The organism is Rugamonas violacea, from assembly GCF_016461825.1.
GTDB lineage: Bacteria > Pseudomonadota > Gammaproteobacteria > Burkholderiales > Burkholderiaceae_D > Rugamonas.
In genome coordinates, this window is record NZ_JAEMNU010000037.1 from 114034 (window position 1) to 226306 (window position 112273).

Annotated in this window: 112 protein-coding genes and 1 riboswitch (1 of these 113 cut by a window edge); of the genes, 88 read left to right on the forward strand and 24 right to left on the reverse strand. The window is 66.8% G+C overall.

Features of this window, described 5'->3' with window-relative positions; translation table 11 throughout:
* Positions 1–739: rhodanese-like domain-containing protein (locus tag H7U20_RS08125; RefSeq protein WP_199519084.1), on the forward strand; the 739-nt coding region annotated here is incomplete at its 5' end.
* Positions 740–993: 254 nt separating this feature from the next.
* On the forward strand, positions 994–9741 hold the full coding sequence (locus H7U20_RS08130) for a GH36-type glycosyl hydrolase domain-containing protein (RefSeq protein ID WP_370593107.1): 8748 nt from the start codon (positions 994–996) through the stop codon (positions 9739–9741).
* 178 nt (positions 9742–9919) lie between these two features.
* Here H7U20_RS08130 and H7U20_RS08135 read toward each other — a convergent pair whose 3' ends face one another.
* Positions 9920–10354 (reverse strand): PEP-CTERM sorting domain-containing protein, encoded by a 435-nt coding sequence (locus tag H7U20_RS08135; protein WP_199519085.1) that lies wholly within the window; start codon positions 10352–10354, stop codon positions 9920–9922.
* Between the two features lie 131 nt (positions 10355–10485).
* On the reverse strand, positions 10486–11061 hold the full coding sequence (locus H7U20_RS08140) for a TMEM165/GDT1 family protein (RefSeq protein ID WP_199519086.1): 576 nt from the start codon (positions 11059–11061) through the stop codon (positions 10486–10488).
* A gap of 35 nt (positions 11062–11096) precedes the next feature.
* A riboswitch (yybP-ykoY riboswitch) is annotated at positions 11097–11250 on the reverse strand.
* A gap of 114 nt (positions 11251–11364) precedes the next feature.
* Between H7U20_RS08140 and H7U20_RS08145 the strand changes: the two genes are divergently transcribed.
* The 3 genes from H7U20_RS08145 to H7U20_RS08155 all read left to right on the forward strand — a co-directional run bounded on the left by H7U20_RS08145 (position 11365) and on the right by H7U20_RS08155 (position 14710).
* Positions 11365–13215 carry a M1 family metallopeptidase gene (locus H7U20_RS08145; RefSeq protein WP_199519087.1) on the forward strand — a complete coding sequence of 617 codons (1851 nt, stop codon included), beginning with the start codon at positions 11365–11367 and terminating at the stop codon, positions 13213–13215.
* A gap of 220 nt (positions 13216–13435) precedes the next feature.
* Positions 13436–14335 (forward strand): hypothetical protein, encoded by a 900-nt coding sequence (locus H7U20_RS08150; RefSeq protein WP_199519088.1) that lies wholly within the window; start codon positions 13436–13438, stop codon positions 14333–14335.
* Positions 14336–14347: 12 nt separating this feature from the next.
* Complete coding sequence (locus tag H7U20_RS08155; protein ID WP_199519089.1) at positions 14348–14710, forward strand: hypothetical protein; 363 nt, start codon at positions 14348–14350, stop codon at positions 14708–14710.
* Between the two features lie 17 nt (positions 14711–14727).
* Here the strand turns inward: H7U20_RS08155 and H7U20_RS08160 are convergent, their stop codons facing one another.
* The 3 genes from H7U20_RS08160 to aqpZ all read right to left on the reverse strand — a co-directional run bounded on the left by H7U20_RS08160 (position 14728) and on the right by aqpZ (position 17635).
* A complete protein-coding gene (locus H7U20_RS08160; RefSeq protein WP_199519090.1) occupies positions 14728–16449 on the reverse strand; it encodes a GGDEF domain-containing protein in 1722 nt (573 codons plus the stop codon).
* Between the two features lie 214 nt (positions 16450–16663).
* A complete protein-coding gene (locus H7U20_RS08165) occupies positions 16664–16882 on the reverse strand; it encodes a hypothetical protein (RefSeq protein WP_199519091.1) in 219 nt (72 codons plus the stop codon).
* 66 nt (positions 16883–16948) lie between these two features.
* On the reverse strand, positions 16949–17635 hold the full coding sequence (gene aqpZ / locus H7U20_RS08170) for an aquaporin Z (RefSeq protein WP_199519092.1): 687 nt from the start codon (positions 17633–17635) through the stop codon (positions 16949–16951).
* Positions 17636–18025: 390 nt separating this feature from the next.
* On the opposite strand from aqpZ, the gene H7U20_RS08175 reads away from it, so the two are divergent.
* From H7U20_RS08175 to H7U20_RS08230, 12 genes are all read left to right on the forward strand, one after another.
* A complete protein-coding gene (locus H7U20_RS08175) occupies positions 18026–19186 on the forward strand; it encodes a methyl-accepting chemotaxis protein (RefSeq protein ID WP_199519093.1) in 1161 nt (386 codons plus the stop codon).
* Positions 19187–19198: 12 nt separating this feature from the next.
* Positions 19199–19567, forward strand: a complete 369-nt coding sequence (locus tag H7U20_RS08180) for a response regulator (protein ID WP_199519094.1) — start codon at positions 19199–19201, stop codon at positions 19565–19567.
* 76 nt (positions 19568–19643) lie between these two features.
* Entirely contained in the window at positions 19644–19961 is a 318-nt protein-coding gene (locus H7U20_RS08185; protein ID WP_199519095.1) for an STAS domain-containing protein, read from the forward strand.
* Positions 19962–20002: 41 nt separating this feature from the next.
* The gene (locus H7U20_RS08190) at positions 20003–22162 is read left to right on the forward strand and encodes a chemotaxis protein CheA (protein ID WP_199519096.1); all 2160 of its coding nucleotides are present in this window, start codon (positions 20003–20005) and stop codon (positions 22160–22162) included.
* Between the two features lie 34 nt (positions 22163–22196).
* Entirely contained in the window at positions 22197–22739 is a 543-nt protein-coding gene (locus tag H7U20_RS08195; protein ID WP_199519097.1) for a chemotaxis protein CheW, read from the forward strand.
* Between the two features lie 8 nt (positions 22740–22747).
* Entirely contained in the window at positions 22748–23560 is an 813-nt protein-coding gene (locus H7U20_RS08200; RefSeq protein WP_199519098.1) for a CheR family methyltransferase, read from the forward strand.
* On the forward strand, positions 23557–24069 hold the full coding sequence (locus H7U20_RS08205) for a chemotaxis protein CheD (protein ID WP_199519099.1): 513 nt from the start codon (positions 23557–23559) through the stop codon (positions 24067–24069). Before H7U20_RS08200 ends, H7U20_RS08205 begins: the two co-directional genes overlap by 4 nt.
* A complete protein-coding gene (locus tag H7U20_RS08210; protein WP_199519100.1) occupies positions 24066–25151 on the forward strand; it encodes a protein-glutamate methylesterase/protein-glutamine glutaminase in 1086 nt (361 codons plus the stop codon). Before H7U20_RS08205 ends, H7U20_RS08210 begins: the two co-directional genes overlap by 4 nt.
* A gap of 12 nt (positions 25152–25163) precedes the next feature.
* Positions 25164–26438: an EAL domain-containing response regulator gene (locus tag H7U20_RS08215; protein ID WP_199519101.1), complete on the forward strand. Its 1275-nt coding sequence runs from the start codon at positions 25164–25166 to the stop codon at positions 26436–26438.
* A gap of 67 nt (positions 26439–26505) precedes the next feature.
* Positions 26506–28182, forward strand: a complete 1677-nt coding sequence (locus H7U20_RS08220) for a methyl-accepting chemotaxis protein (protein ID WP_199519102.1) — start codon at positions 26506–26508, stop codon at positions 28180–28182.
* Positions 28183–28194: 12 nt separating this feature from the next.
* On the forward strand, positions 28195–28758 hold the full coding sequence (locus H7U20_RS08225; protein ID WP_199519103.1) for a chemotaxis protein CheW: 564 nt from the start codon (positions 28195–28197) through the stop codon (positions 28756–28758).
* A gap of 304 nt (positions 28759–29062) precedes the next feature.
* Positions 29063–30547 carry a methyl-accepting chemotaxis protein gene (locus H7U20_RS08230; RefSeq protein WP_199519104.1) on the forward strand — a complete coding sequence of 495 codons (1485 nt, stop codon included), beginning with the start codon at positions 29063–29065 and terminating at the stop codon, positions 30545–30547.
* 68 nt (positions 30548–30615) lie between these two features.
* On the opposite strand, the gene H7U20_RS08235 is transcribed toward H7U20_RS08230, so the two are convergent.
* The gene (locus H7U20_RS08235) at positions 30616–31419 is read right to left on the reverse strand and encodes a class I SAM-dependent methyltransferase (protein WP_199519105.1); all 804 of its coding nucleotides are present in this window, start codon (positions 31417–31419) and stop codon (positions 30616–30618) included.
* 580 nt (positions 31420–31999) lie between these two features.
* Between H7U20_RS08235 and H7U20_RS08240 the strand changes: the two genes are divergently transcribed.
* The 10 genes from H7U20_RS08240 to H7U20_RS08285 all read left to right on the forward strand — a co-directional run bounded on the left by H7U20_RS08240 (position 32000) and on the right by H7U20_RS08285 (position 45470).
* Complete coding sequence (locus H7U20_RS08240) at positions 32000–33637, forward strand: TldD/PmbA family protein (RefSeq protein ID WP_199519106.1); 1638 nt, start codon at positions 32000–32002, stop codon at positions 33635–33637.
* 18 nt (positions 33638–33655) lie between these two features.
* The gene (locus tag H7U20_RS08245; RefSeq protein ID WP_199519107.1) at positions 33656–34993 is read left to right on the forward strand and encodes a TldD/PmbA family protein; all 1338 of its coding nucleotides are present in this window, start codon (positions 33656–33658) and stop codon (positions 34991–34993) included.
* A 155-nt stretch (positions 34994–35148) separates the two neighbouring features.
* Positions 35149–36786 carry a TldD/PmbA family protein gene (locus H7U20_RS08250; protein ID WP_199519108.1) on the forward strand — a complete coding sequence of 546 codons (1638 nt, stop codon included), beginning with the start codon at positions 35149–35151 and terminating at the stop codon, positions 36784–36786.
* 8 nt (positions 36787–36794) lie between these two features.
* The gene (locus tag H7U20_RS08255; protein ID WP_199519109.1) at positions 36795–38132 is read left to right on the forward strand and encodes a TldD/PmbA family protein; all 1338 of its coding nucleotides are present in this window, start codon (positions 36795–36797) and stop codon (positions 38130–38132) included.
* Between the two features lie 7 nt (positions 38133–38139).
* Complete coding sequence (locus H7U20_RS08260; RefSeq protein ID WP_199519110.1) at positions 38140–38760, forward strand: DUF4159 domain-containing protein; 621 nt, start codon at positions 38140–38142, stop codon at positions 38758–38760.
* Between the two features lie 20 nt (positions 38761–38780).
* Entirely contained in the window at positions 38781–39785 is a 1005-nt protein-coding gene (locus H7U20_RS08265) for an AAA family ATPase (protein ID WP_199519111.1), read from the forward strand.
* 7 nt (positions 39786–39792) lie between these two features.
* Entirely contained in the window at positions 39793–40686 is an 894-nt protein-coding gene (locus H7U20_RS08270; RefSeq protein ID WP_233410581.1) for a DUF58 domain-containing protein, read from the forward strand.
* Positions 40680–41789: a hypothetical protein gene (locus H7U20_RS08275; protein ID WP_199519112.1), complete on the forward strand. Its 1110-nt coding sequence runs from the start codon at positions 40680–40682 to the stop codon at positions 41787–41789. Before H7U20_RS08270 ends, H7U20_RS08275 begins: the two co-directional genes overlap by 7 nt.
* Entirely contained in the window at positions 41773–43848 is a 2076-nt protein-coding gene (locus tag H7U20_RS08280; RefSeq protein ID WP_199519113.1) for a hypothetical protein, read from the forward strand. Before H7U20_RS08275 ends, H7U20_RS08280 begins: the two co-directional genes overlap by 17 nt.
* Entirely contained in the window at positions 43845–45470 is a 1626-nt protein-coding gene (locus H7U20_RS08285) for a hypothetical protein (protein ID WP_199519114.1), read from the forward strand. The genes H7U20_RS08280 and H7U20_RS08285 overlap by 4 nt, the downstream gene beginning before the upstream one ends.
* 142 nt (positions 45471–45612) lie before the next feature.
* Here the strand turns inward: H7U20_RS08285 and H7U20_RS08290 are convergent, their stop codons facing one another.
* Positions 45613–46305, reverse strand: a complete 693-nt coding sequence (locus H7U20_RS08290; protein WP_199519115.1) for a pyridoxamine 5'-phosphate oxidase family protein — start codon at positions 46303–46305, stop codon at positions 45613–45615.
* 116 nt (positions 46306–46421) lie between these two features.
* Here H7U20_RS08290 and pdxR point away from each other — a divergent pair, with 116 nt between their 5' ends.
* On the forward strand, positions 46422–47912 hold the full coding sequence (pdxR, locus tag H7U20_RS08295) for a MocR-like pyridoxine biosynthesis transcription factor PdxR (RefSeq protein ID WP_199519116.1): 1491 nt from the start codon (positions 46422–46424) through the stop codon (positions 47910–47912).
* Between the two features lie 47 nt (positions 47913–47959).
* Here the strand turns inward: pdxR and H7U20_RS08300 are convergent, their stop codons facing one another.
* From H7U20_RS08300 to H7U20_RS08350, 11 genes are all read right to left on the reverse strand, one after another.
* Positions 47960–50425 carry a TonB-dependent receptor plug domain-containing protein gene (locus tag H7U20_RS08300; RefSeq protein WP_233410582.1) on the reverse strand — a complete coding sequence of 822 codons (2466 nt, stop codon included), beginning with the start codon at positions 50423–50425 and terminating at the stop codon, positions 47960–47962.
* Positions 50426–50856: 431 nt separating this feature from the next.
* Positions 50857–51651 carry a spermine/spermidine synthase domain-containing protein gene (locus tag H7U20_RS08305; RefSeq protein WP_199519117.1) on the reverse strand — a complete coding sequence of 265 codons (795 nt, stop codon included), beginning with the start codon at positions 51649–51651 and terminating at the stop codon, positions 50857–50859.
* 81 nt (positions 51652–51732) lie between these two features.
* Entirely contained in the window at positions 51733–52257 is a 525-nt protein-coding gene (locus tag H7U20_RS08310) for an FxDxF family PEP-CTERM protein (protein WP_199519118.1), read from the reverse strand.
* Between the two features lie 217 nt (positions 52258–52474).
* Positions 52475–53839: a sensor histidine kinase gene (locus H7U20_RS08315; protein WP_199519119.1), complete on the reverse strand. Its 1365-nt coding sequence runs from the start codon at positions 53837–53839 to the stop codon at positions 52475–52477.
* Complete coding sequence (locus H7U20_RS08320; RefSeq protein WP_199519120.1) at positions 53839–55182, reverse strand: sigma-54-dependent transcriptional regulator; 1344 nt, start codon at positions 55180–55182, stop codon at positions 53839–53841. Before H7U20_RS08320 ends, H7U20_RS08315 begins: the two co-directional genes overlap by 1 nt.
* 71 nt (positions 55183–55253) lie before the next feature.
* Positions 55254–56492, reverse strand: a complete 1239-nt coding sequence (locus H7U20_RS08325; RefSeq protein WP_199519121.1) for an ABC transporter permease — start codon at positions 56490–56492, stop codon at positions 55254–55256.
* 38 nt (positions 56493–56530) lie between these two features.
* Entirely contained in the window at positions 56531–57847 is a 1317-nt protein-coding gene (locus H7U20_RS08330; RefSeq protein ID WP_199519122.1) for an ABC transporter permease, read from the reverse strand.
* Positions 57848–57856: 9 nt separating this feature from the next.
* Positions 57857–58573 (reverse strand): ABC transporter ATP-binding protein, encoded by a 717-nt coding sequence (locus H7U20_RS08335; protein ID WP_199519123.1) that lies wholly within the window; start codon positions 58571–58573, stop codon positions 57857–57859.
* Between the two features lie 58 nt (positions 58574–58631).
* Positions 58632–59900, reverse strand: coding sequence for an efflux RND transporter periplasmic adaptor subunit (locus tag H7U20_RS08340; protein WP_199519124.1), 1269 nt, complete (start codon positions 59898–59900; stop codon positions 58632–58634).
* Positions 59901–59977: 77 nt separating this feature from the next.
* Positions 59978–61333: an MFS transporter gene (locus H7U20_RS08345; protein WP_199519125.1), complete on the reverse strand. Its 1356-nt coding sequence runs from the start codon at positions 61331–61333 to the stop codon at positions 59978–59980.
* A gap of 27 nt (positions 61334–61360) precedes the next feature.
* Positions 61361–62158 (reverse strand): DeoR/GlpR family DNA-binding transcription regulator, encoded by a 798-nt coding sequence (locus tag H7U20_RS08350; protein ID WP_199519126.1) that lies wholly within the window; start codon positions 62156–62158, stop codon positions 61361–61363.
* A gap of 347 nt (positions 62159–62505) precedes the next feature.
* Here H7U20_RS08350 and H7U20_RS08355 point away from each other — a divergent pair, with 347 nt between their 5' ends.
* Positions 62506–64281 (forward strand): MutS-related protein, encoded by a 1776-nt coding sequence (locus tag H7U20_RS08355; protein ID WP_199519127.1) that lies wholly within the window; start codon positions 62506–62508, stop codon positions 64279–64281.
* A gap of 188 nt (positions 64282–64469) precedes the next feature.
* Here the strand turns inward: H7U20_RS08355 and H7U20_RS08360 are convergent, their stop codons facing one another.
* Positions 64470–66560: a phosphoethanolamine transferase gene (locus H7U20_RS08360; RefSeq protein ID WP_233410583.1), complete on the reverse strand. Its 2091-nt coding sequence runs from the start codon at positions 66558–66560 to the stop codon at positions 64470–64472.
* 315 nt (positions 66561–66875) lie between these two features.
* Between H7U20_RS08360 and rpsL the strand changes: the two genes are divergently transcribed.
* The 22 genes from rpsL (at position 66876) to H7U20_RS08470 (ending at position 80857) form a co-directional block, all read left to right on the forward strand.
* Positions 66876–67259 (forward strand): 30S ribosomal protein S12, encoded by a 384-nt coding sequence (rpsL, locus tag H7U20_RS08365; RefSeq protein WP_025603541.1) that lies wholly within the window; start codon positions 66876–66878, stop codon positions 67257–67259.
* 147 nt (positions 67260–67406) lie between these two features.
* Positions 67407–67877 carry a 30S ribosomal protein S7 gene (gene rpsG / locus H7U20_RS08370; RefSeq protein WP_093390887.1) on the forward strand — a complete coding sequence of 157 codons (471 nt, stop codon included), beginning with the start codon at positions 67407–67409 and terminating at the stop codon, positions 67875–67877.
* Between the two features lie 111 nt (positions 67878–67988).
* Positions 67989–70094: an elongation factor G gene (gene fusA / locus H7U20_RS08375; RefSeq protein WP_199519128.1), complete on the forward strand. Its 2106-nt coding sequence runs from the start codon at positions 67989–67991 to the stop codon at positions 70092–70094.
* A 72-nt stretch (positions 70095–70166) separates the two neighbouring features.
* Positions 70167–71357, forward strand: a complete 1191-nt coding sequence (gene tuf / locus H7U20_RS08380) for an elongation factor Tu (protein WP_199519072.1) — start codon at positions 70167–70169, stop codon at positions 71355–71357.
* A gap of 188 nt (positions 71358–71545) precedes the next feature.
* On the forward strand, positions 71546–71863 hold the full coding sequence (rpsJ, locus tag H7U20_RS08385; protein ID WP_038497056.1) for a 30S ribosomal protein S10: 318 nt from the start codon (positions 71546–71548) through the stop codon (positions 71861–71863).
* Positions 71864–72205: 342 nt separating this feature from the next.
* Positions 72206–74959 carry a TonB-dependent receptor plug domain-containing protein gene (locus tag H7U20_RS08390; RefSeq protein ID WP_233410584.1) on the forward strand — a complete coding sequence of 918 codons (2754 nt, stop codon included), beginning with the start codon at positions 72206–72208 and terminating at the stop codon, positions 74957–74959.
* 413 nt (positions 74960–75372) lie between these two features.
* Entirely contained in the window at positions 75373–75768 is a 396-nt protein-coding gene (locus H7U20_RS08395) for a glutaredoxin family protein (protein WP_199519130.1), read from the forward strand.
* A gap of 104 nt (positions 75769–75872) precedes the next feature.
* Positions 75873–76070: a hypothetical protein gene (locus H7U20_RS08400; RefSeq protein ID WP_199519131.1), complete on the forward strand. Its 198-nt coding sequence runs from the start codon at positions 75873–75875 to the stop codon at positions 76068–76070.
* Positions 76071–76128: 58 nt separating this feature from the next.
* On the forward strand, positions 76129–76329 hold the full coding sequence (locus H7U20_RS08405; protein WP_199519132.1) for a hypothetical protein: 201 nt from the start codon (positions 76129–76131) through the stop codon (positions 76327–76329).
* A gap of 253 nt (positions 76330–76582) precedes the next feature.
* The gene (locus H7U20_RS08410; RefSeq protein WP_199519133.1) at positions 76583–76978 is read left to right on the forward strand and encodes a glutaredoxin family protein; all 396 of its coding nucleotides are present in this window, start codon (positions 76583–76585) and stop codon (positions 76976–76978) included.
* 100 nt (positions 76979–77078) lie between these two features.
* On the forward strand, positions 77079–77270 hold the full coding sequence (locus tag H7U20_RS08415) for a hypothetical protein (RefSeq protein ID WP_199519134.1): 192 nt from the start codon (positions 77079–77081) through the stop codon (positions 77268–77270).
* A gap of 318 nt (positions 77271–77588) precedes the next feature.
* Positions 77589–77984: a glutaredoxin family protein gene (locus H7U20_RS08420; protein WP_199519135.1), complete on the forward strand. Its 396-nt coding sequence runs from the start codon at positions 77589–77591 to the stop codon at positions 77982–77984.
* Positions 77985–78084: 100 nt separating this feature from the next.
* Positions 78085–78276 (forward strand): hypothetical protein, encoded by a 192-nt coding sequence (locus H7U20_RS08425; protein WP_199519136.1) that lies wholly within the window; start codon positions 78085–78087, stop codon positions 78274–78276.
* Between the two features lie 76 nt (positions 78277–78352).
* Entirely contained in the window at positions 78353–78538 is a 186-nt protein-coding gene (locus tag H7U20_RS08430; RefSeq protein WP_199519137.1) for a hypothetical protein, read from the forward strand.
* A gap of 36 nt (positions 78539–78574) precedes the next feature.
* Positions 78575–78778, forward strand: a complete 204-nt coding sequence (locus H7U20_RS08435; protein WP_199519138.1) for a hypothetical protein — start codon at positions 78575–78577, stop codon at positions 78776–78778.
* Positions 78779–78838: 60 nt separating this feature from the next.
* Entirely contained in the window at positions 78839–79024 is a 186-nt protein-coding gene (locus tag H7U20_RS08440; RefSeq protein ID WP_199519139.1) for a hypothetical protein, read from the forward strand.
* Positions 79025–79078: 54 nt separating this feature from the next.
* A complete protein-coding gene (locus H7U20_RS08445; RefSeq protein WP_199519140.1) occupies positions 79079–79282 on the forward strand; it encodes a hypothetical protein in 204 nt (67 codons plus the stop codon).
* Positions 79283–79348: 66 nt separating this feature from the next.
* Entirely contained in the window at positions 79349–79549 is a 201-nt protein-coding gene (locus tag H7U20_RS08450) for a hypothetical protein (protein WP_199519141.1), read from the forward strand.
* A 47-nt stretch (positions 79550–79596) separates the two neighbouring features.
* A complete protein-coding gene (locus H7U20_RS08455) occupies positions 79597–79791 on the forward strand; it encodes a hypothetical protein (protein WP_199519142.1) in 195 nt (64 codons plus the stop codon).
* A gap of 204 nt (positions 79792–79995) precedes the next feature.
* Positions 79996–80208, forward strand: a complete 213-nt coding sequence (locus tag H7U20_RS08460; protein ID WP_199519143.1) for a hypothetical protein — start codon at positions 79996–79998, stop codon at positions 80206–80208.
* 169 nt (positions 80209–80377) lie between these two features.
* Positions 80378–80551, forward strand: a complete 174-nt coding sequence (locus tag H7U20_RS08465) for a hypothetical protein (RefSeq protein WP_199519144.1) — start codon at positions 80378–80380, stop codon at positions 80549–80551.
* Positions 80552–80659: 108 nt separating this feature from the next.
* Positions 80660–80857: a hypothetical protein gene (locus tag H7U20_RS08470; RefSeq protein ID WP_199519145.1), complete on the forward strand. Its 198-nt coding sequence runs from the start codon at positions 80660–80662 to the stop codon at positions 80855–80857.
* A 40-nt stretch (positions 80858–80897) separates the two neighbouring features.
* Here H7U20_RS08470 and H7U20_RS08475 read toward each other — a convergent pair whose 3' ends face one another.
* A complete protein-coding gene (locus H7U20_RS08475) occupies positions 80898–81038 on the reverse strand; it encodes a hypothetical protein (RefSeq protein WP_199519146.1) in 141 nt (46 codons plus the stop codon).
* Positions 81039–81116: 78 nt separating this feature from the next.
* Positions 81117–81269, reverse strand: coding sequence for a hypothetical protein (locus H7U20_RS08480; protein ID WP_199519147.1), 153 nt, complete (start codon positions 81267–81269; stop codon positions 81117–81119).
* 262 nt (positions 81270–81531) lie between these two features.
* Here H7U20_RS08480 and rplC point away from each other — a divergent pair, with 262 nt between their 5' ends.
* The 29 genes from rplC to dsbD all read left to right on the forward strand — a co-directional run bounded on the left by rplC (position 81532) and on the right by dsbD (position 98044).
* The gene (rplC, locus tag H7U20_RS08485) at positions 81532–82188 is read left to right on the forward strand and encodes a 50S ribosomal protein L3 (RefSeq protein ID WP_199519148.1); all 657 of its coding nucleotides are present in this window, start codon (positions 81532–81534) and stop codon (positions 82186–82188) included.
* Between the two features lie 3 nt (positions 82189–82191).
* Positions 82192–82812: a 50S ribosomal protein L4 gene (gene rplD, locus H7U20_RS08490; RefSeq protein WP_093390445.1), complete on the forward strand. Its 621-nt coding sequence runs from the start codon at positions 82192–82194 to the stop codon at positions 82810–82812.
* Entirely contained in the window at positions 82809–83126 is a 318-nt protein-coding gene (gene rplW, locus H7U20_RS08495) for a 50S ribosomal protein L23 (RefSeq protein WP_093390446.1), read from the forward strand. Before rplD ends, rplW begins: the two co-directional genes overlap by 4 nt.
* Positions 83126–83953 (forward strand): 50S ribosomal protein L2, encoded by an 828-nt coding sequence (gene rplB / locus H7U20_RS08500; protein ID WP_093390447.1) that lies wholly within the window; start codon positions 83126–83128, stop codon positions 83951–83953. The genes rplW and rplB overlap by 1 nt, the downstream gene beginning before the upstream one ends.
* Before the next feature lie 10 nt (positions 83954–83963).
* Positions 83964–84239 (forward strand): 30S ribosomal protein S19, encoded by a 276-nt coding sequence (gene rpsS, locus H7U20_RS08505; protein WP_026133139.1) that lies wholly within the window; start codon positions 83964–83966, stop codon positions 84237–84239.
* Positions 84236–84568, forward strand: a complete 333-nt coding sequence (gene rplV, locus H7U20_RS08510; protein WP_174900687.1) for a 50S ribosomal protein L22 — start codon at positions 84236–84238, stop codon at positions 84566–84568. Before rpsS ends, rplV begins: the two co-directional genes overlap by 4 nt.
* Before the next feature lie 9 nt (positions 84569–84577).
* Positions 84578–85402, forward strand: coding sequence for a 30S ribosomal protein S3 (rpsC, locus tag H7U20_RS08515; protein ID WP_199519149.1), 825 nt, complete (start codon positions 84578–84580; stop codon positions 85400–85402).
* A 2-nt stretch (positions 85403–85404) separates the two neighbouring features.
* Complete coding sequence (gene rplP, locus H7U20_RS08520; protein WP_093390450.1) at positions 85405–85824, forward strand: 50S ribosomal protein L16; 420 nt, start codon at positions 85405–85407, stop codon at positions 85822–85824.
* Positions 85825–85837: 13 nt separating this feature from the next.
* Positions 85838–86029 carry a 50S ribosomal protein L29 gene (gene rpmC, locus H7U20_RS08525; protein WP_199519150.1) on the forward strand — a complete coding sequence of 64 codons (192 nt, stop codon included), beginning with the start codon at positions 85838–85840 and terminating at the stop codon, positions 86027–86029.
* Positions 86026–86298, forward strand: coding sequence for a 30S ribosomal protein S17 (gene rpsQ, locus H7U20_RS08530; protein ID WP_093390452.1), 273 nt, complete (start codon positions 86026–86028; stop codon positions 86296–86298). Before rpmC ends, rpsQ begins: the two co-directional genes overlap by 4 nt.
* A 261-nt stretch (positions 86299–86559) precedes the next feature.
* Positions 86560–86928 carry a 50S ribosomal protein L14 gene (rplN, locus tag H7U20_RS08535; protein WP_099916730.1) on the forward strand — a complete coding sequence of 123 codons (369 nt, stop codon included), beginning with the start codon at positions 86560–86562 and terminating at the stop codon, positions 86926–86928.
* Positions 86929–86937: 9 nt separating this feature from the next.
* Positions 86938–87252 (forward strand): 50S ribosomal protein L24, encoded by a 315-nt coding sequence (gene rplX, locus H7U20_RS08540; protein WP_093390454.1) that lies wholly within the window; start codon positions 86938–86940, stop codon positions 87250–87252.
* Between the two features lie 6 nt (positions 87253–87258).
* The gene (gene rplE, locus H7U20_RS08545; RefSeq protein ID WP_199519151.1) at positions 87259–87798 is read left to right on the forward strand and encodes a 50S ribosomal protein L5; all 540 of its coding nucleotides are present in this window, start codon (positions 87259–87261) and stop codon (positions 87796–87798) included.
* A gap of 4 nt (positions 87799–87802) precedes the next feature.
* Positions 87803–88108 (forward strand): 30S ribosomal protein S14, encoded by a 306-nt coding sequence (rpsN, locus tag H7U20_RS08550; RefSeq protein WP_093390456.1) that lies wholly within the window; start codon positions 87803–87805, stop codon positions 88106–88108.
* Between the two features lie 14 nt (positions 88109–88122).
* On the forward strand, positions 88123–88518 hold the full coding sequence (gene rpsH / locus H7U20_RS08555; protein WP_154364084.1) for a 30S ribosomal protein S8: 396 nt from the start codon (positions 88123–88125) through the stop codon (positions 88516–88518).
* 10 nt (positions 88519–88528) lie between these two features.
* Positions 88529–89062, forward strand: a complete 534-nt coding sequence (rplF, locus tag H7U20_RS08560) for a 50S ribosomal protein L6 (RefSeq protein WP_199519152.1) — start codon at positions 88529–88531, stop codon at positions 89060–89062.
* Positions 89063–89075: 13 nt separating this feature from the next.
* Positions 89076–89438, forward strand: a complete 363-nt coding sequence (rplR, locus tag H7U20_RS08565; RefSeq protein WP_093390458.1) for a 50S ribosomal protein L18 — start codon at positions 89076–89078, stop codon at positions 89436–89438.
* A gap of 9 nt (positions 89439–89447) precedes the next feature.
* A complete protein-coding gene (rpsE, locus tag H7U20_RS08570) occupies positions 89448–89966 on the forward strand; it encodes a 30S ribosomal protein S5 (protein ID WP_093390459.1) in 519 nt (172 codons plus the stop codon).
* 10 nt (positions 89967–89976) lie between these two features.
* A complete protein-coding gene (gene rpmD, locus H7U20_RS08575) occupies positions 89977–90156 on the forward strand; it encodes a 50S ribosomal protein L30 (RefSeq protein WP_217429967.1) in 180 nt (59 codons plus the stop codon).
* Between the two features lie 27 nt (positions 90157–90183).
* The gene (gene rplO / locus H7U20_RS08580) at positions 90184–90615 is read left to right on the forward strand and encodes a 50S ribosomal protein L15 (RefSeq protein WP_199519153.1); all 432 of its coding nucleotides are present in this window, start codon (positions 90184–90186) and stop codon (positions 90613–90615) included.
* 32 nt (positions 90616–90647) lie between these two features.
* On the forward strand, positions 90648–91982 hold the full coding sequence (secY, locus tag H7U20_RS08585) for a preprotein translocase subunit SecY (RefSeq protein ID WP_099416588.1): 1335 nt from the start codon (positions 90648–90650) through the stop codon (positions 91980–91982).
* Positions 91983–92001: 19 nt separating this feature from the next.
* On the forward strand, positions 92002–92220 hold the full coding sequence (gene infA / locus H7U20_RS08590) for a translation initiation factor IF-1 (protein ID WP_005663428.1): 219 nt from the start codon (positions 92002–92004) through the stop codon (positions 92218–92220).
* Between the two features lie 29 nt (positions 92221–92249).
* A complete protein-coding gene (rpmJ, locus tag H7U20_RS08595) occupies positions 92250–92363 on the forward strand; it encodes a 50S ribosomal protein L36 (protein WP_005663407.1) in 114 nt (37 codons plus the stop codon).
* A 27-nt stretch (positions 92364–92390) separates the two neighbouring features.
* Positions 92391–92756 (forward strand): 30S ribosomal protein S13, encoded by a 366-nt coding sequence (rpsM, locus tag H7U20_RS08600; protein ID WP_093390461.1) that lies wholly within the window; start codon positions 92391–92393, stop codon positions 92754–92756.
* Positions 92757–92770: 14 nt separating this feature from the next.
* Positions 92771–93175, forward strand: a complete 405-nt coding sequence (rpsK, locus tag H7U20_RS08605; RefSeq protein ID WP_008444339.1) for a 30S ribosomal protein S11 — start codon at positions 92771–92773, stop codon at positions 93173–93175.
* 283 nt (positions 93176–93458) lie between these two features.
* Positions 93459–94082 carry a 30S ribosomal protein S4 gene (gene rpsD, locus H7U20_RS08610; RefSeq protein WP_199519154.1) on the forward strand — a complete coding sequence of 208 codons (624 nt, stop codon included), beginning with the start codon at positions 93459–93461 and terminating at the stop codon, positions 94080–94082.
* Between the two features lie 103 nt (positions 94083–94185).
* Positions 94186–95163, forward strand: a complete 978-nt coding sequence (locus H7U20_RS08615; RefSeq protein ID WP_008444343.1) for a DNA-directed RNA polymerase subunit alpha — start codon at positions 94186–94188, stop codon at positions 95161–95163.
* A 224-nt stretch (positions 95164–95387) separates the two neighbouring features.
* Complete coding sequence (gene rplQ, locus H7U20_RS08620; protein WP_093390463.1) at positions 95388–95783, forward strand: 50S ribosomal protein L17; 396 nt, start codon at positions 95388–95390, stop codon at positions 95781–95783.
* A gap of 278 nt (positions 95784–96061) precedes the next feature.
* A complete protein-coding gene (dsbD, locus tag H7U20_RS08625) occupies positions 96062–98044 on the forward strand; it encodes a protein-disulfide reductase DsbD (protein ID WP_199519155.1) in 1983 nt (660 codons plus the stop codon).
* A gap of 240 nt (positions 98045–98284) precedes the next feature.
* Here the strand turns inward: dsbD and H7U20_RS08630 are convergent, their stop codons facing one another.
* Positions 98285–98776, reverse strand: coding sequence for a Spy/CpxP family protein refolding chaperone (locus H7U20_RS08630; RefSeq protein WP_199519156.1), 492 nt, complete (start codon positions 98774–98776; stop codon positions 98285–98287).
* Positions 98777–98988: 212 nt separating this feature from the next.
* Between H7U20_RS08630 and H7U20_RS08635 the strand changes: the two genes are divergently transcribed.
* The 6 genes from H7U20_RS08635 to H7U20_RS08660 all read left to right on the forward strand — a co-directional run bounded on the left by H7U20_RS08635 (position 98989) and on the right by H7U20_RS08660 (position 108668).
* Positions 98989–99717 carry a response regulator gene (locus H7U20_RS08635; RefSeq protein WP_199519157.1) on the forward strand — a complete coding sequence of 243 codons (729 nt, stop codon included), beginning with the start codon at positions 98989–98991 and terminating at the stop codon, positions 99715–99717.
* Entirely contained in the window at positions 99714–101069 is a 1356-nt protein-coding gene (locus H7U20_RS08640; RefSeq protein WP_199519158.1) for an ATP-binding protein, read from the forward strand. Before H7U20_RS08635 ends, H7U20_RS08640 begins: the two co-directional genes overlap by 4 nt.
* 108 nt (positions 101070–101177) lie before the next feature.
* Positions 101178–102338, forward strand: coding sequence for an efflux RND transporter periplasmic adaptor subunit (locus H7U20_RS08645; protein ID WP_199519159.1), 1161 nt, complete (start codon positions 101178–101180; stop codon positions 102336–102338).
* Positions 102335–105484 carry an efflux RND transporter permease subunit gene (locus tag H7U20_RS08650; protein WP_199519160.1) on the forward strand — a complete coding sequence of 1050 codons (3150 nt, stop codon included), beginning with the start codon at positions 102335–102337 and terminating at the stop codon, positions 105482–105484. Before H7U20_RS08645 ends, H7U20_RS08650 begins: the two co-directional genes overlap by 4 nt.
* Positions 105485–105561: 77 nt before the next feature.
* Positions 105562–107592 (forward strand): FAD/NAD(P)-binding protein, encoded by a 2031-nt coding sequence (locus H7U20_RS08655; RefSeq protein WP_199519161.1) that lies wholly within the window; start codon positions 105562–105564, stop codon positions 107590–107592.
* A gap of 221 nt (positions 107593–107813) precedes the next feature.
* Complete coding sequence (locus H7U20_RS08660) at positions 107814–108668, forward strand: hypothetical protein (RefSeq protein WP_233410585.1); 855 nt, start codon at positions 107814–107816, stop codon at positions 108666–108668.
* Between the two features lie 165 nt (positions 108669–108833).
* Here H7U20_RS08660 and hemB read toward each other — a convergent pair whose 3' ends face one another.
* Together hemB and yihA are read right to left on the reverse strand one after the other, a co-directional pair.
* Entirely contained in the window at positions 108834–109850 is a 1017-nt protein-coding gene (gene hemB / locus H7U20_RS08665; RefSeq protein WP_199519163.1) for a porphobilinogen synthase, read from the reverse strand.
* Positions 109851–109877: 27 nt separating this feature from the next.
* Complete coding sequence (yihA, locus tag H7U20_RS08670; protein ID WP_199519164.1) at positions 109878–110657, reverse strand: ribosome biogenesis GTP-binding protein YihA/YsxC; 780 nt, start codon at positions 110655–110657, stop codon at positions 109878–109880.
* Positions 110658–110838: 181 nt separating this feature from the next.
* Between yihA and H7U20_RS08675 the strand changes: the two genes are divergently transcribed.
* Together H7U20_RS08675 and H7U20_RS08680 are read left to right on the forward strand one after the other, a co-directional pair.
* Complete coding sequence (locus H7U20_RS08675) at positions 110839–111510, forward strand: c-type cytochrome (RefSeq protein ID WP_199519165.1); 672 nt, start codon at positions 110839–110841, stop codon at positions 111508–111510.
* A gap of 152 nt (positions 111511–111662) precedes the next feature.
* A protein-coding gene (locus tag H7U20_RS08680) for a cytochrome c biogenesis protein ResB (protein WP_199519166.1) crosses the window boundary here: on the forward strand, positions 111663–112273 show its 5' end (the start). 1480 nt of this gene lie beyond the right edge of the window; the window shows 611 of its 2091 coding nt (coding positions 1–611); its start codon is at positions 111663–111665; its stop codon lies off the right edge, out of view.

Below are 112273 nucleotides of genomic sequence, written 5' to 3' on the forward strand. Positions count from 1 at the left end.
GGCCGGCCCGGCCGGCCGCGCCGCGCTGGCCGCCGCGCTGGCCGACAGCATGGACGGCGGCGCCGTCGACGCCTTCGGCTGGCCGGCCGGCGCCGCCGCGCTGACCTTGGCCGACGGCAGCGCCGCCGAGGCGCTGGCGCTGGGCGCCCGCACGCTGGTCTGCGCGCGGCACGCCGACGGCGGCCGCAGCTATCTGCTCGGCGCCGCCGTGGCCGCCGCCGGCGGCGCGCCGGCCGCCGCGCTGGCCGCCGACGCGGTGCGTTTCGCCTTCTGCGCTCACGCCGGGCAAGCGGGCCTGGCCGCGCTGCTGGCCGCCGACACGCTGCTCTGTCCGTCGCGCGACACGCACAACCAGTTCTGCAGCAGCCTGCGCGCGTTGCGCGCGCCGCCGCTGGCCGCGCCGGCCGACACCGCCGCGCTGCAGCTCGACGCGGCGGCGCTGGCGCAGTTCCTGCGCCGCCACCCCGACGCGCTGCTGGTCGACGTGCGCGAGCCCTACGAGTACGCCGCCGCCGCGCCGGCCGGAGCGGGCGGGCGTGGCGCGCTGAGCGTGCCGCTGAGCCGGCTGGCGGCCCAGCTCGACGAGTGGTTGCGCGGCACGCCCCGGCCGCTGGTGTTCTTCTGCCGCAGCGGCAACCGCAGCGTCAAGGCGGCGCAGTGCCTGCGCCGGCTCGGCTACGCCCAGGCCTGGAACCTGAGCGGCGGCCTGGCGCTGGCGCCGCTGGCCTGGGCCGCCTGATCGCCTGATCGCCCGCGCATCGGCGCAGCCGCGCACCCGCGCACCCGCGCACCCTAGCACCTGAGCCCCCGAGCACCTGAGTTCGCGCCGCCGCGTTTTGGCGCGGCGGCAAGTGCGCGCTGTGTACGTCTGCGCACAGTGAGCTGCCGTGCGCCCCGCTACCATGCCTTGGAACATACTTTCCATCGCGTGGTTTGCGCGCCTGCCGGCGCGTCGGCGGCGCCGGCCCCGTGGGGGCAGACAGCGAGGTCATTTTGAAACAACTCACCGCATTGCTCGCCTGGTGCAGCCCAGGTTTCCGCGAGGCGCGCTCCGGCGCCGTCCGCCCCGACGACGACGACGAGCTGCCGCTGCGCGCCGAGCTGTTCAGCGCGGCGCAAATGGCGGCCCACGGCAAGACCCTGGCCGGCCAGCACACGCTGCGCCGGCCGACCTTCTCCAGCCGCCGCGACCGCCTGCTGGCGCGGCTGGCCGAGAACGCCGAGCTGATCGGCGCCACCTGCGCCGAGCTGACCGCCGCCGTGACGGCCGGCCGGCAGGTGACGCCGGCCTCCGAGTGGCTGCTCGACAATTACTACCTGATCGAGGAGCAGATCCGCACCGCGCGGCGCCACCTGCCCAAGGGCTACAGCCGCCAGTTGCCAAGGCTGGGCGGCGCCGGCGTCGAGGGCTGCCCGCGCGTCTACAAGCTGGCGCTGGAGATCATCTCGCACGGCGACGGCCGGGTCGACCCGGAGAGCCTGCGCGGCTTCGTCGACGCCTACCAGGAGGGCGCCGCGCTCGAACTGGGCGAGCTGTGGGCGATCCCCATCATGCTGCGCCTGGCCCTGCTGGAGAACCTGCGGCGGGTCGCCGCGCGGGTCGCCGACAACCGCCGCCAGCGCGACCTGGCGGCCGACTGGGCCGAGCGGATGGGCCAGGTGGCCGAGCACAACGCCAGCGGCCTGATCCTGCTGGTGGCCGACATGGCGCGCTCCAACCCGCCCGTCACCAGCGCCTTCGTCGCCGAGCTGGCGCGCCGCCTGCAGGGGCAGAGCCAGGCGCTGACCCTGGCGCTGTCCTGGCTGGGCCACCGCCTGGCCGAGGGCGGCCTGACCATCGAGCAGCAGATCCAGAGCGAGATCCAGCAGCAGGCCGCCGAGCAGGTCTCGATCAGCAACAGCATCGGCAGCCTGCGCGTGCTCGGCAGCATGGACTGGCAGGAGTTCGTCGAGTCGATGAGCGTGGTCGAGCGCGAGTTGCGGCAGGACCCGGCCGAGGTGTATCCGCGCATGGACTTCGCCACCCGCGACCAGTACCGCCACGTCGTCGAGCGGCTGGCGCGGCGCTGCAGCCACAGCGAGGCCGAGGTGGCCGCCATGGCGCTGCGGCTGGCGCGGCTGCAGGCCGGCGGCGTCGACGCGCGCCACCACCACGTCGGCCACTACCTGGTCGGCACCGGCCAGCGCCTGCTGGCGCGCCAGTTGTGCGTGCGGCTGGCGCCCTGGCCGGCGCTGCAGGCGCGCGCCCGCGCCGCGCCGCTGGCCACCTACCTGGGCGCGACCGGCCTGCTGACCCTGGCCGTCGCGCTGCCGCTGCTGGCGCGCGCCGCCAGCGACGGCGCCCACGGCCCGGCGCTGGCCGCCCTGGCGCTGCTGGCGCCGGTCGCCGCCGCCCAGCTGGCGCTGGCCCTGGTCAACTGGGGCGCCACCCTGCTGACCCGGCCGCACCCGCTGCCGCGCATGGACCTGCGCGCCGGCGTGCCGGCCGGCGCGCGCAGCATCGTCGTCGTGCCGACGCTGATCTACAGCGCCGACAACGTCGCCGCGCTGGGCGAGCAGATGGAGGTGCGCTACCTGGCCAACCGCGATCCGCAACTGCTGTTCTGCCTGCTGACCGACTACGCCGACGCCGCCGCCGAGAGCCTGCCCGGCGACGCCGCGCTGCTGGCCCAGGCCCGCCAGTGCGTGCGCGAGCTCAACGCCCGCTACGCCGGCGCCGACGCGCCCGGCCCCTTCCTGCTGCTGCACCGGGCGCGCCGCTGGAACGCCCGCGAGGGCGTGTGGATGGGCCACGAGCGCAAGCGCGGCAAGCTGCTCGAACTGAACGGCTTCCTGCGCGGCCACGGCGGCGAGCACTTCGCCGCCGTCGAGGGCGAGGCGGCCGTGCTGGCCGCGCTGGGCACGGTCAAGTACGTCATCACGCTCGACACCGACACCCAGCTGCCGCGCGACGCCGCGCGCCAGTTCATCGCCGCCATGGAGCATCCGCTCAACGTCGCCCGTATCGATCCGCGCCGTGGCCGGGTGGTCGAGGGCTATGGCATTTTGCAGCCGCGCGTCTCGGCCAGCCTGCCCGGCGAGCGCGCCTCGCGCTACGAGAAGCTGTGCGGCGGCGAGTCGGGCATCGACCCCTACACGCGCACCGTCTCCGACGTCTACCAGGACGTGTTCTACGAGGGCTCCTTCATCGGCAAGGGCATCTACGCGGTCGACGTGTTCGAGCAGGTGCTGGCGGCGCGCCTGCCCGACAACCGCATCCTCAGCCACGACCTGATCGAGGGCTGCTACCTGCGCGCCGGCCTGCTCAGCGACGCCCAGTTGTACGAGGCCTATCCGGCCCGCTACAGCGAGGACGTGGCGCGGCGCCAGCGCTGGATACGCGGCGACTGGCAGCTGTTGTCCTGGCTGCTGCCGCGCGTGCCGGCCGGGGTCGACGGCCGCAGCCGCGAGGCCAACCCGCTGTCGGCGCTGTCGCGCTGGAAGCTGTTCGACAACCTGCGCCGCAGCCTGGTGGCGCCGACCCTGCTGGCCCTGCTGCTGCTGGGCTGGGCCCTGCCCGGCCAGGCCTGGTTGTGGAGCGGCGCCGCGCTGGCGGTGATCTTCGGCCCCGGCCTGGTCGGCGCCCTGGTCGACCTCGACCGCAAGCCGGTCGAAACCCTGTGGCGCCAGCACCTGGCCGGTTCGCTGCGGCGCAGCGGCCTGCAGTTGTCGCACGCGCTGCTGCAACTGGTGTTCCTGCCCTACGAGGCCGCCTTCAGCCTGGACGCGGCGGCGCGCAGCGCCTGGCGCCTGCTGGTCAGCCGGCGCCACCTGCTGGAGTGGCGCGCCTCGGCGCTGGCCTCGGGCGCCGACGGCCTGGCCGCCAACTGGCGCGCCATGTGGTGCGCGCCGCTGCTGGCGCTGGGCGTCGGCGCCGCGCTGGCGCTGTGGCGGCCGGCCGCGCTGGCGCCCGCCGCCGCCTTCCTGCTGGCCTGGCTGGGCTCGCCGCTGGCGGCCTGGTGGATCAGCCGGCCGGCCGCCGCCGCGCCGGACCGCCTGTCGGCCGAGCAGCACCGCTTCCTGCGCCTGCTGGCGCGGCGCACCTGGGCCTTCTTCGAGGACCACGTCGGCCCGGCCGACCACTGGCTGCCGCCCGACAACGTGCAGGAGCAGCCGCTGGCGGTGGTGGCGCACCGCACCTCGCCGACCAACATCGGCCTGGCCCTGCTGGCCAACCTGAGCGCCTACGACTTCGGCTTCGTCGGCGTCGGCACGCTGCTCGAGCGCAGCGAGCACACCCTGGCCAGCATGGCGCTGCTGGAGCGCCACCAGGGCCACCTGTACAACTGGTACGACACGCTGAGCCTGCAGCCGCTGCTGCCGATCTACATCTCCACCGTCGACAGCGGCAACCTGGCCGGCCATTTGCTGGTGCTGCAGGCCGGCCTGCTCGGCCTGCTCGAGCAGCCGCTGCTCGGCGCCCAGCTGTTCGACGGCATGGCCGTCACCGCCGCCGTGCTCGACGAGGCGCTGGCCGCCGCCGCCGCCGAACCCGGCCGCGGCCTGCCGGCGCCGCTGGGCGCCGCCGCCGCCGCGCTGCGCCAACACCTGGCCGCGGCGCCGCCGCCCGACCATCTGCCGGCGCTGCACGACTGGCTGGCGCGCGGCGCCGCCCTGGCCGAGGCGCTGCTGATCCACGTCGCCGGCCACGGCGACCCCGCCGCGCGCGACTGGGCCGCCGCGTTGGCGCACCAGTGCCGCGCCGCCCAGCGGGAGCTGGCCGAGCTGGCGCCCTGGTCGGCGTTGCCGGCCGACGCCGTGCTCGACGCCGCGCTGCTGCGCATGCCGACGCTGCGCGCGCTGGCCGGGTTGCAACCGGCCGCCGCCAGCGCCTCCGACCTGGCGCCCGACGAGCGCGCCCGCCAGCAGCAACTGGCCGAGCTGGTGGCGCTGGGCGGCGCCCGCGCCGTCAGCCGCATCGAGCGCATCGCCGCGCTGGCCGGCATGGCCCGCGCCCAGGCGCAGATGGACTACGCCTTCCTCTACAACCCCAGCACCAAGCTGCTGGCGATCGGCTACAGCGTCAGCGAGCGCCGCCTCGACGCCAGCTACTACGACCTGCTCGCCTCCGAGGTGCGGCTGGCCAGCTTCGTCGCCATCGCCCAGGGCCAACTGCCGCAGCAGCACTGGTTCGCGCTGGGGCGCCAGTTGTGCGTGGTCGGCGGCCGCCCGCTGCTGCTGTCGTGGAGCGGCTCGATGTTCGAATACCTGATGCCGCTGCTGGTCATGCCGAGCTATCCCAACACCCTGCTGACGCAGACCTACCAGGCCGTGCTCGACGCGCAGATCGACTACGGCCGCCAGCGCGGCGTGCCGTGGGGCGTCTCCGAGTCCGGCTACAACACGGTCGACGCCAGCCTGAATTACCAGTACCGCGCCTTCGGCGTGCCCGGCCTGGGCCTCAAGCGCGGCCTGGCCGACGACCTGGTGGTGGCGCCCTACGCCTGCATGATGGGCTTGATGGTGCGGCCCGAGGCGGCCTGCCAGAACCTGCAACGCATGGCCGCGCTGGGCTTGCTCGGCCGCTACGGCTTCTACGAGGCGATCGACTACACCGCCGCCCGCCTGCCGCGCGGCCACAGCGCCGCCGTGGTGCGCTCCTTCATGGTGCACCACCAGGGCATGGGCCTGCTGGCCATCGGCTACCTGCTGCACGACCGGCCGATGCAACGCCGCTTCGAGGCCGACGCCGAGTTGCGCGCCACCCTGCTGCTGCTGCAGGAGCGCATCCCGCAGGCCGGCGCCTTCCATGCCCAGCAGCAGGTCGAGGGCGAGCTGCGCAGCGGCTCGGCCGAACAGGCCGTGCCGCTGCGCGTGCTGACCCAGCCGAACACCTCGCTGCCCGAGACCCAGTTGTTGTCGAACGGCCGCTACCACGTCATGGTCAGCCACGCCGGCGGCGGGTCGAGCCGCTGGCGCGACCTGGCGGTGACGCGCTGGCGCGAGGACGGCACGCGCGACCACTGGGGCAGTTTCTGCTACCTGCGCGACGTCGAGGACGGCGCCGTCTGGTCGACCACCTACCAGCCGACCCTGGCCGCGCCGCGCAAGTACGAGGTGATCTTCTCCGAGGGCCGCGCCGAGTTCCGCCGCAGCGACCACGAGCTCGACCTGCACACCGAGATCGTCGTCTCGCCGGAGGACGACATCGAGCTGCGCCGCACCCGCATCACCAACAAGTCGGCGCGCCGCCGCGTCGTCGAGTTGACCAGCTACGCCGAGGTGGTGATGGCGCCGCCGGCGGCCGACGCCGCCCACCCGGCCTTCGGCAAGCTGTTCGTGCAGACCGAGATCCTGGCGCACGAGAACGCCATCCTGTGCGCGCGCCGGCCCCGTGGCAGGGACGAGGCGACGCCGACCATGCTGCACCTGATGACGGTGCACGACGCCAGCGTCGCCGCCGTCTCGTTCGAAACCGACCGCGCCCGCTTCATCGGCCGTGGCCGCAGCACCATCGCGCCGCTGGCCATGCGGCGGGCCGGCCCGCTGGCCGGCGGCGCCGGTTCGGTGCTCGACCCGGTGGTGGCGATCCGCTACCGCATCGTGCTCGAACCGGACCAGAGCGCCACCGTCGACATCGTCAGCGGCGTGACCGACACGCGCGAGGCGGCGCTGCACCTGATCGACAAGTACCAGGACCGCCACCTGGCCGACCGCGTCTTCGAACTGGCCTGGACCCACAGCCAGGTGGTGCTGCGCCAGCTCAACGCCAGCGAGGCCGACGCCCAGCTCTACGCCCGCCTGGCCAGCACCGTCATCTACCCCAACGCGCTGCTGCGCGCCGAGCCGGCCATCCTGCAGAAGAACCAGCGCGGCCAGTCCGGCCTGTGGGCCTACGCCATCTCCGGCGACCTGCCGATCGTGCTGCTGCAGATCCGCGACCCGGCCAACATCGAGCTGGCGCGCCAACTGGTGCAGGCGCACGCCTACTGGCGCCTGAAGGGCCTGGTGGTCGACCTGGTGATCTGGTACGAGGACCAGGCCGGCTACCGCCAGCTGCTGCACGAGCAGATCATGGGCCTGATCGCCTCCGGCCACGACGCCCAGGCGATCGACCGGCCGGGCGGCATCTTCGTGCGCCAGGCCGAGCAGATCGCCAACGAGGACCGCGTGCTGCTGCAGTCGGTGGCGCGGGTCATCATCAGCGACAGCCGCGGCACCCTGGCCGAGCAGATCAAGCGGCCCGCCGCGCCGACGCCGCGCCTGCCGCCGCCGCTGGGCGAGGGCCGCCCCGGCGGCGCCGCCCGCCCGGCCGAGCCGCCGCCCGCCGCCGATGTCGCCGCCGGCGCCGGCGCGCCGCTGCTCGACAACGGCGTCGGCGGCTTCTCGGCCGACGGCAGCGAGTACCTGATCCGCCACGGCGCCGGCCGGCGCACGCCGGCGCCGTGGTGCAACGTGCTGGCCAACGCCCAGTTCGGCAGCGTGGTGTCGGAGAGCGGCCAGGCCTACAGCTGGCACGAGAACGCCCACGAGTTCCGCCTGACGCCGTGGCACAACGACCCGGTCGGCGACGCCAGCGGCGAAGCCTTCTACCTGCGCGACGAGCACAGCGGCGAGGTCTGGTCGCCCACCGCGCTGCCGGCCGGCGGCGACGGCGAGTACCTGACCCGGCACGGCTTCGGCTACAGCGTGTTCGAGCACAGCGGGGGCGCCATCGCCAGCGAACTGACCACCTTCGTCGCCCTCGACGCGGCGCTCAAGTACAGCGTGCTGCGGCTGCGCAACGACGGCGCCCAGCCGCGCCGCCTGTCCGTCACCGGCTATGTCGAATGGGTGCTGGGCGACATGCGCAGCAAGTCCGGCATGCACATCATCACCGAGCGCGACGGCGCCAGCGGCGCGCTGTTCGCCCGCAACGCCTACAACACCGAGTTCAGCGGCCGCGTCGCCTTCTTCCACGCCGACGCCGGCCTGGCCGCCGGCGCCAGCTTCAGCGCCGACCGCGCCGAGTTCATCGGCCGCAACGGCAGCCTGGCCGATCCGGCCGCGCTGCGCCGCACCCGCCTGTCGGGCCGGCTCGGCGCCGGCCTCGACGCCTGCGCCGCGCTGCAACTGCCCTGCGAGCTGGCGCCCGGCGAGGAACGCGAGTTCGTCTTCATGCTCGGCGTCGGCGGCCGCCGCAACGCCGACGCCGGCAGCATGGTGCAGCAGCACGGCAACGCCGCCGCCGCCGCCGCCGCGCTGGCCGCCGTGCGCGCCCACTGGGCCGCCACCCTTGGCGCCGTGCGCATCGCCACGCCCGAGCCGGCGCTCGACGTGCTGGTCAACGGCTGGCTGCTGTACCAGACCATCGCCTGCCGGCTGTGGGCGCGCAGCGGCTACTACCAGTCGGGCGGCGCCTTCGGCTTCCGCGACCAGCTGCAGGACGCCATGGCGGCGCTGCACAGCGCGCCGCAGCTGCTGCGCGAGCACCTGCTGCTGTGCGCCGGCCACCAGTTCATCGAGGGCGACGTGCAGCACTGGTGGCATCCGCCGTCCGACCGTGGCGTGCGCACGCACTGCTCGGACGACTACCTGTGGCTGCCGCTGGCGGCCTGCCGCTACGTCGCCGTGACCGGCGACCTGGCCGTGCTCGACGAGACGGCGGCCTACCTGGAGGGCCGCGCCGTCAAGCCCGACGAGGACTCCTACTACGACCTGCCGAGCCGCTCGGCGCGCAGCGAGACGCTGTACCAGCACTGTGTGCGGGCGCTGCGCCACGGCCTGCGCTTCGGCGCCCACGGCCTGCCGCTGATCGGCTCCTGCGACTGGAACGACGGCATGGACAAGGTCGGCGAGCACGGCAAGGGCGAGAGCGTCTGGCTGGCCTTCTTCCTGTACGAGGTGCTGCTGCGCTTCGCCGAGCTGGCCGAGCGGCGCCAGGACGGCGTTTTCGCCGCCGAGTGCCGGGTCGAGGCCAAGCGCCTGGCCGCCAGCGTCGAGGCGCACGCCTGGGACGGCCAGTGGTACCGCCGCGCCTACTTCGACGACGGCACGCCGCTCGGCTCGCACGCCAACGCCGAGTGCCAGATCGATTCGATCTCGCAGAGCTGGGCGGTGCTGTCGGGCGCGGCCCAGCCGGCCCGCGCGCGCCAGGCGATGGAGCAGGTCGACGCCCGCCTGGTGCGGCGCGAGCACGGCCTGATCCAGCTGCTCGACCCGCCGTTCGACCGCGCCGAGCCCAACCCCGGCTACATCCGCGGCTATGTGCCGGGGGTGCGCGAGAACGGCGGCCAGTACACCCACGCCGCGATCTGGACGGTGATGGCCTTCGCCCGCCTCGGCGACAGCGAGCGGGCCTGGCAACTGCTGCGCATGATCAATCCGCTGAGCCATGCCGCCACGGCCGAGGGCTGCGCCCGCTACAAGGTCGAACCGTATGTGGTGACGGCCGACATCTACGCCGTGCCGCCCCACGTCGGCCGCGGTGGTTGGAGCTGGTACACCGGCTCGGCCGGCTGGATGTACCGCTTGATCGTCGAGGAGATGCTGGGGCTGACGCGGGCCGCCGGCCGCCTGTCGCTGGCGCCGCACCTGCCGGCCGATTGGGACGGCTTCGAGATGAGCTACCGCCACGGCGCGGCCGTCTACCGGATCGGTGTTAGCCGCGCCGGCGCCGGCGCGGTTGGCCTGAGCCTGGACGGCGTGGCCCAGCCGGACAATGGCTTCGCGCTGCTCGACGACGGCGCCAGCCATGTGGTGGAGCTGCGCCTGGCGGGCTGAGGCGGCGCCCGGCGCCGCCGAAAAAACCGGCGCCGTGGACCTGGCGCCGGCGAAAAAAAACCGGCGCCGCGTTTGCGGTGCCGGTTCTTTGTTCGGGGGGGCGGGGCTGCTGCCGGGGCGGCCTTGGCTTGAGTCCGGGTCGACCCCGGGTTGACGCCGGGTTGCGCCCGGATTGCGCTTATTCGACCACGCGGATCATGCGCCAGCGCGCGGTGGCGTTGTCGCGGCGGCGGCCGGCCAGCAGCAGGACGGCAATGCCGATCAGAAACATTGTGTATATCTCCGGCTCGGGGATGGGTTCCGCCAAGGGCTGCGCGTGGTGCGCCCGGGCTTGGGCGTTCAGTTCGGCGCGGCCGGCGCGCAAGGGCGCCGGCGCGGCGATGCCGGCGAGCGCGGCGCCGTCCAGCGTCAAGTCCAAGCCGCTTTGCAGCGCCACGAAATCGCGCAGATCGGCCTCTTCCAAACCTTCGAGCAGGGTGGGGGCCAGGGACTGGTCGATCCAGGCGGCCGGCATGGTCGATGCCGGCGCCTCGATACTGATGGTGGTGGCGCCGGCGGAGGCGCTCAGCCCCAGCATCAACGCCGCGATCGCCAGGGTGATCTGGACATTCATGCAAACCTCTTTCATTGATTTCATACTTAACAAAGATGATATCTTATCAATTTTTTGAGATCTGTGTGCGAACGCACATAAACGGACAGAAAAATAAACAAATTGGCAAGTTCCGGCGTGCCGGAAATCGACTAGAAACCCCAGCCGGCGCCCGCGCCCAGCAGCGTCGCCAGACCGAGCAGGGCGAACACGGCGGCCGCGATGCCGTGCACCAATTTCAGCGATATCCGCCCGGCGATGCGCTCGCCCAGGTAGACCGCCGGCACGTTGGCCAGCATCATGCCGACGGTGGTGCCGGCCACCACCGCCGCCAGGCTGTCGTAGCGCGCCGCCAGCGCCACCGTGGCGACCTGGGTCTTGTCGCCCATCTCGGCCATGAAGAAGGCGATCAGCGTGGTCAGGAACACGCCGTAGCCGGCCAGCTTGGTGTCGTCGTCGTCGAGCTTGTCGGGCACCAGGGTCCAGGCCGCCATCGCCAGGAAGGAGGCGCCCAGCACCCAGCGCAGCAGGTCCGGCCCCAGCAGGCCGGTGACCCAGCCGCCGACGGCGGCGGCGAAGGCGTGGTTGGCCACGGTGGCGACGAAGATCGCCAGCACGATCGGCAGGGGACGGCGGAATTTGGCGGCCAGCACGAAGGCCAGCAATTGGGTTTTGTCGCCGATTTCGGCGAGCGCGACGATGCCGCTAGAGACGAGGAAAGCTTCCATGGGAGTGGTGTGGTACGCGGGCCGGACGGTTTACCAATGATCCAGGGGCGGCTCCGGCCCATGCGGCCGCCCCTTGATCAGTGGTCTCGTCAAGTGGTTCACCATCTGCACCACGGCCTGCGGGCCGATTATGTTGATACAGATTCCGCCGGACGGGCCGACGGACGACTACTCCCCAATGTTCAACCGCGATGATACCGCAAGCCCGCCGCCCGGTCCAGCGTGCCCCTTGTGCTATTCTGCTCGGCGCCCCTGCCCTTGTCGGCAATCTTTTCTAATTGTTTATTTTTTGCGAAGACCACCATGCCCTCACCGAATCCCCTGCGCCTCGCGCTGTGTCTGTTGCTCGGCCTCGCCGCCGGCGCGCAGGCCGACCCGCTCAGCTACGCCCGCTACGACCAGGTGCGCACCAGCGACCTGCACCTCGACCTGAAGGCCGACTTCGCCAACAAGACGTTGAGCGGCTACGCCGAACTGAGCCTGAACTGGCTCGACAAGTCGGCGCGCAGCCTGGTGCTCGACACGCGCGACCTGAGCATCGCCCGCGTCCAGGTGCTGGGCGCCAACGGCAAGTGGGCGCCGGCCTCCTACATGCTCGACAAGCTGGAGGCCGACAAGGGCCGCGCCCTGCGCATCGCCGTCGCCGCCCAGCCGCAGAAGGTGCGCATCTACTACCACACGGCGCCCGCCGCCGCCGCGCTGCAGTGGATGACGCCGCAGCAGACCATGTCGGGCAAGCGGCCCTTCATGTTCAGCCAGTCCGAGACCATCAACGCGCGCTCCTGGGCGCCGCTGCAGGACACCCCGGCGGTGCGCTTCACCTACAGCGCCCGCATCGACGCGCCGGCCGGCCTGCGCGTGGTGATGAGCGCCGAGAACGACCAGAACGCCACCGGCGTCGGCGGCTGGAAGTTCCGCATGGCCCAACCGATCCCGGCCTACCTGCTGGCCATCGCCATCGGCGAGCTGGAGCTGCGCAAGCTGGGTCCGCGCTCGGCCGTCTACGCCGAGCCGGCCCGCATCGAAGCGGCCGCCTGGGAGCTGGCCGACACCGAGAAGATGATCGCCGCCGCCGAAAGCCTGTACGGTCCCTACCGCTGGGAGCGCTACGACATGATCGTGCTGCCGCCGTCCTTCCCCATCGGCGGCATGGAGAACCCGCGGCTGACCTTCCTGACGCCGACCATGATCGCCGGCGACCGCAGCCTGGTCGACCTGATCGCCCACGAGCTGGCCCATTCCTGGTCCGGCAACCTGGTCACCAACGCCTCGTGGAAGCACTGGTGGCTCAACGAGGGCTTCACCACCTATGTCACCACGCGCATCGTCGAGAGCCTGTACGGCGTCGACGTCGCCGAGATCGGCCTGCAGCTGGAGCAGGAGGAGCTGTTCGCCTCGCTGCCGGAGATCCCGCCGGCGCGCCAGGCGCTGATCAGCCGCGACCCCGACGAGCGGCCGGCCGCCACCTACACCGACGAGGGCCTGGCCTATCCGAAGGGCGCCTGGTTCCTGCGCACGCTCGAACAGCGCGCCGGCCGCGCCGTGTTCGACCCCTTCCTGCGCGGCTGGTTCGACCAGCACGCCTTCCAGTCGGCCACCACCGAGCAGTTCCTCGCCTACCTGCGCAAGAACCTGCTCGACGGCCATCCCGAGCTGATGAGCGAGGCCGAGCTCGACGAGTGGCTGCACGGCGCCGGCGTGCCGGCCAGCGCCAAGCGCGCCGTCTCGCCGCGCCTGGCCGCCGTCGACGCCCAGCGCAACGCCTGGCTGAAGGGCGAACTGGCCACCAAGGACATCGACGCCAAGGCCTGGATCGCGCCCGAGTGGATGCACTTCCTCAACGACATCAGCGGCAAGGCCACGGCGGCCCAGCTGGCCGAGCTCGACCAGCAGTTCGCCCTGGGCAAAAGCGGCAACAACGAGATCGCCTACCGCTTCTACCTGGCCTCGGTGAAGGCCGGCTACAACGTGCGCGAGCCGCTGGACAGCTTCCTGATGAGCGTGGGCCGGCAAAAATTCGTCGTGCCGCTGTACACCGCGCTGCTGAAGAAGCCGGACGACAAGGTCTGGGCCAAGGCGCTGTACGCCAAGGCGCGCGAACGCTACCACCCGGTGACCCAGGGTTCGGTCGACAAGCAGTTCGCCAAGAAGTAGGCGCGCCCCGGCGCGGGGCGGCGGACGGCGCCGCGCCGTCCGCCGCAAGCAGAGCAGGCCAGTCCCGTCGGACTGGCTTTTTTTTGTCCGCGCGTACCGCCTCGCGCTACCCCAAGTGGCATCCGATGGTGCTCCGCACAAATGACTGGAGTCTTGCCCGGTAAATTGCAACACTTTGTTTCCGGCGTGCTGAACGCCCCAAACGACAAGGAGGCAGGGCATGACGGCGAGACAGGCGATGTGGCAACGCATGACGTTGCTCGGCACTTTGTGCTGCCTGGCCGGCTCGGCCCCGGCCGCGTCGACGCCGCTGTCGCCGGCCGTGCCGCCGCCGCCGCTCGACGCCGCCGTCGCTGGCGCCGGCATCCCCGCCGTCGAGGTCAGCGGCCTGGACGATCCGTCCGAGCGGCTGTACGGCAGGATGCTCAAGGGCATGGAGCTGTTCGAGCGCTACGCCCCCCGCATGCCCGGCATCACGCTGCGCTTCCGCCTGCTCGGCTTCCCCACCGACGCCTTGCGCAAGCCGCTGCGGCTGAGTCTGATCACCGAGCAGAGCAGCGTGCCGCTGGCGTTGGCCGACGACTTCAGCTTCACGCTGCCGCAGGACGCCGCGCTGGCCGCCGCCGGCGCCCGCCTGCGCGCCAACCGCCACGCCGGCAGTGTGCTGTGGTTCGCCGACGTGCGCTCGCCCGGCGTGGCGCCGGACACCCGCCGGCTGGGCGACCTGCGGCTCGAATGCAATATCGGCGTGGTCGGCCGGGTCGCCGACTTCCCCTCGACGCCGGCCAACCTGGCGCTGGCGGCGCTGGACAATCCCTGCGGCTGGCGCGGCACCCTGTTCCCCTTCCTGGCCGAGCGCGCCGTGTTCGGCGTCAACCTGGTCAACGGCGCGCGCCACCAAAGCCTGTCCAGCGACATGTTGTACGGCGCCCAGTTGGGCACCGGCCCGCTGGCGCGCCTGTTGTACTCGGGGCGCGACTGGAGCCACTTGCGCGACCGCGCCTACCAGCTGCCGCTGTGGGACGACAGCTGGCCCGACGACACCGTCGTCACCTTTGAATACATGGACGACGGCCCGGCGCCGACGGCGTCCGCTGCCGCAGCATCGCGCGCGCCCTGAATGGAGTCGATTATGATGAATATCCTGAGCCGATTGAGCTGGGCCATGTTGCTGCTGCTGGGCGGTTGCGCCGTGGTCGGCAACGGCGCCGTCAGCCGCATGAGCCGGGGCGAGATGGACCACGCCATCAAGGTCGGCCACAGCACCAAGGCCGACATCGCCGCCGCCTTCGGCGACTCGCACGTGTTCAAGTTCGACAGCGGCTACGAGATCTGGGTCTACCGCGACCAGCAGAGCGTGCCCACCTTCGTGCGCTACATCCCGATCATCGGCACGGCCGCGCTGTTCGTGCCGGACCGCAGCCGCGAGCTGGTGCTGCTGTTCGGCAGCGACGGCGTGCTGCGCAAATACCGCCTGCACCAATCCCAGGGCTAAACGGCCTCTGGATATGACTAGCCCTCGACGCGGTTGCGGCCCAGGTGCTTGGCGCGGTACAGCGCCAGGTCGGCGGCGTGGAACAGGCTGTCGAGGGCGGCCCGCTGGCCGCTGGCGGCGGCCACGCCGAAGCTGGCGGTGATGCGCAGGATGTGGCCGTCGACCAGCGGCAGCGGCTCGGCCTCGATGGCGCGGCGCAGCCGCTCGGCCACCACGCGCGCCGCGTTCAGGTCGCAGTAGGCCGGCATGACGACGAACTCCTCGCCGCCGTAGCGGGCCAGGATCTCGCCGTCGCGCAGCTCGTGGCGCACCAGCGCGGCGACGCGGATCAGCACCTGGTCGCCGGCGTCGTGGCCGTGGCAGTCGTTGACCGACTTGAAGTGGTCGATGTCGAACAGGATCACCGCCAGCGACAAGTCCTGCTCCTGCGCGCCGCGCATGCGCAGCTGGCCGGCCACGGTGAAGGCGCGCCGGTTCAGGATGCCGGTCAGGTAGTCGGTGTCGGCGCTGCGGCGCAGCTCCTCGATCAGGTGCTGGCGCTCCTGTTCGAGGCGCTGCTTGTCGAGCGCGCCGGCGCGCAGCGCCACCAGGGCGCGCAGCAGGTCGCCCACCTCGTCGCGCCGGCCGGTGCCGCGCACCTCGCTGGCCAGGTCGCCGTTGCTCAGGTTGACCAGCGCGCGCGTCGCCCACAGCAGCGGCCGGATCACCCGGCGCCGCACGATCAGCACCAGCACCGTCAGCACCAGCAAGGTCAAGGCGCCGGTGGCGCAGGCCAGCAGCAGTTGGCGTTGCGCCGTGTCGTAGGCCTGGCGGGCCTGCTCCAGCGAAGCCTCCAGCAGCACGTCGCGCACGCGCAGGATGGGCGTCATGGTCGGCACGTAGCGCTCGGCGAACTGGCCGGTGTCCATCTGGTAGGGCAGGCCGGCGCGGCTGGCGCGCACCATCTCGGCCACCAGCGCCAGGCCGTCGCCGAAGTAGCGCTGCTCCATCGCGCGCACCGCCACCAGCAGGCGCGGGTCGGCGGCGACGCTGTTGGTGGGCAGCTTGATGAGTTGGCGCAGCTGCTCGATGCGGCCCTCGATGAACTGGATTTGCCGCTGCGCCGTGTCGTCCAGCGGCTGCCGCCCGGCCAGCGCGGCCGTCAGTTGGGAGCCCAGGCGGCCGGCGTATTCGCGCAGTTCGACGGCGAAGCGGGCGTTCTGCTGGATCACCGCGAACTGCGGATAGCGCTGCTCCGAGCTGCGCGAGAATTCGTTGACCGTCTCCATGATGATGGGCACCAGGGCGAACATCTGCTCGACGGCGGCGGTCAGTTCGGCCGGCGGCCGTTGCGCCTGCTCCAGCGCGGCCAGCTGGTCGACCGTGCGGCGCGCCGCCAGCAAGGCCGGCTGGACCCGGCGCAAGGTGGCCAGCGCGGCGGCCGACGGCGCCGGGCCGGCGTCGATGCAGGTCCGCAGGTCGGCCAGCGCGCGGTCGCTGGCCTCGCGCGCATCGGCCAGGCGCTGCACCCGCAGCGCCCGGTGTGGCAGGCCGTCGCCCATCAGGCCGTTGGCGGGGCCGCGCTCGGCGGACAGCTTCTCGGTCGCCAGCATGCTCTTTTGCACCAGTTCGAGCATGCGCAGGCCGTCGGCGGCGGCGCGGTAGTTGTTCCATTCCGTCAGCACGATGTGGCCCAGCATGGCGCCGCTGAGCAACGCCAGCACGGCGATGGAAACGGCGAACAAACGGGTCAGTTTCATGGCGGGAATTATTCTACAGTTTGCTTGGCGTGTTACCGGTAAACGTTTGCCCTCGCAAATCGTATTTTTCTAAATGGCAATATGCCACAAGACGGCCGCCGTGTCGCCCGGCATCTGACGGAGGTGGCCGGCGGCGCCACGATTGGCGCCGGCGCGGCGGCCATCGGTACAGGATTGGTCTGCTCGGCTGGCGTTGCGGTCTTGGATTGGCCTTTTAATTGCCGTGGTCGCGGCTGGCGAAGAAGTGGAGGCGCGCGCGGTGGTGCGGGAAGATGACCGGCTCGATCATCGGCTCCAGCCACGGTAACCGATCCGCGGGCGCCGAATCGGCGGCAAACTCGGCGATAAACTCGGCGATAAACTCGGCGATAAACTCGGCGCTAAACCGGCCGATCAAAGACAATAAAAAGACGATAAAAAGACAAAAAGGCAATAAAAAGGCCGGGCGGCGCTGGCGCGCCCCCGGCCGTTCAAGCGGCGGCCGTCAGGCCGGCGCGGCTCAGTCCTTCGAGCCGATCACGCGGTAGATCAGGGCGCCGATCAGCGCGCCGGCGATCGGCGCGACCCAGAACAGCCACAGCTGGCTGGTGGCCCAGTCGCCGACATACAGCGCGACGCCGGTGCTGCGCGCCGGGTTGACCGAGGTGTTGGTGACCGGGATGCTGATCAGGTGGATCAGGGTCAGGCACAGGCCGATCGGCAGCGGCGCGAAGCCGGCCGGGGCGCGGCCGTCGGTGGCGCCGAGGATGACCAGCAGGAACATCGCCGTCATCACCACTTCGGTGATCAGGGCGGCGGTCAGCGAGTAGCCGCCCGGCGAGTGCGCGCCGTAGCCGTTCGAGGCGAAGCCGCCGGCCAGGTCGAAGCCGGCCTTGCCGCTGGCGATCAGGTAGAGCACGCCGCCGGCGGCGATGCCGCCGAGCACCTGCGCGACGATGTAGGGCAGCAGCTTGTTGGCGGGGAAGCGGCCGCCGGCCCACAGGCCGATCGACACGGCCGGGTTCAGGTGGCAACCGGAGATGTGGCCGATGGCGTAGGCCATGGTCAGCACGGTCAGGCCGAAGGCCAGCGAAACGCCCAGCAGGCCGATGCCGACGCCGGGGAAGGCGGCCGCCAGCACGGCGCTGCCGCAGCCGCCCAGCACCAGCCAGAAGGTACCAAAAAATTCAGCTCCGTATTGTTTCATTGGGCTTGTTCCTATAGAAATGTTGTTGTTGAGATCGCATTGCTTTAATTATTACTTTGTAACGGTGGGAATGTACAGGCGACGGCCGAAAAAGTCCATACGCAAAGGCGGCGGGGCAGCGGGTTGCGCTCCTGCAACAGGGTGCCAGGGGCGTGGCACGGGGCGTCGGCGGCGGCGCATGTGTCGCGTGGAAATTATTTCTCTTTGGAAGTTATATACAGCGCCAGCGTGAACAACTCCAGCTACAATTGGCTTGCCAGCGAGTGCGCGGCGGAGCATTTCAAGGCTTTCCTTTCGCGCCGCGTTGGATCAGAATGGGTGGAGAAAATTTCGTAACGGCATGCCCGTTGGCGGCATGTCCCGGATGGTTTTTTCGGGGGGCGGCGTCCAGTGAAAAATATCACCAGTCTCGGCAGCGCGATCCTGCTTCCCCTCGCCCTGGCGCTGGCCGGCGCCGTCGGCACGCTGGCGGCCGGCTGGGGCCACGCCGGCTGGCTGGCCTGGTTGTGGGCCGCGCTGCTGCTGGCCGCCGGCGCCGGCGCCGCGCGCCTGCTCGGCGCCGCCCGCGGCGCGCCGGACAGCATGATCGAGCGCTACCTGGAGGGCCGCGAGCAGTTCGGCGACGCCGTGCTGCCGGTCTGGAGCCGCCACCTGGAGTCCTCGCGCAGCCAGATGGAGGACGCCGTGGCCGAGCTGGCCGGGCGCTTCTCCTCCATCGTCGACAAGCTCGACAACACCCTGCACAACGCCGGCAGCGGCCAGCGGGGCCAGGACGGCCCCTCGCTGGCCGAGGTGTTCGGCCACAGCCAGAGCCAGCTCGGCTCGGTGGTCGCCTCGATGCAGTCGGCGATGCGCTCCAAGCAAACCATGCTCGACCAGATCAAGCAGCTCGAGGCCTACACCCGCGAGCTGCGCGGCATGGCCGAGGGCGTCGCCAGCATCGCCGCCCAGACCAATCTGCTGGCCCTCAACGCGGCCATCGAGGCGGCCCGCGCCGGCCCGGCCGGGGCCGGCTTCGCGGTGGTCGCCACCGAGGTGCGCAACCTGTCGAACCGCTCGGCCGAAACCGGCCGCAGCATCGCCGAGCGGGTCGGCCAGATCAGCCGCGCCATCCTCGCCGCCAGCCAGGCGGCCGAGCTGTCGAGCGAGCAGGAGAACGCCTCGCTGCACTCGGCCGAGGGCATGATCGCCAGCGTGCTGAACGACTTCCGCCAGGTCACCGACGCGCTGCAGCAGTCGACCGAATCGCTCAAGCAGGACAGCGTGGCGATCCAGGGCGAGGTCGGCGAGGCGCTGGTGCAACTGCAGTTCCAGGACCGGGTCAGCCAGGTGATGGCCCACGTGCGCGACAACATGGACCTGCTGCCGCAACTGCTGCGCGAGAACCGCGCCCGCTACGCCGACGGCGCCGGCCTCGAACCGCTGGCCGCCGCCGCCCTGCTGGGCGAGCTGGAAAAGACCTACGCGATGGCCGAGGAGCACGCCGTGCACCACGGCGGCAAGGCCCGGCCGATCGCCGCCGCCGCCGTCGACGAGGTGACGTTTTTCTAAGGGGGGTAATGCATGGCCAAGACAATCATGGTGGTCGACGATTCGGCTTCGCTGCGTCAGGTGGTGGGGATCGCGCTCAAGGGCGCCGGCTACGACGTGATCGAGGGGCGCGACGGGGTCGACGCGCTGTCCAAATGCACCGGGCAGAAGATCCATCTGGTGGTGTGCGACGTCAACATGCCCAACATGGACGGCATCACCTTCGTCAAGGAGTTCAAGCAGTTGCCGCTGTACCGTTTCACGCCGGTGATCATGCTGACCACCGAGTCGCAGGAGAGCAAGAAGAAGGAGGGCCAGGCGGCCGGCGCCAAGGCCTGGGTGGTCAAGCCCTTCAAACCCGAGGTGCTGCTCGGCGCGGTGGCCAAGCTGGTGCTGCCCTAGGCGGCGCGCGCCCGCGCGTCGCCGCAGGTGAGCCGCCGCCTTCGATCCGATCCACCCCACCCGCCACGGAGCCGCCATGTCTGTCGATCCCAGCACCGCCGCCACCCGCCTCGCCATCGCCGGCGAGCTGACCATCTACCGCGCCGCCGAGCTGAAGGGCGAGCTGATGCTGGCGCTGGCGCGCGCGCCGCTGCTCGAGCTCGACCTGTCGGCCGTCAGCGAGCTCGACACGGCCGGCCTGCAGGTGCTGATGCTGGCCAAGCAGCACGCCACCACGCTGGGCCACCAACTGCGCCTGGTCGGCCACAGCGCCGCCGTGCTGGAGATCTTCGACATGCTGGACCTGGGCGGCTACTTCGGCGACGCCCTGCTGGTGTCCGCCGCCGCCCACTGATACCGCCGACGATACCGCCGACCTGCCTAGCGAGGTAAGCCATGAACCTGGACCAAGCGCTGCAAACCTTCATCGTCGAGAGCCGCGAGCTGCTCGAGGAGATGGAGAACGCCCTGCTCAACGTCGACCTGGCCGGCGACCAGGGCGAGGCGATCAACGCCATCTTCCGCGCCGCCCACACCATCAAGGGCTCGGCCGGGTTGTTCAGCCTGGACCACATCGTCGCCTTCACCCACGTCGTCGAGAGCCTGCTCGACGAGGTGCGCGACGGCCGCGTCGTGCTGGTCGACGAGATGATCGTGCTGCTGCTGTCCTGTTGCGACTACCTGTCCGGCCTGATCGACGGCCTGGCCGCCGGCGTCACCGAGGCCGACCCGGCCAACGCCGCCGAGGACGCCGCCCTGGTGGCCCAGTTGCGCCGCCACATGAGCGCGCCCGGCGCCGGCCACGGGCCGGCCGCCGCCGGCGCCAGCCCGCTGGTCGAGGTGGCGCCGCCCGGCGTCGAACGCATGGGCGGCGAGTCCGGCGAGCGCGACCACTGGCACATCTCGCTGCGCTTCGGCCGCGGCGTGCTGCAGAACGGCATGGACCCGATCGCCTTCCTGCGCTACCTGGCCAAGCTGGGCCGCATCGTCGGCATCGCCACCGTCGACGCGCTGCCGCCGGCCGAGCAGATGGACGCCGAGCTGTGCTACCTGGGCTTCGAGATCGCCTTCGACAGCCAGGCCGACAAGGAGACCATCGAGGCGGTCTTCGAATTCGTCCACGACGACTGCGTGATGCACATCCTGCCGCCGCACAGCCGGGTCTCGCGCTACGTCGAGCTGATCCGCACCCTGCCCGAGCAGGACGCCCGCCTGGGCGAGATCCTGGTGCGCTGCGGCAGCGTCACGGCGCGCGAGCTGGAGCAGGCGCTGGCCAGCCAGGACGCCGCCAGCGGCCAGATCGGCTCGATCCTGGTCGGCGCCGGCAACGTGCCGCCGGTGGTGGTCGAGGCGGCGCTGGCCAAGCAGAAGCAGGCCAGCGAGCAGAAGGCGCAGGAGAGCCGCTCGATCCGCGTCGACTCCGACAAGCTGGACCGCCTGATCGACCTGGTGGGCGAACTCATCATCGCCGGCGCGCGCGCCAACCTGATCGGCCAGCGCATCCACAACGTCGAGCTGCAGGAATGCACCTCGGTGCTGTCCGGCCTGGTCGAGGAGGTGCGCGACGCCGCCCTCGAACTGCGCATGGTCAAGATCGGCGCCACCTTCAACCGCTTCCAGCGCGTCGTGCACGACGTCGCCCGCGAGCTGGGCAAGGACATCGGCCTGGCCGTCGACGGCGAGGACGCCGAACTCGACAAGACCGTCGTCGAGAAGATCGGCGACCCCTTGATGCACCTGGTGCGCAACGCCATGGACCACGGCATCGAGCCGGCCGAGCTGCGCCTGGCGCGCGGCAAGCCGGCCCGCGGCCTGATCTCGCTGAACGCCTTCCACGAATCGGGCAGCATCGTCATCGAGGTCAGCGACGACGGCGGCGGCCTGCAGAAGGAGCGCATCCTGGCCAAGGCGATCGAGCGCGGCCTGGTCGAGCCGGAGCGCAAGCTGTCCGACGGCGAGATCTACAACCTGATCTTCGAGGCCGGCTTCTCGACCGCCGAAAAGATCACCAACCTGTCCGGCCGCGGGGTCGGCATGGACGTGGTCAAGCGCAACATCACGGCCCTGCGCGGCAGCGTCGAGGTCGACAGCAAGGAGGGCGCCGGCACCATCGTCACGGTGCGCCTGCCGCTGACCCTGGCCATCATCGACGGCTTCCTGGTGCAGGTCGGCGGCTCGGTGTTCGTCATCCCGCTCGACATGATCGAGGAGTGCATCGAGTATGCCGCCGAGCCGGGCCAGGACTACTGCAACCTGCGCGGCCAGGTGCTGCCCTTCATCCGCCTGCGCCAGTTGTTCGCGCTGGACGGCCAGCCGACGCGGCGCGAAAGCATCGTCGTGCTGAAGTTCGGCAACCAGCGCGCCGGCCTGGTGGTCGACACCCTGCTGGGCGAGTTCCAGACCGTCATCAAGCCGCTCAGCCCGATCTTCTCCGAAGTCAAATGCATCAGCGGCTCGACCATCCTGGGCAGCGGCGACGTCGCCCTGATCCTCGACGTCGCCGCCTTGATGGGCCAGGTCGGCGGCAAGGGCGCGGCCCAGCTGGCCGCCGCCTGAGCCGGCCGCCTTTCAACCTTTCGTGGAGCGCCAGATGATCACAAGCACCGAGCACAGCGCCAGCCGCGCGCTGGTCGCCGCGGCGGCCGCCGCCGCCGCCGCGCTGCCCAGCCAGTTCCTCACTTTCATGCTGGGCGAGGAGCAGTTCGCCGTCGGCATCCTCAACATCAAGGAGATCATCGAGTACGGCAGCCTGGCCACCGTGCCGATGATGCCGAGCTGCGTGCGCGGCGTCATCAACCTGCGCGGCGCGGTGGTGCCGGTGCTCGACCTGTCGGCCCGCTTCGGCCGCGCCAGCAGCCCGGTCAGCAAGCGCAGCTGCATCGTCATCGTCGAGCTGGCCGACAGCCAACAGGGCAAGCAGGTGCTGGGCATGCTGGTCGACGCCGTCAACGCCGTGGTCGACATCGCCGCCGGCGACATCGAGCCGCCGCCGGCCTTCGGCACGCGCATCCGGCCCGACTTCATCGCCGGCATCGGCAAGGCCAACGGCCGCTTCGTCAGCCTGCTGTCGATCGAGCGCGTGCTGTCGGGCGAAGAAATCGTCGCGCTGGCCCGCGCCGCCGCCCAGCACTGAGGCCCGGCATGGCGATGATCACCCTGACCGACCGCGAGTTTTCGCAGTTCCAGCGCTTCATCTACGAGGCGGCGGGGATCTTCATGGCCAACGGCAAGCAGGCGCTGGTCAGCGGCCGCCTGGCCAAGCGCCTGGCGCACTTCCAGCTGGCCAGCTACGGCGACTACCTGCAACTGCTGGAGAGCCGCCGCGAGCCGGCCGAGCTGCAGATGGCGGTCGACCTGCTGACCACCAACGAGACCTACTTCTTCCGCGAGCCCAAGCACTTCGCCCTGCTGCGCGAGCTGGCGCAGGCGGCCAAGGCGCAGCAGCGCGGCCTGCGCGTGTGGAGCGGCGCCTGCTCCAGCGGCGAGGAGCCCTACAGCATCGCCATGGTGCTGGCCGAGGTGCTCGGCGAGGCGCCCTGGGAGGTGCTCGGCACCGACATCAGCAGCCGCGTGCTGGACAAGGCGCGCCGCGGCCACTACCCGATGGAGCGGGCCAGCCAGATGCCGCCGGCCTACCTGAAGCGCTACTGTCTGAAGGGCCAGGGCGGCGAGGCCGGCACCATGCTGGTCGAGCGCGCGCTGCGCGCCCGCGTCAGCTTCCAGCACCTCAACCTGGTGCAACCGCTGCCCAAGCTGGGCAGCTTCGACCTGATCTTCCTGCGCAACGTGATGATCTACTTCGACCTGGCCACCAAGCGCGCCGTGGTGGCCCGCCTGCTGGCCCAGCTGCGCCCCGGCGGCCACTTCCTGATCGGCCACTCGGAGACGCTGAACGACATCAGCGACGCGGTGCAGGCGGTGGCGCCGTCGATCTACCGCAAGCCGGCGTCATGAGCGGCGGCCACAAGCTGATCGACGTGTTCCTGATGCCGGGCGACTGCTTCGTCGGCGACGAGCAGTACCGCGTGCGCACCCTGCTCGGCTCCTGCGTCTCGATCACGCTGTGGCATCCGGGCCGGCGCATCGGCGCCATGTCGCACTTCCTGCTGCCCGGCGTCAACCGCAAGGGCGACGACGGCCGTTCCGGCATGTACGGCGTCGACGCCATGAACTTCCTGCTGGCCGGCCTGGAGCGGCGCGGCGTGCCGCTGGCGCAGTGCCAGGGCAAGCTGTTCGGCGGCGGCGCGATGTTCCCGCGCAGCGCCAAGGTGCGCGACATCGGCACGCAGAACGGCGACTGCGCGCGCGAGCTGCTGCGCCAGCACGGCGTCGCGCTGGTGTCGGAGAGCCTGTTCGGCGAGGGCCACCGGCAGTTGATCTTCACCATCCGCAGCGGCGAGGTGCTGAGCCGCCAGGTGCCGCCCGATTTCGTGCTGCGCCGCCCGCACAAGGAGTCCGCATGAGCATCGATGTGATGATCGTCGACGATTCGGCGGTGGTGCGCCAGGTGCTCAGCGGCCTGCTCAACGGCGCCCAGGGCATCGTCGTCACCCACGCCGTGGCCAACCCGTTGCTGGCGATGGAGCGCATGAAGACGCAGTGGCCCGACGTCATCGTGCTCGACGTCGAGATGCCGCGCATGGACGGCATCACCTTCCTGCGCAAGATCATGGCCGAGCGGCCGACGCCGGTGGTGATCTGCTCGACCTTGACCGAGAAGGGCGCGCAGACCTCGATGGACGCGCTGGCCGCCGGCGCCGTGGCGATCATCACCAAGCCGCGCCTCGACCTCAAGCAGTTCCTGCACGACAGCGCCGACGAGCTGGTCTCGGCGGTGCGCGCGGCGGCCGGCGCCAACGTGCGCCGCCTGGCCGGGCGCGCGGCGGCGCCGCCGCCGCAGCCCACCGTCAAGCACAACGCCGACGTGATCCTGCCGCCGGCCGAGGGCCGGGCGATGACCCAGACCACCGAGCGGGTGGTGGCGCTGGGCACCTCGACCGGCGGCACCCAGGCGCTGGAGGAGGTGCTGACGGCGCTGCCGCGGGTCTGCCCCGGCATCGTCATCGTCCAGCACATGCCGGAGAAGTTCACCGCCGCCTTCGCCGCGCGGCTCGACAGCGTCTGCCAGATCAGCGTCAAGGAGGCCGCCAACAACGACCGGGTGGTGCCCGGCCGCGCCCTGATCGCGCCCGGCGGCAAGCACATGCTGTTGCGCCGCACCGGCGCCTACTACTTCGTCGAGGTGGTCGACGGCCCGCTGGTGAACCGCCACCGGCCCTCGGTCGACGTGTTGTTCCGCTCGGTGGCGCGCTGCGCCGGCGCCAACGCGCTGGGCGTCATCATGACCGGCATGGGCGACGACGGCGCCGCCGGCCTGCTCGAGATGCTCAAGGCCGGCGCCCGCACGGTGGCGCAGGACGAGGCCAGCTGCGTGGTCTACGGCATGCCCAAGGAGGCGGTCAAGCGCGGCGGCGTCGAGAAGAGCATGCCGCTCAACCTGATCCACCGCGAGATCCTGCAGCAGCTCGCCTCCTTTCTCAACTGAGCGGAACCGGCCATGACCATCGACAGCTCCGTCCAGCCCGCCGCCGCCGGCCACGCCGCCGCCGCCCCCTGGCACGGCCAGAGCGTGCTGGTGGTCGAGGACAGCGCGGTGCAGCGGGCCCACCTGGTCGCCCTGCTGCGCGAGTTGGGCTTCGCCACCGTGCTCGAGGCGGCCGACGGCAACGAGGCGCTGCGCGTCATCGAGGGCGCCGGCGGCACGCCGCTGTTCCTGGTCTTGACCGACCTGGAGATGCCGGGCATGGACGGCATCGAGCTGACCTGCCAGCTGCGCGAGCGGCGCCTGGTGCGCCACCTGATCGTCATCAGCGCGCGCGACCCGCGCCTGCTCGAAATCATCGAGAGCATGGGTTCGGAGGACGCCAGCTTCGGCCTGCTCGGCACCCTGCTCAAGCCGGTGCAGGCGGCCGCGCTGCAACAGCTGCTCGAGCTGACCGCGCGCGCGCCCGGCGGCCAGGCCCGCCCGCCCGACTTCGTGCCGACCCTGGCCGAGCTGGCGGCGGCGCTGGCGCGGCGCGAGTTCCTGCCGTATTTCCAGCCCAAGGTGGCCATGGGCAGCGGCCAGCTGAAGGGCGTCGAGGCGCTGGCGCGCTGGCAGCATCCGCAGCGCGGCTTGCTGGCGCCGCTGTACTTCATCGGCCCGCTGGAGGGCAGCGCGCTGATGGCCGATTTCACCCTGGCCATCGTCGGCCAGGTGCTCGAGCGCATGCTGGCCTGGCGCGAGGCCGGCCTGCCGCCGCTCACCGTGTCGATCAACCTGTCGGCCGACAATCTGGCCGAGCGCGCCTTCATCGACCGCCTGACGGCGCTGGTGCTGGCCTCCGGCGTGGCGCCGGCGGCGCTGGTGTGGGAGGTCACCGAGACCAGCGTGATGCGCCAGCTGTCGCAGTCGCTGACCAACCTGGGGCGGTTGCGCCTGATGGGCTTCGGCCTGGCGATGGACGACTTCGGCATCGGCTATTCGTCGATGCAGCAGTTCGCCCGCTGCCCGTTCACCGAACTGAAGATCGACCGCGCCTTCGTGCACGGCGCGGCGCAGTGGCCGAACCGCCACGTCGTGCTGAAGAGCGCGCTCGAACTGGGCCAGCGCCTCGGCGTGCACACGGTGGCCGAGGGTGTCGAGAGCGAGGCCGACTGGCGTCTGCTGCGCGACCTCGGCTGCGACATGGCGCAGGGTTATCTGCTGGCGCGGCCGATGCCGGCCGAGGAGCTGCTCGGTTGGATGCGGCGCGACCGCCGCCGCCTGCGCGAACTGGCCGGCAGCGCATGAGTTGACGACGACGGCCGGCGCCGCTGGCGGCCGGACCATAAAGCAAGAACCACACTGGGGAGACGATATGTTGAACAATCTAACGGTCAAGAGCAAAATCATCGGACTGATCGCGGTGGCCGTGCTGGCCTTGCTGGTGGTGGTGCTGATCGCCTTCCTCGGCATGCGCAAGCAGTCGGACATGCTTGAGGAGGTGGGGCGCAACCGCATGCCCTCGCTGCAAAGCCTGCAGACCATCAACGAGTCGAAGACGGCGCTGCGCTCGTCCAACCGGGCGGTCGATTCGATGGCGACCTACTTCAACGATCCCAAGGACGTCGCCCACGAGGTCAAGCGCAAGGCCGAGATCATGGCCGACCTGGAAAAGGCCTGGAAGGTCTACGATCCGCTGCCGCAGAGCGCCGAGGAGGCGGTGGTGTGGAAGCAGTTCGTCAAGGATTGGGAAGGCTGGAAACAGCGCGACGCGCAAATTGTCGAACTGATGAACCGCATCGTCGCCGCCGATCCGGCCAAGCGCAAGGAACTGTTCGCCGCGCTGCACCAGGCCATCCTCGACAACCGGCCCGCCTTCCACGCCGTCGAGGAGGGGCTGGACAAGCTGGTGACGATGAACGCCAAGTACGGCGAGGACGCCGTCAAGGAGGCCGAGGCGGCGTCGGCCGGCGCGCTGCGCCAGATGTACATCGCCTCGGCCGCCGCGCTGGCGCTGCTGGTGGCGCTGGGCGCGGTGATCCTGGGCGGCATCCTGCGCCAGCTGGGCGGCGACCCGTCGTATGCCGCCGAGATCGTGCGCCTGGTGGCCGACGGCGACCTGACCGCCGACGTCGTCGTCAAGCCGGGCGACACCGGCAGCCTGCTGGCGGCGATGAAGAACATGATCGAGAAGCTATCCCACGTGGTGCAGGAGGTCAACAACGGCGCCGAGGCGCTGGCCAGCGCCTCCGAGGAGGTCAGCGCCACCGCCCAGTCGCTGTCGCAGGCGGCCAGCGAGCAGGCCGCCGGCACCGAGCAGACCAGCGCCTCGGTCGAGCAGATGACCGCCTCGATCTCGCAGAACACCGAGAACGCCAAGGTCACCGACGGCATCGCCAGCAAGGCGGCGCTGGAGGCGGCCGAGGGCGGCGACGCGGTGCGCTCGACGGTGGCGGCGATGCAGCAGATCGCCCGCAAGATCAGCATCATCGACGACATCGCCTACCAGACCAATCTGCTGGCGTTGAACGCGGCGATCGAGGCGGCGCGCGCCGGCGAGCACGGCAAGGGTTTCGCCGTGGTCGCCGCCGAGGTGCGCAAGCTGGCCGAGCGCAGCCAGGTGGCGGCGCAGGAGATCGAGCAGGTCGCCAGCAGCAGCGTCGAACTGGCCGAGAAGGCCGGCAAGCTGCTCGACGAGATGGTGCCCAACATCCGCCGCACCTCCAACCTGGTGCAGGAGATCACCGCCGCCTCGGAGGAGCAGTCGGCCGGCGTCGGCCAGATCAACGCCGCCGTCACCCAGCTCAGCCAGACCACCCAGCAGAACGCCTCCAGCTCGGAGGAGCTGGCCGCCACCGCCGAGGAAATGAGCGGCCAGGCCGAGCAGCTGCAGCAGACCATGTCCTTCTTCAAATTGATGGGCGCGCCGCGCAAGGCGCTGCCGCGGACGCCTGCGCGCGGCGGCAAGAAGGCCGCCGGCCCGGGGCAGGGCGGCCGCCGCCAGATGGCCGAGATGGGCGATCCGGACGAGTCGCATTTCGTCAAGTTTTAGGAGGGCTGCGGCATGGGCGCTTTGCCGGTAGTGACGTCGGCCTCGCCGCAGGTGGCGGCGCAGTACCTGACCTTTTTGCTGGGGGCCGACATGTTCGCCATCGGCATCCTGGCGGTCAAGGAGATCATCGAGTACGGCGGCGTGACGGCGCTGCCGGGCATGCCGGCCTGTATCAGCGGCGTCATCAACCTGCGCGGCGCCGCCGTGCCGGTGCTCGACCTGGCGCGCCGCCTCGACCGCGCGCCCGGTCCGGTGACCAAGCGCACCTGCATCATCGTGCTTGAGGTGGCGGCCGACGACGGCGCCTTCGTCATCGGCATCCTGGTCGACGCGGTGCAGGCGGTGGTCGACATCGGCGCCGCCGACATCGAGCCGGCGCCCAGCTTCGGCGCCCAGGTGCGCGCCGAGCTGTTGCTGGGCATCGGCAAGATCGGCGGCCGCTTCGTCCTGCTGCTCGACGTGCAGCACGTCGTCGCCGGCAGCGAGATCGCCGCGCTGGCCGCCGCCGGCGGCGCGCCGCCGCCGCTCGACACGGAATTGGCCGCGCCGGCCGCGGCGGAACCGGCCGCGCCCTGAGCCGACCCGGCCGCGCCAGGCCGCCAGGCCGCCGTGCGATCGCCCGGCGCGGCGCGCCGTGGACGCCGGCGCCGCTGCGATTGTCAACCCGGCCCAGGTGCTGGCCGACGCCGGCCGGCGCGCCCGCGCCGCCTCGCCGGCGGCATGCGCGGGCGCGGATGCGACAAGGTGGTTTTTGGGGAGAATTGCCGTCCATTATTACGGCACAATGGCTTCTGCTTGTCCCCGCGTTCCCCCCGCCGCCGCCGCGATCCGCAGGTCCGTCCTGCCGCCTTGCCTCGGCCGCCACCCTGAGGAGTTGGCCATGTTGAGACGGATGAAAATGGAGACCCGGCTGCAGCTGGGCCTGGGCACCATCGTGCTGTTGGTGGTGCTGCTCGGCGTGGTCGCCTTCGCCAAGCTGAACGCCTTGCAGGGCCACTGGGACGAGATCGAAAATGTCACCATGGTGCGCAAGGACGCCGTGCTGGCCGTGGTGCGCGCCCACGGCGACGCCGTCCACCACTTCAAGAACTACGTCCTGCGCGGCGGCGACAGCGCCGCCAAGTTCCGCGCCGACCTGCTGGCCATCGACAAGGCGGTCGCCAGCTATCAGCTGCGTGGCGAGCTGAGCAACGATGAGCAGACCCAGTTGAACGAAATTCGCAGCGGCAGCAAGGCCTATCTCGACAGCATGCTGGAGCTGGAGGCGCTGCGCGCCAAGGGCGCCGGCGTGGCCGAGCTGGACAAGGCGGCCAGGGGCGCCGACGCCGTCATCGCCGCCGCCAGCGACAAGCTGTTGCTGATCAACGCCGCCGAGACGCGCCACGAGTCGGAGCAGATGGGCAGCGTCGCCGAGTCGGCCAAGCGGCTGATCCTCGCCGTCGATGTCGCCATCGCCGTGGCCGGCTGCCTGCTGGCCTGGTGGTTGTCGCGCAGCCTGGGCCTGGTGGTGCGCGACGTGCAGCAGGTGGTGGCCCAGCTGGCCGGCGCCTCGCAGGAGGTCAGCGCCACCGCGCAAACATTGTCGCAGGCGTCCAGCGAGCAGGCCGCCAGCGTCGAGGAGACCAGCGCCTCGATCGAGCAGATGAGCGCCTCGATCGCCCAGAACGCCGAGAACGCCAAGCTGACCGAAGGCATGGCGACCCAGGCGGCGCAGGAGGCGGCGCGCGGCGGCGAGGTGGTCAAGGCGACGGCGGCGGCGATGCGGCAGATCGCGCTGAAGATCGGCATCATCGACGACATCGCCTACCAGACCAACCTGCTGGCGCTGAACGCCGCCATCGAGGCGGCCCGCGCCCACGAGCACGGCAAGGGCTTCGCCGTGGTCGCCGCCGAGGTGCGCAAGCTGGCCGAGCGCAGCCAGGTGGCGGCGCGCGAGATCGGCGAGGTGGCGGCCAACAGCGTGCAACTGGCCGAGCAGGCCGGCGTGCTGCTCGACGCCATCGTGCCGGCGATCCGCAAGACCTCCGACCTGGTGCAGGAGATCGCCGCCGCGTCGGAGGAGCAGTCGTCCGGTGTGCGGCAGATCAACAGCGCGGTCGGCCAGTTGAGCCAGACCACCCAGCTCAACGCCGCCAGCTCGGAGGAGCTGGCCGCCACCGCCGAGGAGATGAGCGCCCAGGCCGAGCAGCTCGAACAGCTGATGCGCTTGTTCCGCCTGCACGTGGTCGAGGCGGCGCCGGCGCGCGCGTCGGTGCGGCCGACGGCGATCCGCGCCGGCCAGGCGCGGCGCGACACCCGGCCGGCGCGCAAGCTGGCCTTCGGCGCCGACGGCGGCCCGGACGAAAACCACTTCACCAAGTTCTAAGCGCCCACGTAAACGCCGGAGGGAGGCGCGCGGCCTCCCTCCCGTTCATGCCGCGGCGCGCGCCGCGCTTACTGCTTGACGAACTTCAGCGTCATGCGGTCGCTCTCGCCGATCGCCGTGTAGCCGGCGCGGTTCTCGTCCTTGTTGGCGTAGGTCGGCGGCAGCGCCCAGACGCCGCTCTTGTGGTCGGCCTTGTCCTTGGGATTGGCGTTGATCTCCGACTTGGCCGCCAGCTTGAAGCCGGCCGCCTCGGCCAGGCCGATCACGTAACTCTCCGACATATAGCCGGTGCTGGCCGTGGCGTCCTGCTTCTGGCCGGCCGGCAGGCGGTGCTCGACCACGCCGAACACGCCGCCCGGTTTCAGGCTGGTGTGGACGCTGGCGAACAGCGCCTTCAGATTCTCCGGTCCGCTCGGAATCCAGTTGTGGATGTTGCGGAAGGTGAGCACCATGTCGGCGCTGCCGGCCGGCGCGAACTCGTACTTGCGCGGCGGCTCGAAGACGCCCAGTTGCACCTTGTTGAACACCGTCGGCCGCGCGTTCAGGCGGGTCAAAAAGCGCTCGGCGCCGCGCCGCGCGTCGGCGTCCGGCGAGGCCAGCTCGTTGCCGGCGGCGATCAGCTTGCCGCGTTCGCGCAGATACGGCGCCAGGATCTCGGTGTACCAGCCGCCGCCCGGCGCCAGCTCGACCACCGTCATGTCCGGCTTGATGCCGAAGAAGGCCAGCGTTTCATACGGATGGCGGGCGCCGTCGCGCAGCGCGTTGGCCGGCGTGCGGTTCTCGCCGGCGATGGCGGCCTTCAGCGCATCGTCGGCCTGGGCCATGCCGGCCATGCCGCACAACAGGGCGCTGGCCAGTAGTAGTCGTTTCATGCAATGTCTCCTCTTGGTGGGTGGGATGCTGCGATGGGCGGGCGACACGGCGGCGGTCGCCCTGCGCGATCATCGGCCAACTGCGCCGGCCGGTCAAGTGAATCCGCCGTGCCGCCGCGCTGTCGGGCGTCCGCCGTTCGGCCGCGCCGTTCGGCCACGCCGTTCGGCCGGCGCCGCCGATAGTGTCCGGCTAGCGTACGCGGACACCCGGCGGACACTCTGCGGACACTTTTGCAAGAATTTCCCGGCACGGCGCGACACGGCGCGGCCGCCCGGCCGGACCTCACGCCTGCGCTCTTCCCTGCCAGAATGCAAGTCGCTCCCGGGCTTGGCTCCCGGCTTTGGCGCCTGGGCCGGCTCCGCCGTTTCGTGGCATAAATATTGCCTATCTCGTTTCTTATTTTGCTGGTAATGTTGCCCCTCATTACGCGATGTTGAGCTTCGGCGTGATGGCAAAACACCCGTAAGTTGTGGAACCAGCCAGTAGCACAAGCCGTGGCGCACAAGACCCGGCGGAACCGAGCAAGACCCCGCGTGCGGCCCGTCCGCAACCCGATGCGTGAGTTTTTTTGGAGATACTATGGAACGACGTGCATTTCTCAACATCAGTAGTTTGGCCCTGGGCAGCATGTTGCTGCCCGCCTTCGGACGCGCCATCGCGGCCGAGGAGCTGCTCAAGCCGGTGGCCCTGCAGTTCAAGAAAATGCTGGCCGACACCGCGTTGACGGCGGCCACCCAGGCCGGTGCCAGCTATTGCGACGTGCGCGTCGGCCGTTATCTGAACCAGTTCATCACCACCCGCGACCTGAACATCGAAAACGTCACCAACACCGAGTCGGCCGGGGTCGGCGTGCGCGTCATCGCCAACGGCGCCTACGGCTTCGCCGCCACCAACGACATGTCGCCCGACGGCGTGGCCGGCGCGGCGCGCCAGGCGGTGGCGATCGCCAAGGCCAACGCCAAATTGGGCGGCGAGCCGGTGCGCCTGGCGCCGGTGAGCGGCGTCGGCGAGGTGGCCTGGGCCACGCCGTACAAGAAGGATTGGCGCCAGGTCGCCATCAAGGAGAAGACCGAGTTGCTGATCGCCGCCAACAAGGCCGGCATGGACGGCGGCGCCAGCTTCATGCAGTCGCTGCTGTTCCAGGTCAACCAGCAGAAGTACTTCGCCTCGACCGACGGCTCCTACATCGACCAGGACCTGCACCGCCTGTGGATGCCGGTGTTCGCCACCGCCGTCGACAAGACCAGCAACAAGTTCCGCTCGCGCCAGGGCTTGTCCTCGCCGGTCGGCATGGGCTACGAATACCTCGACGCGCGGCCGGAAGACAAGGTCAAGGCGGCCGGCGGCATCTGCACCCTGTACAAGAACTCCTACGACCTGATCGAGGACGCCCGCGCCTGCGGCCAGCAGGCCAAGGCCAAGCTGAGCGCCAAGTCGGTCGAGCCGGGCAAGTACGACCTGGTGCTCAGCCCCGAGCACATGTGGCTGACCATCCACGAGTCGGTCGGCCACCCGACGGAACTGGACCGCGTGCTCGGCTACGAGGCCAACTTCGCCGGCACCAGCTTCGCCACGCTGGACAAATGGCAGAGCAAAAAATTCAAGTACGGCTCGGAGCTGGTCAACATCGTCGCCGACAAGACCACGCCGGGCTCGCTGGCCAACGTCGGCTACGACGACGAGGGCGTGCAGTGCAAGCGCTGGGACATCATCAAGGACGGCATCCTGGTCAACTACCAGGCCACCCGCGACCAGGCCCACATCATCGGCGAGAGCGCCTCGCACGGCTGCTCCTACGCCGACAACTGGAGCAGCGTGCAGTTCCAGCGCATGCCCAATGTGTCTCTGCAGGCCGGCAAGAAGAAGCTGACCCCGGACGAGATGATCAAGGACGTCAAGAAGGGCATTTACATCGTCGGCGACGGCTCCTTCTCGATCGACCAGCAACGCTACAACTTCCAGTTCGGCGGCCAGCTGTTCTACGAGATCAAGGACGGCAAGATCGGTGCGCAATTGGAGGACGTGGCCTACCAGTCCAACACCCAGGAGTTCTGGAACGCCTGCACGGCGATCTGCGATGAGCGCGACTGGCGCATGGGCGGTTCCTTCTTCGACGGCAAGGGCCAGCCCAGCCAATCGAGCGTGGTGTCGCACGGTTCGAGCACCACCCGCTTCAACGGCATCAACGTCATCAACACCGCCCGCAAGATCGGCTAAGCCCTGGAGAGTTTCGCGATGAAGAATCTGAATCAAGAAGAAGCGCAACGCATCTGCGCCAAAGTGCTGGCCTATTCCAAGGGCGACGAGTGCGAGGTCAAGCTGAACGGCAGCCGCAAGGGCAACATCCGCTACGCCCGCAACAGCGTCTCCACCGCCGGCCTGGTCGAGGACACCCAGTTGTCGGTCGCCGTCTCGTTCGGCAAGAAGCAGGGCGTGGCCACCATCAACGAGTTCGACGACAAGTCGCTGGAGAAGGCGGTGCGCCGCGCCGAGGACCTGGCCCGCCTGGCGCCGGAGAACCCGGAGTTCATGTCGACGCCGGGCAAGCAGGCCTTCAAGGCCAGCGCCACCTTCAGCGCCAGCACGGCGGCGATCGATCCCGAGTTCCGCGCCCAGGTGGCCGCCTATAGCATCGAGAACAGCCGCAAGAACCAGTTGGTGGCGGCCGGCTTCTTCGCCGACACCACCGCCTTCGAGGCGATCGCCAATTCCAACGGCGTCTGGGGCTACCAGCAGGACACCTCGCTCGACTTCACCGTCACCGTGCGCACCGAGGACGGCCGCGGCTCCGGCTGGGCCAAGCGCAGCGCCGGCGACGTCGCCAAGTTCGACCCGCGCGAGGCCTCCAACGTGGCCATCGAGAAGGCGCTGCGCTCGGTCGAGGCGAAGGCGCTGGAGCCGGGCCGCTACACCGTGATCCTGGAGCCGGCGGCCACCTCCGACCTGCTCGGCTACATGTTCAGCGGCTTCGACGCGCGCCAGGCCGACGAGGGCCGCAGCTTCCTGTCGAAGAAGGGCGGCGGCAACCGCCTGGGCGAGAAGCTGTTCGACCAGCAGGTCAACGTCTGGGCCGACCCGTGGGACAAGGACGTCGCCGTGCTGCCGTGGGACAGCAACAGCATGCTGGCGCGCGAGCGCATGGACATCATCAAGAACGGCCGCGTCAGCGCGCTGGACTACTCGCTGTTCTGGGCCAAGAAGCAGGGCAAGCGCGCCGTCGGCCAGCCGGGCAACATCATCATGGCCGGCTCCAACAAGTCGACCGCCGAGCTGATCGCCAACACCAAGAAGGGCGTGCTGGTCACCCGCACCTGGTACATCCGCATGGTCGACCCGCAGTCGGTGCTGCTGACCGGGCTGACGCGCGACGGCACCTTCTACATCGAGAACGGCAAGATCAAGCATCCGATCAAGAACTTCCGTTTCAACGAGAGTCCGGTCAGCATGCTCAACAACATCGACGAGTTGGGCCGGCCGGAGATCGTCGCCGGCGACGAGTCCAGCTACCAGTTGCTGATCCCGGCGATGAAGGTGCGCGACTTCAACTTCACTTCGCTGTCCGACGCGGTGTAGAAAACGGCGCGCCGGTGCGCCCGCACACCCCAGCGACGTAAAGCTGGGGACGGACCCGCTGGGTCCGTCCCCGGGTTTTGCCGTGGGGTGTAAGCAGCGCACCGGCCCGCCGGCAGCACCCCAAACACCCCAACAAATCAGCAACAGGAGTCAAAGTGGAACGACGTTCATTTCTCAAAATAAGTGCGGCGACGGGCGGCGCCATGCTGGTGCCGGTGTTCGGCAACGCCATCGCCGCCGAGGAGCTGCTCAAGCCGATGGAGGTGCGCTTCAAGAAGAGCCTGGCCGACGCCGCGCTGAACGCCGCCAGCAAGGCCGGCGCCAGCTACTGCGACGTGCGCATCGGCCGCTACATGAACCAGTTCATCACCACGCGTGAGCTGAACGTGGAAAATATCGTCAACACCGAATCGTCCGGCGTCGGCGTGCGCGTCATCGCCAACGGCGCCTACGGCTTCGCCGCCACCAACGACATGTCGGCCGACGGCGTGGCCGGCGCGGCGCGGTTGGCGGTGTCCATCGCCAAGGCCAACGCCAAGCTGGGCGGCGAGCCGGTGCGCCTGGCGCCGGTGAGCGGCGTCGGCGAGGTGGCCTGGGCCACGCCGTTCAAAAAGGATTGGCGCATGGTCGCCATCAAGGAGAAGGCCGAGCTGCTGATCGCCGCCAACAAGGCCGGCATGGACGCCGGCGCCAGCTTCATGCAGGCCATGCTGTTCCAGGTCAACCAGCAGAAGTACTTCGCCTCCACCGACGGCTCCTACATCGACCAGGACATCCACCGCCTGTGGGCGCCGTTCACCGCCACCGCCGTCGACAAGGCCAGCAACCGTTTCCGCACCCGCGACGGCCTGTCCTCGCCGGCCAGCATGGGCTACGAGTTCTTCGACGCGCGGCCGGAGCACAAGCTGCGCGCCGCCGGCGGCGTCACCACCTTGTACCGCGGCGGCTACGACCTGGTGGAGGACGCCCGCGCCGCCGGCCGCCAGGCGCGCGAGAAGCTCGGCGCCAAGTCGGTCGAGCCGGGCAAGTACGACCTGGTGCTCAGCCCCGAGCACCTGTTCCTGACCATCCACGAGTCGGTCGGCCACGCCACCGAACTCGATCGCGTGCTCGGCTACGAGGCCAACTACGCCGGCACCAGCTTCGCCACGCTGGACAAGTGGCAGAGTAAAAAATTCAAGTACGGTTCGGAGCTGGTCAACGTGGTCGCCGACAAGACCACGCCCGGTTCGCTGGGCCACGTCGGCTACGACGACGAGGGCGTCGCCGCCAAGCGCTGGGACCTGATCAAGGACGGCATCCTGGTCAACTACCAGGCCACGCGCGACCAGGCCCACATCATCGGCGAGACGGCCTCGCACGGCTGCTCCTACGCCGACAGCTGGAGCAGCGTGCAGTTCCAGCGCATGCCCAATGTGTCGCTGGCGGCCGGCAAGAAGCCGCTGACGCCGGACGAGATGGTCAAGGACGTCAAGAAGGGCATCTACATCCTCGGTCGCGGCTCGTTCTCGATCGACCAGCAGCGCTACAACTTCCAGTTCGGCGGCCAGTTGTACTACGAGATCAAGGACGGCAAGATCGGCGCGCCGTTGGAGGACGTGGCCTACCAGTCGAACACCCAGGAGTTCTGGAACGCCTGCTCGGCGCTGTGCGACGAGCGCGATTGGCGCATGGGCGGCTCCTTCTTCGACGGCAAGGGCCAGCCCAGCCAAGTCAGCGCCGTGTCGCACGGGTCGAGCACCACGCGCTTCAACGCCATCAATGTGATCAACACCGCTCGCAAGATCGGCTAAGGGACAAAATGAAACAGCTGAACCAGGAAGAAGCCAAACGTATCAGCGACAAGGTGATCGCCCTGTCGCGCGCCGACGAGTGCCGCGTCTCGATCAGCGGCAACCGCAACGGCAATATCCGCTACGCCCGCAACAGCGTCTCCACCTCCGGCGTGGTGGACAACACCCAGCTCAGCGTCAGCGTCGCTTTCGGCAAGCGCCAGGGCACCGCCTCGGTCAACGAGTTCGACGACCAGTCGCTGGAAAAGGCGGTGCGCCGCGCCGAGGACGTGGCGCGGCTGGCGCCGGAGAATCCGGAGTTCCAGCCGGCCATCAAGCAGCAGCAGTACAAAGCCTCGTCGACCTATAGCGCGGCGACCGCCGCCATCGACCCGGACTTCCGCGCCGAGGTGGCGGCGCACAGCATCAACGCCGCGCGCAAGCACAATCTGGTGGCGGCCGGCTTCTTCTCCGACACCACCGGCTTCGAGGCGGTGGCCAATTCGAACGGCTTGTTCGGCTACCAGGAGTTGAGCAACCTGGGCTTCACCGTCACCACCCGCACCGAGGACGGCCGTGGCTCCGGCTGGGTCACCCGCTCGGCCAACGACGCCGCCAAGTTCGATGTGCGCGAGGCTTCGGCCGTGGCCATCGACAAGGCGCTGCGCTCGGTCGAGGCGAAGGCGCTGGAGCCGGGCCGCTACACGGTGATCCTGGAGCCGGCCGCGACGTCGGAGCTGATCGGCCGCATGTTCGGCGCCTTCGATGCGCGCCAGGCCGACGAAGGCCGCAGCTTCCTGTCGAAGAAGGGCGGCGGCAACCGCCTGGGCGAGAAGCTGTTCGACCAGCAGGTCAACGTCTGGGCCGACCCGTGGGACAAGGACGTGCCGGTGCTGGCCTGGGACGGCCAGTCGATGCTGCCGCGCGAGCGCACCAGCGTGATCAAGGACGGCCGCATCGAGGCGCTCGACTACAGCCTGTTCTGGGCCGCCAAGCAGGGCAAGCGCGCCAGCGGCCGGCATGGCAATATGATCATGTCGGGCGGCGGCAAGTCGACCGAGGAGCTGATCGCCTCGACCAAGAAGGGCATCCTGGTGACCCGCACCTGGTACATCCGCCAAGTCGATCCGCAATCGCTGCTGCTGACCGGCTTGACGCGCGACGGCACCTTCTACATCGAGAACGGCAAGATCAAACACCCGGTGAAGAACTTCCGCTTCAACGAGAGCCCGGTGTCGATGCTCAACAACATCGAGGAGCTGGGCAAGCCGGTGGTGATCGGCGGCGACGAGGTGCGCTACCAGATGTTGATCCCGCCGATGAAGGTGCGCGACTTCAATTTCACCTCCTTGTCGGACGCGGTGTAGTTCGCCCATGGCCAGCTACGACTTCTACTTCACGCGCCTGACCTACGAGTCGGGCGACTGGGACGTGGATATCCGGATGCCGAGCAATGTGCTCAATTCCCTGGTCGAGTACACCACCCTGCGCGTCGATCCGGTGGAGCGGATCGTCGCGCTGTCCGACCCGAAGATGCTGGAGGCGCCGTTCTGCTATTTCGCCGGCCACAAGCTGGTGCAGTTCAGCGCCGCCGAACGCAAGAACCTGGAGCGCTACGTCAAGGGCGGCGGTTTCCTTTTCGTCGACGACTGCAACCACGACATCGACGGCCTGTTTGCCAAGTCCTTCGAGGCCGAGCTGGCGCGCATCTTCGGCGCCAAGGCGCTGCACAAGATCGCCAACAACCATCCGCTGTATTCGAGCTTCTTCCATTTCGACGGCCCGCCCAACACCAGCGTGGAGCTGAACGGCTGGGGCGACGACCTGGTGCACGATTATCTGAAGGCGATCGAGGTGGGCGGCCGGTTGCGGCTTTTGTACAGCAACAAGGACTACGGTTGCGAGTGGGACTACGACTTCCGCAACAAGCGCTGGCTGGTCATCGATAACACCCGCTTCGCCGTCAACATCATTCAATACGCATTGGGAGCCTGATAGTGTCTGCATTGTCGAACATGTCGCATAGCGCGAGCATCGCCTGGAGCGAGGACGAGATCGGCGCGTTGTGCGCCAAGGTGGCCGGCCTGAAGGCCAGCATGGCCAAGGTCATCATCGGCCAGGAGAACGTGATCGACTCGCTGATCATCTGCTTGCTGGCCGGCGGCCACGCGCTGGTCGAGGGCGTGCCCGGGCTGGGCAAGACGCTGCTGGTCAAGTCGTTGGCGCAGGCCACCGACATGCAGTTCCGCCGCGTCCAGTTCACGCCCGACCTGATGCCGTCCGATATCGTCGGCACCGAGATTCTGGAGGAGGACACGGCGACCCGCAAGCGCGAGTTCCGCTTCCAGCAAGGGCCGGTGTTCACCCAGGTGCTGCTGGCCGACGAGATCAACCGCGCGCCGCCGAAGACCCAGTCGGCCCTGCTCGAAGCGATGCAGGAGCGCAGCGTCACCTTCGCCGGCCAGACGCACATGCTACCGCGTCCCTTCTTCGTGCTGGCGACGCAAAATCCGATCGAGCAGGCCGGCACCTATCCGCTGCCGGAGGCGCAGCTGGACCGCTTCCTGCTGCGCATCGACGTGGTCTATCCGAGCGAGGAGGAGGAGATCGCCATGGTCTCGGCCACCACCCACGTCGGCCTGGCCGACGCCGAGCCGGTGATGGACGTGGCCACCCTGCTGCGCCTGCAACAACTGGTGCGCGACATTCAAATCGGCGAGCACCTGCTGCGCTACGCCACCCGCCTGGTGCGCGCCACCCGGCCGGCCGACACGCCGGTGGCGGCCGTGAAGAAGCACGTCGGCTGGGGCGCCGGCCCGCGCGCCGGCCAGGCGCTGGTGCTGGCCGCGAAGGCGAGGGCGCTGATGCAGGGGCGGCTGGCGGTCACCCGCGACGACATCGGCGCGATGCTGCTGCCGGTGCTGGCGCACCGCGTGCTGCGCAATTTCGAGGCCGAGGCCGACGGTGTCGCCATCGCCGAGATCCTGCAGGCGCTGCGCGAACACGTGCGGCCGGAGTAAGGGCGGCATGCTGCAAACGTCGGCCCTGATGGCGCACGCCACCGATCTGAACCTGATCATCCGCCATGTGCTGGCCGGTCTCGGCCACGGCATGCACGCCGGCCGCGAGCGCGGCGCCGGCGTCGAGTTCTCCGAGTACCGCGCCTACGCGCCGGGCGACGAGTGGCGCCGGGTCGACTGGAAGCTGCTGGCGCGGGCCGACCGCTACTACGTGCGCGAGGCCGAACGCGACAGCCACGTCGCCGTCTGGCTGTGGCTGGACGCCAGCGCCTCGATGGCCGAGCCTAGCCGCCAGACGGCGGGGCTCGACAAGCTGTGGTACGCCCGCACCATGCTGGCCTGCCTGGCCGCCGTGGCGCAGCGCCAGGGCGACGCCTTCGGCCTGGTGGTGTGCGGCGGCGGCCGCGTCGAGTTCACCCCGGCCGGGCGCGGACCGCGCCAGTTGCAGCGCGTGCTGGCGCAACTGGCCCGCGTCACGGCGCAGGGCGCGCTGCCGGACGAGGCGACCTTGCGCGCCAATCTGCACTTCGCCCGCGCCCCCAGCCTGATTTTCGCCGCCAGCGATTTCCTGGAGTGGCCGTCGCCGCTGAGCGAGGCGCTGCTGCGTCTGCGCCATCTACAGCATGACGTGCGCGTCCTGGCGCTGCGCACCCAGGCCGAGGTGGACGCCAGCTTCAAGGCCGGCGCCGGCTACCGCGATCCGGAGCGGGCCGACGGCCTGCACCGCATGGGCCAGGCCGAGCGCGAAGCCTACCGGCAGGCGCTGGCCAGCCACTTCGAGGCGATGGCCACCAGCTGCCGCCAGCACGACATCGTGCGCTGCGAGGCGCGCATCGAGCAGCCGCTGGCGCTGGTGCTGCGCAGTTGGGTGCAACTGGCGGGGGCGCGCGCAAGATGTTGAGTACTCAAGTGTTGTGGTGGCTGGCACTGCCCGTGCTGCTGCTGCCGATCTGGTGGCACCGGCAAAAGCGCCAGCGCCTGAAGGCCGAGCCGCTGGCCACCGCGCGCTTCCTGCCGGCCGCCGCGCCCGAACAACTGCGCGTGTGGCGTTGGCGCGAGCTGGTATTGCTGCTGCTGCGCTGCCTGCTGCTGCTGGCGCTGATCGCCTGGCTGGCCGCCACCGTGCTGCCGTGGCGCGGCGATACCGTATTGCTGGCGCGCGGCGTCGACCAGGTTTGGGCCGGGCAGCGCATCGCCGCCGCCGGCTTCGGCACCGCCCGCCGCGAGGAGATCGCCGCCGAGGCGCTGCCGCATCTGCTGTCCTGGCTGCGCCAGCACGAGTACCAATGGCGCGCCGACGCGCGCGTGCTGGTGCTGGCCGGCGTCGGTCAAGTCGCCATGCCGGCGCGCCTGCCGCGCTTCGGCCACGCGGTCCGACTGGAGCTGAAGCCGACATCGGCAATCGTGTCGCCGGATGTCGCGGCCCGGGCCGATGCAGTCGCTTCGCCCGCCGCATCGACTTCCGGCGCGCCGGCCGTCGCCGTGGTCGAGCATCGTGTCGCGCTGGCCACCACGGCGGCGCACGCGCCGGCCTGGCAGGCGCTGTTCGCCGCCTTCAACGCCGGCGCGGACGGCCACTATGTGCTGACCGAAGAACCCGACGCCGCCACCGAATTGATCGTCTGGGACCGGCCGCAGTTGCCGCCGCAGGGCTGGCACGCGCCGCTGTGGTGGTTCGGCGCCGGTCCGACACCGCCCGAGCTGGCCGGCGCCCCGGCGTTGGAGATCAACGGCATCACGCTGCGCTACGCCGACAGCGCGCGCGGCCGCTTGTGGGCCTCGGACGCCTGGCCGGCGCGCGACGCCGAGACGGCGCGCGCCATCTTCGCCACCTTGCATGCCTTGGACCGCGCCGCGCCGGAGTACCCGGCGCCGGCGCAGGCCTTCGCCGCCGAACGCGGCCTCGGCGTTCCGGTCGAGGCCAACCCCGCCGCCTGGCTCGGCTGGTTGTTGCTGGCCTTGTTTTCACTGGAACGGATATTCACCCATGCGCGACGCCGCTGATCTCCTGCGCGGCCGCTTGCGCCGCGCCGTGCTGCGCCGCCGCGCGCCGCTGTGGCTGGCCACGCTGCTGCCGCTGCTGGCCTGCGCGCTGTGCCTGCCCGCCGCGCGCCCCTACACGCTGGCCGCGCCGCCGCTGTGGGCTGTCTGGTTGCTGTGGGATCTGGCGCGCTGGCAGCGCCGTGTCGGCGCGCAGTGGGCCGCCTGGCTGGACGCCGCCGTGCCCGCGCTGGAGGACAGCAGCGCGCTGCTGGCCGGCGCGGCCGAGACACCGATCGCCCGCCTGCAACAAGAACGCCTGCGCACCCGCCTGGCCGCAACCTTGGGACCGGACGAATACCGCGCCATCGCCCGCTTGCGCGCGCCCGTCGCCGCGCTGTCGGCGTGGCTACCCATGTTGCTGGCCTTGGCCGTGGCCGGCGCCGCCTGGGGCTGGCAGCAACGCCAGCTGACTGGCGCCGCCGGCGGCCATGCCGCCGCACCGGCCGCGCGCGCCATCGTCGACGGCGAGATCTACCTGCGCGTCGCGCCGCCGGCCTACACCGGCGTGGCCGCCTTCGAGACGGCCGCACGCGACATCGAGGTGCCGCAGTACGCCGACGTGCGCTGGTGCGTCAGGAACGCCGGCGGCGCGCAGCCGGTGGTGGAGCTGAGCGACGGCCAGGCGCTGCCGGTCGGCGCCGACTGCGCGCGCTGGCGCGCCGGCGAGTCGATTTTCTGGCGCGCCCGGGGCAAGGCCGGCACGCGCTACAACGTGCGCGTGCGGCCCGACCAGGCGCCGCAGGTCAGCGTGGTGGCGCCGAACGAATTGATCACCGTGCTGCCGGCCGACGCCGGCGGCGTGCAGTTGGAGCTGAGCGCGCGCGACGACTATGCCATCGTCCGCGCCAGCCTGCATATGACGCTGGCGCGCGGCAGCGGCGAGAACATCCGCTTCAGCGACCGCGAGGTGCCGCTGCCGGAGTCGGCCGATCCCAAGCTGCGCCACTGGCAGAAGCGCTGGACGCTGGCCGTGCTGGGCATGGAGCCGGGCGACGAGTTGTACTTCTTCGTGCGCGCCACCGACAACGCGCCCGAGCACGCCCACACCACGCAGTCGCCGACCTACACGCTGCGCCTGCCCGGCCCGGCCGCCGAGAGCCTCGATGCGACGGCGCTGCCGTCCATGGTCAAGCCGGAGAGCCTGCGCAGCCAGCGCCAGATCATCATGGACACCGAGCAGTTGCTGGCCGACCTGCAGGCCAAGCCGAACCTGCCGCGCGCCACGCTGCGCGAACGCAGCGAATCGATCGCCGGCGACCAGGCGCAGCTGCGGCGCCGTTACGGCATGTTCCTCGGCGAGGAGTCCAGCCTGTTCGGCGACGAGCATGAGCACGAGCATGAGCACGAGCAGGAACACGGCGGCGGACATGCGGCCGAACACGGCGCGCCCAAGCGCGGCGCCGAGGCGGCCATCATCGCCGAATTCGGCCACGCCCACGACCAGGAGGACAACGCCACCATCTTCGACCCGGCCACCAAGGCGCTGCTCAAGCGCGCGCTGGCGGCGATGTGGGACGCCGAGAAATCGCTGCGCGCCATCACGCCGAAGTCGGCGCTGGCGCCCGAGTACAAGGCGCTGGCGGCGATCAAGGAATTGCAGCAGGCCGAGCGCGTGTATCTGCACCGCACCGCCTTCGTGCCGCCCGCGCTGAGGGAAGAGAAGCGCATGAGCGGCGACATGGTCGGTGCGCTCAGCTACAAGCGCGCCCAGGGCGGCGCCGCCGAGCCGGCGCCGGCCGAGGTGCGCGAACTGGTGCTGGCGCTGGCCGGCGACGGCACGCTGCCCGCGCTGTGGAGCAAGTCGGCGCGCGAGATCATCGCCGCCCGCATCACCGACCAGGAACAGAAGCTGGCGGCGCAGCGCGCCGTGCAGGACGTCGCCGACGGCTGCGCCGCCTGCCGCGCCGTGCTGCGCGCCTGGTTGCGCGGCACGCTGGCCGAGGCGCCCGTGCGCCTGCAGGCGCAACCGCTGGCCGACACCCCATTCCGCCGCGCCTGGCGCGGCAAGGAGCAGCCATGACGGCAACCCTGACCAGTCTGGCCGTGCTGGCCGCCGGCGCGCTCAGCGCGCTGTTCTACGCGCGCCGCCGACGATGGATCGAGACGGCACTGGTCGGCCTCGCCGGGTTGGCGCTGGCCGCCATGCTGGCCGGCCTGCGCCAGCCGGGTGGCGTCGCCGCCAACATCACACTGAGCACCGACGCCACCGGCAACGCCAGCGAGGCGGCGCTGTTGGCGGTGCCGCAGGCCGGCGCCATCGTGCTGCGCGGCGACGGCCTGCGCGAGGCGCAATGGCGCGACCTGCCGGCCCGTCCGCTGCAATGGAAGCCGGCGGCCGACGCCGAGCTGCTGTGGCTGGACTTCCCGCGCAGCGTGGCGCTCGGCCGCATGTTCCAGTTCAGCGCGCGGCGCGGCCAGGCGCAAGTCGGCTGGCGTTTGCAGCTGCTGGCCGAGAACGGCCAACTGTTGGCCGAGGCGCGCGCCGCCGCCGCCACCGACAAGCTGTCGCTGCAATGGCTGCCGCCGCTGGCCGAGGCCATGCTGCTGCAGGCGCGCCTGCTCGACGGCGCCGGCAAGACCATCGCCGCCGGGCCGGTGCCGCTACAGGTGGTGGCCGCCGCGCCGCTGCAGGTGGTGGGGCGCTTCGACGCGCCGTCGTTCGACGTCCGCGCGCTGAACCAATTGCTGGCCGACGGCGACGCCGTGCTCGATTGGCAGCTCACCTTGGGCAAGGCCATCGCCCGCGGCGAGACGGCGCGCCTGCCAATGACGGCGCCGAATCTGCTGCTGGTCGATGCCGCCCATGTCGAGCATCTGAATCCCGCCGCGCGCGCCGCCCTGCTGGCCCAGGTGGGACAAGGTGCGCGCTTGCTGGTGCTGGGCGCGAACGCGACCGACGCCGGCTTGTGGCAGCGCGAATTCGGTCTGCGTTTGCGGGCGCAGTCGGCCACCACGGAGAAGGAGGAGATGCGCCAGTTCAGCATCAACGGCACGCCGCTGGCATTGACGCCGGCCGGCCTGAACCCGGACGCGCAGGCCGGCGCCGCCTGGACGGCGGCGGCGCGCGACGCCAAACAGCAAGCCTGGTTGTGGCAGCGCGACTGGCAGCGCGGCCGCGTGCTGTGGTTGGGTGTGGCCGACTGGCACCGCTACGTCATCAGCGCACCGCAGCCGCTGGCGCTGTGGTGGCAGCAGCTGCTCGACCAGACGGCGCTGCCGGCGACGCAGAAGAGCGCCTGGCGTCTGCCCGACCCGATGCCCGTGCCGGGCCTGCGCAGCGAGTTGTGCGGGCAGGGCTTCAAGCCGGGACAAGAGCTGCAACTGGAGGGGATGGCTACGCAGAGATGGCAGGCCCGCGCCGACCAGGCCGATGCGGTCTGCGTGGCGCTGTGGCCGCGCGCGCCCGGCTGGCAGAAATTCGCCAGCGCCGGGCAGGAGGGAATGGAGTACATCTACGCCGCCGCCGCCTGGCCGGCCTGGCAGCGCGCGTTGCGGCGCGACGCCACCGCGCGCTACGCCGCGCGCAGCGAGGTGAAGCCGGTGACAGCCGCTACGATGAACGGCGTAGCCATGCCGGCCGCGCCGTTCGCATTACTGTTCGCGCTCTGTATGCTGGTGCTGTGGTGGCGCGAGCAGCGCTAGATTGTCGGCAAACCCACAGGCGCAATCTGGGGTCGGACCCGCGGGGTCCGACCCCGGCTCTTAGCCCTTGGGTGGTTTTATGGCCGCCGGCGCCTCAACTCGGCGACCCCAACCCCGCTTGCCGATTTCGTTCGCGCCGGCGTTAGCCTTCGCTCCAGCGCCGCACGTAGTCCGGTACTTCCAGCGCGCAGGCCGGATCGGTCAACGGCGCCTGGCGGCTGCGCTCGAACGGCAGCACGCCGGCCCAGACCGGCCACGCCATGTCCTCGGCGTCGTCGTTCGGCGCGCCGGCGCGCACCTTGCAGGCCGCTTCGTCGAGCGCGATGCGCAGCACCGTGGTGGCGGCGTATTCCTTGTCGTTGCCGGCGCGGACCTCGGCCTGGCGGCCCGGCAGCAGCTTGTCCATGAAGTTCTCCATGGTGCGGCGCTTGTGCGCCTCGTCGGTGACTTTCTCGAAGCGGCCGTAGATCATCACCGAGCGGTAGTTCATCGAATGGTTGAAGGCCGAACGCGCCATCACCAGGCCGTCGAGGTGGGTGATGGTGACGCAGATGTCCGACTCGACCAGGCGGCGCAGCATGCGGCTGCCGTTCGAGCCGTGCACATACAGGTGCCCGCCGTCGCGCCAGCAGGCGGTGGGGATGCAATGGCTGCCCTTGTCGTCGCTGAAGGCGATGTGGCACAGGTAGGCGTCGTCGACGATGGCGTGCACGCTGGCGGCGTCGTAGCGGGCGTTCTCGGCGACGCGGCGGACGCGGGTGCGCTCGCTCGGCGCGCCGGCGAAGGTGGTGGTGTCTGCGGGTGCTGCGGTGTCGGCTGCGACGGCTTCGGTCATGGTGGTGTCCAGGTGGGTGGATACAAAGGGTGAAGCAGGCAATATAATGGCCGGCTGGCTCTGTCGAAAGATCCAGGCCTATATCATTTTCTGGAGCCATGAATGGAGCACGCCCCGTGGATTACGCCCTCTTGATCGCCACGTTCACCGAACAGCACCGCGCGCGCGGCTGGCCGCGCCAGCGCCTGCTGCACGAATGCCTGCGCGCGGCGATCCGCAGCGGCACGCTGGGCGCTGGCAGCCGCCTGGTGGCGACCCGCGCCCTCGCCGCCGAACTGGGCGTGGCGCGCAACACCGTGCTGTACGCCTACGAGCAACTGGCCTGCGAGGGTTATGTCAGCACCGACCGGCGCGGCACCATCGTCGCCGCTCTGGCGCCGGAATTCGCCGCGCCGGCGGCGCCGGCGCCGCACGCCGAGTTGTCGCGCCGCGCGCGCGAGCTGCGGCCCATGTCCGGCATCGGCGACAGCATGCAGGCCTTCATGCCCGGCGTGCCGGCGCTGGAGCTGTTTCCGCTGGCGCTGTGGCGGCGCATGCTGGAGCGGGCCTGGCGCGGCCTCAGCGTGGCGCAGCTGAACTACGGCGAGCCGTGCGGCGAGGCGGCGCTGCGCGAGGCCATCGCCGACCACCTGCGCGCCTCGCGCGGCGTGGTGTGCGACGCCGGCCAGGTGTTCATCACCGACGGCACGCAGAGCAGTCTGGATCTGTGCGCCCGCGCCTTCGCCGACCATGGCGACACGGCCTGGCTGGAGTGCCCCGGCTACGGCGGCGCGCTGGCCGCCTTCCGCGCCGCCGGCCTGCGGGTGGAAGCCATCGCCGTCGACCAGGACGGCATCGCGCCGACGCCGCAGGACTGGGCGCGGCGGCCGCCCCGCCTGATCTACACCACACCGTCGCACCAGTATCCGACCGGCAGCGTGCTGAGTCTGCGCCGCCGGCTGGCGCTGATCGAGCAGGCGCGCGCGGCCGGCGCGCTGATCATCGAGGACGACTACGACAGCGAATTCCGCCACGACGGTCCGCCGCTGTCGGCCATGCAGGGACTGGCGGCGGACGCGCCGGTGCTCTACCTGGGCACCTTCAGCAAGACCATGTTCCCCTCGCTGCGCATCGGTTTCGTGGTGGTGCCCAAGGGCTTGGCGCCGGCGTTGGCGGCGATGCGCGCGCAGTCGGCCGCGCGCGGCCGCGTCGCCGAGCAGCTGGCGCTGGCCGAGTTCCTGCGCAGCGGCCAGTTCGCCCTGCACCTGCGGCGCATGCGGCGGCTGTACCGGCAGCGGCGCGACGCGCTGGCGGCGGCCCTGACCGAGCATGTGGGGACGGTGGCGCTGGTGCACGGCGGCTCGGCCGGCATGCACCTGGCCTTGCGCTTCACCGACGCGGCCTTGTGCGACACGACGATCGCCGCGCAGGCGCTGGAGTTGGGCATCGTGACGCACGCGCTGAGCGCGCACTGCAGCCATGCCGGCGAGGGCGGTTCGGATTGGCGGGGATTGATGCTCGGCTACGCCCAGGTGCCGGCCGAGCGGATGGATGGATTGGTCAGGCAGTTGGCGACGCTGTTGCACCTGGCGGCCTACAGCGCCAAGCGACCGCGCCGCAGCGGTTAAGGCTGCGGCGCGGGGGCACTACGCTACTACGGTGTTACGCCGGCAGCTTAGAACGCCGTGTCGGCGCGGATGTACATCGAGCGGCCGTTGACGCCGATCGGGCAGGTTTCCCAGCAGCGGGTGAAGCCGATCTTCTGGAGCGTGCCGCCGTTGGTCCATTCCGACGGCAAGGTGTTGAACACGTTGTTGGCGCCGACGCTGAGGAAGGTGCGCTTGCTGAAGGCGTAGCGCACCGAGGCGTCGACCAACCACTTGGCGTCCCAGGTGTGCAGCGGGCTGAAGTTCGACGCCTGCACTTCGCCATAGTAGTTGGCGCGGGTGTTCAGGTTCCATGGACCGCTGGAATAGTCGGCCGCCACCACGTGGTGCTTGCGTGGCTGGCCGCGTTCGATCAGGGTCACTTGCGAGGCGTCGAACACCTGTTCGCCGGTCAGCACCGACGACGACGAGTGGCGCTTGGTGACTTCGGTCTTGTTGAAGCCCAGCTGGCCGGACAGCACCAGGGTCGACGCCGGCAGGCGGGTGGTGTGTTCCGCCACGATGTCCAGACCCCGGGTGCGGGTGTCGACGGCGTTGGTGAAGAACTGGGCCTGGCCCACTTTCAGCGGATTGAGGATGTTGGCGATCGGGCCGCCACCGGCCTCCGGCGCGATTTCGCTGGAGAACACGATGCGGTCCTTGATCTTGATCTCATACGCGTCGACCGTCAGCGACATGTTCTTGGCCGGGCGCAGCACCATGCCGAGGCTGGCGCTGGTCGAGGTTTCCTCTTTCAGCGGTTTCAAACCGAACGCCTGGGTCACGGCGCTGCCTTGGCGCGCGGTCAGGGTTTCGGTCAGCACGCCGTTGTTCAAGTTGGTCGACACCGAGCTGTAGAACTCCTGCTGCACGCTAGGCGCGCGGAAGCCGCTCGACAGGCTGCCGCGGAAGCCGACTTGCTTGGACGGGTCGAAACGGGCGCTCAGCTTGCCGGTGACGGTGCTGCCGAAGTCCGAATATTTTTCATAGCGCACGGCGCCGGCCAGCAGCAGCGTTTCGATCGGACGGTGTTCGGCGTCCAGGTAGAAGGCGATGTTGTGGCGGCCGCCGTCGACGGCGGTGCCCGGCGTATAGCCCGGGAAGCCCTGGATGCCGGAGGCGGCGGTCTTGCCGTCCTGGCCGACGATAGGGATCAGCGGATTGTTGGTGCGGCCGTATTGGTAGGACACCGGATCGCCCGCCAGGATCTGGAAGTTGTCGCTGCGGTATTCGAAGCCGGAGGCCAGGAACAGGCTGCTGTTCTCGCCGAACTTGATCGGTCCCTTGATGTCGGCGTTGAAGGTGGTCTGGGTGAATTTGAGCTTGCCGGTGTCGGCTTCGCGCGGCGATTCGCCGTAGATGCCGCCCGGCGCGCCGGCTTTTGGCTCGTACCAGTAGCTGACGTTGATCGAGTTGCTTTCGTGGAAGTCCAACTCGCTCTCGCCGTGGTTGACGCTGACGTCGAGCTTCCAGTCGTTGGCCAGGTCGCGCCGGTAGCCGAAGGCGAACGAGGCATCCTTGACGGTGGTGTGGATGTTGGGCAGGTAGCCGTCGCCGCTGGTTTCGGACGGCACGGTGCGGCCGTCGCCCTGCGAGCGGTAGAAGCCGTAGGCGTCGCCCTTGCGGCGCGACACGCCGCCGAAGGCGTAGAACTCGCTGGCCTTGTCGATCGGCAGCGCGGCGTTCCACCACAGGTAGGCGTCCTTGGCGTTGCTATCGCCGATGTGCTGGGTGACGCGGGGCGCGCCGGTCACGCGCAGCGAATCAGGGCCGGCGCGGTTGGTCTCGCCGCGCTTGCGCGCTTCGACGGTCAGGTTGATGAAGCCGCCGTCCTCGCCCAGGGCGAAGCCGGTGTTGGCGCTGCCGGCATAGGTGTCGCCGTCGCCTTCGGAGGTGGTGCCGACGGTGCCGCTCAGGGTGGTCTCCTTGACCTGCGACTTGAGCACGATGTTGATCACGCCGGCGATGGCGTCGGAGCCGTATTGGGCGGCGGCGCCGTCGCGCAGCACCTCGATGTGGTGGATCGCGGCCAGCGGAATGGCATTGATGTCGGTGCCGGCCGAGCCGCGTCCGATGGTTTGCTGCACATTGACCAGCGCCTGCTGGTGGCGGCGCTTGCCGTTGACCAGCACCAGCACCTGGTCGGGGCCGAGCGAGCGCAGCGTGGCGGGACGGATGATGTCCGAGCCGTCGCTGATGAAAGTGGTCGAGAAGTTGAACGACGGGTCCAGCGTCTGCAGCAGCTTGCCCAGTTCCAGCGGTCCGGCGGTTTGCATGTCCTTCAGGCTGATCAGGCCGACCGGGGCCGAGGTGTCGAGCGCGGTCTTGGCCACCGAGCGCGAACCCAGCACGACGACGGTTTGTTCGGCGGGGGCGCTGTCGGCGGCGCTCTGCGCCCAGCTGTGGCCGGCGGCGAGCAGCAGGGCGGAAGCGATCAGGGTGCGGCGGAAGGGGAGGCGTTGCAGGGAAGCGGTGCTGCGGTGTGCTGTAGTCATGTGTCATTCTCTCGTATGGTTTTTATCTGAACATGCAGCCAATGGGTGACCGGCTTTGACGCTGAACGGGCAAGGGTGACTCGCCGCCGAGAAAATACTACAGTGCACAAATGGTGCCGGCAAAGGGCTTTGCGCCGGCTTCGTACCACAGTGTTGCATTATGTGCACCGGATGCAATATTGCGTGCTTTATGCGGGGAAATCCCTTACTCTGATCGACCGCCGGCCGGAAAGCAGAGGCCGCTTGGCGGCGGCGACAGGGTGCATTTATGCTAGTGTTGTGAGCGCGGCAACAGGCGTTGCCGCCGGTTCAGACGCGGCCGGCGCGCCCCGGCGCCGGCCGAAATTGGCCCGGTCGGTGCTTGGCCGCGGTTGGCCGATTTTGGCCGTTGCTGGCCGTTGCTGGCCGTGGTTGGCGCTGCTTGGCCGGCGCTATTGCTGGTCCAGCATCCACGACTTCAGTCCGTTGACCCAGGACTTGGCGGGCAGGTTCATGCGCGTCTTGATGGCGCCGGCGCGCTCGTACAACAGGCTGAAGTCGAGCAGCGGCGAGTGCTTGAAGGCGAGCACGACGATGTTGGCGTCGTGCACCTCGGGCAGCCAGACGACGGCGTCGAACACCTGCTCCATCGCCTGCAGGTTCTTGTCATAGTTGGGGAAGTCGCCGAACACATTGGTGGTCATGACGCCGTCGGCGCTCAGGCAGTCGTGGCAGGCCTGGTAGAACTCGGGCGAGTCGAGCACCGGGCCGCGCGCCTCCTCGTCGTACAGGTCGACCTGCAGCACGTCGACGCTGCCGTGGTTGGCCGGGTCGAGCACGAAATCCATGGCGTTCATTTCGCGCACGTCGAGGCGGGCATCGTTGGGCGGCAGGCCGAACTGGGCGCGGCAGATCTCGATCACGTTGGGGTTGAGCTCGACGGCGGTGACCCGCGTCTCGGGCAGGCGGTGGTAGCAGAACTTGGTCAGCGCGGCGCTGCCCAGGCCGAGCTGGACGACGTGGCGCGGGCGCTCCTGGAACAACAACCACATCATCATCATCTGCACGTATTCGAGTTCGATGGCGTCCGGCTTGGCCAGGCGCATCGCGCCCTGGACCCAGGAGGTGCCCAGGTGGAGGAAGCGCACGCCCTGGAACTGGGTGGTGGTGGCCGGCGGGTGGCCCGGCTGGTCGTAGCGCGCGGCGCTGGCCGGCGCGGCGGCGGAGGAGGTGGATTTCTTGGGCATGGGCGTAGTTTACCAGCCGGCCCGGCGGCGCAAAAAAAAAGACGCCGGAGCGTCTTTGGGGTCAAGCGCCGGGTGGCGCGTCTAGGAGGTTTGGCGGCGCCGCGCCAGGAAGGCCAGCACGCCCAGGCCGCCGAGCATCATGCCGTAGGTTTCCGGTTCGGGCACGGCCGTCACGTTGATGGTGCCGCCATACGAGGCCGTGACCGGCATGTCGGCATGCATCGACGGGTTGCCGGCCCAGCCGTGCACGGTCAGCTGCAGCAGGCCGGACTCGCCGGCGCCCAGCACGCCGCCAAACTCATAGGTGCCGCCGAACAGCGAGACCAGGGTCAGCGGGGTGATGCCGATCCAGGCCTGCCACAGGTCGATGTTGGTGGTGTTGGCGCCTATCGTCACCAGGCTGGCATCGACCGTCGAGGGGCCGACGCCGGGGGTGAAGGTGATCACGTCCCAGAACTCACCCGAGAACACGTGCGTCAGGCCGAAGCCGGCGCTCTGCGACGGTGGCGCGCCGACCAAGGGTACGGTCGGTGTCAGGTTTTCCGCCATAACGGTGGCGACAGGTGCCGCCAACATGGCGGCCAAGAGTAATGATTTTAGTTTCATTTTTATCCCCGTGAGAGTGTTGCCCAACACTGAAAGCTCAGTGCCGGATTCCAAGTTACGCCGGAGGAAAATGCATGTCAATTCGCTATTTTCAAATCGATAGCGACATGGAAATAGCTTGTCGCTAAGACACGGGCTGAACCGTAGCGATAATTGCTTGAACGACAATGCTTGTTGTCAAATTAGGCAATAAAATGTCGAAAGAATAATTCCATGCCTAGTTGCAGGAAACCGACAACGGCAGGATCAGCGCCACCGTCAGGCCGCCGCCGTCGCGGTTGGCCAGGGTGATGCGGCCGCCGTGCGCCTCGGCGATCTCGCGCGCCAGCGCCAGGCCCAGGCCGGTGCCGCTGCGCTTGGTCGAGTAGAACGGCACCAGCGCGTTGGTCAGCACCGTCTCGCTCATGCCCGGGCCGCGGTCCTGCACCTCGATGCGCAGGCCGTCCTGCAGGCGGCGCACGGCGAGGCGCACGGCGCCGGCCGGCGAGCCCGACTCGTGGGCGTTCTTGAGCAGGTTGAGCAGGGCCTGTTCGAGCTGGGCGGCGTCGAAGGCGGCCGGCTCGGCCGGCGGGGCGGCGGCCAGCTCGAACTCGGCCTGGGCCGCCAGGTGGCCGATGAAGGCGCCCCAGTCCTGCCATTCCGGGCGTGGCGTCGGCAGCTTGGCGAAGCGGGCGTAGCCGAGGATGAAACTTTCCAGGTGGCGGGTGCGCTCCTCGATGGTGGCGAGGATTTGCGGCAGCCGCTCGGTCTGGCCACGGCGCACCAGCTCGGCGCCGGAGTGGGCCAGCGAGGTGAGCGGGGCGAGCGAGTTGTTCAGCTCGTGGCTGATGACGCGGATCACCTTCTTCCAAGTCTGCACCTCCTGCCGGCGCAGCTCCAGGGTCAGCTGGCGCAGCAGCAGCAGCTCGTGCTTGCGGCCGTTCAGGTTGAAGCTGCGCCGGGCCAGGTGGAAGACCTCCTCCTCGGCGTCGTCGCCGGCCCCGGCGCCGGTGGAGAACAGGCCGTCGCCGCCGCGCGCCAGCGCCTCGCTGAGGGCCGGCGCGGCCATCGCCAGCACGGCGTCGAGGCGGTGGCCCTCAAGTTTGCGGCCCTGGTTGAGCAACTGGCGGGCGGCGACGTTGGCGTACACCACCGGGCCGCCCTCGCTGACCAGCAGCATCGCCACCGGCGTGTTCTGCACCATGGTGTCGAGCAGCAGCTCGCGCTGCACCAGCTCCAGGCGCTGCTGGCGCAGCACGGCGCCGAGCGCGTTGTGGGCCGCCACCAGGTCGCTCAGCTCGTCGTTCTGCGGCCAGTACAGGCTGAACGAAAAGTCGCCGTCCTGGTAGCTGGTGACGGTGCCGGTCAGGGCGCGGAACAGCGACAGGATGGGCGCCAGCTGGGCGCGGATGGTGATGACGGCGAGCGGCAGCACGCACAGCAGGCACAGCGCCAGCACCAGGCCGGGCCGCAGCGGCAGCAGGCGGGTCAGCGCCAGCGCGATCAGGATGCCCAGGGTCAGCAAGGTGCCGACCAGCGCCGTCCAGCGCGTCAGCAGCGAGAGGCGGATGCCTTTCTGCTGGCGGTCCGTGCCGGCGGCCATCAGGGGCGGGCGATGCCGAGCCGCTCCATGCGGCGGTACAGCGCCTGGCGCGACAGGCCCAGCTCGGCGGCGGCCTGCGCCACCACGCCGCCGGCGCGGCGCAGCGCCAGGCCGATGGCGTCGCGGTCCGGTTCGGCCTCGGCGGCGGCCGCCGCCGCCGTGGCCGGCGAGGGCGGCAGGCCGAGGTCGGCGGCGCAAATCAGCGCGCCGCCGGCCAGCAGGCCGGCGCGCGCCATCACGTTCTTCAGCTCGCGCACATTGCCCGGCCACGGGTGGGCCAGCAGGGCCGCCTCGGCGCCGGCGTGCAGGCGCTTGCCGGCGCCGAGAAAGTGGACCGCCAGCGGCAGGATGTCGGCCGGGCGCGCCGCCAGCGGCGGCAGGCGCAGCTCGATGACGTTGAGGCGGTAGAACAGGTCCTCGCGGAAGCTGCCGGCGCGTATCATCGCCGGCAGGTCGGCGTTGGTGGCGCTGACCACGCGCACCTTGACCTGGCGCTCCTTGTTCGAGCCGAGCCGCTCGAAGCGGCCGGTTTCGAGCACGCGCAGCAGCTTCATCTGGCCGGCCAGCGGCAGGTTGCCGATCTCGTCGAGGAACAGGGTGCCGCCGTCGGCCGCCTCGAACTTGCCCTCGCGGGCGCGCGAGGCGCCGGTGTAGGCGCCGGCCTCGGCGCCGAACAGTTCGGCCTCGATCAGCTCGGCTGGCAGGGCGCCGCAGTTGAGCACCACGAAGGGGCCGTCGCGCACCGCCGAGTTGGCCTGCAGGATGGCGGCGATGCCCTCCTTGCCGCTGCCGTTCGGCCCGCAGATCAGCACCGGCACGTCGGCCCGCGCCACCTGGCAGGCCAGGTGGATCACCCGCTCGGTGGCGGCGTCGCGCCAGACCATGCCGCGCAGGTCGAAGTCGCGCTCGAGGTCGTGGCGCTGGCGCGCCTCGCTGCGCAGGCGCTGGCCGAGCGCGCGCTTGGCCTGGCCCAGCTCGATCAGGTTGTGCACGCTGGCGATCAGGCGGTGGTCGTCCCACGGCTTGGCCAGGTAGTCGGCGGCGCCCGAGCGCACCAGTTCGACGGCGGCGTCGAGCTGGGTCCAGGCGGTCAGCAGGATCACCGGCAGCTCGGGATGGCCGGCGCGGATGGCGTGGAACAGGGCGCGGCCCTCGTCGCCCGAGGTGGTGTCGGCCGAAAAGTTCATGTCCTGGATCACCAGGTCGACCTCGTGGCGCCGCAGCAGGGCCAGGCCCTCGGCCGGCGAAGCGGCGCGCAGCGCCTCGATGTCGTGCAGCGAGAACAGCACCTCGAGGGCGATGGCGACGGCGGCGTTGTCGTCGATAATGAGTACGGTAGGCATGCGCTTAGAATAACATTGCCGGACCGCGAACGGTCTGGTGATTTCCCCCGGGGCTTGCGGGGCTTGGGGGCTCAGGCGCTGCGGGTGGCCAGCGCCGGCGAGGTGGAGGCGGCGCGCCAGGCCGGGCCGTAGACGGCGCCCAGGCCGAGCAGCCAGAACACGCCGGCGCCGGCCGCCAGGTAGCCGGCCGGCAGGCGCGCCATCTCCAGCTGGCTCACCAGCAGCTGGTTCAGCGCCAGACCGAGCAGCACGCCGGCGGCCACGCCGACGCTGGTGATCATCACGTTCTCGATCAGGAAGTAGCGCAGGATGTCGACGCGGCGCGCGCCCAACGCGCGGCGCACGCCGATCTGCTTGCGCCGCTGCGTCACCCACAGGCTGGCCATGCCGACGATGCCGCTGGCGGTGACCAGCAGCAGCAGGGCGCTGACGGCGACCAGCATGCCGGACAGGCCGCGGTCGGCGCGGTAGCGGTCGGCGCGGACGTCGGCCAGGCTTTTCATGCGCACGATCACCGGCGTCGGCGCCGCCGCCGCGCGGGCCGCCGCCTCGGCCGCCCGCATGCTGCGCTCCAGCTGGCCCGGCTCGGCGCGCAGGGTGAAGTTGCTGTCGGTGCCGCCGGTGTAGCGGATCGGTGCGATGACGCAGATCTCGCCGTCGCCCTTGAGCTGGGCGCCCGGCGTTTGCAGCCGCTCGACCACGCCGACCACCTCGCTGGCGCTGGCCTTGGCGCCGGTGCCGAAGTACAGCGTCTTGCCCAGCGCGCTGGCGCTGTCGGGCCACAGCCGTTGCGCCAGCGCGTGCGTGACGATGACCACCTTGGCGAACTCCTCGCTGGTGTCCTGGTCGACCTCGACCACGTCCTGCGGCGCGAAGTCGCGCCCCTCGCGCAGTTGCAGGCCCCAGGTCTTGAGCAGGCTGTCGGGCGTGCTGTACAGCGCCGCCGAGCCGTTGTTCTGCTCCTGCTCGCGCGTGGCGGCGATGCTGGTGTAACTGCCCGAGCGGGTCAGCGGCATCTGGCTGACGTTGGCCAGCGACAGCACGCCGGGCACGGCGCGCAGCGTGGCCGCCTCGCTCTTTTGCTCGGCCAGTTGCTGCTGGTGGCTGCCGGCCTTGAGGTGGCGGATCTGCAGCGAGAACACGTCGGCCTCGGCGGCCACGCCGCTGGGCCGCGCCGCCACCGCCTGGCGCACGCTGACGATGTGCAGGGCGTTGGCCAGGATGGCCAGGCTGAGCGCCACCTGCACGGCGACCAAAATGGCGCCGGTCTTCGAGCGCAGCAAGGCTGACAGGATGGGTCGGATTTCCATGGGTTTGTCTTCGCGTTGAGGTAATGGGCTGATTGGGCTTATTGGGATTTGAGCTGCATCGCCGGCGTCACCTGGCAGGCGCGCCAGGTCGGCAGCAGGCCGGCCAGCACGGCCGCCACCACCGCCAGGGCGAAAGTGGTGGCCAGCATGGTCCAGTCCATGTGGGCCACCACGGTCAGTTCCTTCGACTGGCGGGCGATCAGCGCCAACGCGCCGAAGGCCAGCAGCAGGCCGAGCGCGCCGCCGGCCAGGCCGACCACGCTGGTCTCGATGAGGAACTGGCGGAAGATCTCGCGGCGCGAGGCGCCCAGCGCGCGGCGGATGCCGACTTCGGCGGCGCGCACGGAGAATTTGGCCAGCAGCAGGCCGATGGCGTTGACCAGGCATAGCAGCAGGAAGCCGAAGGCCAGCCAAGCGCTCAGCCGGTTGTCGTTGCCGACCACCTTGAGGAACTCCAGCCATTCCGTCACGTTGTACAGACGGTTCGGCGCGTTGCGTTGCAGCCGGCCCAGGCGGCGCTGCTCGGTCGCGTAGTTGTCCAGATAGCTCTGCAGCGCGGCGCGCCCGCCGGCCGCGCTCTCGAACCAGAACTGGATCCAGGTGCACTCCGAGTCGAGCAGGCCCTGGTAGCCGGGACTGGGCTGGTCCTTGCAGTTGGTGCTGCCGTGGTGCTCGCTCTGGTGGCGCAGCATGCTGGCGAAGGGGACGAAGAATTCCTCCTCGTCGCCGAAGGCGCTGCGGCCGCCGACGATGCGGTGGAAGCGCGGCACCACTTTCCAGCTTTCGAGCACGCCGCTGACCTGGAACTGGAAGCCCATCAGGTCGAGGCGCTGGCCGACCGGGTTGGCGCTGCCGTACAGCTTCTCGGCCAGCGCGCGGCTGAGCACGACGACGTCGGCGCCGGCGGCGTCGTCGGCCGGGCTCCAGCCCTGGCCGTAACGGAACGGCGCTTCGAACATGGCGAAGAAGTCGCTGGTCGGCGCCAGGCCGTAGACGGCGAAGGCGGCCAGGTCGGGCCGCGCCGGCGCCAGCGCCGCCGCCACGCCCATGATCGCGGTGCGCCGCTCGCCCTGGCCGCTGCGCAGGAAGTTGCTGGCGTCGCGGTAGCTGAGCTGGCGGTCCGTTTGTCGCGGGTCGCCGCCCGGCGTGTAGCCCTGCGCCGGGCCGTTGTCGACCAGCGGCACCAGCAGGCGCGCGCTCTTGTGCGGGATCGGGTCGCCGCCCATCACGTGCAGCACGGTCAGGGTGGCCACGCTGGCGGCCACGCCGATGGCCAGCGTCAGCACCATCAGCGCGGTCAGCGCCGGGTTGCGCCGCAGGCTGCGCAGGCCGAGTTGGAAGTAGTAGAGGAACATCGCCGCCCCTTATGCCGTGTGGAGGTTCGACTGGCCGTCGAACAGCGAGGCGCCGCGCCGCGCCAGGTCGGACACCTGGCCGTCGATGATGTGCACGTTGCGCTGCGAGCGCACGGCCAGCTCGGGATCGTGGGTGACCATCAGGATGGTGGTGCCCTGGGCGTTGATTTGTTCGAGCAGTTCCATCACGCCGCGCGCCATTTGGGTGTCGAGGTTGCCGGTCGGCTCGTCGGCCAGCAGCAGCTTGGGCGAGCCGGCCAGCGCGCGGGCGATCGCCACGCGCTGTTGCTGGCCGCCCGACAGCTCGGCCGGGTAGTGCCGCATGCGCGAGGCCAGGCCGACCTTGGCCAGCGCGTCCTCGATGCGCTCCTTGCGTTCGGCGCGGTTGAAGCCGCGGTAGCGCAGCGGCACGTCGACGTTGTCGAACAGGGACAGGTCGGGGATCAGGTTGAAGCCCTGGAAGATGAAGCCGAGCTTTTCGTTGCGCAGGCGCGAACGGGCGTTGTCGTCCATGCCGTTGACGTTGACGCCGTCGAGGATGTATTCGCCGTCGCTGAACTCTTCGAGCAGGCCGGCGATGTTGAGGAAGCTGGTCTTGCCCGAGCCGGACGGCCCGGTGACGGTGACGAATTCGCCGGCGCGCACCTCGATATCGAAGCCGCGCAGGGCGTGCGTTTCGATCATCTGGGTGCGGTAGACTTTGCTCAGGTTGTGCATGCGCAGCATGGCTTGCCTTTCGGGTCGGGTGGAATGGGGGGGGGGGGTGTGGCTTGGCCGGCCGGGCTTATTGGTGGATGGTGACGCGGGCGGCGTTCTCGAAGGCTTCGCTGCCGGCGATGACCACCTGGTCGCCCTGGCGCAGGCCGCCGGCGATCTCCACCGCCGCCACGCTGGTGGCGCCCAGTTTGACCGGCGTGCGCACGGCGACGCCGTCGCGCACCAGGTAGACGAAGCGGCCGCCCTCGGCCTCGACGAAGGGGCCGCGCGGCAGCAGCAGCACGCCCGGCTTCTCGTCGATCAACAGGCGCGCGCTGACGCGCTGGTTCTGCCGCAGTCCGGCCGGTTGGGCGCCGTTGAAGCGCACCCGTGCCAGCACCTGGTTCTTCACCACCTCGGGCGACAGCGCCGACAGGGTGCCGCCGGCCTGGATGGCGCCGGCGCTGATCTCGGCGCGCATGCCCAGGCCGATGTCGGCGACGTAGGTTTCCGGCACCTCCAGCTCGACCTCCAGCTTGGACAGGTCGACCAGCGTCATCAAGGGCGCGTTGGCCTGCACCACGCTGCGGTTGGCCACCGACAGCGTGCCGATGAAACCGTCGACCGGCGCGCGCACGGTCAGCTCGTCGACGCGGCGCTGGGCGTTGGCCAGGGTCAGGCGTTGGCGGTCGAGCTGCTGCACCTTGGTGGTCAGCTCCAGCGCCACGTTGTCGCCCTCCAGCGCGGCGGCCTGCTCGGCGTGCTTGGCGCGGATCTCGGCCGAGTTGAGCGCGTCCTTGGCTTTTTGGAAGTCGATCTTGGCGATGATGCCGTCGTTGGCCACCGCCTGGTAGCGTTCCAGCACGCGCTGGGCCGACAGGCGCTCGATCTCGGCAACGTCGGCCTCGCGCCGCGCCAGCAGCTTCTGCTTGCGCGCCAAGATCTGCTGGCGCGCCACCTCCGCTTCGAGCTGGGCGTAGCTGGACTGTTCGCGTTTGAGCGCGTCCGACAGGTCGGGCGACTCCAGCACGGCCAGCACGTCGCCCTTCTTGACGGTGTCGCCGGCCGAGGCCTTCAGCGTCACCGTGGCCGGCGTGGTGGCGTACAGCGTCGGGCTGACGGCGGCCACCACGCGGCCGTTGACGGCGGCGTCGCGCAGCAGCGTGCCACGGCTGACGGCGGCGATGCGCAAGCGCGCCGCGCTGACCGAGTGTTCGTTGCCGCGCCAGGCGCCGAGCAGCAGCACGCTCACGCCGGCCAGGGCGACGGCGGCGCCTGCCCACAGCAGGCGGCGTTTGTGGCGTTGCGCCGGCGGCTGGGTCAGCACGGCGTCTTGGTGGGAGGTGTCGCGGATCATGGTGGCGGTGGTGGACGAGGATGTCGCTACCTATGCAGCTTTCGTGCCACCCCGGCGCGGCGGCCTAAGTGCTTGATTCAGCTGGCTTTGCGCGCCGCCGGCGGGGCGGCGCTGTCCGCCGCGGTGTCCGCCGCCGTGTCCGCGCCGCGGCGGCGGACGGCCAGGGTCAGCAGCGCGGCGCAGAGGGCGGCGCCGGCCATCACGCCGACGCCGACGCGCAGCGACCAGTTGACCGCCACCGCGCCGATCAGCGGCGGCCCGGCCAGCAGGCCGGCGTAACCGGCGCTGGCCACCATGGCGATGCCGGCGGCGGCCGAGCTGCCGGTCCGCCCGGCGGCGCTGAAGATGGCCGGCACCACGTTCGACAGGCCCAGCCCGGCCAGCGCGTAGCCGGTCAGGATGCTGGCGGTGGACGGCAGCGCGCCGGCCAGGCTCAGGCCCAAGGTGGCCAGCACGGCGCCGCCGACGATCACCTGCTGGCTGCCGAAGTGGCGCACCACGCGGTCGCCCAGCAGGCGGCCCAGCACCATCGTGCAGGAGAAGGCGGCGAAGCCGGCGGCGGCCATCGCCGCCGTGGCGCCGGTGCTGGTCAGGTACAGGCCGCTCCAGTCGACCATCGCGCCCTCGACCAGGAAGCACAGCAGGGCGATCGCCGCCAGGCCGGCCACGGCCAGCTTGGCACGGCGCGCCGCCGCTGTTGCTGTTGCCGCTGCTGTTGCCACTGCTGCTGCCGCGTTGGCCGGGGCCATTGGACCGGCGCTGGCAGACACGGTCGTGGTGTCGGCCGTCGCCGCAGCCGCGCCCGCGCCGGCTGGCGCCGCTGTCGTCGTGCCGCTGCCGGCGCCATGCTGCGCCGGCGGCGTGTCGTTCGCGTCCGGGCCCAGTCGTCCGGCCGCCGTCGCCACCAGCGCGAGGACGATCAGCGCGGTCGGCAGCAGCAGCCAGGCGGTCGGCGTGTCGAAGTACAGCAGGGCGGCGCCGACGCCGGTGCCGGCCAGGCCGCCCAGGCTGAAGGCGGCGTGGAACGAAGACATGATGGCCGTGCCCCAGCGCCGCTCCACCGTGCTGGCGTGGGCGTTCATGGCGACGTCGAGCAGGCCGTTGGCGGCGCCCAGCAGCAGCGTGGCCAGCATCAGCAGCGGCAGGCTGCCGACCCACAGCGGCAGCGGCAGCAGCACGGCGAAGGCCAGGCCGGCCAGCCGGGTGGCGGCGGCAGTGCCGCCGACGCGCGGCACCAGCCGGCCGCACAGCGGCATGCAGCACACCGCTCCGGCGGCCAAGGTCAGCAGCGCCAGACTGAGGCTGGCGTCGGACAGGGCCAGTGCCTGCTTCAGCGGCGGGATCGCCGTGGCCCAGGCGCCGATGCCCAGGCCGTTGGCGAAGAAGACCATCAATGTGGCCCAGCGGGCTTGTTTGACTGCGGCTGCGTGCATGCGTGCTTTCGGTGGAGGTGCGGGGGATCAGGCGGCGTCGGCCACCCGCACCTGGGTCGCCTCGCCGTAGAAGCTGGCCAGGCGTGCCGGGTCGGCGTCGTGTTCGACCAGCAGATAGGCGATCTGGCGCATCGCCGCCACGTCGTAGGGCGCGCCGGTGCCGATCTTTTCGTTGGTGACGGCCACCGCGACGGCGTCGCTGGCGGCCACGGCGGCTTGCTTGAACTCGGCCTCCTCGAGGCTGAAGCCGCCGATGCCGCGTCGCGCGTCGACCGAGCAGGCGCCGAGGAAGCACAGGTCGGCGCGCAGGGCGGCGACATCGCGCACGGCGCGCGCGCCCAGGCTGGCGCCGGAGCGCCAATCGACCTGGCCGCCGATGACGATCAGCCCGATGCCCCGGCGCGGCGCCAGCAGCGCGGCGATGGCCGGTGAATTGGTCGCCACGCTCAGTCCCAGATTGTCCGGCAATAGCTCGGCGATGGCGCCGTTGGTGGAGCCGGCGTCGATCAGCAGCAGTTGGCCCTGGCGCAGCAGGGGCAGGGCGGCGGCGGCCAGCGCCAGTTTGCGCGGGCGCGCCTGCTCTTGTCGCTGCACCAGCGGACCGGAGGCCGGCGACAGCGGCAGTACGCCGCCGTAGACGCGTTCGCACAGGCCGGCGGCGGCCAGCTCGCGCATGTCGCGCCGCACGGTGTCTTCGGAGATGCCGAACTCGCGCGCAAGCTCGGCGGCCAGCACGCGGCCGCCGCCGGCCAAGCGCTCGACGATCAGGCGTTGGCGTTCTTCGGGCAGGCGGACGGCGCTGATGGACGTGATGGAGGCGGACATGGTGAAAAGAAACGTGCAAATGGATGAATGTAATTGTGCATCAACGTGCATGAACATGCAAGTCCGACTCAACCTGGTCCAACCCGGCCCGGCCCGGCCCAATCCGGCCCAATCCGGCCCAATCCGGCCCGGCTTGGCCAAGCCAAGCCAAGCCAAGCCAAGCCAAGCCAAGCCAAGCCAAGCCAAGCCAAGCCAAGCCAAGGCCGGGCCTGGCTGTTGTGGCAGGCGGGTTGGGAGCTGATTTCTTGCTCGGTTTTCCGGTCCGGCTTTTGGTATGTTTCTTAGTCGCACTTGTTTATGTGGCAAGCGGTATCATCTTGACCCCACCGCACCACCATGGAACCCGCATGAATTCCTTGCCACGTTGGCGACACTCCTTGGGCGCCGCCGCCGGCCGCCTGATCGCGCTGCTGACGCCGGCCGGCCCGCCGCCGGCCGACTATCCCTTCACCACCCACGACGTCGGCCTGTACCACCGCACCGTTTCGGCGACAGTGGCCGGCGCGGTCGACGAGCAGACTTGGCAGGAGATGCTGCTCGAACAGTACAGCGCCCGGCTGGCGCCGGCCACCAGCATCATCGGCCAGCAGATCCTGCACCAGCGCTTGCGCGGCGTGGCCGACGATGGCGCAGGTGCCGAGGATGGCGATGGCGATGGCGGCGCGGCGCGGCGGCGCGCGCTGAGTCAGGACGCGGCGCGCCAGGCCCGCCTGCAGCAATGTTGCGAGGGTCTGAGGCAAGCAGATGTCGAGATCAGTCAACAATTGTTTGGTCCGCCGGGCCGGCCGGCGCCGCGCTGGAGCGGCATGTTGCCTTGGCTGCCGTTGAGCTTCCTGCTGCTGGTGGGCGGCGGCCTGCTCAGCGGTTGGATGATGTTGTGGCTGGGCGCCGTTTTGGTCTGGCTGCTGCTGCTCGGCGTGCAGATGCGTTTCAGCGACGAGATCGAGCAGTGGGAGCGCAAGCTGCGCACCATGCAGCAGCTGCTGCGTAGCCACGTCTTGCTGGCGCGGCTGGACGATCCGTTCACGGTCGTACTGCGCGACGGCGCCGCGCGCGCCGGCAAAATCAACCGCGCCATCACCCGCTCGCCGCTCGACAACCTGCCCGGCGTGCGCGAATACAGCGACTGGCTGTGGTTGAAGAACGTGCGCCATTACTTCGCCAGCCGCGACACGGTGCTGCTGCATCTGGACTTCCTGCGCCAAAGCTTCCTGCTGGTGGGCCGGCTGGAGGCCGACCTGGCGCTGGCGCGCCACTTGGCCGCCACGCCGCAGCACTGCTGGATCGAGCCTGCCCCGGCGGCGGCAAGCGCGTCCGAGGGGCTGTCGTCGGCCATTGCGCCGGCCGCCGCAAGTGCCGCCGCAAGTGCCACCGCAAGCGCCACCGCAAGCGCCGCCGCAAGCGCCGCCGCGAGTCCGGCGGCGGCCGTTCCGGCGCCGCCGCGCCTGCGCTTCGAGCAGGTGGTGCATCCCCTGCTCGAACGCGCCGCGCCGCTCGACTTCGCGCTGGACGGCCGGGGCGCCTTCATCTCCGGCCAGAACGGCATCGGCAAGAGCACGCTGCTGCGCACGGTCGGCTTGAATTTGATCGTCGCGCGCGCCTTCGGCTTTTGCTACGCGCGCTCGGCCAGCGCGCCGGCGCTGCCGGTCTACTCCAGCATGCAGGGCGAGGACGCGCTGAGCAGCGGCGAGAGCCTGTACATCGCCGAGTTGCGCCGCGCCCGTGAGCTGCTGGCGCTGGCCGAGCGCGGCCCGGGCCTGTTCATCATCGACGAGATCTTCCGTGGCACCAATCACATCGAATCGATCTCGGCGGCGGCCGCCGTGCTGCACTCGCTGGCCGCGTCCGGGCTGGTGATCGTCTCCTCGCACAACCTGGTGCTGGCGCCGCTGCTGGCCGATTGTCTGACGCCGCTGTGCGTCAGCGCGCCCGACGGCGACCAGTCACGCCTGCGCATCGCGCCCGGCGTACTGGCCGAGACCAACGGCATCGCCCTGTTGCGCGCGCGCGGCTTCGGCGCCGAGATCGACGCCAAGGCCAGGCGCGTGTTTGATTGGTTGAATGAGTATTTGGCTGAGCCGCAGGACTGCGGCCAGGTGCTGCGGCAGAGGGCGGCGGCCTAGCGCACCGCTCAGTCAAAGCGTCGGCGGCTTTAGAGCGCCCCCAAGGCAGACGCCAGGGTCAGACCCGGCGGGTCTGACCCTAGATTCACGCCGCTGGGTTTTCTTAATTCAGCTGCATTCGGGCGGAGCATGACGTTCTCTCATATGACAACGAGCCCCTCCGCCACCGAGCGCCCGGCGGGGTGGCCTTACTTCTCCTGCTTGAGCGGCTTGCTCTTGTCGATCACTTCGCGGCAGTCGCCCTTGATGGTGGCGTTGTCGTAGTTGGTCCAGCCGTAGCTGTCGACGTAGCGCTTGTGCTGCTTGAACTGCTTGTTGACGAAGCTCCATTCCGGCCGCTCGCCGTCGTAGTCGATGTCGCCCAGGTCGAGCAGGGTGTGGAACACGTTCTCCGTCGCCAGCCTGGCCTTGCGGTGGCGCAGCAGCTGCTTGACCTTGTCCGGATAGTGCTCGCGGTACTGGTCGGAATACCAGACCAGCGCCGGCACGTGGAACTCGAACTGCGTGTTGTGGCCGTGGAAGGCCAGGTTGCAGCTGCCGTCGTACAGCGTCTGGCCGTGGTCGGCCACGTACATCATCGAGGCCAGCTGGCCGCTGTCCTTCAACTGGCCGATCACCTGTGACAGGAACCAGTCGGTGTAGAGGATCGAGCTGTCGTAGCTGTTGTTCAGTTGCGGCTTGATCTTGGTGTCGGTGTAGACCGGCTTGTCGACGCCGTACAGCGAGGGTTGCCACTTGTCGAAGGCCTGCGGATAGCGCTGGCTGTAGTTCCAGTGGCTGCCCAGCGAGTGCAGCACGATCAGCTTCTTCGGCGCCGGATCGGCCAGCGCGTTCTTCAATGGGTCGAGCAGGATCTGGTCGAAGTTGGAGTTGTTAGTGAAGCCGCCCAGGTTGAGGAACTGGATCACGTCGGCCTCCTTGGCGAACACCGACACCGGCGTGTCGAACTGGCCGAAGGAGATCTGGTTCGACAGCCAGTAGGTCTTGAAGCCGGCCTCCTTGTAGGCGGTCAGGAAGGATTTTTCCGAGAAGCCGTCCTTCAGGCTCTGCATCGACGGCTTGCGCGAGATCATCACCGGCACCGACAGCCGCGTCGCCGACACGGCGGTGATCACGTCGGGCAGCGTCACCAGGTTGGCTTCGCGCTTGAGCAGGGGATTGGTCTCGCGGGCGTAGCCGTTCAGGCTCCAGCGGTCGTAGCGCGACGATTCGCCGATCACCATCACCACCAGCTCGGGGTCGCGGTTGGCCTGCGGCTGGTGGGCCTTGAAGGTGAAGCTGCTGCTGCGCTGGCCCAGCTCGGCCAGATAGCGGCGCTCTTTATAGAAGTCGACGCCGCGCACCATCAGGCCGAACGGCCAGGCGGAGCCGATCGCTTCGAACTCGATCGGCGAGCGCACCCACCACGGCAGCGGCGCCAGCTTCCAGCCGGTGCGGTGCGCCGCCGCGATGGCGACGTGCTGCGGGCTGCTGTCCTCGACGGCGTCCTCCTCGCCTTCGTCGGCCTCGTCGCCGGCCTCGTCGCCGAAGCCGGAGGCGGCCACGCTGACGGCGGCCGATGGCGATGCCGATGCCGGTGCCGAAGTCGAAGTCGAAGTCGAAGTCGAAGTCGAGGCCAGTGCCGTGCCGCCGCCGACAGCCGCGCCGGAGTTCAAGCTGGCGTTGCCGCCCGCGGCGGTGCTGCCAGCCGGAGCCGGGCTCGCGGTGGGCGCCGCCAGGCTGGCCGCGTGCGCCGCGCCGGCGCCGTGGCCGCCGCCGGCCGGCTTGGCGCGGATGCCGAACTCCCAGCCGTAGGTCCACAAGCCGCCCAGCAGCAACAGCGCCGCCAGCACGGCCCAGCGGCTGCGGCCGCGCCATTCCAGCGCGCGGCAGCGCAGCGCGGCCCAGCCGGTCAGCAGCCACCAGAGGCAGACGCCGAACATCACGCCGCCCATCAGCCAGACTTTCTGGCCGAGGAACTCCAGCGCCTCTTTCGGGCTGGTTTCGGCGATGATGCCCAGGTGGTGGGTGGAGATGCCCTGGCCGTAGAAGACGAACAGATACAGCTCGGTCGGCGCGGCCAGGAAGGCCGGCAGCAGCAGCCAGTGGAACCAGGCCGGGCGCTGCAGCACGGCCCACACGGCCAGCCACGCCAGCAGCTCGACGGCGGCGATCTGGCCGCCGCGCTCGACCGCGCGGCCGAGCAGCAGCGGCACCCAGGGCAGGAGGCTGAGCAGCAGGTAGCTGGCGAGCAGGAACAGGGGGGCGGGGCGCAGCAGCGGCCGGAGTGAAACGCGCATAGAATCGGAGGTGGCAAAAATGTCTGCTATTATCTGTGCTTTCCTGGGGCGACAGTTAGCTTTTGCGGACCCCGCGCAACACTCCTCGGCCGTGGCGCCAGCCGCCGGCCGCCGCGAAATAGATTGACTGCAAGCTGGTCCACGTCTATACTTGCGAGTTCTCCATTTATTCTGCACATCGTATACGCTCTTTGTGGCCGCTCCAACGTGAGTGGCTGCCCGCGCCTCTACCGTGCATAGGAAATCGAGACTAGGTTTCAGTCCCCGGACATCCGTCCGGGTTATTAACGTTGTAATTTTGTTGGATTTAGAACGATGCCAACCATCAATCAACTGATTCGCAATCCACGTGTCGCTTTGACCGTGAAGAGCAAATCGCCGGCGCTGGAAAACAGCCCGCAAAAACGTGGCGTTTGCACCCGTGTGTACACCACCACCCCTAAAAAGCCTAACTCGGCGCTGCGTAAAGTAGCCAAGGTTCGCCTGACCAACGGTTTCGAAGTCATTTCGTACATCGGCGGCGAAGGCCACAACCTGCAAGAGCACAGCGTTGTTCTGCTGCGCGGCGGTCGTGTTAAGGATTTGCCGGGTGTGCGTTACCACATGGTTCGCGGTGCACTGGATACCCAGGGCGTCAAAGACCGTAAGCAAGCTCGCTCGAAATACGGTACCAAGCGCGCTAAGGCTGGTAAGAAGTAATCGAGTTGTAAACCCAAGTTTCGCTCAGTGGCAGTAGGCTAAGTGAATGTAGTCGACCGCATCTGGTCGAGTAAGTGGGGGGCTATGATGGCCGTCCGCGAGAGTGCGAATAAGACGCACCTCAACTGAAGATTGAAAGGAATTGATATGCCACGTCGTCGTGAAGTACCCAAGCGCGAAATTTTGCCAGATCCAAAATTCGGCAACACTGATGTCGCTAAATTTGTAAACGTGCTGATGCTGTCCGGTAAAAAATCGGTCGCAGAAAACATCATCTACGGTGCTTTCGAGCACATCGCTGCTAAATCGGGCAAGGATCCGCTCGAAGTGTTCGCTACCGCGATCAGCAACGCCAAACCGCTGGTTGAGGTGAAATCCCGTCGCGTCGGTGGTGCAAACTACCAGGTGCCGGTCGAAGTTCGCCCAGTCCGTCGTATGGCTCTGTCGATGCGTTGGTTGCGCGAAGCCGCGAACAAGCGTAGCGAAAAATCCATGCCACAGCGTCTCGGTGGCGAGCTGATGGAAGCGGCCGAAGGCCGTGGCGGCGCAATGAAAAAGCGTGATGAAGTGCACCGCATGGCTGAAGCGAACAAGGCGTTCTCGCACTTCCGCTTCTAATAAAATCGGCCGGGTTCTTCGGGACCCGGCTGTTATCTGTTGTTCGAGGCCGGGCTCATTTTGTCAAAAAATGCTGCTCGGTTTTGTCCATTAAAAGATTTAGGATTAATTATGGCCCGCAAGACCCCCATTGAGCGCTACCGCAATATCGGTATTTCCGCTCACATCGATGCAGGTAAGACGACCACCACCGAGCGCGTTCTGTTCTACACGGGCGTGAACCACAAGATCGGTGAAGTCCACGATGGCGCCGCCACGATGGACTGGATGGAGCAGGAACAAGAGCGCGGTATCACGATCACCTCCGCGGCGACCACCTGCTTCTGGAAAGGGATGGCTAACAACTTCCCTGAGCACCACATCAACATCATCGACACCCCGGGCCACGTCGACTTCACCATTGAAGTCGAACGCTCGATGCGCGTGCTCGACGGCGCTTGCATGGTTTACTGCGCAGTGGGCGGTGTTCAGCCACAGTCGGAAACCGTATGGCGTCAGGCCAACAAGTACAAAGTGCCGCGTCTGGCCTTCGTCAACAAGATGGACCGCACCGGCGCGAACTTCTTCAAAGTTTACGAGCAGATGCGTGCCCGCCTGAAGGCGAACCCGATTCCCCTGCAGATCCCGATCGGCGCCGAAGAGAACTTCCTCGGCGTGGTCGATCTGGTCAAGATGAAGGCGATCTATTGGGACGACGCGTCCCAGGGCATGAAGTTCGACTACCGCGACATTCCTGCCGAGCTGACCGAGCTGGCCGCCGAGTGGCGCCTGAAAATGGTCGAAGCCGCCGCCGAGTCGAGCGACGAGCTGATGAACAAGTACCTGGAAGAAGGCGATCTGAGCGAAGCCGAGATCAAGGCCGCCATCCGTGCCCGTACCCTGGCGTCGGAAATCGTCCCAATGATGTGCGGTACCGCCTTCAAGAACAAGGGCGTCCAAGCCATGCTGGACGGCGTGATCGAGTACCTGCCATCGCCGGTCGACATCAAGCCGGTGCAAGGTATGGATGAGGACGACCAGCCGACCAGCCGTAAAGCTGAAGACACCGAGAAATTCTCGGCGCTGGCCTTCAAGATCATGACCGACCCGTTCGTCGGCCAGCTGATCTTCTTCCGCGTCTACTCCGGCAGCATCAAGTCGGGCGACACCGTCTACAATCCGATCAAGAACAAGAAAGAACGTCTTGGCCGTATTCTGCAGATGCACGCCAACCAGCGCGAAGAGATCAAAGAAGTGCACGCCGGCGACATCGCCGCCGCGGTTGGTCTGAAAGATGCGACCACCGGCGAAACCCTGTGCGATCCATCGTCGATCATCACGCTGGAAAAAATGGTCTTCCCTGAGCCGGTGATTCAACAGGCCGTCGAACCTAAGACCAAGGTCGACCAGGAAAAAATGGGCCTGGCGCTGAACCGCCTGGCACAGGAAGATCCTTCGTTCCGCGTCAAGACCGATGAAGAATCGGGCCAGACCATCATCGGTGGTATGGGCGAGTTGCACCTGGAAATTATCGTTGACCGCATGAAGCGCGAATTCGGCGTCGAAGCGACCGTCGGCAAGCCACAAGTGGCCTACCGCGAAACGATCCGCAAGGTGTGCGAAGAGTCCGAAGGCAAGTTCGTCAAGCAATCCGGTGGTCGTGGCCAGTACGGTCACGTGGTTCTGAAAATCGAACCGCAAGAACCGGGCAAGGGCTTCGAATTCGTTGACGCCATCAAAGGCGGCACGGTTCCACGCGAATACATCCCGGCGGTTGAAAAGGGTGTGCGCGGCACGCTGAACACCGGCGTGTTGGCCGGCTACCCAGTGGTCGACGTCAAGGTCACGCTGTTCTTCGGTTCGTACCACGATGTGGACTCGAACGAAAACGCGTTCCAGATGGCCGCTTCGATGGCCTTCAAAGACGGTTGCCGCAAAGCGTCGCCAGTCATTCTGGAGCCGATGATGGCTGTGGAAGTGGAAACGCCGGAAGACTACGCCGGTACCGTGATGGGCGATCTGTCGTCCCGCCGCGGTATGGTGCAGGGCATGGACGAGATCCCAGGCGGCGGTGGCAAGATCATCAAAGCCGAAGTGCCACTGTCCGAAATGTTCGGTTACTCGACCTCGCTGCGTTCCGCAACGCAGGGCCGCGCGACCTACACGATGGAATTCAAGCACTACTCGGAAGCGCCTAAGCACGTCACCGACGCAATCGTTACCGCGAAAGCTAAGTAATTTTTGTATTTTTGCGGGCCGCGGAACATCTCCCGGCCCGCATATTTAAATCATGTTCTAAGGAAGAATAAAATGGCAAAAGGTAAATTCGAACGGACCAAGCCGCACGTCAACGTCGGCACCATCGGCCACGTCGACCACGGTAAAACCACCCTGACCGCTGCGATCGCAACGGTGCTGTCGAAGAAATTCGGCGGCGAAGCTAAAGCATACGACCAGATCGATGCGGCTCCGGAAGAAAAAGCGCGCGGCATCACCATCAACACCGCCCACGTCGAGTACGAAACGGCTGCCCGTCACTACGCGCACGTTGACTGCCCAGGCCACGCCGATTACATCAAAAACATGATCACCGGCGCGGCACAGATGGACGGCGCGATCCTGGTTTGCTCCGCAGCTGACGGCCCAATGCCACAGACCCGCGAGCACATCCTGCTGGCCCGCCAAGTTGGCGTTCCATACATCATCGTGTTCCTGAACAAGTGCGACCTGGTCGACGACGCGGAACTGCTGGAACTGGTCGAAATGGAAGTGCGCGAGTTGTTGTCGAAATACGACTTCCCAGGCGACGACCTGCCGATCGTCAAAGGTTCGGCCCGTATGGCGCTGGACGGCGACACCGGCCCAATGGGCGAGCAAGCCATCATGCAACTGGCCGACGCGCTCGATTCGTACATCCCTACGCCAGAGCGCGCTGTTGACGGCGCCTTCCTGATGCCAGTGGAAGACGTGTTCTCGATCTCGGGTCGCGGCACCGTGGTTACCGGTCGTATCGAACGCGGCATCATCAAAGTCGGCGAAGAAATCGAAATCGTCGGCATCACCGACACCGTCAAAACCATCTGCACCGGCGTGGAAATGTTCCGCAAGCTGCTGGACCAGGGTATGGCTGGCGACAACGTCGGTCTGCTGCTGCGCGGCACCAAGCGTGAAGATGTTCAGCGTGGTCAAGTTCTGGCCAAGCCGGGTTCGATCAAGCCGCACAACCATTTCACCGGCGAGATCTATGTGCTGTCGAAAGACGAAGGCGGTCGTCACACCCCGTTCTTCAACAACTATCGTCCACAGTTCTACTTCCGTACCACCGACGTGACCGGTTCGATCGAACTGCCAGCGGACAAAGAAATGGTCATGCCAGGCGATAACGTGTCGATCACCGTCAAGCTGATCAACCCGATCGCGATGGAAGAAGGCCTGCGCTTCGCTATCCGCGAAGGCGGTCGTACCGTCGGCGCCGGCGTTGTTGCTAAAATCATTGCTTAATTCTTGAATTTTAAGAGTTAGCGATAGATGAAAAGGGCGGGGCCGCTTGCGGCGCTGCCCTTTTTTATCGGGCTGCCGAGAACGGCAAGCATTTTGGTGCTATCATGTCGTCCCTAGCAGTATCAAGGTAGTTTTTTTACTTATTGCCGCGCGCCAGCCGCCGCGGTTCGTTCTTTTAAGGAAATACCATGTCGACCCCAAATCAAAAAATCCGTATCCGTCTGAAAGCTTTCGACTACAAGCTGATCGACCAATCCGCTCTGGAAATCGTCGAAACCGCCAAGCGCACCGGCGCCGTGGTCAAGGGTCCAGTACCCCTGCCAACCCGCATCCAGCGTTTCGACGTTCTGCGTTCGCCACACGTCAACAAGACTTCGCGCGACCAGTTCGAGATCCGCACCCACCAGCGTCTGATGGACATCGTTGATCCTACCGACAAGACCGTTGACGCGCTGATGAAGCTGGACCTGCCAGCTGGCGTTGATGTCGAAATCAAACTGCAATAATCGTAGCTGAAGCGGCGGGGTGTCCCGCCGCTTCAAGAAGGGGCCGGGCCGGTTCGCATCGCGAACCCGCCCGGCCCCTTTGTCATGGCGCCGCCGAGGCGCCCTCTTTGTGCCAAAAAGCAACAAAAATTCCCCCGGAGTCGGGAATTTCGCTTCCGCCACGAGGAAAATCTTTTATTTTCGGTAACGATGTGAGAAATTCGACGGTTGCGTGAAAAGCCAGGCCACTTTTACAACAGAAGCCGTTGGCGAACGCGCGGAACTTTATGAAAAACTCACCCGGGAGTCGTTTTGAGTCATTTACCTGTTTTGAAGAAAAGTGCCATCGCACTGGCATTGACATTGGCGTTTTCGCCTTACGCCTCGGCGCAGCAAGCGGCCGCCGGCGACGAAAAAATCCAACGTGTCGAAATCACCGGCAGTAGCATCAAGCGCACCTCCACGGAGGCGGCCGCCTCGGTCCAGGTCCTGAGCCGCGCCGACATCGAGCGTACCGGCGAGCGCACCGCGCTGGGCATCCTGATGTCGTCGAGCGCCATCACCACCGACATCAGTTCGGCCTCGGCCGGCTCCGGCGGCTTCGCCACCGGCTCGTCCGGCGTCGCCATGCGCGACCTGGGCAAGGTCGCCACGCTGGTGCTGGTCAACGGCCGCCGCATCGCCCCCTACGGCCTGTCCGACGGCGCGCAACAGAATTTCACCAACCTCGACGCCATCGCCGCCGAGGCCATCGAGCGCATCGAGATCCTGAAGGACGGCGCCTCCGCCATCTACGGTTCCGACGCCATCGCCGGCGTCATCAACATCATCCTGCGCAAGAACTTCGAGGGCGGCAAGGTCTCGGTCAACTACGAGGCCACCGACGGCTTCCAGGACCGCCGCAACCGCAGCGCCTCGGCCATCTACGGCTACGGCGACATCGACAAGCAGGGCTTCAACACCTATGTGACCTTCGAAGGCTACAAGCGCGACGGTTACTCCACCGGCGAGATGGCCGGCCGCTACCCGGACTGGTACCGCAAGACGCCGACCCACTCGACCTGGGACGCGAAGAGCGGCTACTCGCCGACCGGCAACTACTTCCGCAGCAGCACCAACATCGTCGCCGCGCCGGGCTGCCCGGCCGATCAGGTCGACCCGGCCGACAAGCAGTGCAAATTCGACGTCATTCCGTACACCGGCCTGACCACGAACAACAAGCGCTATGCCGCCGTCAGCAGCACCCATTTCAAAATCGGCAAGGACATCGACGCCAATTTCGAGATCACCACCGCCGGCGCCACCAACGAGTACCTGGTCGCGCCGCTGCACACCAACCTGGGCGTCGCCACCTCGACCAGCAACATCTGGTACAACACCGTCGGCGGCAAGATGGTCGGCCCGTTCTTCTATCCGAAACTGCCGGTCGGCCATCCGAACAATCCCTACAGCACCCCGACCGAGTTCCGCGCCCGCCTGATGGACACCGGCAACGGCTTCAACTTCAACCGCACCGAGTCGGATCAAACCCGCGCCATGCTGGCCTTGAGCGGCTCGGTCGGCGACTTCGACTGGAAATCGGCGGCCGGCTACATGACCTCGTCGGCCACCAAGTCGACCCGCGCCGCCAGCGCCAAGGGCTACACCGACGCGATCATCAACGGCACCTACAAGTTCGGCCAGCAAAACGATCCGGCCCTGCTGGAATCGATGTTCCCGGTCCGCGTCACCTCCGGCAAGTCGACCATCTCCTTCTTCGACGCCACCGTCACGGGCGAAGTGGCGCAACTGCCGGCCGGTCCGCTGAGCATCGCCGTGGGCACCGACCTGCGTCGCGAAGCCTACGAAATGAAGAGCTCGGACAACGTGCTCAACGGCGAGCTGGTCGGCATCTTCGGCCTGCAGGTGAAGGACCGCGTCAGCCACTACGCCGTGTTCGGCGAAGCCACCATTCCCGTGGTCAAGCGCGTCGAATTGAGCGCCGCCCTGCGCGCCGACAAGACCAGCGGCAGCGAAGCCCACCTTTCGCCGAAGCTGGGCCTGCGCATCAACGCCACCGACTCGCTGTTGTTGCGCGGCACCGCCTCGGGCGGCTTCCGCGCGCCCAACATCGTCGAATCGGGCAACGGCATGGGCCGTAGCTCGATCTCCTCCAAGGTCAACGATCCGCGCCGCTGCCCGATCGCCGCCGCGCTGAACAAGCTGGTGCAGGATTCGCCGAGCGCCACCACCAACGACAAGCAACAGGCCAACACCTACCAAAGTTACGATTGCGATGGCTCGCTGCCGGGCTTCGTCAAGTCGAACCCCGACCTGAAGCCGGAAACCTCGCGTTCCTACACGCTGGGCCTGGTGTTCGAGCCGATGAAGAGCCTGACCTTGGCACTCGACTACTACAACATCGAGCGCAAGAATGAAATCGGCACCCGCACCACCGTCGACATCCTGAAGGGCGAAGCCGCGCTGCCGGCCGGTCAACTGCTGCGCGTCGACAACACCGGCACCGACAACGACTTCCTGGCGCTGGTCAAGAAGTACGCCCCGGGCAACGCCACCAACTTCCAGGGCATCGGCAAGCTGGGCCTGGTGTACAACCCGTATGTCAACTCCGGCAAGACGCGCGCTTCCGGCTTCGACTTCGACGTCACCAGCCGCTTCCCGCTGAAGGACATCGGCGACGTCAAGCTCAAGCTCGAGGGTAACTACGCGCTGAACTACCAGACCTTCAGCGTGGCCGACAACGCCTACAGCCCTAACACCGCCGGCAACTATGAAGGTCTCGCGCGTCTGAAGATGAAGTTGCGCGCTTCCTTGAAAACGGGCGACTTCGACAATGGCGTGACGGTCAACTACACCGGCGGCTATTCCAACAACAGCGAAGATTCGCCAACCTATTGCGTCACGCAAAAGGTCGCCGCGGAAAACATGGCCGCCTGCGAACGTGTGCGCAGCAACACCTCGCTGGACTACAACGTCAGCTACTCGGGTATCAAGAACGTCAAGTTGAGCTTCTACATCAACAACTTGTTGAACCAGGACTCGCCGATCGCCTGGCGTCGTTCGGAGTACTTGCCGCAGTTCCGCACCTTCGCGGCGAATGCCTCCTACTCGTTCTAATCCCCTGCGATTCGAGGGATAAAAAGCCAGGCACGGTGTGCCTGGCTTTTTTTATGCGCGCCCCGCCTGCCACGGCACACCCCATAGCATGATGCAATTTACTATTTATATAAACAATATTATTGTTTTCGTAATATGGATATGTTAGTTTCATGTATGCAGCTTGTGCCAAGCGCAATCGCCTCGCCGAATCGGCTGCTGTTGCAATTGCGCAACTGATATGCATATCTATTTACTAAAAATATATTTAAAGTAATATTGCTGCACGGGCCATGCGCCACCGCGCACGGCCGACGAGGGCAGGGCGCGGCCCGACCGGACCGCGCCCTGGTGTTCCCGCCGTGGCGCGCCGGNNNCCCCCCCCCCCCCCCCCGCCCCGGCGGTTTTACTATCGGAGACAAGGCCGAGTCGACATGTTGATCAAAAAACTCAAACAAACCGTTTCTTATCTGCTTGTGCTGGGCGCCGGTCTGGGCGCCGGCTATGTGGCCGTGCACGCGCCGCAGTGGCTCAAATCGCCCTACACCGAGGGCAACTACGCCGCCTACTTCCCCGACGCCAAGACCCGGGTGGTGGTCTACGGCACCAAGCACTGCCCCTTCTGCGCCAAGACGCGCGACTATCTGCGCGGCCAGAACATCGCCTTCGCCGATTTCGACATCGACGACTCCAGCAAGGCCCGTGAGGAGTTCAAGCGTCTCGACGGCGAGGGTGTGCCGGTGATCCTGATCGGCAACCGCCGTATCGCCGGCTTCAACCAGGCCGCCATCGAGGACGCGCTCAAGCGCACCACCAAGCCCGGCGCCTGAGCCGGCCGCGCCGACGCCAGCCGCATCGGCGATTGCGCACCTCAGTAAGCGCACCGGCAACATCGTTAAGCCCCCTTCGTATCAATCACTTTGGAGAGTTCGCAATGAAAATCAAACCACTCTTGTTCATGTTCGCCCTCGGCCTCGGCAGCGCCACGGTGTACGCCGAAACGCCACGCGACCAATGCAATACCAACTGCTATAAAACCTACGACCGCTGCAATGGGCCGAACTCGGACGGACCTGACCCTCTCTGCATCGAGCAGCTGACCTACTGCCTGGACGCCTGCGACCTCTTGTAATCGAACCCGCGCGCCCGGCCCCGGCGCCGGGCGCTGTTCCATTTTTCGGAGAAACCTGATGACACTGAAACTGGCCCTGTTCGTCTTCGCATTGGGACTGGGCGGCGCGTCGGCCTATGCCGCCTCGCCGCTGAACGAATGCTATTGGAACTGCAACGAGGCCTACCGCGCCTGCGTCGGCAAGCTGGAAACGCCCGAGCCGAACGAACGCTGCGAGGAGTTGCGCTGGAACTGCTACGGCGGTTGCGAGGGCCTGTAGGTCCGCCATCGCCGGCCAGCGGACGTCACTTGCGGTCCGCTAGCAATAAGTAGTAAATGCGCAACTCTTCTGCATATATCTTTACTAAAAGTATTATTTAGGTAATATTGATATGCCGATTTCTCATGAGCAGGCGGAGTCGGCGAGGGCGGGGCGGTTCCCGATCGGAGCGCGTCCCGAGGTTCCCGCCGCAGCGCGCCGCACCGGCGTGCCGCATCGGCGGTCTCACCATCGGAAACAAGGCCGAGTCGACATGTTGATCCAGAAACTGAAGCAAACCGTTGCCTATCTGCTGGTGCTGGGCGCCGGCCTGGGCGCCGGCTACGTGGCCGTCCACGCGCCGCAGTGGCTCAAGTCGCCCTACATCGAGGGTAACTACGCCGCCTACTTCCCCGACGCCAAGACCCGGGTGGTGGTTTACGGCACCAAGCAATGCCCCTTCTGTGCCAAGACGCGCGACTATCTGCGCGGCCAGAACATCGCCTTCGCCGACTTCGACATCAACGACTCCAGCAAGGCCCGCGAGGAGTTCAAGCGCCTCGACGGCGAGGGCGTCCCCGTCATCCTGATCGGCAACCGCCGCATCACCGGCTTCAACCAGGCCGCCATCGACGACGCGCTCAAGCGCGCCGCCAAGCCCGGCGCCTGAGCCGCCAGAACACATCGCAACACCGCTGTGGCGGGCAGGGCGTGCGGACGGCATGCCCGGCCTGAATCCGTCCGTCCGATTTGCCATCTGGAGACGCACCATGAAAGTAAAAGTGAAATTGTCGTTGTTCCTGTTCGCGCTGGGCCTGGGCGGTTCGCTGGCCCACGCCGTGCCGAGCTGCGAGGTCCGATGCGAGGCCAGATACAACACTTGCATGAAGAGGAACCCGGACGTCCTGGCATGCAGAGATGAACAGCTCCAGTGCCGCCACGACTGCTTCGACCACAACTGAGCACTTCCCGCTAGCCTGCTGCCGTGTTTGAACCCGCGACCGGAGAACGAGCGATCGGCCCGTAGGCCCGCCATCGCCGGCCAGCGGGCGTCACTTGCAGTCCGCTAGCAATAAGTAGTAAATACGCAACTTTGCCGCATATATCTTTACTAAAAGTATTATTTAGGTAATATTGATATGCCGATTTCTTATGAGCAGGCGGAGTCGGCGAGGGCGGGGCGGTTCCCGATCGGAGCGCGTCCTGAGGTTCCCGCCGCAGCGCGCCGCACCGGCGTGCCGCATCGGCGGTCTCACCATCGGAAACAAGGCCGAGTCGACATGTTGATCCAGAAACTGAAGCAAACCGTTGCCTATCTGCTGGTGCTGGGCGCCGGCCTGGGCGCCGGCTACGTGGCCGTCCACGCGCCGCAGTGGCTCAAGTCGCCCTACACCGAGGGTAACTACGCCGCCTACTTCCCGGACGCCAAGACCCGGGTGGTGGTCTACGGCACCAAGCAATGCCCCTTCTGTGCCAAGACGCGCGACTATCTGCGCGGCCAGAACATCGCCTTCGCCGACTTCGACATCGACGACTCCAGCAAGGCCCGCGAGGAGTTCAAGCGCCTCGACGGCGAGGGCGTCCCCGTCATCCTGATCGGCAACCGCCGCATCACCGGCTTCAACCAGGTCGCCATCGACGACGCGCTCAAGCGCGCCGCCAAGCCCGGCGCCTGAGCCGCTAGAACACATCGCAACACCGCTGTGGCGGGCAGGGCGTGCGGACGGCATGCCCGGCCTGAATCCGTCCGTCCGATTTGCCATATGGAGACGCATCATGAAAGTCAAATTGTCGCTGTTCCTGTTCGCGCTGGGCCTGGGGGCTTCCGCCGCCAACGCCCGCCCGCCCAACTGGGAGTGCCTGCAGGGTTGCAATGCCGTCTACAAGTACTGCCTGAAGTCGCAGCCGAGCGCGGTCTGCGCCACCGAGCGCCAAGAATGCCAGGACGAGTGCATCGGCGCCAACTAGGCGTAAGGACGGCCCACGCGCCTGGCGCGCCGGCCGCGCCAGGCCAATGATTCGAATTGCCTGAGGAATGCGAGAGATGAAAAAGAAAATCGGTTTGTTTCTGTTTGCGCTTGGACTGGGTTCGTCGGCGGCCTACGCCTACCCCAACGTGGCGCAATGCCGCGCCCAGTGCGACTACGACTACCGCGCCTGCGTGCAAGCCGGCTTGAGCGGCTGCGTCGGCGAGCGCAGCACCTGCTGGGGTGACTGCGTGCGCATGTAATTGCTTCCCACAAAAAACCTATAAGGAAACCATGTCATGAAATTGAAAATCAAAGCTGCCCTGTTTATGTTCGCACTTGGTCTGGGCAGCGCTTCGGTGTATGCCGAAACGCCGCAGCATCAATGCCAAACCCAATGCTACAAGTCCTACAAGCTATGCAACGGCGGCCTGGTCGGTGAAATCAACGAGTACTGCCAGGAGCAGCTGATCAGCTGCCTGGACTACTGCGACAGCCTGTAATCGAGCCCACGCGCCCGGCCACCGAGCCGGGCGTCCGCATTGACTGGAGGAGAAGCACCGATGAAAACCAAACTGGCCCTGTTTTTGTTCGCCCTGGGGCTGGGCAGCTCGCTGGCCCACGCCCGCCCGACTTGCCAGGATCAATGCAAGCTCGACTACAAAGCTTGCCTGGCCAAGCATCCCGGCAGCCTGGAGTGCAAAGAGGATTGGCTCGACTGCCGCCATGGCTGCGCCGACCCCAGCTGAGCACGCCCCGGCAGTCTGGATGTTCCCTTTAAACCGACGATTGGAGAATGATTGATGAAACTGAAACTGAAACTCAAACTGGCCCTGTTCATGTTCGCCCTCGGTCTGGGCGGCTCGACCGCCACCGCCTACGCCAGCGGCAACTGGTGCCTGAACCAATGCCAGGCCGAATGGCAGTATTGCGTCAGCCATAACGGCGGCCCGCAGTGCAACGACACGTTGGTCGAGTGCCGCCACTTCTGCCTGCACGACCAATAAGCGTCAGCCGGCGCCGGCGCGTGCGCGCCGGCCCATCACCCTGTTGTCCACCTTGGAGAAAGAATCATGAAAATCAAACTGGCGCTGTTTATGTTCGCAATCGGCCTGGGCAGCGCGACCGTGTATGCCGAAACCCCGCAACACCAATGCCAAACCCAGTGCAACAAGGCCTACAAGCGCTGCACCGGCGGCATCCTGACGCCGGAGCCGAACGAGGCCTGCCTGGAGCAGCTCTACGCCTGCATGGACACCTGCGAAGGCCTGTAAGGCCGGCGTCGCCCCAATCAACTAGACAACTAGAAGGGATGGAAAAAATGAATAAGCTGAAACTGTCGCTGTTCCTGTTTACCCTCGGCCTGGGCGCCTCCAGCGCCTACGCCAACGACCCGGTGTATGCCTGCTACAAGCAATGCGCCGAGAACTACCGCCAATGCGTCGGCTTCGGCACGGGCCTGCCGTGCCAGCAGTGGCGCGAGGAGTGCGACTCCGGCTGCCCCGACATGGTGTAGGCGGCGCGCCGGCCTTGCTTGATCCGCCAATGCAATCTGGCGTTTGAGCACGATGAAGAAATTGACTTTGTTGTTGTTCACCTTGGGCATGGGGAGTTCGCTGGCCTATGGCCGAGTTTCAAGCCGGCGACAGTCGCCGCCGGTTAGCCCTGCCGTCGCCGCGATCCGGCGCCGGCAGGCCGGATTCAACTTTGGAGACCCGTCATGAAAATACAAGCCAAGTTCACCCTGTTCCTGTTCGCCCTCGGCCTCGGCATGTCCGCCGCCTACGCCTATCCGCCGGTCGGCACTTGCCGCAACAACTGCGACTACGAGTACCGCTACTGCATCAAGACCGACGTTCCCGGCGGCATCCCCACCTGCCTGGCGCGGCGCGACGCCTGCTACGACCGTTGCGACCACGCTTCGCCGCTCTGATCCGCCGGCGTGGAGGGCGGCCGACGACGCACGCATGCCGGCGGGGCCGCTGCACCCGCCTCCCGGCGTGACTGCACGTGGACCGCGCCCTTGACGCCGAGCCGCCATGGGCCGGCTTGGCGGTGTCGCAGCATTCCTCCGGCCAATCACTGAGTTTTGGAGAAACCCCATGAAATTGAAGATCAGCTTGTTCCTGTTCGCCCTCGGCTTGGGCGCGTCGATGGCCGTCGCGTCGACACCTTGCACTTACCAGTGCGATCAGCAATACCGTTCCTGCCTGAAATACGACACGCCGGCCGCCTGCAAGCAGCTGCGTGCCGAGTGCTACGGCGATTGCACGTAAGGATTGCCGTCCGCCACTGGCGGGCCCCTCCGGGCGCCCGCCAGCACACCCACCGGCCGCCGCTGCCGGGAACGATATCGCCAGCGTTGCTGGCAATGGAGAAACCACATGAAATTGAAGATCAGTTTGTTCCTGTTTGCCCTCGGCTTGGGCGCGTCGAGCGTCTATGCGGGCACGCAGGAGACCTGCCTGACGCGCTGCGCCCTTGCCTGGCAGGACTGCGTCGGCCGCTTCTCGACGCCGCAGGTGAGCGAGCTCTGCGCCATGCAGCGCGCGGACTGCGACTACTACTGCGAGACCCACTAGGCCCGGCCCGTGGGGCTGGCCGGCGCGCGGCTGGCCGGCCCTATTTGCGCAGCGCCAGCCCCAGCTTTTTCCGGCAGTCGTTGCGCATGGCCGCCTCCTGCCGGTTCGACTCCTTCAGCTCGGCCGCACTGGCCACCTTGCCTGGATCGTCCTGCTTTTCCAGCTCCGCCAGCGCGCCCATGGCCCGCTCGGCGAACTTGGCGCCGAAGCAGTGGCAGTACTCGCCCAGCTTGGCATTGCCCTTGAGGTCGCCCTCGCGTTAGGGGGCCGGCGAGGCCGCCGAATCGACGCACATCTTGGCGTAGTCGTCGACCATCCGGGCCGGCGCGGCGGCCCGTGCCGGGGCCGCGGCCAACAGCGCGGCGGCGCCCAGCAGGACTAGGCCGGCGCTCATTCTGGTGTGTGTTCGCATGGTTTTCCTTGCTTGTCGGGAAGGCTGCAATGTAGCACAAAATAATTATCATCAAGATAACATTTCCACTTCCCGCCCGGCGCGTCGCCGGCGCGTGCCGGCGGCGGCGCGGAAGCGCGACATAACCCGTATTAAGTTGTTGCGTCAAGGCCCTATTCAAGATACACTAGCCGGCTTCGGTATGGATTCGTCCTTTTTGAGTTCATACGTTACTTTGTAGTTAAACAAGCCCCGCCCAATCGCAGGTGGGAATGGAGAAAAAATGAGCCTAGGCCTCCTCGGTCGCAAGGTTGGTATGATGCGCATTTTCACGGACGAAGGGGATTCGATTCCTGTCACCGTGTTGGACGTATCGAACAATCGTGTTGCGCAAATCAAAACTCCTGAAACAGACGGTTACTCCGCTGTTCAGGTCGCATTCGGTCAACGTCGCGCTTCCCGCGTGACCAAGGCTGTTGCTGGTCATCACGCCAAAGCTGGTGTTGAAGCCGGTACTCTGTTGAAAGAGTTCCGCGTCGACGCCACCAAGGCAGCAGAACTGAAAGCCGGCGATGTCGTTGCCGCTTCCCTGTTCGAAGTCGGCCAAAAGGTCGACGTCCAAGGCGTTACGATTGGTAAGGGTTACGCCGGCGTCATCAAGCGTTACCACTTCGCTTCCGGCCGCGCTACCCACGGTAACTCGCGTTCGCACAACGTTCCAGGCTCCATCGGTATGGCGCAAGATCCAGGCCGCGTTTTCCCTGGTAAGCGCATGACCGGTCACCTGGGTGACGTTAACCGTACGATCCAGAACCTCGTCATCGCTCGTATCGACGCCGACCGCCAGCTGCTGCTGGTCAAGGGTGCGATTCCAGGCGCGAAAAATGGCCAGGTCGTAGTGTCGCCAGCCGTCAAAACCAAAGCCAAGAAGGGAGCTTAAACGATGGAACTCAAGCTCTTGAACGCGCAAGGTCAAGCCGCCTCGAACGTCGCCGCCGCCGATACCATTTTCGGTCGTGACTACAACGAAGCGCTGATCCACCAAGTCGTCGTCGCCTATCAGGCGAACGCGCGCGGCGGTAACCGCAAACAGAAAGACCGTGAAGAAGTTCACCACACGACGAAAAAGCCATGGCGCCAAAAAGGCACCGGCCGCGCTCGTGCTGGTATGTCGTCGTCGCCACTGTGGCGCGGCGGTGGTCGGATCTTCCCGAACTCGCCTGACGAAAACTTCACCCACAAAGTGAACAAAAAGATGTATCGCGCAGGTATCTGCTCGATCCTGTCCCAGCTGGCCCGCGAAGACCGTCTGACGATCATCGAAGATCTGACGATCGAAGCGCCGAAGACCAAGCTGCTGTCGCAAAAGCTGACCGGTATGGGTTTCGACTCCGTGCTGATCATCACCGACACGCTGGACGAGAACCTGCTGCTGGCATCGCGCAACCTGCCGAACGTGCTGGTTGTTGAACCACGTCACGCAGATCCGATGTCCCTGGTGTTCTACAAGAAGATCCTGGTCACCAAAGCTGCACTGGCTAAGATTGAGGAGATGCTGGCATGAGCGCGGTATTGAAATTTAGCGAAGAGCGCCTGATGAAGGTGCTGCTGGCTCCGGTCATTTCCGAAAAGGCCACCATGGTCGCGGAAAAGAACGAGCAGATCGTATTCCGTGTCACCAAGGATGCGACCAAGCCAGAAATCAAAGCAGCCGTTGAACTCTTGTTCAAGGTTGAGGTTCTGTCGGTTCAGACAGCCAACCGCCAAGGTAAACAGAAGCGTACTGGCGCCCACACCGGCCGTCGCAACCATACCAAACGCGCTTTCGTGTGCCTGAAGCCTGGCCAGGAAATCAACTTCTCCGAGGAGGCTAAATAATGGCACTCGTTAAGATGAAACCAACCTCACCAGGCCGTCGTGGCATGGTGAAAGTGGTGAACCCGGACCTGTACAAGGGTCGTCCGTTCGCCGCTCTGGTTGAGAAAAAATCCAAAACTGCCGGTCGTAACAACAACGGCCACATCACCACCCGCCACATCGGCGGTGGTCATAAGCAGCACTATCGCCTGATCGACTTCAAGCGCCAGAAAGATGGTATTCCAGCGAAAGTGGAACGGATCGAATACGATCCTAACCGCACCGCGAACATCGCTCTGCTGTGCTACGCCGACGGCGAACGCCAGTACATCATCGCCACCAAGGGCATGGCCGTTGGCGACAGCGTGATGAACGGTTCGGAAGCGCCCATCAAGTCGGGCAACTGCCTGCCGATCCGCAACATCCCGGTCGGCACCATCATGCACTGCGTCGAAATGCTGCCAGGTAAGGGTGCCCAGATGGCCCGCACCGCCGGCGCCGGCGTCGTCCTGATGGCGCGCGAAGGTACCTACGCTCAAGTGCGCCTGCGCTCGGGTGAAGTGCGTCGCGTGCACATCGAGTGCCGTGCCACCGTGGGTGAAGTCGGCAATGCCGAACACAGCCTGCGTAAAATCGGTAAGGCCGGCGCGATGCGCTGGCGCGGTGTTCGTCCTACCGTCCGCGGTGTGGTCATGAACCCGGTCGATCACCCGCACGGTGGTGGTGAAGGTAAAACAGCAGCTGGTCGTCATCCAGTTTCGCCTTGGGGCCAACAGACTAAGGGTAAGAAGACACGCCGTAACAAGCGTACTACTTCCATGATCGTCTCGCGCCGCGGCAAGAAATAAGGGGTAGCACATGACACGTTCATTGAAAAAAGGGCCGTTCTGTGACGCCCACCTGGTGAAAAAAGTCGAAGCCGCGCAAGCGATCAAAGACAAAAAGCCAATCAAAACCTGGTCCCGCCGTTCGACCATCATGCCTGACTTCATCGGCCTGACGATCGCCGTTCACAACGGCAAACTGCACGTTCCCGTGTACGTTTCCGAGAACATGGTTGGTCACAAGCTCGGCGAATTCGCGCTGACCCGCACGTTCAAGGGCCATGCCGCTGACAAGAAGGCGAAGAAATAATGGAAACCAAAGCTATCCTCAAAGGTGTGCGTTTGTCGGATCAAAAGGGTCGCCTCGTCGCTGACCTGATCCGCGGCAAGAAAGTTGACGCTGCACTCAACATTCTGCAATTCAGCCCAAAAAAGGGCGCGACCATCATCAAGAAGGTTCTGGAGTCGGCTATCGCCAACGCCGAGCACAATGATGGCGCGGACATCGACGAACTGTTCGTGAAAACGATCTACGTCGAAAAGGGCCCGATCCTGAAGCGCTTCACTGCACGCGCTAAAGGCCGGGGTGATCGTATCTCGAAACAATCCTGTCACATTTTCGTGACTGTCGGCAACTAAGGAGTCACGATGGGACAGAAGATACATCCAACAGGCTTCCGCCTTTCGGTTACCCGTAACTGGGCATCGCGTTGGTATGCAGGCAACGGCAATTTCGCTGCCATGCTCAACGAAGATCTGAAAGCACGCGCCTACCTGAAAACCAAACTGAAGAACGCTTCGGTTGGCCGCATCGTCATCGAGCGTCCTGCCAAGAACGCGCGCTTCACGATCTACAGCTCGCGTCCGGGCGTGGTCATCGGTAAAAAAGGCGAAGATATCGAAGTGCTGAAAGCGGCCCTGACCAAAATCATGGGTGTGCCGGTACACGTCAATATCGAAGAAATCCGCAAGCCGGAAATCGACTCGCAGCTGATCGCCGATTCGATCGCCCAACAGCTGGAAAAGCGCATCATGTTCCGCCGCGCCATGAAACGCGCGATGCAGAACGCCATGCGTCTGGGTGCCCTGGGCATCAAGATCATGTCGTCGGGCCGTCTGAACGGTATCGAAATCGCTCGTAAAGAGTGGTATCGCGAAGGTCGCGTGCCTCTGCACACCCTGCGCGCCGATATCGACTACGGTACCAGCGAAGCGTCGACCACCTACGGCATCATCGGTGTCAAAGTGTGGGTGTACAAGGGTGACCGCGCGCCGAACGGCGACGCACCAGTCATCGACACCCCGCCGGACGAGAAGAAAAGCCGCGGTCCACGTCGTGACGACGGCAAACCAGCTGGCCGTCCGCGTCCAGCCGGCGCCGGTGCGAAACCATCCACAGCACCAGGTGCACGTGTGCGTACCGCCGCTAAACCGGCCGTCGTTGCTGCGCCAGCTGAGAAAGCAGGAGAATAATCATGCTGCAACCAGCACGCAGAAAGTATCGTAAAGAGCAGAAAGGCCGTAACACCGGCATTTCGCACAGCCGCGGCACCGCCGTGTCGTTCGGCGAATTCGGTCTGAAAGCGGTTGCCCGTGGTCGTATCACGGCACGCCAAATCGAGGCAGCACGTCGCGCCATGACCCGTCACATCAAACGTGGCGGTCGTATCTGGATCCGCGTGTTCCCCGACAAGCCAATCTCGAACAAGCCCGCCGAAGTCCGTATGGGTAACGGTAAGGGTAATCCAGAGTACTACGTCGCCGAAATCCAGCCAGGCAAAGTCCTGTACGAGATGGACGGCGTGGACGAAGCGCTGGCACGGGAAGCTTTCCGTCTTGCCGCCGCTAAACTGCCACTGGCCACGACTTTCGTCGTGCGCCAAGTTGGCCAATAATTGGAGTTGAATTATGAAAGCAACTGAACTCCGCGGCAAAGACCAGGCAGCTCTGCAACAAGAGTTGAATGAGCTGTTGAAGGCCCAGTTCGGCATGCGTATGCAAATCGCTACGCAGCAGCTGAGCAACACTTCGCAGCTCAAGAAGGTACGCCGCGACATCGCGCGTGTAAAGACGGTAATGAACATCAAGGAAGCCAAATGACCGAACCAGTGAAAAAGCCGCTCAAGCGCACGCTGATCGGTAAAGTGGTGTCCGACAAGATGGACAAGACCGTTACCGTTCTGATCGAACGTCACGTCAAGCATCCTTTGTACGGCAAGATCATCATGCGCTCGAACAAGTATCACGCGCATGACGAAACCAACCAGGTCAAAGCCGGTGACACGGTCGAGATCCAGGAAGGTCGTCCGATCTCCAAAACGAAGGCATGGACCGTGACTCGTGTGGTGCAAGCCGCACAAATCGTTTAATTGGTCAGACCCCCCGCCGGCGACGGCGGGGGGTGTTTTCAATTAGTTCTTGCAAGCCCGCAAATTGTATGTGATACTTGCGGGCTTCGTTCATGTAACGCCGCAAAGTGTCTGGTCACAGACAGTAGCATTCGCGGTCAGTGCAGTACGAAGGTCAAGCACCCAAACAGCGGGGCCCCACGGGCGCCACTGGCGGGACCAAGACTGACCGCGGGTCTACATTGTGTGGATTCTTCGGCTTAAGTTGGGAAAGAGAATACTATGATTCAAACTGAAAGCCGGCTCGAAGTGGCTGACAATACCGGTGCCAAAGAAGTCATGTGCATCAAGGTATTGGGCGGCTCCAAGCGCCGTTATGCTGGCATCGGCGACGTGATCAAGGTGACCATCAAGGTTGCCGCGCCACGTGGCCGTGTCAAAAAAGGTGAAATTTATAACGCCGTGGTTGTGCGCACCGCTAAAGGTGTGCGCCGCCAAGACGGTTCCCTGGTGAAGTTCGACAGCAACGCTGCTGTCCTGCTGAACGCCAAGCTGGAACCGATCGGTACCCGTATTTTTGGACCAGTCACGCGCGAACTGCGCACTGAAAAGTTCATGAAGATCGTGTCCCTGGCACCGGAAGTCCTGTAAGGAGTCGTAATGGATAAGATTCGTAAAAACGACGAAGTCATCGTTCTGACCGGGAAAGATAAGGGCAAACGTGGCGTGGTTCAGCAGCGCATCGACGCTGAGCACGTCGTGGTTGAAGGCATCAACGTCGCCAAAAAAGCGACCAAGCCTAACCCAATGACTGGCGTTCAAGGTGGTATCGTCGACAAGACAATGCCGATTCACGTGTCCAACGTTGCATTGTTCAATGCAGCGTCTGGCAAGGCAGACCGTGTTGGTTTCAAAGAAGTGGACGGCAAAAAAGTCCGCGTCTTTAAATCGTCCGGCGAAGTAGTGAAGGCTTAAGAAATCATGGCACGTCTCCAAGAGTTCTATAAAGATAAAGTCGTTACCGACCTGACCACGAAATTTGGTTACAAGTCGGTAATGGAAGTTCCACGTCTGACCAAGATCACCCTGAACATGGGTGTTGGTGAGGCTATCGCTGACAAGAAGGTCCTTGAGCACGCTGTTGGCGATCTGACCAAGATCGCCGGCCAGAAGCCAGTGACCACCAAGTCGCGTAAAGCAATCGCGGGTTTCAAAATCCGTGAAGGCTATCCGATCGGCACCATGGTCACCCTGCGCGGCGCTCGCATGTACGAGTTCCTGGATCGCTTCATTACCGTGGCCCTGCCGCGCGTGCGCGATTTCCGTGGTGTGTCCGGTCGTTCGTTCGACGGTCGTGGCAACTACAACATCGGTGTCAAGGAACAGATCATCTTCCCTGAGATCGAGTACGACAAGATTGATGCGCTGCGTGGTATGAACATTTCGATCACCACCACCGCCAAGACCGACGACGAAGCGAAAGCACTCCTCGCCGCCTTTAAATTCCCGTTCAGAAACTGAGATCATGGCAAAACTCGCACTGATTAATCGTGAGCAGAAACGTGTCGACCTGGCAAACAAGTTTGCCGGCAAGCGCGCTTCGCTGAAGGCCATCATTGATGACCAGTCGAAGTCGGAAGAAGAGCGTTACGAAGCTCGCCTGAAACTGCAGGCGCTGCCACGTAACTCCGCTCCGACTCGCCAGCGTAACCGCTGCGCCATCACCGGTCGTCCTCGCGGCACATTCCGTAAATTCGGTCTGGGTCGTATCAAGCTCCGTGAATTCGCCATGCGTGGTGAGATCCCGGGTATGACTAAAGCAAGCTGGTAATAGGAGAATATGCAATGAGTATGAGCGATCCTATCGCCGATATGCTGACCCGCATTCGTAACGCCCAGGGCGTGCAAAAAACGACCGTGGCCATGCCATCGTCGAAAGTCAAAATTGCGATTGCCAACGTCCTGAAGGACGAGGGTTACATTGAAGATTTCGCCGTCGCCGAAACTGGTGGCAAGGCGGAACTGAAGATCGGTTTGAAGTATTATGTTGGCCGTCCCGTCATCGAGCGCCTTGAGCGCGTGTCCCGTCCGGGCCTGCGCGTCTACAAGGGCAAAGACGAGATCCCTACTGTGATGAATGGCTTGGGTGTGGCGATCGTGTCGACTCCGCAAGGCGTCATGACTGACCGCAAAGCACGCGCTACCGGTGTCGGCGGCGAAGTTATTTGCTACGTCGCATAAGGAGTTTGACATGTCTCGAGTAGCTAAAATGCCAATCGCTGTGCCGGCCGGCGCCGAAGTCGCCATCTCCGCACAAGCGATCACCGTCAAGGGCCCCCTGGGCGTCCTGACCCAGAGCCTGAACGGCCTGGTGACGGTGGAAAACAACGCAGGAACCCTCAATTTCGCCCCGGCCAACGACAGCCGCGAAGCCAATGCCATGTCCGGCACGCTGCGCGCCCTGGTCAACAACATGGTCACCGGCGTCACCAAGGGTTTCGAGAAAAAGCTGAACCTGGTTGGTGTGGGTTACAAGGCGCAAGCACAAGGTGACAAGCTGAATCTGTCCCTGGGCTTCTCGCACCCTGTGGTCCATGCGATGCCAGCCGGCGTGACCTGCGCCACCGCGACGCCGACCGAAATCCTGATCAAGGGTATCGATCGCCAGCAGGTGGGCCAAGTCGCCGCCGAAGTTCGTGCTTACCGCGCTCCTGAGCCTTACAAGGGCAAGGGCGTTCGCTATGCGGACGAAGTGGTTAAGATCAAAGAAACCAAGAAGAAGTAATTAGGGGCTGACGATGGATAAGAAAGAATCACGGCTTCGCCGCGGACGCCAAACCCGCATCAAGATCGCGGAACTGAAAGTAAATCGCCTGTCGGTGCACCGCACCAACCTGCACATTTACGCGAACCTGATCAGCCCGGACGCTAAAGTTCTGGTGTCGGCGTCGACGGCTGAAGTCGAAGTGCGCACCGAACTGGCAGGCAAGTCCGGCAAGGGTGGCAACGCCGCCGCCGCCGCACTGGTCGGCAAGCGCGTCGCTGAGAAAGCTTTGAAAGCTGGAATCACCGAAGTCGCGTTTGACCGCTCCGGTTTCCGTTACCACGGCCGTGTGAAGGCGCTGGCAGAAGCCGCGCGTGAAGCCGGTCTGAAGTTCTAAGGAACGATCATGGCAAAAATGCAAGCAAAAATGCAATCCGACAAGCCGGATGATGGCATGCGCGAAAAAATGATCGCGATCAACCGCGTGACCAAAGTGGTCAAGGGTGGTCGTATCATGGGTTTCGCCGCGCTGACCGTAGTTGGTGACGGCGATGGCCGCATCGGCATGGGCAAGGGCAAGTCGAAGGAAGTACCGGTTGGTGTGCAAAAGGCAATGGAAGAAGCCCGCCGCAACCTGATCAAGGTGCCCCTGAAGAACGGCACCCTGCATCACACCGTCTACGGCCGTCATGGCGCGTCGAAAGTGATGATGAACCCGGCCAAGCCAGGTACTGGCGTCATCGCCGGCGGCGCGATGCGCGCGATCTTCGAAGTAATGGGCGTGACGGACGTGGTGGCGAAATCCACCGGCTCGTCGAACCCTTACAACCTGGTTCGCGCCACGCTCGACGGTCTGTCGAAAATGAGCACTGCATCCGACATCGCCGCCAAGCGCGGCAAGTCGGTTGAAGACATCCTGGGCTAAGGTGGACATCATGACAAAAACAGTCAAAGTACAATTGGTCAAGGGCTTGATCGGCACGCGTGAAGACCACCGTGCCACCGTACGCGGCCTGGGTCTGCGTCGTGTTAACTCGGTTGCCGAGTTGCAGGACACCCCATCCGTGCGCGGCATGATCAACAAAGTCTCGTACCTCGTTAAAGTAGTCGCGTAAGCCTTCGGGCTTACCAACGGAGAAATCATGGAACTGAATACCATTCAACCAGCTGACGGCGCCAAGCACTACAAGCGTCGCGTCGGCCGCGGTATCGGCTCCGGTCTGGGTAAAACCTCAGGCCGTGGTCACAAGGGTCAAAAATCGCGTTCGGGCGGCTTCCACAAAGTCGGTTTCGAGGGCGGTCAGATGCCTCTGCAACGCCGCTTGCCTAAGCGTGGTTTCAAATCGCTCAACGCGACCTTCAAAGCTGAAGTGCGCCTGTCCGATCTGAACAATCTGGCGGTCGGCGAAGTCGACATCCTGGTGCTCAAGCAAGCTGGCGTGCTCGGCGTGCTGGCCCGCGACGTGCGCGTCATTCTGTCCGGCGAGATCACCAAAGCGGTGAACCTCAAAGGCCTGAAAGTGACCGCTGGCGCGAAAGCCGCCATCGAAGCAGCCGGCGGCTCGGTAGCCTGAGTTGACCGCTAACAGCTTGATCGGAGCGAAAATTGGCGACTAATCCACAACTTGCTAAAAGTGCAGCGGCCGGCTTCCCCTGGGGACGGCTGTGGTTTTTGCTTGGCGCATTGGTGGTTTATCGTATCGGCGCTCACGTCCCGGTTCCCGGGATCGATCCGGTACAATTAGCCGCGCTGTTCAAGTCGCAAGAGGGCGGTTTCCTGGGCATGTTCAACATGTTCAGTGGCGGCGCCCTCTCGCGCTTCGCAGTGTTTGCGCTGGGTATCACGCCTTACATCTCGGCCTCGATCATCATGCAATTGCTGTCGATCGTTTCGCCGCAGATGGAAGCGCTCAAAAAAGAAGGCGAAGCAGGCCGGCGCAAGATCACCCAGTACACCCGGTATTTCACGGTGGCACTGGCGACCTTCCAAGCGCTCGGCATCGCAGTCGCACTGGAATCGCAAGCTGGCCTGGTGCTGGACCCCGGTCTGGCATTCCGTTTCGTGACGGTCGTTACGCTGTTGACCGGCACCATGTTCCTGATGTGGTTGGGTGAGCAGATTACCGAGCGCGGCTTGGGTAACGGCATCTCGATCATCATCTTCGCCGGCATCGCCGCCGGTCTGCCGAGCGCCCTGGGTAGTTTGTTCGCCCAGGTCAGCAACGGTGCGATCGGCAGCTTCTCGGCGATCATCATCGTGGCCTTGGTGGCGTTGGTGACGTTCTTCGTGGTGTTTGTCGAACGCGGTCAGCGCAAGATTCTGGTGAACTATGCGAAACGCCAGGTAGGTAACAAGATTTACGGTGGACAGACGTCACACCTGCCATTGAAATTGAACATGGCCGGCGTGATCCCACCGATCTTCGCTTCGTCGATTATCTTGTTCCCGACCACGATCCTGGACTGGTTCTCGAAGGGCGCCGATCAGGCCAACCCGGCGATCCGGTTCTTGAAAGATTTGGCAGCATCGATGGGGCCAGGCGAGCCTATCCACGCACTGTTGTACGCCATCGCCATCGTGTTCTTCTGCTTCTTCTACACCGCTTTGGTGTTCAACAGCAAGGAAACGGCGGATAACTTGAAGAAGAGCGGGGCCTTCGTGCCAGGGATTCGTCCCGGTGAGCAGACAGCCCGTTACATCGACAAGATCCTCACGCGATTGACGCTGGCAGGCGCCATCTACATCACTTTGGTGTGTTTGTTGCCGGAATTTATGCAAGCCCAGTGGAAGGTACCGTTCTATTTTGGTGGTACTTCTCTGTTGATTATTGTAGTTGTCACCATGGACTTCATGGCGCAGGTACAGAACTACGTGATGTCGCAGCAATATGAATCGCTGCTGCGCAAAGCAAACTTCAAGGGCGGAATTCCGACGCGATAAGCGCTGGTAAACATACCGAATGGCAAAAGACGACGTCATACAGATGCAGGGCGAGATTCTTGAGAATCTCCCGAATGCAACATTTCGAGTGAAGCTGGAGAACGGGCACGTGGTGCTCGGCCATATTTCGGGTAAAATGCGGATGAACTATATCCGCATTCTTCCTGGCGACAAGGTGACGGTAGAACTGACACCTTACGATTTGAGCCGAGCCCGCATCGTGTTCCGGACCAAGTAAATAGATAATCGAACTTAAGAGAGAGCAAAATGAAAGTTAACGCCTCAGTCAAGCGGATCTGCCGCAACTGCAAGATCATCAAGCGCAAAGGCGTCGTTCGCGTAATCTGCGTCGAACCGCGTCACAAGCAGCGTCAAGGTTAATAACCGTTATTTATCGAGGAATAACGAATGGCACGTATTGCAGGGGTTAATATCCCCAATCATCAGCACACCGTAATCGGCCTGACGGCCATCTACGGCGTAGGCCGCCCACGCGCACAGTTCATCTGCGCCGCGACGGGTATTGCGACCGACAAAAAGGTCAAAGATCTGGATGACAACGAACTGGAAAAGCTCCGCGATGAAGTAGCAAAATTCATCGTCGAAGGCGACCTGCGTCGTGAAATCTCGATGAACATCAAGCGTTTGATGGATCTGGGTTGCTACCGTGGTATGCGTCACCGTAAGGGCCTGCCGGTCCGCGGCCAGCGTACCCGTACCAATGCGCGTACTCGCAAGGGTCCACGCAAAGCCGCACAATCGCTCAAGAAATAATCTAGGGAAATCACATGGCTAAGCAACAAAGCAGCGCAGCAGCAGCGCGCGTCCGCAAAAAGGTCAAGAAGAACGTCGCCGAAGGTATCGCGCACGTTCACGCTTCCTTCAACAACACCATCATCACCATCACCGACCGTCAGGGCAATGCCCTGTCGTGGGCGACCTCCGGTGGCGCTGGCTTCAAGGGTTCGCGCAAATCGACCCCGTTCGCAGCGCAGGTTGCGGCCGAAGCGGCTGGTAAAGTCGCAGTTGAATGCGGCGTGAAGAACCTGGAAGTGCGTATCAAGGGCCCTGGTCCTGGTCGCGAATCCGCGGTGCGCGCACTGAACAACCTGGGCATCAAGATCACCGAGATCCAGGACGTTACCCCAGTACCGCACAACGGCTGCCGTCCTCCGAAGCGTCGTCGTATCTAATACGCAGTCGGCGGCGGGTTCGCTCGCCCGCCTTCTGTCGTCGAGATCGGCCCGTTTCAGGCGTGGCACCCGGTGTCATGCACAAGTCGTAGAGAAAAATCGCTGGAGCAGGCAGCCGGAAACGGTTATACTGCCCGGCTATTGACGCCTGCCGAACTGTTTTGGCGGGTTTTTCGTTTTTAGCCACCGTCTGGCCGAAGCAGGACCAGACTAGCGCCTAACCGCATCAGCATGGTTTCCATGTGTGTGGCTGGGGCGTTATTATTTAAACAAAGGAAGCATCGTGGCACGTTATATCGGACCTAAAGCAAAACTTTCCCGTCGTGAAGGCACTGACCTGTTCCTGAAGAGCGCACGTCGCTCGCTCGACAGCAAGTGCAAACTGGACGTCAAACCAGGCCAGCACGGCGTTAAATCCGGCGCCCGCACCTCGGACTACGGCAACCAACTGCGCGAAAAACAAAAAGTCAAGCGCATGTACGGCGTGCTGGAACGTCAGTTCCGCCGCTACTTCGCCGAAGCGGACCGTCGTAAAGGCAACACCGGCGAAACGCTGTTGAAGTTGCTGGAAACCCGTCTGGACAACGTCGCCTACCGCATGGGCTTCGGCTCGACCCGCGCTGAAGCGCGTCAGCTGGTATCGCACAAAGCGTTCACCGTCAACGGTATCGTTGTCAACATCGCTTCGTACGCGGTCAAAATCGGCGACATCATCGCCGTTCGCGAAAAATCGAAAAAGCAAGTGCGTATCGTTGAAGCGCTGTCGCTGGCCGAACAAGTTGGCATGCCTAGCTGGGTTTCGGTTGATGCCAAGAAAATGGAAGGCACCTTCAAGTCCCTGCCAGAGCGTAACGAAATCGCCAACGACGTCAACGAATCGCTGATCGTCGAACTGTACTCGCGTTAATCGCAGTCGGTAAGATCCCCGCCCACTCCCCGGAGTGGGCGTTTTCACTAATGCCATCAGCCTTATCGGCGTAACGAGCCGAGGGTATTGAAAAGGACATTTCATGCAAAACAGTTTGTTGAAGCCACGTATTATCGATGTAGAGGCGCTCGGCGCCGGCCACGCTAAAGTAGTGATGGAGCCGTTCGAACGCGGCTATGGCCATACATTGGGTAATGCGCTGCGCCGCGTCCTGCTGTCGTCGATGGTGGGCTACGCGCCGACCGAAGTGACGATCGCCGGTGTTGTACACGAATACTCGTCGCTCGACGGCGTGCAAGAAGACGTCGTCGATCTGCTGCTGAACCTGAAGGGCGTGGTCTTCAAAGTCCACAACCGTGACTCCGTCACCCTGACCCTGAAAAAGGAAGGCGAAGGCGCCATCCTGGCATCCGATATCGATCTGCCACACGATGTGGAACTGATCAACCCGGACCACGTGATCGCCCACCTGACCGCCGGCGGTAAGCTGGACATGCAGATCAAGGTCGAAAAAGGCCGCGGCTACGTGCCGGGCAACGTCCGTCGCCTGTCGGAAGACACCAACAAAACCATCGGCCGCATCATTCTGGATGCGTCGTTCTCGCCGGTGCGCCGCGTTTCGTACTTCGTCGAGTCCGCTCGCGTCGAACAGCGCACCGATCTGGACAAGCTGATCATCAACATTGAAACCAATGGTGTGATCTCGCCGGAAGAAGCGATCCGTCAATCGGCCCGCGTGCTGGTCGACCAACTGAACGTGTTCGCCGCCCTGGAAGGCACGGAAGCGGCCGCCGAAGCGCCATCGCGCGCTCCGCTGGTCGATCCTATCCTGTTGCGTCCGGTCGACGACCTGGAACTGACCGTGCGTTCGGCCAACTGCCTGAAAGCCGAAAACATCTACTACATCGGCGACCTGATCCAGCGTTCGGAAAACGAGCTGCTGAAGACGCCGAATCTGGGCCGCAAGTCCCTGAACGAAATCAAGGAAGTGCTGGCGTCGCGCGGCTTGACCTTGGGCATGAAACTCGAAAACTGGCCGCCGGCCGGTCTGGAGAAGTAATTTGCAAGACGTCGTTCCCGCGCAGGCGGGAAGCCATGCCGAGCTAGCGTGGCATGGCTCCCCGCCGACGCGGGGACGACGGTTTCACCGCTAGTGGGCAGCAAATCTGTCCGGGACAGGTGTTCCGGGCATTATTAATCTTATTTATTGAACCGGTCCGCGACCATGCACAGCGTGCATAGTTGATCGAAGAACTGGAATAAAACCAACCGAAAGGAATTACCATGCGTCACCGTCACGGCCTTCGTAAACTGAATCGTACCTCGTCCCACCGCCTCGCCATGCTGCGCAACATGATGGTTTCGTTGCTGCGTCACGAAGCAATCAAAACCACGCTGCCAAAAGCGAAAGAACTGCGTCGCGTGGTCGAGCCAATGCTGACCCTGGGCAAGACCGACACCCTGGCCAACAAGCGTCTGGCCTTCTCCCGCCTGCGCGACCGCGAAATCGTTCTGAAACTGTTCGCTGATCTGGGCCCGCGTTACGCCAACCGTAACGGCGGCTACCTGCGCATCCTGAAAATGGGTTTCCGTGTTGGCGACAACGCTCCAATGGCTTACGTTGAGCTGCTGGACCGTCCAGAAGTCACCGAAATGGACGACGCACCAACCGCTGAGTAATCTCGGTCGTTAGTACGAAAAAAAGCCAGGCTCAGCCTGGCTTTTTTTATGCCCGGCGCCCATATCCAGACATTTCATCAAGGAATCGCACCGCCGCGCCGCCTATACTGTCGAGCTCGTGTCCGAATGTCGGCACTGACCCCGGGGCTCCTGACCCAGGGGCTCTGCCCGGGACGCGGACCCCGGGGTGGCTTAAGGCCGGCCTCAGGCGGCGTCGGGACGGCCGGTGTACTATGCTGGTTTTATCGATCGCTTTAGCCCATTTTCTGAAGGTGTCCATGTTCCATCCTGTCCGTCGCGCCTTTTCCGCACCGCGCCTTGTGGCGCTGTTGTCCGGCTTTTTGCTGCTGCTCTTGCTGGCCTTGGGCGCGGCACGCCCGGCACTGGCCGAGGATGAGTTCCTGGAGCCGGATGCGGCCTTCAAGTTTTCGGCGCGCATGGTCGACGGCCATACGGTCGCCGTCACTTACCAGATCGCCGAGGGCTACTATATGTACCGCGAGCGCTTCAAGTTCGCCGCCATCGGTGCGAAACTGGGCGCGCCGGAGATCCCGCCGGGCAAGGTCAAGTTCGACGAGACCTTCCAGAAGAAGGTCGAGACCTACCGCCACAGCGTGACCATCACCATGCCGGTCGAGAGCGGCGGTCCGTTCACCTTGCAGTCCACCGGCCAGGGCTGCTCGGACAAGGGCCTGTGCTACGCGCCGCAGGATGCCAAGGCCAGCCTGGTGGGGAGCGGTATGGTGCCGTTGCCTGCCGCGCCGGCCAGCGCCGCGCCGGTTTCCGCCGCATCCGCCGCGTCCGCCGGGGCCTCGGCCGGCGCTAGCGCGCCAGCCAAGGGAGCCGCCGCGTCCACCGGTGTGGCGCTTGCCGCTGCTGCGGCGCCATTGGCGCCGGTCTCGCCCGGCGTCACGGTCAATAGCGTGCCGATGCCGCAAACCACCATCATCGAAGCGCCCGTCGTGGCCGCCGCCGCCGCGCAAGCAGCGCCATCGGCGCCCAGCGAAATGGGCACCATCGAGGCCGCGCTGAAGGGCGGCAGGCTGATGGTCTACCTGCCATTGTTCTTCCTGTTCGGCCTCGGCCTGTCGTTCACACCCTGCGTCTTGCCGATGGTGCCCATCCTGTCCTTCATCATCGTCGGCGAGGGCACCAAAGTCAGCCGGGGACGCGGCCTGCTGTTGTCGTCGACCTATTCGCTGGGCATGGCGAGCGTCTACACCGCGCTGGGCATCGCCGCCGGCCTGGCCGGCGCCGGCCTGGCCGCGACCTTGCAAAACCCGTGGGTGCTGGGCGCCTTCGGCCTGTTGATGGCGGCCTTGTCGCTGTCGATGTTCGGCGTCTACGATTTGCAGGTGCCGGCCTCGCTGCAGACCCGCCTGAGTACCATCTCCAACCGCCAGTCGGGCGGCAAGCTGGCCGGCGTGTTCATCATGGGCGCCATCTCGGCGCTGATCGTCGGCCCTTGCGTGGCGGCACCGTTGGCCGGCATCCTGGTGTATATCGGCAAGACCGGCGACGTGGTGGTCGGCGGCTCGGCGTTGTTCGCGATGGCGGTCGGCATGAGCATGCCGCTGCTGCTGGTCGGCGTCTCGGCCGGCTCGCTGCTGCCGCGCGCCGGCGCCTGGATGGACGCGGTCAAGCGCTTCTTCGGCGTGCTGCTGCTGGCGATGGCCTGGTGGCTGGTGTCGCCGGTGTTGCCGCCGGTGGTGCAGATGCTGGGCTGGACCGTGCTGCTGGTCGGTTATGGCGGCTACCTGCTGGCCCGTCCGGGCAAGTGGGCCGGCAAGGTCGCCGGTTTGCTGCTCGCCGCGCTGGGCATGCTGCAATTGGTCGGCGCGGCCAGCGGCGGCCGCGACGTGCTGGCGCCATTGGCGCATTTGCGGGCCGGCGGGGTGGCCGAGGCGCTGCCGTTCAAGCGCGTCAAGACCGTGGCCGAGCTCGACGCGGCGCTGGCGCGGAGCGGCGGCAAGAGCGCCATGCTCGACTTCTACGCCGACTGGTGCGTGTCCTGCAAGGAGATGGAGAAGCTGACCTTCGTCGACCCCGAGGTGCGCGCGCGGCTGGCCAATACCATCCTGTTGCAGGTCGACGTGACCGCCAACGACGCCGACGACAAGGCCATGCTCAAGCGCTTCGGCCTGTACGGCCCGCCGGGCATCATCCTGTTCGACGGCAAGGGCCGGGAGATCGCCGATTCGCGCGTGATCGGTTTCCAGAACGCGGAGAAGTTCCGCGCCTCACTGGAGAAATTGAACTAGAAGACGGCGCAGGTTTGGCCGGTCGCGCAGGCCCTGAATGAAGGCGCCGGCGGCTGTAAAACCACCCAAAGGCGGAGAGCCGGGGCCAGACCCGCTGGGTCTGGCCCCAGATTTTCGCCTGTGGGTTTTTTAAAGCAAAGGGAGCGCACCGCCAGGTCCGCTCCCTTTGTCATTGCCGCCCGGTTTGTTGCCCGACCTTGGCCAGCCGCTTTGGCAAGCCAAGGCGGAGCGAAAGGGCGCCTAGCCGCGCTGCATCATGCCGTGGCGCATGCCGTGCGGGCCGTGCTCGCCGCCCATCGCGTTGGCGTCGAAGACTTTCTTCTGCTCGGCCGTCAGCGTGCCGTAGAAGGCGTTCAGCGCCGTCAGATGGCTTTCCATCGTGGCGGTGTGCTGCTTGGCCAGCTCGATCATCTTGGCCAGGCGCTCGGGCGCCGGCAGGGCCTTGAAGGCGGCGCGGTCGGGCCGGGCCGCCGGCGCGCTCGGCTTGATGGCGGCCTGGTAGGTGGTCCAGGCGGCTTCCTGCGGCGCCGTCAGCTTGAGCAGATCGTGCAGCTTGGCCTGGCGCGCGGCGAAATGTTGCGCCATCTTGGCGTGCATCTGTTCGGCGTTGGCCTGGTGGCCGTGGCGGCCGGTGGTGGCGCTGGTGGTGTCGTCGGCGTGGACCGCCAGTGAGGTGGTGCCCAGGCCCAGTACGGTCAGGCCGATCAGGATGCTTTTGCGAATGGTGTTCATTTTGTTTCCTTTGTCGTGTCGATAGAAGTGTGTGTCACAGGTGCCATCGCACCGCACATGAAGCCATCATGGCAGCAAGCTGTTTCGAATAAGTTTCCCCGCCGGCGCATTTTGTATCCATATGTTTCGCCCCGCCGAATGGCGCCCCGGTATATACAAGAGGATACAATTGGCCATTGGTCAGCGCCGGTCTACAGGGGATAATCAGCGTCATGGAACCATCATCTACTATTCTGATCGTCGACGACGATCGCGAGATCCGCACCCTGCTGGCCGACTACCTTGAAACCAACGGTTACCGGCCCCTGTGCGCGGCCGACGGCGTGGCGATGTGGAAGATGCTCGACGAGGCGCGTCCCGACCTGATCGTGCTTGATTTGAACCTGCCCGGCGAGGACGGCCTGACCCTGTGCCGCAAGCTGCGCGCCAATTCGACGCTGCCGGTCATCATGCTGACGGCGCGCAGCGAACCGCTCGACCGCATCCTCGGCCTGGAGATGGGCGCCGACGATTACCTGCCCAAGCCCTTCGAGCCGCGCGAGCTGCTGGCGCGCATCCGCAGCGTGCTGCGGCGCAGCCACGCCATGCCGTCCAATAGCGCGGCCGACAAGGCGCAGCAGATGCGCTTCTCCGGCTGGACGCTGGACCTGACGGCGCGCCACCTGCTCAATCCGGACGGCCTGGTCATCATGCTGTCGGGCGCCGAGTTCCGCCTGCTCAAGGTGTTCCTGGAACATCCCAATCGCGTCTTGAACCGCGACCAGTTGCTCAACCTGACCCAGGGCCGCGACGCCGATCCCTTCGACCGTTCGATCGACATCCAGATCAGCCGCCTGCGGCAGAAACTGGGCGAGGACGCGCGCCTGCCGCAAATCATCAAGACGGTGCGCAACGGCGGCTACGTGCTGGCCGGCCAGGTCAGCGTGGAGCCGAGCGCGTGAGAGCATTCCTCAGTTCGATGACGGGACGGGTGTTTCTGGTGCTGCTGCTCGGCATCGTCGCCTCGGCCGCGCTGACCCAGTGGCTGGCGGTGGGCGAGCGCACCCGCGCCATCGAGCGCTACCGCGACTTCCACGCCCTCGAACGGGCCGAGCAATTGATCACCACCGCCGACGTGGTGCCGCCGGTGTCGCGCCCGGCCTACCTGAAGGTGGCCAGCCGGGGCAGCGTGCGGCTCGAACCGGTGCTGCAGCCGGTCGCCTCGGCCTTGCCGCAAAGTGAATTTTCCAGCGCGCTGCAGCTGCGCCTGGGCCAGGGTTTTTCGCTCAGCCCGCTGGCCGAGCGGCCGGCCGAATGCGACCGGCCGCGCAAGTCGGTCTCGCTGTTCGGTCCCAAACAATGGCGCGGCACCTGCGAGACGATGTTCGTGCGCATGCACGACGGCGAGGTGATGAAGCTGTCCGTGCTGCCGCCGCGCGCGCCGCCGGGCGGCAACAAGAACGAGTTGCTGAGCATCCTGCCCTTCCTGCTCAGCATCGCCGCGCTGGCCTACCTGGTCACGCGGATGACCATGCGGCCGCTGAAGAAGCTGGCGCAGGCCGCCAAGGACCTGGGCAACGACATCAACCACCCGCCGCTGGCCCTGGCCGGCGCCGGCGAGATCCGCCAGGCCAGCGCGGCCTTCAACGCCATGCAGGCGCGCATCCGCCAGCACATCTTCCAGCGCACGCAGATGCTGGCCGCCATCACCCACGACCTGCAGACGCCGCTGACCCGGCTGCGCCTGCGCCTGGAGAAGGTCGCCGACGCCGAGCTGCAACAGCGCCTGGTGGACGACCTGTCGGCCATGCAGCAGATGGTCAAGGAGGGCCTGGACCTGGCGCGCAGCATGGACACCACCGAGAACATGCAGGCGCTCGACCTCGACTCGCTGCTCGACAGCGTCTGCGCCGACGCCGCCGACGCCGGCCAGCCGGTGCGCCTGCACGGCCACGCCGCGATGGCGGCGATGGGCCGGCCACTGTCGATCCGCCGCTGCCTGGTCAACCTGATCGACAACGCCGTCAAGTACGGCCACTCGGCCGAGGTGACCGTCGAGCGCATGGTGGGGGCGGCGCGCATCCGCATCCGCGACCGCGGCCCCGGCATCGCCCAGGACCAGATGGCGCAGGTGTTCGAGCCCTTCTACCGCATCGAAACCTCGCGCTCGCGCGACTCGGGCGGCACCGGCCTGGGCCTGACCATCGCGCGCAACATCGCCGAGCAGCACGGCGCCAGCCTGCAACTGGCCAACCACCTCGACGGCGGCCTGGAAGTGACCCTGGTGGTGCCGGAGTACTACGCCGCCAAATAGCCCGGCGCCCGCCCGGCGCCGCGGTTTTTCGGCAATTTTTTGTGCGACAATGCACCGCCCTATGCAAAGCGGCAATATTTCTTCGCCAGTAAAAAAACAAAAGACAACATGAAAAAATCTACCCTTGGACTCCTGGTGGGCGCTGCCCTGGTGATGGGCGGCGGCTGGTATTACACGCATCAGGGCGCCGAACCGGCCGCCACCGCGGCGGCGGGCGGCCAGGCCAAGCCGGGCGCCGGCGGACCGCAGGGGCCGACCACGGTCAACGTGGTCACGCCGCAGCGCCAGGATGTCGCCGTGGTCCTGCAGGCCAACGGCACGGTCACGCCGATCAGCACGGTCGACCTGCACCCGCAGACCACCAGCACCATCACCAAGGTGCACATCCGCGAGGGCCAGTACGTCAAGGCCGGCGAGCTGATGTTCTCGCTCGACGAGCGCAGCGCCCGCGCCAACCTGGACAAGGCGCAGGCCCAGGTGGCGCGCGACCAGGCTTCCTTGGGCGACCTGGAGCGGCAGTACAAGCGCGGCCAGGAGCTGCTGAGCAAGAACTTCATCGCCCAGGGCGCCGTCGACACCTTGAAGAGCCAGGTCGAGTCGGCCCGCGCGCTGCTGCAGGCCGACGTGGCGGCGGCCCGCTCGGTGGCGGTGGACGCCAGTTACAACACGATACGCGCGCCGATGAGCGGACGGGTCGGCGCCATCGGCGTCTACCCGGGCAGCCTGGTGCAACTGAGCACCTCGCTGACCAGCATCACCCAGCTCGATCCGATCAACGTCTCCTTCACCCTGCCGGAAAGCGCGCTGGGCGGCCTGCTCGAGGCGCAACGCGCCGGCGCGGTGGCGGTCAAGGCGGCGCTGGCCGGCGCCGCCGACGAGGTGGCCGGCCAGCTCAGCTTCATCGACAACACGGTCGACCCGATCGCCGGGGTGATCCGCGTCAAGGCGCAGTTCGCCAACGCGCAGACCAAGTTGTGGCCGGGACAGTACGTCAACACCAAGTTGACCGTGCAAACCTTGAAAGATGCCACGGTGATCCCGCAAAACGCTATCATCAACAACAGCCGTGGCCTGTTCGTCTACACCGTGGCGGCCGACCACACGGCGCAGACCGCCAACATCAAGCGGCTGTATTCGTTCGGCGCCAACGTCGCCGTGTCCGGCCTGAACGGCGACGAGCAGGTGATCGTTGAAGGCAAGCAGAACTTGCGTCCGGGCGGCAAGGTGAAGGTCGCCACGCCGGGCAAACAGAAAGGCGGTTCCGCATGAACCTGTCCGAATTGTGCATCCGCCGTCCGGTGATGGTGGTGCTGCTGTCGCTGACCTTGATCCTGGCCGGCGTGCTGGCCTATTCGGCCATCCCGGTCGCCGCGCTGCCCAGCTATAACACCCCGGTGATCCAGGTCAGCGCCAACCTCGACGGCGCCAGTCCGGACACCATGGCCTCGTCGGTCGCGCTGCCGCTGGAGAAGCAGTTCTCCACCATCGCCGGCCTCAGCCTGATCACCTCCACCAACACCCTGGGCGCCAGCTCGCTGACCCTGGAGTTCGACCCCAGCATCGACGTCAACGCCGCCGCCGTCGACGTCCAGGCGGCCCTGCTGCGGGCCCAGCGCGCCTTGCCGCTGGAGATGACCGAGCTGCCGTCCTACCGCAAGGTCAACCCGGCCGACGCGCCGGTGCTGTTCATGGCGATGACCTCGCCGTCGCTGTCGCTGTCCGAGCTGAACGACTACGCCGAGAACCTGATCGCCCCCAGCCTGTCGACCCTGCCCGGCGTGGCCCAGGTGACGGTGAACGGCCAGAAACGTTTCGCCGTGCGCGTGCGGGCCAAGTCGGACATGATGAACGCGCGCAACCTCTCGCTCGACGAGTTGGCCGCCGCCATCAAATCGGCCAACGCCAACACGCCGCTGGGCGTGCTCGACGGCCCCAACCAGGTGCTGACCATCCAGGGCAACGCCCAGCTGATGAAGGCGGCCGAGTTCGCCGAGCTGATCGTCGCCACCCGCAACGGCCAGCCGGTGCGGTTGAAAGAGGTCGCCAGCGTCGAGGACAGCTTCCAGTCCGTCAAGACGGCCGGCAGCTACAACGGCGAGCGCTCCATCGTGCTGCTGGTGCAGCGCCAACCCAACGCCAACACGGTGCAGGTGGTCGACGGCGTGCGCGGCCTGCTGCCGCGCTTCCAGGCCCAGCTGCCCAGCTCGATCAAGATCAACCTGGTCAACGACCGCTCGGTGTCGATCCGCGAGGCGATCCACGACGTCAACCTGACGCTGGCGCTGACGGTCGGCCTGGTGGTGCTGGTGATCTTCCTGTTCCTGCACCGCGCCGCCGCCACCTTCATCCCCGCCGTGACGATGCCGATCTCGCTGCTCGGCGCGCTGGCCCTGCTGTACGCCTTCGGCTACAGCCTGGACAACGTCTCCCTGCTCGGCATCACCCTGGCCGTCGGCCTGGTGGTCGACGACGCCATCGTCGTGCTGGAGAACATCGTGCGGCACATCGAGATGGGCAAGAAGCCCCTGCAAGCGTCGCTGATCGGCGCCAGGGAGATGGGCTTCACCATCATCTCGATCTCGATCTCGCTGGTCGCCGTGTTCATCCCCATCTTCTTCATGCCCGGCGTGATCGGCCTGCTGTTCCACGAGTTCGCGGTGGTGGTGGCGCTGTCGATCATGGTATCGGCGATCGTCTCGCTGACCCTGGTGCCGATGCTGGCCAGCCGGCTGTTGCCGGCCGGCGCGCACCACGCCGCCGACGAGCCGACCCTGATCGGCCGCTGGTTCGAGGCCGGCTTCACGCGCCTGCGCAACGGCTACGCGCGCAGCCTCGACATCGCGCTGGGGCACCGCTACATCGTGCTGGCGGTGGCCCTCGCCACCTTCGGCTTGACCGTGCTGCTGTACATCACGATTCCCAAGGGCTTCTTCCCGGAGGAGGACCTGGGCCAGATCCAGGCCACCACCGAGGCCTCGGAGGACATCTCCTCGGCCGCGCTGCTGGCCTTGCAGGAACGCGTCGCCGCCGTCATCAAGGCCGACCCGAACGTGCAGGACGTCACCTCCTTCGTCAGCGGCGGCAACACCGGCCGCATGTTCCTGGTGCTCAAGCCGCGCGGCGAACGGGCCAAGATGGCGCAGGTGTTGGACAGCCTGCGCAAGGCCACCCGCGCCGTGCCCGGCATCGCCGTCTACCTGCGGCCGATCCAGAACCTGCAACTGGGCGGACGGCAGAGCAAGAGCCGCTACCAGTACACCCTGCAGGCGGTCAGCCCGGACGCGCTGAGCGACTGGGCCGGCAAGTTCACCGACCGCCTGCGCGCCGACGCCGACTTCCGCGACGTCACCAGCGACTCGCAGAACCGTGGCTTGCAGGCCTCGCTGAAGATCGACCGCGACAAGGCCAACATGCTCGGCGTGCAGATCGCCGACATCCGCACGGCGCTCTACCTGGCTTTCGGCGAGCGGCAGATCTCGACCATCTACTCGCCCTCGGCCAGCTATTTCGTGCTGCTCGAGGCGGCCAGCGCCGACCGCCAGTTCGACGATGCGCTGACCAAGATCTCGGTGCGCAGCAAGACCGGCGGCCAGTTGGTGCAATTGTCCAGCTTCGCCACGGTGGAGCGCACCATCGGCCCGACCGCCGTCAACCACCAGGGCCAGTTGCAGGCGATCACCCTGTCGTTCAACCTGGCGCCGGACGTGCCGCTGGGCGTGGCCACCGCCAAGATCGACAAGATGGGCGCCGAGATGAACCTGCCGCCGACCATCATCACCAACTACGGCGGCGACGCGGCGGTCTTCCAAAGTTCCCAGAGCAGTCAGCTGATTCTGATCATCGCCGCGCTGGGCGTGATCTACGTGCTGCTCGGCGTGCTGTACGAGAGCTACATCCACCCGCTGACCATCCTGGCCGGCCTGCCGTCGGCGGCGGTGGGCGCCTTGCTGACCCTGCGCCTGTTCGGCCTGGACCTGACGATGATCGCCATCATCGGCATCCTGATGCTGATCGGCATCGTCAAGAAGAACGCCATCATGATGATCGACTTCGCCTTGCACGCCCAACGCAACGAGGGCATGACGCCGCTCGAGGCGATCCGCGAGGCCTGCGTGCTGCGCTTCCGCCCGATCATGATGACGACCATGGCGGCGCTGATGGGCGCGCTGCCGATCGCCCTCGGCCTGGGCGCCGGCGCCGAGCTGCGCCAGCCGCTCGGCCTGGCGGTGGTGGGCGGCCTGCTGTTCTCGCAGGTGATCACCTTGTACATCACGCCGGTGATCTACCTGTTCCTCGACAAGTACAGCGGCAGCGGGCCGATGTCGGACGCGCAGCTGGCCCACACCGGCCACAACGATGATGCGGAGAACCTACACGCGGTGGGCCTGAAAGCGGTGAACACCGCCAAAAGTTGACCGGCAACAATTCATTGGTCTGCTCGCTTCGTATGATGGGAAAGGAGCTTTTTCCTTGAGGCATGGAGCAATCAGAGATGAAACGCTACAACATCACCATCGTCGGCATGGGGCCGCGCGGCCTGAGCGTCCTCGAGCGCCTCGTCGCGCACGCCGGTGAACAGCAGCTGGCGCTCGACATCAGCCTGGTCGAACCGGGCGAGTGCGGCCAGGGCGTGCACTCGGCGCGCCAGCCCCAGCACCTGTTGATCAACACCGTCGCCAGCCAGGTGACGCTGTTCCCGGCGCCCGGCGTGGTGGCGTTGCCACCGCGCTGCGCCACGCCGTCGCTGACCGAATGGGCGCGGCAGAGCGGCTACCGCCGCGTCGGCGACCAGTACTACCGCATCGGCGCCACCGGCGCCGGCGCCGAGATCAGCGAGGCCGACTATCTGCCGCGCCGCCTGCTCGGCGAATACCTGACCTGGGGCTACGAGCAACTGCTCGCCGGCCTGCCGGCGCATGTCACGCTGCGCCACCACCGCCTGCGCGCCAACGACATGTGGCAGCAGCCGGACGGCCGCTGCGCCGTCGAACTCGACAGCGGCTTCATCCTGATCAGCGACTACCTGTTCCTGACCACCGGCCACTGCAACAACGCCCCGACCGAGCAGGAGGCGGCCTGCGCCAATTTCGCCCAGGAGCAGGCGCGCCACAACAGCAAGCTGGCCTACATCCGCCACGTCTATCCGCTCGACAAGCTGGTGCAGATCGACGCCGACGCCCGCGTCGCCATCCAGGGCCTGGGCCTGACGGCGCACGACGTCATCGCCGAGCTGACGGTCGGCCGCGGCGGCCAGTTCGTCCGCGAGGGACAGACGCTGCGCTACCAGAAGTCCGGCCGCGAGCCGCAACTGATCCTGTTCTCGCGCCACTGCCTGCCCTTCGCCGCGCGCGGCGTCAACCAGAAGGGCCTGGCCGGCCGCCACCGGCCGCACTATTTCACGCCGGACGCCGTCGCCGCCCTGCGCGAGCGGGCCCTGCGCGAGCGCGGCAGCGCCCAGCTCGACTTCGACCTCGAACTGCTGCCGCTGCTGCGCCGCGAGATGGGCTACGTCTACCGCGCCACCCTGGACGGCGGCGCCATCGAGCCGGCCGCCTACCAGCTGGCCGAGGAGGAGGGCGCCATCATCGACGTGCTGCTGTTCCCCCTGCGCGGGCGCGAGTTCGCCTCGCTCGACGAGTTCCGCCGCTACTTCGACGACTGGCTGCGGCGCGACTTGGCCGAGGCGGTGCGCGGCAACGTCGGCAGCGCCGTCAAGGCCGCCACCGACGTGCTGCGCGACGTGCGCGCGACCTGGCAGGCGATGCTCGAACACGGCGGCCTGACGCCGGCCTCGCACCGCAAGTTCCTCAACGTCTACAACCCGGTGATCAACCGCATCTCCTTCGGCCCGCCGCGCCATCGCAACGAGCAGTTGCTGGCGCTGCGCGAGGCCGGCGTGGTCGACATCGTCTCCGGCCCGGGCGGCAGCGTGGCGTTCGACGACAGCGCCGCCTGCTTCGAGTTGCGCACCCGCTTCGGCGACGGCCAGGAGCGCCATCCCTTCGACGTGCTGGCGGTGGCCCGGCTCGACGTCTTCTCGCCGCAGACCGACGACTCGCCGTTCATGCAGAACCTGGTGCGGCGCGGCCTGGTGCGGCCGTATTACAACGGTGTCTACCATCCGGGCGGGATCGACATCGAACCCGGCGGCGGCGTGCTCAACGCCGCCGGCCGGCCGCTCGGCAACGTCTGGGCGCTGGGCTACCTGGTCGAGGGCGCGCACTACTACACCCACGCCCTGCCGCGGCCGGAGCTGGCCTCGCGCCAGGTGCTCGACGCCGAGCGTTGTGTCGGCGCCATGTGCGCCGCCATCGCCGCCCACGCCACGGCCTCGCCGCCGCCGGCGCGGCGCGAGGCCGCCGGCGGCCACGCCAAGGCGTCCGGTTTCGATCCCGTTGGCGGCGCCATCGTCGCCCTGCCCGTCGTTGCCGCCGAAACCGCCGAAACCGCCGCCGCCGCCGCGGCGGGCCAGGAAAGCCTCGCCACCCCCGCCGAGCCGCTCGCGCCGCGCGTCCCCGTGTAACGCCGTTGATACATCGGTCGATACATACCGTAACATCCCTCAAGGCCGCACTCGAGTAAGCTGTGGTCGGTCAGCTTGGTCGACGCCCCCTCCCGGGGCGGCGTCGCGCCATTGCCTGTCGGAGCGGTTCCCAAAACGGCGGGACTCTGGCACTATGGCCGCATTTTGTAGACTTCGCCCCAAAGAAGGTTCGATTTATTTTGCACGACAATACCCATTCAATGTCAGCAGATAGCGAGTACTGCGTGACTTGCGGCCAGAAGCTGCCGCCGCCGGGAGGGTTCGCCTACGGCAAAGGAAAATCGAACCGGATCGGCATCGCCATCTCGGTGGGGCTGCACCTGATCGCCGTGCTGTACTACCTGTTCCGGCCGGCCGAGCCCTTCCACCGCACGCCGCCGCCGGGCGGCGGGCAGATGGTCTACATCGAGCCGCTCAAACCGAACAAGCCCAAGCAGCAGCCGAAGAAGACCGAGGTGGCCAAGGCCAAAGCGCCGCCGCCGCAGCGGCAAAAGGTCGCGACGATCACGCCGCCCGCCAGCAAGCCGAAATTGGAGACCTATGTGCCGCCGGTTGTGGCGCCGATGCAACCGCCGCCCGAGCAGGACATGGGGGAAATGATCGCCAAGGCGCGCGCCCGCCGCGCCGCCGCCAACCCGACGCCGGCCGAGCCGGCGCCCGAGACCGACGCCGAGCGCGGCCTGCGTATCGCCAAGGCCAACATCGCCGGCGCCCAGGGCCGCTCCAACGGCGTCGACCGCGACGACACCGGCGGCGTGTTCACCATCCTGAGCCAGACCTCGCACAGCGCCGAGGTCAAGTTCAAGGGCTGGAACGCCAACTTCAAGCGCAACTGGAGCCAGCAGGTGCATGTGGAGCAGGGCGCCGAGATGGATATCGAGACGGCCATCGTCAAGCAGATGATCGTGGTCATCCGCAAGGAAAAGACCGGCGACTTCCAGTGGGATTCGCACCGCCTCGGCCGCGTCGTCAACATGAGCGCGCGCAAGGAGGACGAGGCGGAATTGACCGCCTTCCTGATGAAGGAGATGTTCCCCGAGCACCGCCGGCGCTGAGCGGCAGCGGCGGCGTGACGACGGCGCGGCCGCGCCGGCCCGCCGGCACGCCGGCGGCGGAGATGCAAAAAGGGCGAACCCGCGAAGGTTCGCCCTTGTCGTTTGCGCCGCCGCTGGCGCCGCCCGGCGCCGCTGGCCTGGCGCCGATGGCTCGGCGACTACCGCTTAGGCGCGCGCCTTGAGCAGGCGCGCCACGTCGAGCGCGAAGTAGCTCAGCACGGCGTCGGCGCCGGCGCGCTTGAACGACAGCATCGCCTCCATCATCACCTTGTCGTGGTCCAGCCAGCCGTTCTGCGCGGCCGCCTTGAGCATCGCGTACTCGCCGCTGACCTGGTAGGCGAAGGTCGGCACCTTGAACTCGTCCTTGACGCGCCGGACGATGTCCAGATACGGCATGCCGGGCTTGACCATCACCATGTCGGCGCCCTCGGCCAGGTCGAGGCCGACCTCGCGCAGGGCCTCGTCGCTGTTGGCCGGGTCCATCTGGTAGGTGTTCTTGTCGCCCTTGCCCAGGTTCTTGGCCGAGCCGACCGCGTCGCGGAACGGGCCGTAGAAGGCCGAGGCGTACTTGGCCGAGTAGGCCATGATGCGGGTGTGGACCAGGCCGTGCTCCTCCAGCGCCGCGCGCACCGCGCCGATGCGCCCGTCCATCATGTCCGACGGCGCCACCACGTCGACGCCGGCGCGGGCCTGGGTCAGCGCCTGGCGCACCAGCATCTCGGTGGTGATGTCGTTGATGACGTAGCCGTTGTCGTCGATCAGGCCGTCCTGGCCGTGGCTGGTGTACGGGTCGAGCGCGACGTCGGTCAGGATGCCCAGCTCGGGGAAGGCTTGTTTCAGGGCGCGCACGGCGCGCGGCACCAGGCCGTCGGGATTGGTCGCCTCGACGCCGTCGGGCGTCTTCTTGGCCGCGTCGATCACCGGGAACAGGGCCAGCACGGGGATGCCCAGCGCCACGCATTCCTCCGCCACCTTCAGCAACAGGTCCACCGACAGCCGCTCGACGCCGGGCATCGACAACACCGGCTCGCGCTGGTTGACGCCGTCGAGGATGAAGACCGGGTAGATCAGGTCGGCGGCGCTGACGTTGTTTTCGCGCATCAGTGCGCGCGAGAACGGGTCGCGCCGCATGCGACGCATGCGGATGGCGGGGAATTGGGCGGAAACGTGGGGGGGGTGCATCGCTGGAAATTCCAATACTAAAAAAGTTTAAGGCTTGTCGCCACCGATATCTTTTTGGGTATCGGCGCCGTCCTGTTCCTGTTCCTGTTCCGGCTCGACGTCGTCCTCCATCTCGATCAGCGCCACCTGGGCGCTGGCCGCCCCGGCGCCGATGCCGGCCAGTTCGACGATCTTGTCGTTGGCCTCCTCGATGCCGATGCGCTTGAGGGCGGAGAACAGTTGCACGGTGAAGGGGAAGCCGACGCCGTCCTCGTCGACGTAGCTGTCGAGCTTGGCCTTGGTCTGGCGCAGCACGTTGACCGATTCGTTGCGGTTGAGCTTGTCGACCTTGGTCAGGATGCAGTGGATCGGCTTGCCGGTGGGGGCGAACCATTCGAGCATCTGGATGTCCAGGTCGGTGAACGGGCGGCGCGAGTCCATGATCAGGATCAGCGCGGCCAGCTGGTCGCGCCGCTGCACGTAGTCGCCCAGCAGGCGTTGCCAGTGCAGCTTGGCCGAACCGGACACCTCGGCGTAGCCGTAGCCCGGCAAGTCGACCAGCAGGCACTCGATCTCCTCGACGATGGTGGCGTCCTTGCGGTGTTGCGCGATGTGCGCGCCGCCGATCGAGAAGTAATTGATGTGCTGGGTGCGGCCCGGGGTCTTGGAGGCGAACGCCAAGCCTTTCTGGTTGCACAGGATGTTGATGGCGGTCGATTTACCGGCGTTGGAGCGACCTGCAAAGGCGATTTCCGGCACCGAGGTATCGGGCAGGTCGCGCAGTTGGTTGACGGTCGTAAAGAAGCGGGCTTGCCAGAGTTTGGACATGGGATAGGTAGATATTGCAACAAAAGGGGGCGAAAACGCCAGGAAGCTATTGTACAATAAGGGGTTACGAATTGTTGCTACGCATATTTTTGATGCTTCAGCGCCGAATTGATGCTTTTGCGGCTGCCGCAGGCGAGCAATGTTCGACCTCTACTTTATTGACTAGTCTCAGGGTGTCTGAATGAATCGTGCGTTTTCACCATTTGTAAAATCCTTGTTCGTCACTCTGCTGGCCGTCTCGGCCGCCGCCTCGGCGTCTGAAGCCGCCCACGGCGCCAGCGCCGCCGCCAAGGCCGACCCGGCCAAAGGCGCCGCCCTGTACGCCGACGGCGACACGGCGCGCGGCCTGCCCGCCTGCGTCTCCTGCCACGGCGCCGCCGGCAACTCGAGCATCAGCGTCAATCCGAAACTGGCCGGCCAGCACGAATCCTACCTCTACAAGCAACTGGTGAACTTCACCACCGCCGAGCGCAACCAGCCGGTGATGAGCACCTTCGCCACCATGCTGACCGACGCGGAGAAGAAGAACCTCGCCGCCTACCTCGGCACGCAGGCGCAGAAACCGGGCGCGGCGAAGAACAAGGACACCGTGCAGATCGGCAAGAAGATCTACCGCGGCGGCATCGCCGAGAAAAACATCCCGGCCTGCGCCAGCTGTCACGGCGCCTCCGGCGCCGGCCTGCCGGTGCAATACCCGCGTCTGGCCGGCCAGCACCAGGACTACACCGGCGCCCAGCTGACCCTGTTCCGCGCCGGCGGCCGCCACAACAGCCCGCAAATGACCACCATCGCCAACCGCATGTCGGACGATGAGATCAAGGCTGTCTCCGACTACATCGCTGGCTTGAAATAAACCCCGGACCAACCGCACTCCGGTGCGGTGGCGGGCGTGCAAGTGGAAAGGGCAGCAGCGCAAGCGGGCTGCCCTTTTTGTTGCTATGCTGCCGCAGCCGCGCCGGTTTTACCCTCGTCCCCCAGTCGTCTCACTTTAAGATTGTCTCGCGCATGAGTAGCCCCAGCACCACCGGAATAGAATTAAAGACCCGCCGACGCGGCCTGGCGGAAGCCGTGGAATTGTTGTCCTCGATGCGTTTCGCGATCAGCCTGCTGACCCTGATCGCCATCGCCGCCATGATCGGCACGGTGATGAAGCAGAACGAGCCGATGCCCAACTATGTCAACCAGTTCGGCCCGTTCTGGTTCGAGGTGTTCAGCAAAGTGGGCCTGTATGCCGTCTACTCGGCCTGGTGGTTCCTCACCATCATGGGCTTCCTGGTGGCGTCGACCTCGCTGTGCATCATCCGCAACACGCCGAAGATGCTGCGCGACATGCGCAGCTGGCGCGAGAACGTGCGCGAGCAGTCGCTGCTCAACTTCCACCACAAGCAGCACTGGCAGAGCGCGCTGGCCGGTCCGGCGCTGGCCAGGCAGAGCGTCGACCGCCTGGCCGACGCCGGCTACCGCAGCAAGGTGGTGGAGAAGGAGCACGGCATCCTGGTCGCCGCCAAGCAGGGCGCCGCCAACAAGTTCGGCTACATCTTCGCCCACTCGGCCATCGTCATCATCTGCGTCGGCGGCCTGCTCGACTCGGACATGCCGATCCGCGCGCAGGAATG

What these genes read in the sequence shown, in the direction of transcription:
- H7U20_RS08135 (WP_199519085.1), bottom strand. Translation starts at nt 10,354, where the DNA reads ATGAATGTCCAGATCACCCTGGCGATCGCGGCGTTGATGCTGGGGCTG.
- H7U20_RS08140 (WP_199519086.1), bottom strand. Translation starts at nt 11,061, where the DNA reads ATGGAAGCTTTCCTCGTCTCTAGCGGCATCGTCGCGCTCGCCGAAATC.
- H7U20_RS08145 (WP_199519087.1), top strand. Translation starts at nt 11,365, where the DNA reads ATGCCCTCACCGAATCCCCTGCGCCTCGCGCTGTGTCTGTTGCTCGGC.
- H7U20_RS08150 (WP_199519088.1), top strand. Translation starts at nt 13,436, where the DNA reads ATGACGGCGAGACAGGCGATGTGGCAACGCATGACGTTGCTCGGCACT.
- H7U20_RS08155 (WP_199519089.1), top strand. Translation starts at nt 14,348, where the DNA reads ATGATGAATATCCTGAGCCGATTGAGCTGGGCCATGTTGCTGCTGCTG.
- H7U20_RS08160 (WP_199519090.1), bottom strand. Translation starts at nt 16,449, where the DNA reads ATGAAACTGACCCGTTTGTTCGCCGTTTCCATCGCCGTGCTGGCGTTG.
- aqpZ (WP_199519092.1), bottom strand. Translation starts at nt 17,635, where the DNA reads ATGAAACAATACGGAGCTGAATTTTTTGGTACCTTCTGGCTGGTGCTG.
- H7U20_RS08180 (WP_199519094.1), top strand. Translation starts at nt 19,199, where the DNA reads ATGGCCAAGACAATCATGGTGGTCGACGATTCGGCTTCGCTGCGTCAG.
- H7U20_RS08185 (WP_199519095.1), top strand. Translation starts at nt 19,644, where the DNA reads ATGTCTGTCGATCCCAGCACCGCCGCCACCCGCCTCGCCATCGCCGGC.
- H7U20_RS08190 (WP_199519096.1), top strand. Translation starts at nt 20,003, where the DNA reads ATGAACCTGGACCAAGCGCTGCAAACCTTCATCGTCGAGAGCCGCGAG.
- H7U20_RS08195 (WP_199519097.1), top strand. Translation starts at nt 22,197, where the DNA reads ATGATCACAAGCACCGAGCACAGCGCCAGCCGCGCGCTGGTCGCCGCG.
- H7U20_RS08200 (WP_199519098.1), top strand. Translation starts at nt 22,748, where the DNA reads ATGGCGATGATCACCCTGACCGACCGCGAGTTTTCGCAGTTCCAGCGC.
- H7U20_RS08205 (WP_199519099.1), top strand. Translation starts at nt 23,557, where the DNA reads ATGAGCGGCGGCCACAAGCTGATCGACGTGTTCCTGATGCCGGGCGAC.
- H7U20_RS08210 (WP_199519100.1), top strand. Translation starts at nt 24,066, where the DNA reads ATGAGCATCGATGTGATGATCGTCGACGATTCGGCGGTGGTGCGCCAG.
- H7U20_RS08215 (WP_199519101.1), top strand. Translation starts at nt 25,164, where the DNA reads ATGACCATCGACAGCTCCGTCCAGCCCGCCGCCGCCGGCCACGCCGCC.
- H7U20_RS08220 (WP_199519102.1), top strand. Translation starts at nt 26,506, where the DNA reads ATGTTGAACAATCTAACGGTCAAGAGCAAAATCATCGGACTGATCGCG.
- H7U20_RS08225 (WP_199519103.1), top strand. Translation starts at nt 28,195, where the DNA reads ATGGGCGCTTTGCCGGTAGTGACGTCGGCCTCGCCGCAGGTGGCGGCG.
- H7U20_RS08230 (WP_199519104.1), top strand. Translation starts at nt 29,063, where the DNA reads ATGTTGAGACGGATGAAAATGGAGACCCGGCTGCAGCTGGGCCTGGGC.
- H7U20_RS08235 (WP_199519105.1), bottom strand. Translation starts at nt 31,419, where the DNA reads ATGAAACGACTACTACTGGCCAGCGCCCTGTTGTGCGGCATGGCCGGC.
- H7U20_RS08240 (WP_199519106.1), top strand. Translation starts at nt 32,000, where the DNA reads ATGGAACGACGTGCATTTCTCAACATCAGTAGTTTGGCCCTGGGCAGC.
- H7U20_RS08245 (WP_199519107.1), top strand. Translation starts at nt 33,656, where the DNA reads ATGAAGAATCTGAATCAAGAAGAAGCGCAACGCATCTGCGCCAAAGTG.
- H7U20_RS08255 (WP_199519109.1), top strand. Translation starts at nt 36,795, where the DNA reads ATGAAACAGCTGAACCAGGAAGAAGCCAAACGTATCAGCGACAAGGTG.
- H7U20_RS08260 (WP_199519110.1), top strand. Translation starts at nt 38,140, where the DNA reads ATGGCCAGCTACGACTTCTACTTCACGCGCCTGACCTACGAGTCGGGC.
- H7U20_RS08265 (WP_199519111.1), top strand. Translation starts at nt 38,781, where the DNA reads ATGTCGCATAGCGCGAGCATCGCCTGGAGCGAGGACGAGATCGGCGCG.
- H7U20_RS08270 (WP_233410581.1), top strand. Translation starts at nt 39,793, where the DNA reads ATGCTGCAAACGTCGGCCCTGATGGCGCACGCCACCGATCTGAACCTG.
- H7U20_RS08275 (WP_199519112.1), top strand. Translation starts at nt 40,680, where the DNA reads ATGTTGAGTACTCAAGTGTTGTGGTGGCTGGCACTGCCCGTGCTGCTG.
- H7U20_RS08280 (WP_199519113.1), top strand. Translation starts at nt 41,773, where the DNA reads ATGCGCGACGCCGCTGATCTCCTGCGCGGCCGCTTGCGCCGCGCCGTG.
- H7U20_RS08285 (WP_199519114.1), top strand. Translation starts at nt 43,845, where the DNA reads ATGACGGCAACCCTGACCAGTCTGGCCGTGCTGGCCGCCGGCGCGCTC.
- H7U20_RS08290 (WP_199519115.1), bottom strand. Translation starts at nt 46,305, where the DNA reads ATGACCGAAGCCGTCGCAGCCGACACCGCAGCACCCGCAGACACCACC.
- H7U20_RS08300 (WP_233410582.1), bottom strand. Translation starts at nt 50,425, where the DNA reads ATGACTACAGCACACCGCAGCACCGCTTCCCTGCAACGCCTCCCCTTC.
- H7U20_RS08305 (WP_199519117.1), bottom strand. Translation starts at nt 51,651, where the DNA reads ATGCCCAAGAAATCCACCTCCTCCGCCGCCGCGCCGGCCAGCGCCGCG.
- H7U20_RS08310 (WP_199519118.1), bottom strand. Translation starts at nt 52,257, where the DNA reads ATGAAACTAAAATCATTACTCTTGGCCGCCATGTTGGCGGCACCTGTC.
- H7U20_RS08315 (WP_199519119.1), bottom strand. Translation starts at nt 53,839, where the DNA reads ATGGCCGCCGGCACGGACCGCCAGCAGAAAGGCATCCGCCTCTCGCTG.
- H7U20_RS08320 (WP_199519120.1), bottom strand. Translation starts at nt 55,182, where the DNA reads ATGCCTACCGTACTCATTATCGACGACAACGCCGCCGTCGCCATCGCC.
- H7U20_RS08325 (WP_199519121.1), bottom strand. Translation starts at nt 56,492, where the DNA reads ATGGAAATCCGACCCATCCTGTCAGCCTTGCTGCGCTCGAAGACCGGC.
- H7U20_RS08330 (WP_199519122.1), bottom strand. Translation starts at nt 57,847, where the DNA reads ATGTTCCTCTACTACTTCCAACTCGGCCTGCGCAGCCTGCGGCGCAAC.
- H7U20_RS08335 (WP_199519123.1), bottom strand. Translation starts at nt 58,573, where the DNA reads ATGCTGCGCATGCACAACCTGAGCAAAGTCTACCGCACCCAGATGATC.
- H7U20_RS08340 (WP_199519124.1), bottom strand. Translation starts at nt 59,900, where the DNA reads ATGATCCGCGACACCTCCCACCAAGACGCCGTGCTGACCCAGCCGCCG.
- H7U20_RS08345 (WP_199519125.1), bottom strand. Translation starts at nt 61,333, where the DNA reads ATGCACGCAGCCGCAGTCAAACAAGCCCGCTGGGCCACATTGATGGTC.
- H7U20_RS08350 (WP_199519126.1), bottom strand. Translation starts at nt 62,158, where the DNA reads ATGTCCGCCTCCATCACGTCCATCAGCGCCGTCCGCCTGCCCGAAGAA.
- H7U20_RS08355 (WP_199519127.1), top strand. Translation starts at nt 62,506, where the DNA reads ATGAATTCCTTGCCACGTTGGCGACACTCCTTGGGCGCCGCCGCCGGC.
- H7U20_RS08360 (WP_233410583.1), bottom strand. Translation starts at nt 66,560, where the DNA reads ATGCGCGTTTCACTCCGGCCGCTGCTGCGCCCCGCCCCCCTGTTCCTG.
- rpsL (WP_025603541.1), top strand. Translation starts at nt 66,876, where the DNA reads ATGCCAACCATCAATCAACTGATTCGCAATCCACGTGTCGCTTTGACC.
- rpsG (WP_093390887.1), top strand. Translation starts at nt 67,407, where the DNA reads ATGCCACGTCGTCGTGAAGTACCCAAGCGCGAAATTTTGCCAGATCCA.
- fusA (WP_199519128.1), top strand. Translation starts at nt 67,989, where the DNA reads ATGGCCCGCAAGACCCCCATTGAGCGCTACCGCAATATCGGTATTTCC.
- tuf (WP_199519072.1), top strand. Translation starts at nt 70,167, where the DNA reads ATGGCAAAAGGTAAATTCGAACGGACCAAGCCGCACGTCAACGTCGGC.
- rpsJ (WP_038497056.1), top strand. Translation starts at nt 71,546, where the DNA reads ATGTCGACCCCAAATCAAAAAATCCGTATCCGTCTGAAAGCTTTCGAC.
- H7U20_RS08395 (WP_199519130.1), top strand. Translation starts at nt 75,373, where the DNA reads ATGTTGATCAAAAAACTCAAACAAACCGTTTCTTATCTGCTTGTGCTG.
- H7U20_RS08400 (WP_199519131.1), top strand. Translation starts at nt 75,873, where the DNA reads ATGAAAATCAAACCACTCTTGTTCATGTTCGCCCTCGGCCTCGGCAGC.
- H7U20_RS08405 (WP_199519132.1), top strand. Translation starts at nt 76,129, where the DNA reads ATGACACTGAAACTGGCCCTGTTCGTCTTCGCATTGGGACTGGGCGGC.
- H7U20_RS08410 (WP_199519133.1), top strand. Translation starts at nt 76,583, where the DNA reads ATGTTGATCCAGAAACTGAAGCAAACCGTTGCCTATCTGCTGGTGCTG.
- H7U20_RS08415 (WP_199519134.1), top strand. Translation starts at nt 77,079, where the DNA reads ATGAAAGTAAAAGTGAAATTGTCGTTGTTCCTGTTCGCGCTGGGCCTG.
- H7U20_RS08420 (WP_199519135.1), top strand. Translation starts at nt 77,589, where the DNA reads ATGTTGATCCAGAAACTGAAGCAAACCGTTGCCTATCTGCTGGTGCTG.
- H7U20_RS08425 (WP_199519136.1), top strand. Translation starts at nt 78,085, where the DNA reads ATGAAAGTCAAATTGTCGCTGTTCCTGTTCGCGCTGGGCCTGGGGGCT.
- H7U20_RS08430 (WP_199519137.1), top strand. Translation starts at nt 78,353, where the DNA reads ATGAAAAAGAAAATCGGTTTGTTTCTGTTTGCGCTTGGACTGGGTTCG.
- H7U20_RS08435 (WP_199519138.1), top strand. Translation starts at nt 78,575, where the DNA reads ATGAAATTGAAAATCAAAGCTGCCCTGTTTATGTTCGCACTTGGTCTG.
- H7U20_RS08440 (WP_199519139.1), top strand. Translation starts at nt 78,839, where the DNA reads ATGAAAACCAAACTGGCCCTGTTTTTGTTCGCCCTGGGGCTGGGCAGC.
- H7U20_RS08445 (WP_199519140.1), top strand. Translation starts at nt 79,079, where the DNA reads ATGAAACTGAAACTGAAACTCAAACTGGCCCTGTTCATGTTCGCCCTC.
- H7U20_RS08450 (WP_199519141.1), top strand. Translation starts at nt 79,349, where the DNA reads ATGAAAATCAAACTGGCGCTGTTTATGTTCGCAATCGGCCTGGGCAGC.
- H7U20_RS08455 (WP_199519142.1), top strand. Translation starts at nt 79,597, where the DNA reads ATGAATAAGCTGAAACTGTCGCTGTTCCTGTTTACCCTCGGCCTGGGC.
- H7U20_RS08460 (WP_199519143.1), top strand. Translation starts at nt 79,996, where the DNA reads ATGAAAATACAAGCCAAGTTCACCCTGTTCCTGTTCGCCCTCGGCCTC.
- H7U20_RS08465 (WP_199519144.1), top strand. Translation starts at nt 80,378, where the DNA reads ATGAAATTGAAGATCAGCTTGTTCCTGTTCGCCCTCGGCTTGGGCGCG.
- H7U20_RS08470 (WP_199519145.1), top strand. Translation starts at nt 80,660, where the DNA reads ATGAAATTGAAGATCAGTTTGTTCCTGTTTGCCCTCGGCTTGGGCGCG.
- H7U20_RS08475 (WP_199519146.1), bottom strand. Translation starts at nt 81,038, where the DNA reads ATGGGCGCGCTGGCGGAGCTGGAAAAGCAGGACGATCCAGGCAAGGTG.
- H7U20_RS08480 (WP_199519147.1), bottom strand. Translation starts at nt 81,269, where the DNA reads ATGCGAACACACACCAGAATGAGCGCCGGCCTAGTCCTGCTGGGCGCC.
- rplC (WP_199519148.1), top strand. Translation starts at nt 81,532, where the DNA reads ATGAGCCTAGGCCTCCTCGGTCGCAAGGTTGGTATGATGCGCATTTTC.
- rplD (WP_093390445.1), top strand. Translation starts at nt 82,192, where the DNA reads ATGGAACTCAAGCTCTTGAACGCGCAAGGTCAAGCCGCCTCGAACGTC.
- rplW (WP_093390446.1), top strand. Translation starts at nt 82,809, where the DNA reads ATGAGCGCGGTATTGAAATTTAGCGAAGAGCGCCTGATGAAGGTGCTG.
- rplB (WP_093390447.1), top strand. Translation starts at nt 83,126, where the DNA reads ATGGCACTCGTTAAGATGAAACCAACCTCACCAGGCCGTCGTGGCATG.
- rpsS (WP_026133139.1), top strand. Translation starts at nt 83,964, where the DNA reads ATGACACGTTCATTGAAAAAAGGGCCGTTCTGTGACGCCCACCTGGTG.
- rpsC (WP_199519149.1), top strand. Translation starts at nt 84,578, where the DNA reads ATGGGACAGAAGATACATCCAACAGGCTTCCGCCTTTCGGTTACCCGT.
- rplP (WP_093390450.1), top strand. Translation starts at nt 85,405, where the DNA reads ATGCTGCAACCAGCACGCAGAAAGTATCGTAAAGAGCAGAAAGGCCGT.
- rpmC (WP_199519150.1), top strand. Translation starts at nt 85,838, where the DNA reads ATGAAAGCAACTGAACTCCGCGGCAAAGACCAGGCAGCTCTGCAACAA.
- rpsQ (WP_093390452.1), top strand. Translation starts at nt 86,026, where the DNA reads ATGACCGAACCAGTGAAAAAGCCGCTCAAGCGCACGCTGATCGGTAAA.
- rplN (WP_099916730.1), top strand. Translation starts at nt 86,560, where the DNA reads ATGATTCAAACTGAAAGCCGGCTCGAAGTGGCTGACAATACCGGTGCC.
- rplX (WP_093390454.1), top strand. Translation starts at nt 86,938, where the DNA reads ATGGATAAGATTCGTAAAAACGACGAAGTCATCGTTCTGACCGGGAAA.
- rplE (WP_199519151.1), top strand. Translation starts at nt 87,259, where the DNA reads ATGGCACGTCTCCAAGAGTTCTATAAAGATAAAGTCGTTACCGACCTG.
- rpsN (WP_093390456.1), top strand. Translation starts at nt 87,803, where the DNA reads ATGGCAAAACTCGCACTGATTAATCGTGAGCAGAAACGTGTCGACCTG.
- rpsH (WP_154364084.1), top strand. Translation starts at nt 88,123, where the DNA reads ATGAGTATGAGCGATCCTATCGCCGATATGCTGACCCGCATTCGTAAC.
- rplF (WP_199519152.1), top strand. Translation starts at nt 88,529, where the DNA reads ATGTCTCGAGTAGCTAAAATGCCAATCGCTGTGCCGGCCGGCGCCGAA.
- rplR (WP_093390458.1), top strand. Translation starts at nt 89,076, where the DNA reads ATGGATAAGAAAGAATCACGGCTTCGCCGCGGACGCCAAACCCGCATC.
- rpsE (WP_093390459.1), top strand. Translation starts at nt 89,448, where the DNA reads ATGGCAAAAATGCAAGCAAAAATGCAATCCGACAAGCCGGATGATGGC.
- rpmD (WP_217429967.1), top strand. Translation starts at nt 89,977, where the DNA reads ATGACAAAAACAGTCAAAGTACAATTGGTCAAGGGCTTGATCGGCACG.
- rplO (WP_199519153.1), top strand. Translation starts at nt 90,184, where the DNA reads ATGGAACTGAATACCATTCAACCAGCTGACGGCGCCAAGCACTACAAG.
- infA (WP_005663428.1), top strand. Translation starts at nt 92,002, where the DNA reads ATGGCAAAAGACGACGTCATACAGATGCAGGGCGAGATTCTTGAGAAT.
- rpmJ (WP_005663407.1), top strand. Translation starts at nt 92,250, where the DNA reads ATGAAAGTTAACGCCTCAGTCAAGCGGATCTGCCGCAACTGCAAGATC.
- rpsM (WP_093390461.1), top strand. Translation starts at nt 92,391, where the DNA reads ATGGCACGTATTGCAGGGGTTAATATCCCCAATCATCAGCACACCGTA.
- rpsK (WP_008444339.1), top strand. Translation starts at nt 92,771, where the DNA reads ATGGCTAAGCAACAAAGCAGCGCAGCAGCAGCGCGCGTCCGCAAAAAG.
- H7U20_RS08615 (WP_008444343.1), top strand. Translation starts at nt 94,186, where the DNA reads ATGCAAAACAGTTTGTTGAAGCCACGTATTATCGATGTAGAGGCGCTC.
- rplQ (WP_093390463.1), top strand. Translation starts at nt 95,388, where the DNA reads ATGCGTCACCGTCACGGCCTTCGTAAACTGAATCGTACCTCGTCCCAC.
- dsbD (WP_199519155.1), top strand. Translation starts at nt 96,062, where the DNA reads ATGTTCCATCCTGTCCGTCGCGCCTTTTCCGCACCGCGCCTTGTGGCG.
- H7U20_RS08630 (WP_199519156.1), bottom strand. Translation starts at nt 98,776, where the DNA reads ATGAACACCATTCGCAAAAGCATCCTGATCGGCCTGACCGTACTGGGC.
- H7U20_RS08635 (WP_199519157.1), top strand. Translation starts at nt 98,989, where the DNA reads ATGGAACCATCATCTACTATTCTGATCGTCGACGACGATCGCGAGATC.
- H7U20_RS08645 (WP_199519159.1), top strand. Translation starts at nt 101,178, where the DNA reads ATGAAAAAATCTACCCTTGGACTCCTGGTGGGCGCTGCCCTGGTGATG.
- H7U20_RS08650 (WP_199519160.1), top strand. Translation starts at nt 102,335, where the DNA reads ATGAACCTGTCCGAATTGTGCATCCGCCGTCCGGTGATGGTGGTGCTG.
- H7U20_RS08655 (WP_199519161.1), top strand. Translation starts at nt 105,562, where the DNA reads ATGAAACGCTACAACATCACCATCGTCGGCATGGGGCCGCGCGGCCTG.
- H7U20_RS08660 (WP_233410585.1), top strand. Translation starts at nt 107,814, where the DNA reads ATGTCAGCAGATAGCGAGTACTGCGTGACTTGCGGCCAGAAGCTGCCG.
- hemB (WP_199519163.1), bottom strand. Translation starts at nt 109,850, where the DNA reads ATGCACCCCCCCCACGTTTCCGCCCAATTCCCCGCCATCCGCATGCGT.
- yihA (WP_199519164.1), bottom strand. Translation starts at nt 110,657, where the DNA reads ATGTCCAAACTCTGGCAAGCCCGCTTCTTTACGACCGTCAACCAACTG.
- H7U20_RS08675 (WP_199519165.1), top strand. Translation starts at nt 110,839, where the DNA reads ATGAATCGTGCGTTTTCACCATTTGTAAAATCCTTGTTCGTCACTCTG.